General features: G+C 42.5%; 89 protein-coding genes, 9 rRNA genes and 5 riboswitches (1 of these 103 cut by a window edge). Of the genes, 20 read left to right on the top strand and 78 right to left on the bottom strand.

Annotated features, from left to right (window positions below; translation table 11 throughout):
- From MKY17_RS02520 to MKY17_RS02475, 10 genes are all read right to left on the bottom strand, one after another.
- Positions 1-13 carry the start of a hypothetical protein gene (locus MKY17_RS02520; protein ID WP_339201299.1) on the bottom strand. Its footprint begins 263 nt before the window's first position, so 13 of the gene's 276 nt are visible here — the first part of the coding sequence; the start codon lies at positions 11-13; its stop codon lies off the left edge, out of view.
- 55 nt (positions 14-68) lie between these two features.
- Positions 69-503, bottom strand: coding sequence for a hypothetical protein (locus tag MKY17_RS02515; protein ID WP_339201297.1), 435 nt, complete (start codon positions 501-503; stop codon positions 69-71).
- Positions 504-610: 107 nt separating this feature from the next.
- Entirely contained in the window at positions 611-1,633 is a 1,023-nt protein-coding gene (locus MKY17_RS02510) for an ADP-ribosylglycohydrolase family protein (RefSeq protein WP_339201296.1), read from the bottom strand.
- Between the two features lie 360 nt (positions 1,634-1,993).
- Complete coding sequence (locus MKY17_RS02505) at positions 1,994-2,233, bottom strand: hypothetical protein (RefSeq protein ID WP_144550366.1); 240 nt, start codon at positions 2,231-2,233, stop codon at positions 1,994-1,996.
- 204 nt (positions 2,234-2,437) lie between these two features.
- Positions 2,438-2,680, bottom strand: coding sequence for an Imm59 family immunity protein (locus MKY17_RS02500; RefSeq protein WP_144550364.1), 243 nt, complete (start codon positions 2,678-2,680; stop codon positions 2,438-2,440).
- A 158-nt stretch (positions 2,681-2,838) separates the two neighbouring features.
- Entirely contained in the window at positions 2,839-3,309 is a 471-nt protein-coding gene (locus MKY17_RS02495; RefSeq protein ID WP_098370404.1) for a hypothetical protein, read from the bottom strand.
- A gap of 11 nt (positions 3,310-3,320) precedes the next feature.
- Positions 3,321-5,213 (bottom strand): T7SS effector LXG polymorphic toxin, encoded by a 1,893-nt coding sequence (locus MKY17_RS02490; RefSeq protein ID WP_339201292.1) that lies wholly within the window; start codon positions 5,211-5,213, stop codon positions 3,321-3,323.
- Positions 5,210-5,500, bottom strand: coding sequence for a YwqI/YxiC family protein (locus MKY17_RS02485; RefSeq protein ID WP_101221982.1), 291 nt, complete (start codon positions 5,498-5,500; stop codon positions 5,210-5,212). The genes MKY17_RS02490 and MKY17_RS02485 overlap by 4 nt, the downstream gene beginning before the upstream one ends.
- On the bottom strand, positions 5,500-5,925 hold the full coding sequence (locus tag MKY17_RS02480; RefSeq protein WP_260398000.1) for a DUF5082 domain-containing protein: 426 nt from the start codon (positions 5,923-5,925) through the stop codon (positions 5,500-5,502). The genes MKY17_RS02485 and MKY17_RS02480 overlap by 1 nt, the downstream gene beginning before the upstream one ends.
- Positions 5,926-6,160: 235 nt before the next feature.
- Positions 6,161-7,564 carry a M28 family peptidase gene (locus MKY17_RS02475; protein ID WP_339201289.1) on the bottom strand — a complete coding sequence of 468 codons (1,404 nt, stop codon included), beginning with the start codon at positions 7,562-7,564 and terminating at the stop codon, positions 6,161-6,163.
- Positions 7,565-7,835: 271 nt separating this feature from the next.
- Here MKY17_RS02475 and MKY17_RS02470 point away from each other — a divergent pair, with 271 nt between their 5' ends.
- Genes MKY17_RS02470 through MKY17_RS02460 form a run of 3 tightly spaced genes read left to right on the top strand, consistent with a single transcriptional unit; the run spans position 7,836 to position 12,048 of the window.
- Positions 7,836-8,984 carry an iron-containing alcohol dehydrogenase gene (locus MKY17_RS02470; RefSeq protein WP_098370634.1) on the top strand — a complete coding sequence of 383 codons (1,149 nt, stop codon included), beginning with the start codon at positions 7,836-7,838 and terminating at the stop codon, positions 8,982-8,984.
- Between the two features lie 12 nt (positions 8,985-8,996).
- The gene (locus MKY17_RS02465; protein WP_141992730.1) at positions 8,997-10,613 is read left to right on the top strand and encodes a sensor histidine kinase; all 1,617 of its coding nucleotides are present in this window, start codon (positions 8,997-8,999) and stop codon (positions 10,611-10,613) included.
- 4 nt (positions 10,614-10,617) lie between these two features.
- Positions 10,618-12,048, top strand: a complete 1,431-nt coding sequence (locus MKY17_RS02460) for a sigma-54 dependent transcriptional regulator (RefSeq protein ID WP_339201288.1) — start codon at positions 10,618-10,620, stop codon at positions 12,046-12,048.
- Positions 12,049-12,091: 43 nt separating this feature from the next.
- On the opposite strand, the gene adhP is transcribed toward MKY17_RS02460, so the two are convergent.
- The gene (adhP, locus tag MKY17_RS02455) at positions 12,092-13,105 is read right to left on the bottom strand and encodes an alcohol dehydrogenase AdhP (RefSeq protein WP_063235775.1); all 1,014 of its coding nucleotides are present in this window, start codon (positions 13,103-13,105) and stop codon (positions 12,092-12,094) included.
- A 277-nt stretch (positions 13,106-13,382) separates the two neighbouring features.
- Between adhP and MKY17_RS02450 the strand changes: the two genes are divergently transcribed.
- Positions 13,383-13,679 carry a DUF3892 domain-containing protein gene (locus MKY17_RS02450; RefSeq protein WP_098370398.1) on the top strand — a complete coding sequence of 99 codons (297 nt, stop codon included), beginning with the start codon at positions 13,383-13,385 and terminating at the stop codon, positions 13,677-13,679.
- A 75-nt stretch (positions 13,680-13,754) separates the two neighbouring features.
- Here the strand turns inward: MKY17_RS02450 and MKY17_RS02445 are convergent, their stop codons facing one another.
- Both MKY17_RS02445 and MKY17_RS02440 read right to left on the bottom strand, forming a co-directional pair.
- Positions 13,755-14,567, bottom strand: a complete 813-nt coding sequence (locus MKY17_RS02445; protein ID WP_339201286.1) for a hypothetical protein — start codon at positions 14,565-14,567, stop codon at positions 13,755-13,757.
- A gap of 131 nt (positions 14,568-14,698) precedes the next feature.
- Complete coding sequence (locus tag MKY17_RS02440) at positions 14,699-15,220, bottom strand: YbaK/EbsC family protein (protein ID WP_098370396.1); 522 nt, start codon at positions 15,218-15,220, stop codon at positions 14,699-14,701.
- A 170-nt stretch (positions 15,221-15,390) separates the two neighbouring features.
- A riboswitch (PreQ1 riboswitch) is annotated at positions 15,391-15,435 on the top strand.
- A gap of 6 nt (positions 15,436-15,441) precedes the next feature.
- Here MKY17_RS02440 and MKY17_RS02435 point away from each other — a divergent pair.
- From MKY17_RS02435 to MKY17_RS02425, 3 genes are all read left to right on the top strand, one after another.
- A complete protein-coding gene (locus MKY17_RS02435) occupies positions 15,442-15,927 on the top strand; it encodes a QueT transporter family protein (protein ID WP_076372803.1) in 486 nt (161 codons plus the stop codon).
- A gap of 121 nt (positions 15,928-16,048) precedes the next feature.
- Positions 16,049-16,705, top strand: a complete 657-nt coding sequence (locus MKY17_RS02430; protein ID WP_098370395.1) for a VTT domain-containing protein — start codon at positions 16,049-16,051, stop codon at positions 16,703-16,705.
- A gap of 114 nt (positions 16,706-16,819) precedes the next feature.
- On the top strand, positions 16,820-18,451 hold the full coding sequence (locus tag MKY17_RS02425) for a PAS domain-containing sensor histidine kinase (protein WP_098370394.1): 1,632 nt from the start codon (positions 16,820-16,822) through the stop codon (positions 18,449-18,451).
- 53 nt (positions 18,452-18,504) lie between these two features.
- Here the strand turns inward: MKY17_RS02425 and MKY17_RS02420 are convergent, their stop codons facing one another.
- Positions 18,505-20,040 (bottom strand): cadherin-like beta sandwich domain-containing protein, encoded by a 1,536-nt coding sequence (locus MKY17_RS02420; protein ID WP_098370393.1) that lies wholly within the window; start codon positions 20,038-20,040, stop codon positions 18,505-18,507.
- Positions 20,041-20,339: 299 nt separating this feature from the next.
- Here MKY17_RS02420 and MKY17_RS02415 point away from each other — a divergent pair, with 299 nt between their 5' ends.
- Positions 20,340-21,974 (top strand): copper resistance protein CopC, encoded by a 1,635-nt coding sequence (locus MKY17_RS02415; RefSeq protein WP_098370392.1) that lies wholly within the window; start codon positions 20,340-20,342, stop codon positions 21,972-21,974.
- 16 nt (positions 21,975-21,990) lie between these two features.
- Positions 21,991-22,653, top strand: coding sequence for a DUF1775 domain-containing protein (locus tag MKY17_RS02410; protein WP_098370391.1), 663 nt, complete (start codon positions 21,991-21,993; stop codon positions 22,651-22,653).
- Between the two features lie 48 nt (positions 22,654-22,701).
- Here the strand turns inward: MKY17_RS02410 and MKY17_RS02405 are convergent, their stop codons facing one another.
- The 5 genes from MKY17_RS02405 to MKY17_RS02385 all read right to left on the bottom strand — a co-directional run bounded on the left by MKY17_RS02405 (position 22,702) and on the right by MKY17_RS02385 (position 27,123).
- Positions 22,702-23,700, bottom strand: a complete 999-nt coding sequence (locus MKY17_RS02405) for a S8 family peptidase (protein ID WP_098370390.1) — start codon at positions 23,698-23,700, stop codon at positions 22,702-22,704.
- A 317-nt stretch (positions 23,701-24,017) separates the two neighbouring features.
- Positions 24,018-24,524 carry an SEC-C metal-binding domain-containing protein gene (locus MKY17_RS02400; protein ID WP_098370389.1) on the bottom strand — a complete coding sequence of 169 codons (507 nt, stop codon included), beginning with the start codon at positions 24,522-24,524 and terminating at the stop codon, positions 24,018-24,020.
- Between the two features lie 192 nt (positions 24,525-24,716).
- Entirely contained in the window at positions 24,717-25,286 is a 570-nt protein-coding gene (locus MKY17_RS02395) for a nitroreductase (protein WP_098370388.1), read from the bottom strand.
- 11 nt (positions 25,287-25,297) lie between these two features.
- On the bottom strand, positions 25,298-26,470 hold the full coding sequence (locus MKY17_RS02390; RefSeq protein WP_098370387.1) for a toxic anion resistance protein: 1,173 nt from the start codon (positions 26,468-26,470) through the stop codon (positions 25,298-25,300).
- Positions 26,467-27,123 carry a 5-bromo-4-chloroindolyl phosphate hydrolysis family protein gene (locus MKY17_RS02385; protein ID WP_098370386.1) on the bottom strand — a complete coding sequence of 219 codons (657 nt, stop codon included), beginning with the start codon at positions 27,121-27,123 and terminating at the stop codon, positions 26,467-26,469. Before MKY17_RS02385 ends, MKY17_RS02390 begins: the two co-directional genes overlap by 4 nt.
- Before the next feature lie 251 nt (positions 27,124-27,374).
- Here MKY17_RS02385 and MKY17_RS02380 point away from each other — a divergent pair, with 251 nt between their 5' ends.
- Positions 27,375-27,812, top strand: a complete 438-nt coding sequence (locus MKY17_RS02380; protein WP_098370385.1) for a hypothetical protein — start codon at positions 27,375-27,377, stop codon at positions 27,810-27,812.
- Between the two features lie 285 nt (positions 27,813-28,097).
- On the opposite strand, the gene MKY17_RS02375 is transcribed toward MKY17_RS02380, so the two are convergent.
- The 3 genes from MKY17_RS02375 to MKY17_RS02365 are packed head-to-tail and all read right to left on the bottom strand — an operon-like array spanning position 28,098 to position 30,039.
- Positions 28,098-28,325 carry a group-specific protein gene (locus MKY17_RS02375; RefSeq protein ID WP_076372781.1) on the bottom strand — a complete coding sequence of 76 codons (228 nt, stop codon included), beginning with the start codon at positions 28,323-28,325 and terminating at the stop codon, positions 28,098-28,100.
- Between the two features lie 44 nt (positions 28,326-28,369).
- Positions 28,370-29,647, bottom strand: coding sequence for an ammonium transporter (locus MKY17_RS02370; protein ID WP_098370384.1), 1,278 nt, complete (start codon positions 29,645-29,647; stop codon positions 28,370-28,372).
- Entirely contained in the window at positions 29,644-30,039 is a 396-nt protein-coding gene (locus MKY17_RS02365; protein WP_098370383.1) for a hypothetical protein, read from the bottom strand. Before MKY17_RS02365 ends, MKY17_RS02370 begins: the two co-directional genes overlap by 4 nt.
- 268 nt (positions 30,040-30,307) lie before the next feature.
- Here MKY17_RS02365 and MKY17_RS02360 point away from each other — a divergent pair, with 268 nt between their 5' ends.
- From MKY17_RS02360 to MKY17_RS02345, 4 genes are all read left to right on the top strand, one after another.
- Positions 30,308-30,511 carry a DUF1657 domain-containing protein gene (locus tag MKY17_RS02360; RefSeq protein WP_057278507.1) on the top strand — a complete coding sequence of 68 codons (204 nt, stop codon included), beginning with the start codon at positions 30,308-30,310 and terminating at the stop codon, positions 30,509-30,511.
- Between the two features lie 333 nt (positions 30,512-30,844).
- Entirely contained in the window at positions 30,845-31,849 is a 1,005-nt protein-coding gene (spoVAD, locus tag MKY17_RS02355; protein ID WP_098370382.1) for a stage V sporulation protein AD, read from the top strand.
- Positions 31,850-32,083: 234 nt separating this feature from the next.
- Entirely contained in the window at positions 32,084-32,290 is a 207-nt protein-coding gene (locus tag MKY17_RS02350) for a DUF1657 domain-containing protein (protein WP_076372773.1), read from the top strand.
- 30 nt (positions 32,291-32,320) lie between these two features.
- Complete coding sequence (locus tag MKY17_RS02345; protein WP_098370381.1) at positions 32,321-33,181, top strand: DUF421 domain-containing protein; 861 nt, start codon at positions 32,321-32,323, stop codon at positions 33,179-33,181.
- Between the two features lie 8 nt (positions 33,182-33,189).
- On the opposite strand, the gene MKY17_RS02340 is transcribed toward MKY17_RS02345, so the two are convergent.
- Entirely contained in the window at positions 33,190-33,729 is a 540-nt protein-coding gene (locus MKY17_RS02340; RefSeq protein WP_311608528.1) for a YitT family protein, read from the bottom strand.
- A 488-nt stretch (positions 33,730-34,217) separates the two neighbouring features.
- The gene (rlmD, locus tag MKY17_RS02335; protein ID WP_098370379.1) at positions 34,218-35,588 is read right to left on the bottom strand and encodes a 23S rRNA (uracil(1939)-C(5))-methyltransferase RlmD; all 1,371 of its coding nucleotides are present in this window, start codon (positions 35,586-35,588) and stop codon (positions 34,218-34,220) included.
- Between the two features lie 189 nt (positions 35,589-35,777).
- Between rlmD and MKY17_RS02330 the strand changes: the two genes are divergently transcribed.
- The gene (locus tag MKY17_RS02330) at positions 35,778-35,996 is read left to right on the top strand and encodes a hypothetical protein (protein ID WP_076372766.1); all 219 of its coding nucleotides are present in this window, start codon (positions 35,778-35,780) and stop codon (positions 35,994-35,996) included.
- A 44-nt stretch (positions 35,997-36,040) separates the two neighbouring features.
- Here the strand turns inward: MKY17_RS02330 and MKY17_RS02325 are convergent, their stop codons facing one another.
- From MKY17_RS02325 to MKY17_RS02250, 16 genes are all read right to left on the bottom strand, one after another.
- On the bottom strand, positions 36,041-36,616 hold the full coding sequence (locus tag MKY17_RS02325) for a GNAT family N-acetyltransferase (protein ID WP_098370378.1): 576 nt from the start codon (positions 36,614-36,616) through the stop codon (positions 36,041-36,043).
- A 62-nt stretch (positions 36,617-36,678) separates the two neighbouring features.
- On the bottom strand, positions 36,679-37,593 hold the full coding sequence (locus MKY17_RS02320; protein WP_098370377.1) for a diacylglycerol kinase: 915 nt from the start codon (positions 37,591-37,593) through the stop codon (positions 36,679-36,681).
- Positions 37,594-37,775: 182 nt separating this feature from the next.
- Positions 37,776-38,702: a hypothetical protein gene (locus MKY17_RS02315; RefSeq protein ID WP_098370376.1), complete on the bottom strand. Its 927-nt coding sequence runs from the start codon at positions 38,700-38,702 to the stop codon at positions 37,776-37,778.
- Complete coding sequence (locus MKY17_RS02310) at positions 38,699-39,769, bottom strand: hypothetical protein (protein ID WP_098370375.1); 1,071 nt, start codon at positions 39,767-39,769, stop codon at positions 38,699-38,701. Before MKY17_RS02310 ends, MKY17_RS02315 begins: the two co-directional genes overlap by 4 nt.
- Complete coding sequence (locus tag MKY17_RS02305; RefSeq protein WP_098370374.1) at positions 39,762-40,235, bottom strand: hypothetical protein; 474 nt, start codon at positions 40,233-40,235, stop codon at positions 39,762-39,764. Before MKY17_RS02305 ends, MKY17_RS02310 begins: the two co-directional genes overlap by 8 nt.
- Entirely contained in the window at positions 40,232-40,774 is a 543-nt protein-coding gene (locus tag MKY17_RS02300; RefSeq protein WP_260397999.1) for a sigma-70 family RNA polymerase sigma factor, read from the bottom strand. Before MKY17_RS02300 ends, MKY17_RS02305 begins: the two co-directional genes overlap by 4 nt.
- 167 nt (positions 40,775-40,941) lie before the next feature.
- Positions 40,942-42,369 carry an Asp-tRNA(Asn)/Glu-tRNA(Gln) amidotransferase subunit GatB gene (gatB, locus tag MKY17_RS02295; protein WP_098370372.1) on the bottom strand — a complete coding sequence of 476 codons (1,428 nt, stop codon included), beginning with the start codon at positions 42,367-42,369 and terminating at the stop codon, positions 40,942-40,944.
- 12 nt (positions 42,370-42,381) lie between these two features.
- Positions 42,382-43,842 carry an Asp-tRNA(Asn)/Glu-tRNA(Gln) amidotransferase subunit GatA gene (gatA, locus tag MKY17_RS02290; protein ID WP_098370371.1) on the bottom strand — a complete coding sequence of 487 codons (1,461 nt, stop codon included), beginning with the start codon at positions 43,840-43,842 and terminating at the stop codon, positions 42,382-42,384.
- A 12-nt stretch (positions 43,843-43,854) separates the two neighbouring features.
- Entirely contained in the window at positions 43,855-44,145 is a 291-nt protein-coding gene (gene gatC, locus MKY17_RS02285; RefSeq protein ID WP_076372748.1) for an Asp-tRNA(Asn)/Glu-tRNA(Gln) amidotransferase subunit GatC, read from the bottom strand.
- A gap of 381 nt (positions 44,146-44,526) precedes the next feature.
- A complete protein-coding gene (locus MKY17_RS02280) occupies positions 44,527-45,696 on the bottom strand; it encodes a CamS family sex pheromone protein (RefSeq protein ID WP_098370370.1) in 1,170 nt (389 codons plus the stop codon).
- A gap of 11 nt (positions 45,697-45,707) precedes the next feature.
- A complete protein-coding gene (gene ligA / locus MKY17_RS02275) occupies positions 45,708-47,714 on the bottom strand; it encodes an NAD-dependent DNA ligase LigA (protein ID WP_098370369.1) in 2,007 nt (668 codons plus the stop codon).
- A gap of 103 nt (positions 47,715-47,817) precedes the next feature.
- Positions 47,818-50,064 (bottom strand): DNA helicase PcrA, encoded by a 2,247-nt coding sequence (gene pcrA, locus MKY17_RS02270; RefSeq protein ID WP_098370368.1) that lies wholly within the window; start codon positions 50,062-50,064, stop codon positions 47,818-47,820.
- A 61-nt stretch (positions 50,065-50,125) separates the two neighbouring features.
- Complete coding sequence (locus tag MKY17_RS02265; protein WP_098370367.1) at positions 50,126-50,809, bottom strand: heptaprenylglyceryl phosphate synthase; 684 nt, start codon at positions 50,807-50,809, stop codon at positions 50,126-50,128.
- A 220-nt stretch (positions 50,810-51,029) separates the two neighbouring features.
- Positions 51,030-51,344 (bottom strand): YerC/YecD family TrpR-related protein, encoded by a 315-nt coding sequence (locus MKY17_RS02260; RefSeq protein ID WP_034306094.1) that lies wholly within the window; start codon positions 51,342-51,344, stop codon positions 51,030-51,032.
- A 26-nt stretch (positions 51,345-51,370) separates the two neighbouring features.
- Positions 51,371-52,408 (bottom strand): DUF3048 domain-containing protein, encoded by a 1,038-nt coding sequence (locus tag MKY17_RS02255; RefSeq protein ID WP_098370366.1) that lies wholly within the window; start codon positions 52,406-52,408, stop codon positions 51,371-51,373.
- A 43-nt stretch (positions 52,409-52,451) separates the two neighbouring features.
- On the bottom strand, positions 52,452-54,197 hold the full coding sequence (locus tag MKY17_RS02250; RefSeq protein WP_098370365.1) for an adenine deaminase C-terminal domain-containing protein: 1,746 nt from the start codon (positions 54,195-54,197) through the stop codon (positions 52,452-52,454).
- A gap of 146 nt (positions 54,198-54,343) precedes the next feature.
- Between MKY17_RS02250 and MKY17_RS02245 the strand changes: the two genes are divergently transcribed.
- Positions 54,344-54,610 carry a YgaP-like transmembrane domain gene (locus MKY17_RS02245; RefSeq protein ID WP_098370364.1) on the top strand — a complete coding sequence of 89 codons (267 nt, stop codon included), beginning with the start codon at positions 54,344-54,346 and terminating at the stop codon, positions 54,608-54,610.
- Positions 54,611-54,659: 49 nt separating this feature from the next.
- On the opposite strand, the gene purD is transcribed toward MKY17_RS02245, so the two are convergent.
- From purD to MKY17_RS02165, 16 genes are all read right to left on the bottom strand, one after another.
- Positions 54,660-55,934: a phosphoribosylamine--glycine ligase gene (gene purD, locus MKY17_RS02240; protein ID WP_098370363.1), complete on the bottom strand. Its 1,275-nt coding sequence runs from the start codon at positions 55,932-55,934 to the stop codon at positions 54,660-54,662.
- Positions 55,935-55,953: 19 nt separating this feature from the next.
- Positions 55,954-57,489, bottom strand: coding sequence for a bifunctional phosphoribosylaminoimidazolecarboxamide formyltransferase/IMP cyclohydrolase (gene purH, locus MKY17_RS02235; protein ID WP_098370362.1), 1,536 nt, complete (start codon positions 57,487-57,489; stop codon positions 55,954-55,956).
- An 18-nt stretch (positions 57,490-57,507) separates the two neighbouring features.
- On the bottom strand, positions 57,508-58,083 hold the full coding sequence (gene purN, locus MKY17_RS02230; protein WP_098370361.1) for a phosphoribosylglycinamide formyltransferase: 576 nt from the start codon (positions 58,081-58,083) through the stop codon (positions 57,508-57,510).
- Complete coding sequence (gene purM, locus MKY17_RS02225) at positions 58,083-59,108, bottom strand: phosphoribosylformylglycinamidine cyclo-ligase (RefSeq protein ID WP_098370360.1); 1,026 nt, start codon at positions 59,106-59,108, stop codon at positions 58,083-58,085. Before purM ends, purN begins: the two co-directional genes overlap by 1 nt.
- Before the next feature lie 42 nt (positions 59,109-59,150).
- On the bottom strand, positions 59,151-60,566 hold the full coding sequence (gene purF / locus MKY17_RS02220; RefSeq protein WP_098370633.1) for an amidophosphoribosyltransferase: 1,416 nt from the start codon (positions 60,564-60,566) through the stop codon (positions 59,151-59,153).
- On the bottom strand, positions 60,551-62,773 hold the full coding sequence (gene purL, locus MKY17_RS02215; RefSeq protein WP_098370359.1) for a phosphoribosylformylglycinamidine synthase subunit PurL: 2,223 nt from the start codon (positions 62,771-62,773) through the stop codon (positions 60,551-60,553). Before purL ends, purF begins: the two co-directional genes overlap by 16 nt.
- Complete coding sequence (gene purQ / locus MKY17_RS02210; RefSeq protein ID WP_098370358.1) at positions 62,757-63,443, bottom strand: phosphoribosylformylglycinamidine synthase subunit PurQ; 687 nt, start codon at positions 63,441-63,443, stop codon at positions 62,757-62,759. The genes purL and purQ overlap by 17 nt, the downstream gene beginning before the upstream one ends.
- Positions 63,440-63,694, bottom strand: coding sequence for a phosphoribosylformylglycinamidine synthase subunit PurS (purS, locus tag MKY17_RS02205; RefSeq protein WP_034306118.1), 255 nt, complete (start codon positions 63,692-63,694; stop codon positions 63,440-63,442). The genes purQ and purS overlap by 4 nt, the downstream gene beginning before the upstream one ends.
- Positions 63,687-64,406 carry a phosphoribosylaminoimidazolesuccinocarboxamide synthase gene (purC, locus tag MKY17_RS02200; RefSeq protein WP_098370357.1) on the bottom strand — a complete coding sequence of 240 codons (720 nt, stop codon included), beginning with the start codon at positions 64,404-64,406 and terminating at the stop codon, positions 63,687-63,689. Before purC ends, purS begins: the two co-directional genes overlap by 8 nt.
- A gap of 103 nt (positions 64,407-64,509) precedes the next feature.
- Positions 64,510-65,802, bottom strand: coding sequence for an adenylosuccinate lyase (gene purB / locus MKY17_RS02195; protein ID WP_034306123.1), 1,293 nt, complete (start codon positions 65,800-65,802; stop codon positions 64,510-64,512).
- Positions 65,799-66,959, bottom strand: coding sequence for a 5-(carboxyamino)imidazole ribonucleotide synthase (purK, locus tag MKY17_RS02190; protein WP_098370356.1), 1,161 nt, complete (start codon positions 66,957-66,959; stop codon positions 65,799-65,801). The genes purB and purK overlap by 4 nt, the downstream gene beginning before the upstream one ends.
- Positions 66,943-67,431, bottom strand: a complete 489-nt coding sequence (gene purE, locus MKY17_RS02185; RefSeq protein WP_098370632.1) for a 5-(carboxyamino)imidazole ribonucleotide mutase — start codon at positions 67,429-67,431, stop codon at positions 66,943-66,945. The genes purK and purE overlap by 17 nt, the downstream gene beginning before the upstream one ends.
- A 178-nt stretch (positions 67,432-67,609) precedes the next feature.
- Positions 67,610-67,711: riboswitch (purine riboswitch) on the bottom strand.
- A gap of 74 nt (positions 67,712-67,785) precedes the next feature.
- Entirely contained in the window at positions 67,786-67,986 is a 201-nt protein-coding gene (locus tag MKY17_RS02180) for an NETI motif-containing protein (protein ID WP_098370631.1), read from the bottom strand.
- Positions 67,987-68,546: 560 nt separating this feature from the next.
- Positions 68,547-68,662, bottom strand: a 5S ribosomal RNA gene (gene rrf, locus MKY17_RS02175).
- Positions 68,663-68,726: 64 nt separating this feature from the next.
- A 23S ribosomal RNA gene (locus MKY17_RS02170) occupies positions 68,727-71,659 on the bottom strand.
- Positions 71,660-71,833: 174 nt separating this feature from the next.
- Positions 71,834-73,384, bottom strand: a 16S ribosomal RNA gene (locus MKY17_RS02165).
- The 16S, 23S and 5S rRNA genes sit together here, the layout of an rRNA operon.
- A gap of 790 nt (positions 73,385-74,174) precedes the next feature.
- Between MKY17_RS02165 and MKY17_RS02160 the strand changes: the two genes are divergently transcribed.
- Positions 74,175-74,732, top strand: a complete 558-nt coding sequence (locus tag MKY17_RS02160; protein WP_098373849.1) for a shikimate kinase — start codon at positions 74,175-74,177, stop codon at positions 74,730-74,732.
- A 121-nt stretch (positions 74,733-74,853) separates the two neighbouring features.
- On the opposite strand, the gene MKY17_RS02155 is transcribed toward MKY17_RS02160, so the two are convergent.
- The 8 genes from MKY17_RS02155 to MKY17_RS02120 form a co-directional block, all read right to left on the bottom strand.
- Positions 74,854-75,867, bottom strand: a complete 1,014-nt coding sequence (locus MKY17_RS02155; protein WP_098373848.1) for a LacI family DNA-binding transcriptional regulator — start codon at positions 75,865-75,867, stop codon at positions 74,854-74,856.
- A 222-nt stretch (positions 75,868-76,089) separates the two neighbouring features.
- Positions 76,090-77,298, bottom strand: coding sequence for an MFS transporter (locus MKY17_RS02150; protein ID WP_098373847.1), 1,209 nt, complete (start codon positions 77,296-77,298; stop codon positions 76,090-76,092).
- 272 nt (positions 77,299-77,570) lie between these two features.
- Positions 77,571-78,455, bottom strand: coding sequence for a quinate/shikimate dehydrogenase (locus MKY17_RS02145; RefSeq protein ID WP_098373846.1), 885 nt, complete (start codon positions 78,453-78,455; stop codon positions 77,571-77,573).
- Positions 78,456-78,515: 60 nt separating this feature from the next.
- Positions 78,516-79,277: a type I 3-dehydroquinate dehydratase gene (gene aroD, locus MKY17_RS02140; RefSeq protein WP_098373845.1), complete on the bottom strand. Its 762-nt coding sequence runs from the start codon at positions 79,275-79,277 to the stop codon at positions 78,516-78,518.
- A 68-nt stretch (positions 79,278-79,345) separates the two neighbouring features.
- Positions 79,346-80,548, bottom strand: a complete 1,203-nt coding sequence (locus MKY17_RS02135) for an MFS transporter (protein WP_098373844.1) — start codon at positions 80,546-80,548, stop codon at positions 79,346-79,348.
- A 921-nt stretch (positions 80,549-81,469) separates the two neighbouring features.
- Positions 81,470-81,585, bottom strand: a 5S ribosomal RNA gene (gene rrf / locus MKY17_RS02130).
- Between the two features lie 64 nt (positions 81,586-81,649).
- Positions 81,650-84,582 (bottom strand): 23S ribosomal RNA (locus MKY17_RS02125).
- Positions 84,583-84,757: 175 nt separating this feature from the next.
- Positions 84,758-86,308, bottom strand: a 16S ribosomal RNA gene (locus MKY17_RS02120).
- A 573-nt stretch (positions 86,309-86,881) separates the two neighbouring features.
- On the opposite strand from MKY17_RS02120, the gene MKY17_RS02115 reads away from it, so the two are divergent.
- On the top strand, positions 86,882-87,097 hold the full coding sequence (locus MKY17_RS02115; protein WP_098373843.1) for a DUF3951 domain-containing protein: 216 nt from the start codon (positions 86,882-86,884) through the stop codon (positions 87,095-87,097).
- 114 nt (positions 87,098-87,211) lie between these two features.
- Here the strand turns inward: MKY17_RS02115 and rrf (MKY17_RS02110) are convergent.
- The 10 genes from rrf (MKY17_RS02110) to MKY17_RS02065 form a co-directional block, all read right to left on the bottom strand.
- Positions 87,212-87,327: ribosomal RNA gene (gene rrf / locus MKY17_RS02110) — 5S ribosomal RNA — on the bottom strand.
- Between the two features lie 64 nt (positions 87,328-87,391).
- Positions 87,392-90,324 (bottom strand): 23S ribosomal RNA (locus MKY17_RS02105).
- 175 nt (positions 90,325-90,499) lie between these two features.
- Positions 90,500-92,050: ribosomal RNA gene (locus MKY17_RS02100) — 16S ribosomal RNA — on the bottom strand.
- Between the two features lie 386 nt (positions 92,051-92,436).
- On the bottom strand, positions 92,437-94,506 hold the full coding sequence (gene ptsG, locus MKY17_RS02095; protein WP_098373542.1) for a glucose-specific PTS transporter subunit IIBC: 2,070 nt from the start codon (positions 94,504-94,506) through the stop codon (positions 92,437-92,439).
- 214 nt (positions 94,507-94,720) lie between these two features.
- On the bottom strand, positions 94,721-95,563 hold the full coding sequence (locus tag MKY17_RS02090) for a transcription antiterminator (RefSeq protein ID WP_098373541.1): 843 nt from the start codon (positions 95,561-95,563) through the stop codon (positions 94,721-94,723).
- 149 nt (positions 95,564-95,712) lie between these two features.
- Positions 95,713-97,044: an NCS2 family permease gene (locus tag MKY17_RS02085; protein WP_063235528.1), complete on the bottom strand. Its 1,332-nt coding sequence runs from the start codon at positions 97,042-97,044 to the stop codon at positions 95,713-95,715.
- A gap of 106 nt (positions 97,045-97,150) precedes the next feature.
- Positions 97,151-97,252, bottom strand: a riboswitch (purine riboswitch).
- A gap of 225 nt (positions 97,253-97,477) precedes the next feature.
- The gene (gene guaA / locus MKY17_RS02080) at positions 97,478-99,034 is read right to left on the bottom strand and encodes a glutamine-hydrolyzing GMP synthase (RefSeq protein WP_098373540.1); all 1,557 of its coding nucleotides are present in this window, start codon (positions 99,032-99,034) and stop codon (positions 97,478-97,480) included.
- A 142-nt stretch (positions 99,035-99,176) separates the two neighbouring features.
- Positions 99,177-99,278: riboswitch (purine riboswitch) on the bottom strand.
- A gap of 36 nt (positions 99,279-99,314) precedes the next feature.
- A complete protein-coding gene (locus MKY17_RS02075) occupies positions 99,315-101,513 on the bottom strand; it encodes a DUF4129 domain-containing transglutaminase family protein (RefSeq protein ID WP_098373539.1) in 2,199 nt (732 codons plus the stop codon).
- Positions 101,510-102,664, bottom strand: coding sequence for a DUF58 domain-containing protein (locus MKY17_RS02070; protein WP_185150940.1), 1,155 nt, complete (start codon positions 102,662-102,664; stop codon positions 101,510-101,512). The genes MKY17_RS02075 and MKY17_RS02070 overlap by 4 nt, the downstream gene beginning before the upstream one ends.
- Before the next feature lie 38 nt (positions 102,665-102,702).
- Positions 102,703-103,659: a MoxR family ATPase gene (locus tag MKY17_RS02065; RefSeq protein WP_098373537.1), complete on the bottom strand. Its 957-nt coding sequence runs from the start codon at positions 103,657-103,659 to the stop codon at positions 102,703-102,705.
- A gap of 198 nt (positions 103,660-103,857) precedes the next feature.
- Positions 103,858-104,078: riboswitch (cobalamin riboswitch) on the top strand.
- A gap of 157 nt (positions 104,079-104,235) precedes the next feature.
- Between MKY17_RS02065 and MKY17_RS02060 the strand changes: the two genes are divergently transcribed.
- Both MKY17_RS02060 and MKY17_RS02055 read left to right on the top strand, forming a co-directional pair.
- The gene (locus tag MKY17_RS02060) at positions 104,236-104,781 is read left to right on the top strand and encodes a hypothetical protein (RefSeq protein ID WP_098373536.1); all 546 of its coding nucleotides are present in this window, start codon (positions 104,236-104,238) and stop codon (positions 104,779-104,781) included.
- Between the two features lie 3 nt (positions 104,782-104,784).
- Positions 104,785-105,735 carry an ABC transporter substrate-binding protein gene (locus tag MKY17_RS02055; RefSeq protein ID WP_098373535.1) on the top strand — a complete coding sequence of 317 codons (951 nt, stop codon included), beginning with the start codon at positions 104,785-104,787 and terminating at the stop codon, positions 105,733-105,735.
- Between the two features lie 295 nt (positions 105,736-106,030).
- Here the strand turns inward: MKY17_RS02055 and essA are convergent, their stop codons facing one another.
- Genes essA through essB form a run of 4 tightly spaced genes read right to left on the bottom strand, consistent with a single transcriptional unit; the run spans position 106,031 to position 115,281 of the window.
- Positions 106,031-106,513, bottom strand: a complete 483-nt coding sequence (gene essA, locus MKY17_RS02050; RefSeq protein ID WP_098373534.1) for a type VII secretion protein EssA — start codon at positions 106,511-106,513, stop codon at positions 106,031-106,033.
- Positions 106,500-109,427, bottom strand: a complete 2,928-nt coding sequence (esaA, locus tag MKY17_RS02045) for a type VII secretion protein EsaA (protein ID WP_098373533.1) — start codon at positions 109,425-109,427, stop codon at positions 106,500-106,502. The genes essA and esaA overlap by 14 nt, the downstream gene beginning before the upstream one ends.
- The gene (gene essC / locus MKY17_RS02040) at positions 109,420-113,901 is read right to left on the bottom strand and encodes a type VII secretion protein EssC (protein WP_339201276.1); all 4,482 of its coding nucleotides are present in this window, start codon (positions 113,899-113,901) and stop codon (positions 109,420-109,422) included. The genes esaA and essC overlap by 8 nt, the downstream gene beginning before the upstream one ends.
- Positions 113,902-113,931: 30 nt before the next feature.
- Complete coding sequence (gene essB, locus MKY17_RS02035; RefSeq protein WP_098373531.1) at positions 113,932-115,281, bottom strand: type VII secretion protein EssB; 1,350 nt, start codon at positions 115,279-115,281, stop codon at positions 113,932-113,934.
- Positions 115,282-115,343: the final 62 nt, after the last annotated feature.

Below are 115,343 nucleotides of genomic sequence, written 5' to 3'. Positions count from 1 at the left end.
TCTTAATATCCATTTTATTCTCCTATATATAGTGCAATAATTATAAATCGCATTTGAAACGAGAAAATTTAATCTATTGAATAGGGCTTCCTCTTCTCGATTATCTCCACTTCATCCCATTCCACAGATTTGGAGTACATATATTTATCTGTACGTTCAAAACCCATCTGTTTAGCAAGTTCAGTGTTTGTTGTAACCAACAATACTTTACCAGTTGTTCTTTCTTCTGATGCTGGAAACAGCTCTCCCTTATATACAGCATAGGGATTAATAGAATATAATTCTTTAACTTCATTTACGCGTACTATTTTCGTGTAAATATTATTTTTATAATAAGTAAAGCCATTGCCCATATCTTTTTTATCATTGGTTATTAATTCAATAGCTCCCACTGTATCCGATTCTATGAATCTATACTCTTTCCCATTAAAGATAGTATACTCACCTTTTCTAATCATTTTTCCACTCACTCCATTATTTAATTCTCCATCACCTAAATTCAAACTGCTTCGCTTCCCGTTTAACATAGCATAAAATGGACTCTGGACATAAAAAAACCCTATAAAGGACTTTTATAAGGGTTTTTTTATGTTCATATGAGGGATTTACATCAATCCCCATACTCTTCTTTAATTGCTTTATCTGCACAAAAACTATGGAATTGCTTGATTAATTCATCGATATCTTCTTTTCTTGTGATTTTCTCAAGCCATTCTTTAGGAATGTCGTCCATTTTATAGTACATACCTGCCATTGTTCCTGTAATGGCACCTACTGTATCCGTATCATCCCCTAGATTCACTGCTTTTAAAACGGCTTCGCTAAATGAATCTGAATTTCCTAAGCACCAAATGGCTGCTTCTAACGTATGAACCACATAACCATCTGACTGAATTTCTTCTTGTGGTAATGAAAAGAAATCTTCCTCAAAAATTCTTGAATAGGATTGCAGCTCTTTTTGGTATATATGATCTTTATCAAAATTCTCATCAAAAAGTTCTTTTATTTCCCTTTTTGAAACTTCAGGAGAATTATTATAATAAAGTCTAAGTAAAAACTCGACATAAATAATGGAACCTACTACAGAACGCGGATGTGCATGGGTAACTTCCGTATATTTTTTAATGGTTTGGGTTTTTTCAATGAAATTAAAGCTATTAAAAAGGATAAATGCCACTGGAGCGATCCTCATCAACGCCCCATTCCCATTATCAAACATTGCATCTCCGCCACATTCTTTTGCTGGCGTTCCACTTTTAAACTTGGTTATGGCTTCACTGGTCGTTCTGCCAATATCAAACATTTCATGATGTGGTGTCCAATAGCCAGATTCCATATACTGAACGAATTTTTGCATTAGCTCCGCGGAATCGCTTTTTTCAATTAAGTTTTCAATTAAACATAAAGTTAGTGAAGTATCATCCGACCAAGTGCCTGGCGGCTGATTATAGGTTCCATATCCCGTTATATCATTAATAGTAAAAGTCCCTCTTTTTTTAAATTCAACCGGGACACCAAGCATGTCTCCAATAATACCGCCATACAGACTTGGTAACATTCTTTGTTTTAGATTAAATCTCAAAAAATTTTTACTATCGTCTTCCCATCTGTCTACCATTCTTCTGCCTGTCATTCCTTACACCTACTTTTTGTTTAAGTACTATTTTGTCACCTTCAGTACTCCTTGCTTAATTAAATGTGCTTCTATACTAACAACTATACTACAACCACTATAATATTTTTTCCATTTAATTACAGAGGGAAAATTATAAAGTATTTCAAATTACTTGCTTATATTTCTCATACAAAAATTCACACTGTCAATTTCATTAAAAAACCTTGAATGGCTTTAGCCACTCAAGGTTTCATTTTATTCTAGCAAAATACAGTTTTCATTTTCGAAACCTTAACTATGTTACTACGGCATGCAATGGATTTAGTGCTTTGGATGAGTAGTCTGGTTTTCAAATCAATTGGATTATCTCCAATAATTCTACTTTCCTATTTTCCCCATCGTTATCATATATATAAATTTGAAAATTCGATCCTCGTTGCCCTTTTCAATAATTGAAAAATTTTGTCCTTCATCCACATTAAACAATATCCAATTTCCATCTTTAAAATAACAACCTGTTGAAATTGGTACATTAGTTTTTCTTCCAATAACAATATTGAGTTCTTGTAAATCTATACCTAACTCTTTTATCTTATTTTCATATTCATTTCGTGTCATTTTACCACTACCCCATTGGACAAATTCCGCATCTTGACCATTATTATTATTCAGGTTAAAAAATTTCAAGCATTTGAAGGTGCGGTAAAACAATTGAAAAAACTTCTATACGAGTTACTTAGGTTGGTGTTTTAGGTTTGAAAGATGGTTATAATCGGCACTAAGTAACCTCATCTTAAACGCTTCATTACCTATTCTTGGAGACTAAAACGATAATTTTTCTGTTCTTAATCTTTTTATAAAGTTGTCTAAAGCATCACTTTCATTATTAAATTTAGTAATAGAACCTGTAACCACGCTAGCCCTTTCATCAGTTACATAAACTGCCCATTGATCACCATCAACTGTAATTCCTACCTCATTTTCTCTTTGTGGATGTTCATTAAACCAATTGTAACGTTTTAATTTCTCTTGCTCGATTATTTCTTTTGCTTCCAATTGTTTCATTTGTTTATTCTCCTTTAATTTCAAGAAATATAGAATAAACCATTCTCCCATAATATTAGAAGACCTTAACAAAAATTTGTTAAGGTCTTCTTAAGTAGCTCAGTCTTTATATTCGCTTACTACAATGAATAAATAATTTCCAGCCCCAAAGCGCATAATTAATTATCCAGCTTCATTATATAGTCTCTAATTTCTCCCCTTGGTATAACCTTCCTACTTTCAGGTAAATCTTCAAATATTAATATTGGTTTTTTCACCTCAATAATCATTTCTATGTCGTCAAGAGGCACGTCCTTTTTAAATACAAATTGCTCTTGCTTTTCGAATCCAAAGCATTCTACATCATTACTATCCATACTAAATAATGAAATCTCATTTTCATCCAAGATATGCCTGCCTAATGAATAAGGGCCAAACTCTTTCCCCTTATAAGTCACTAAAAAATCTAGCTCATAAGCAAAATTCACTTCTTCTATAGCCACCACCTTGATATATAGATGAGGATGTTTATTCCCTGCTAAATCAATAAGTTCTTGAAATCCTGGATCTGGTGTATTACTTCTCAGCCTTAACATGTCATTTCGAATATTCAAGTGATAATCCTTTTGATTATATGTTGCATATTTCAAATTTATTCACCTCATTTTCTAGGTATCCATTCCATAATATCTCCATCATATATAAAACTCATATGTTTTTCACCAGTAGTTGCATCCTTAATATCAAGTATATCACCATCTTCAAATTGTCTAGGTGTATGATAATATTCTGGTAATACAACTTCTTTGCTACCAGTAAACCCTCTACCTGTATATGGATATGATTCAGGAGTTGGATCCCAATTCGGGATTGAAACTTTACTTGGGTCATTTAACCGGTATTCAAACACACCATAATATCTATCGGGTCCTCCAATAGATTGGGAAATTCCATCGACACCATTTGTAACTTTATAGGCTGTATTGTTATAATCCAATCTTGCTCCTTCATAATGATCATGTAAAGTCTTTAATTTTATAGAATCATCTTTAACTGCAGTAAAGCCTCTAACACCATTATAATCAGGATCATATAAATATTTATAAATATCTCTTTGTGGAATAGTTTTAGCCATTATTGTCCCTATAGATGGGATGCCTATTTGATTCCTAATTGAAGCTACAATATCTTTTTCTGTTAAATTTAATACTTTATCAGGATGTAATAACTTTATAAAATCATCAACTTCATAACCATTTTCATTCACTACCTTTTTTATCCCATCACTTGTTTTTGAAATTACTTTTGTGGTGGATAAACTATTCTTCAATTTAAACTTGTGATCCACATACTTAGCCGCACCTGCCACACCGCCGATTCCAAGTGCCATCAGCAGGCCGTTCTGGCGCTGTTCCTCAGTTAGCTGGTTGCCGAACATGTCTTTGCCGGTGGCTGCTTCGCCGAGTCCGTTGGCTGCGAGGAGTCCGTATATTCCGTATTCGGTTTTCTGGAGGAGGCTAAAGCCTTTTGTCGTTTTATAGGCATCGAGCGCGTGGTTCGCTGCGTTGAGTCCTTTGGCGGTTTTGTAGATGGCGCTGCCACCCTTGATGGCCCGGCCGGCCCAGCCGACGACGGGGATGAATCCAGCGGCTGCCATGGCGCCGGCGGCGATTCGTTCGGCATCGGACAGCTTGCGGCCGGTTACTGGATCGACTCCGGTTGAGGCCCTGATAGAATCATAATATCCCGTGAATTCCCCTGTAAAGGTTTTTGTCGTATCCCAGGCTTTTTCGTACCATGGGCGGTTTTCGAGTTCTTCCATTTCCTGTTCGATTTTCCGGGCTTCTGCTTGCTGCTTTTTAAAGGTCTGATAGTCTTTCATCTGACCGGCAACTTCATCCTTCACTTGATAGACGTCACTATTTTTGAATGCCGATTGATTGAATGTCATCGGCGAAACGTGCCCGTCCTGTTTGGTGGCATCAAGCAAGGCGCGGAAGAGGCCAACGGCCACGTTTTCCTGCCCGATGGACACATCATATTCCTCGACCAATTGCCGGTCGACATTCTCGACCTTTGTCACGGTGTCATCCAGTCTATGCCCGGCCAGCGTGATTTTTTCATTAAAGTCCTTTTGGTCGAACATATCAAGAGACAGGATATCGTCAATGCTGTCGAGGATCCTTTGGAGATCGTTCGCTTGTTCATCGACAAGCGACTTCGCTTGGTTGATGCCGTTCGAGACTTCCCCATCTAAAAAGGGAACCTCGACCACCGTATTTCCGGAGAGGTCCGCCTCTTTCAGACTGGCCGGAATGCCTTCCAAAAAACTGATTTGGGTCGTGAATAGTTCCATCCAGGCGTCAGCAACCTCGATTTGCGCTTCATAGAAGCTTTTGATGGCGGCGGCACCGGCTCCTTGAAACTCGTTGTCCAAGCCGACGATGCCCTGAAATTCCTTTTTCAGGGCTGCGACTTCCTTCTTTAGTTCTTCATATTGCTTGGCGCGCGACTTGGTTGCGGCCGTTAATGTCTTGGCTTCATATATTTTCATCGCGTAGGATACCCATGTGAAGACGTATGGGCGATTGCTTCATCCTGTTCTTTTAATAAGTCAATGTTGGCACGGGTATCTTCCACATTTTTCTGGACGATTTTGATATATTGCTCGAAGACCTTCTCCAGGTTCGTTTCCCGGTCGATCCATTTCGAGGTGAATTCCAATTTATTGTTGCCAAGCTCGCCTGCCGGCAAATTTCCAAGCGTGACTGTACCAAGTGCCGTCTTCACCTGATCGACTTGCTTCGTTACGGCAGGATGATTCAGTTTGATTGTCGTCATTAAAACAACCACCCTTTTAAATATGATATTTTACTTTCCAACTGATCTATGACGGCTTCCCCTTTACCTAAAAGAACATCCGCTTCATGTGCTATGGTGCCTGCTGCACTCAGAGCCTTTTTTTCTATATTAAGCATCATGATTTTACCGTCGATTTTCTCTTGATAGTCGTCATAATCATCATGAATGATCGTTGACATTGCCTTGTATGCATCACTGCGGGCATCTTGAAAGTCTTCTGCACGGTTTCCCGTCCAGCTTTTTGCCAAATCCGGATTTTTAATTTTAGCAATTTCCCCCAGACAAGCATTCTGTTCGTCTTTGATTTGTCTTTTTGCCTGCTCCAAACGATTGATTTTTTCATTCACATCGGACATTTTACTGGAGAGGGCTGAGTGAATTTCACTCAATGAATTTGCATACACTTAAAAAATCACCTCAAACATACTATTCTCATTATGTAGACTGTCATATTTTTCATATTTTTTATTATAAGGATTATAGTCTTAGAGTTAAATAGGGATAAATAAGCTATTTATGCTAGGTATTTAGGGAATTCATCCCATAGGCACGATTTCCAGATTGGACCTTTTACCCCTAGTTTTCCATTTTTAAACACAAAGAGAGGGTGCAAGCTGCACCCTCTAAATATTTACTGCTTTATTTGAATTCCTTTTCGTCAAATAAATGCGGAACTTTCACCTTTTTCCCTTTTTTATGATTTGGATCAAGGTTTTTAGCTTCGATTTTAGCTTGATCATAGACGGCGGTGCCGACAATTTCAGCAACATCTTGAAGCTTTTCTTTTGAGATTTTATCAATGGTATCATCAGGAGTATGATACCAAGGCTCTGATGGACTATGGATGAATAAAGCAGCGGGAATCCCAGCCTCAGCAAAGGATACATGGTCACTTCTCCCGCCTTGTCCATATGGAGTCGGCTCGCCATTCAGTCTTGTACTTGATGCCTGGGCCAGCTCGGTTACAAGGTTCATTTCTCCATCATTAGTCAAAATGACCAAATCTCCGGCATCCCTGCTTCCCACCATATCGAGATTGAAGTTGGCAATGGTCCGCTTGATATCATCATCAGAAAGGTTGTTCACATAATGCTGTGAACCTAGCAATCCATTTTCCTCGGCTCCAAAGGTGACGAAGCGAATTTCCGTATCTGTAGGAAGATTCTTCAGAACACGCGCAAGTTCAAGGGTGACGGATGTTCCTGATGCATCATCATTCGCTCCGGGTGCTCCTGCTACGGAATCATGATGTCCAGTAATATAAATAATATCGCTCTTTTTTGCTTTATTGTTCTTTGTTGCTTTTTTCGTTGCCACTACATTATAAGAGGTTTTTTCTTCGGAATAAGCTCCTTCGATTTTTAATGATGCTGTCAATTTAACTCCGGCATTCAATTTTTCCAGCAGGGCTTCTCCATCCTTTTTGGTTATCGTGACAGATGGAATATACTTGTCATTATCCTCTCCGAGTGTCCCGTTTAATTCCCCATCTGCATTATTGAATAGGATGACTCCCGCTGCCCCTTTTTCTGCTGCATTCAATACTTTCTCTGCAAAAGTGAGGCTCCCTCTTTGTATAAGGGCAATCTTCCCTGAAACGTCGGTTTCCTCTAGCTCTTCTTTCGTTCCTAAACCGGCATATACAACTTCACCGGATAGGTCCCCATTAACTGAATAGGTTAAATGGCTCGCTTGGATTTCCCCATCAAATCCGGCAACGGACAGTTCGACCAGATTTGGGTCTGTATAAGATAAAAAATTGAACTCTTCGATATCGGCTTTATATCCATAAGATTTGAATTGCTTTTTGATGAATTGGACGGCTTTATACTCAGAATCCGTACCCGCCACCCGAGGTGTTTGTGAGAGGTATTCAATATTCTTGTAGATTTTATCGGCATCGATTTTTTTAATGACTTGCTTGTCCGTGGATGGTGCAGATAGCACCGGCGATGAATGTGGCGTTGCTAAAGCGGTGGTTGTCCCGGCTGTCCCGAGTGTCAATGCTGCGATTAAGGTTACCGATAAAAATTGTTTTTTCATAGATTGCCTCCCAGTTTAATAGATTCCCCCATAATTTTACAATACATAAAGAATACTAACTAGGTAGGTTTATCCCTATTCATACAGATCTAAAGTAACGAATTTACAAATTAAAGAAATTAACAGGAAATTTGACCTGCTCCAAAAGTTATCTATCATTCTATATTTTGTCATATTATATAAAAATACCTGGAATCCAAACAGGATTTTCGCTCTTTTTCGGGAAAATAATACAGAAGAGATAGAATTTTTACAGGGAGAAGGCGCAAAAATGTCGATAACTAAATTCGTGATGCCGGAAGTTATTTTTGGAAAAGGTTCGATTGAACAAGCTGGCGAGGCCTGCTTGCGGTTGGGTGCCAAAAAGGCGCTGATAGTCAGCGACTCCGGGGTTGCCAATGCTGGCTGGTTAGATAAAGTCATTAAATCCTGCCAAGATGCAGGCCTTGCTTTTGCTACCTTCATTGAAATGACGACCAATCCGAAGGACAGGGAGATCGAAGCCGGCTGTTTGGCATTTAAAGAACAAGAATGTGATGCCATCATCGGTTTGGGAGGAGGCAGTGCTTTGGATGTCGCCAAAGGGGTAGCCCTTTTAGTAACGAATGGCGGCATCATCAGTGATTATGAAGGTGTTGATAAAGTCCACTCACCCCTCCCACCCATGGTGATGATCATGACCACTGCAGGATCGGGTTCGGAAGTATCTCAGTTTTCTGTGATCGTCGATTCATTCCGCGAGAAAAAAATGACGATCATTTCAAAATCACTTGTCCCCGATATTGCAATAGTCGACCCTGGTACCTTAACCACCTTGGGACCAGATTTGACCGCAGCTACGGGAATGGATGTTTTAACCCACGCCATTGAATCCTATGTTTCAATCGCAGCGACGCCTTTGACAGATGTACAAGCCAAAAACGCGCTTTTCATCGTTTCCCGCCACTTACGCCCCTCTGTTGCATCCAGGCATAATGAGGAAGCAAAAAAAGCGATGGCAATGGCGAGCCTGCAGGCTGGACTGGCTTTTTCCAACGCCATTTTGGGAGCTGCCCATGCCATTTCACATGCCTTAGGCGGCAAATACCTCCTTCCGCATGGTGAAATCAATGCGATACTCCTTCCCCATGTCATGGATTTCAATCGAATTGCCTCACCAAGGCGATTCAGCGAGATTGCAGACATCATGGGCATCGATACACGGGCATTGACAGAGCAGCAAGCAGGAATGGCAGCCATACACTTCGTAAGGGAATTATCCCAGGATATTGGAGCTCCCAAGAGTTTAAGTGATGTCGGCATTACGCAAGAAATGATAGACCCCATAGGGATGACCGCTCTTGAGGATGCCTGCATGATCACAAATCCTCGTGATATGTCATTAGAACAGATTAATCAGCTGCTTCTTACAGCCCTTTAAGAGGTGAAAAGCATGAACAAACTTGAATTGATAGATTTAATGACAGGTGTGAAATCTTCAAAGAAAACGTATTACACGGAACTTAAGAAAACCGTGGATCAACTGAAGAAGAAGAATATGCAGCTTGAAATCATGAATGACATCACTAAAAATATGAATATGGACATCGACATCCAAGAGATTCTCCGAAATGTTATTTCAAAACTTAAGCAGCTCATTACATTCGATGACAGTCATTTTGTCATATTGTATGAGGAAGAACCTGCCCTGCTTCATATCTGCCCTAATGGTCACTGTGAACTTGAAATGGATGCCAAAAACTTGTTACACCCTTTTCAGGATTTCTCGTCCGCCTTGAAAGAAAAACAGCCGATTCAGGTGGAAGTTAAACAGTTACCGGACTTCCGAGAAAAGGAACGTCTATTATCCCTTGAGATCGAATCACTTCTATTGGTCCCTTTATACGGAAAAAGTAAAAAAATCGGAATTTGGACGTTTGGCAGGAAGAAAAAGAAAACATGGCATAAAGATGAACTCGAATTTCTTGAACAACTATCCAATCAGCTTGCGTTAACTTTGGAGAATGCCCAGCTTTATAAGGAAGTTCTTCATTCCAAACAGGAGTGGGAGGATACATTCAAGGCAGTTGAAGACATGATCATCGTCTTTGATCACAAAGGAGCGGTCTATCAATCCAATGATTCAGCCAGGGACTTTTCCGACCAGATTCCTTTAATTGAAAAATCCAAAAATCTGATTCAAGATACCTTTTCATTTAATAAGCCAGGGTTTCAGGAAATTCTCCTTCAGCATGATACCATCCTGGAAATGCATGCCTACCCGATTCAGAATAAGGAGCATCAAGTATATGGGGTCATTGCTTATTATAAAAATGTCACCGAAAGAAGACAGATGGAAGTCCAGCTATTACATGCCGGTAAACTTGGGGCGATTGGTGAAATGGCAGCTGGGATTGCCCATGAATTGAATAGCCCATTAACGGCCATTCTTGGTAACTCGCAAATTTTATTACGTAAAACCCCACAGGATAATCTGGATCATATGCTGTTAAACGATATTAAGATTTGCGGAGACCGATGCAGGCAAATAGTGAAAAGCCTGCTTACCTTTTCAAGGCAGGATGAGTATAGATTCCACTATTACTCTATTAACGAAGCCATTCACCAGGTTTTGAACCTTTTGAAGTTCCAACTTGGGAAGAAGCAAATCTCCCTCCATCTTACCCTTCAGGAAGACCTTCCTTTCATAAAGGGCAGCCAGCCGCAAATAGAACAGATCATCATCAACTTGCTATTGAATGCCAAGGACGCATTGGATGAGTCCGCCCAAACGGAAAAATCTATTGCGATCACTACCTACTCAGAAAACAAGTTCATGGTGGTTCGGGTGACTGATAACGGAACGGGGATAGAAAAAGAACGCCTGCCCTTCATTTTCCATCCCTTCCATACGACTAAAGACCGTGAAAAAGGTACCGGCTTGGGGCTGTCTGTAAGCCTTGGCATCGCCAAAGATCATGGTGGGAAGATCGACGTTTTGAGCACACCAGGACAAGGAAGCACTTTTTTCCTGAGGCTTCCCTTACAAGCAGAAGAAGAAAGGGGATGATAATGTGGTTCATTTACTTGTGGTAGACGATGAGAAAGAGGTTGGGACTTTTCTTTCCCGCCTTTTTACGATGAAAGGTTATCTCGTACAAGTTGTGAATAGCGGGAAGGATTTTCATGAGATCGATTGGAATCAGCAGCGTTTTGATGTCGCAATGATAGACCTGAAGCTTCCGGATTGTGATGGACTTTCCCTCCTGCAGCATCTAAAACAGATGCAGCCGCGTTGCAAGGTACTGATCATGACCGGATACAGCACCGTCAAGACCGCTGTTGATGCAATGAAACTTGGCGCGAGTGATTATATGGAAAAACCCTTTGTAGATATTGAAGTACTGGAAAGGCAGATTGACAACCTTTTGAATGAAAATGAAGATTTGAATCAGCATTTCATCCATAAACTTGCCGAGGATTCAGGACTCATTGTCGGCGAAAGTCCTTTAATGAAGAATTTGATTGAAATGGCTTTCAAGGTGGCTCAAAAATCCGTCAATGTATTAATCGAAGGAGAAACCGGAAGCGGTAAAGAAGTGCTTTCACGCTTCATTCACATTGCCAGCCCCCGAAACCATGAACCTTTTATCGGCATCAATTGTGGAGCGATCTCTGAATCCCTGCTTGAAAGCGAATTATTCGGTCATGAAAAGGGTGCTTTCACCGGAGCGACCCAGCTGCGAAAGGGTTTTTTCGAAATTGCCGGGAACGGGACGCTTTTTCTTGATGAAATTGCGGATGCGAGTCCCGCCATCCAAGTCAAATTGCTTCGAGTTTTGGAAACGCGGGAATTCATGCGGGTTGGCAGCAGCGGGACATTACGGACGAACGCCCGGTTAGTGGCGGCCTCCAATGAAAACCTGCAGCAGGCAGTGGACAAAAATAAATTCCGGGAAGACCTATTTTACCGGCTGAACGTCGTGACTCTCGATATCCCGCCTTTAAGGAACCGAAAAGAGGATATTCCCTTGCTTGTCCGTCACTTGATTGAGAGGAATGGCCATGGAGATATCTCTTTTTCCAATGAAGCCATTGAAAAATTACAGCAATACAACTGGCCAGGCAACATACGCGAACTATCTAATGTGGTCATGCGCACACTAACTCTCGCAGACCATAAGTCGGTAATATCCGCCAATGATATCTCTCTGTCTAACAGCCAGATCACCCCTGACAAAAACGTGTCCACTAATGAGACTCAGTCAACTGAAAACCTTCTTGAAGAATGGCGAAAAAGGCTAGTGGCTGACTTTAATGAGAAGGATGAACTGATGCTTGAAGAAGTACTTACGGAAATCAAACAGCTTCAATCGACAATTGGAAAGGAGCTCGTCATGCAGGCACTGCAAAAAACCTACGGCAACCGGAATGAAGCAGCCAAACGCTTGCAGATATCCATAAGGAAATTACGTTATATATTAAATGAGAAGAACCAGACATAATAAAAAGGAGGATGCCCCGTTCCAGGGCTTCCTCCCTCTGTTCCTATTCTAGCGTCAATACGATGCGTCCGTTGATTTCCCCCTTTTCCATCATTGAAAACACATCATTTATTTCATCAAGTTTCCTCGTCTCTATATTCGTTCTGACTTTACCCTCAGCCGCAAATTGAACAGCTTCCTGTAAATCTTTTCTCGTGCCGACGATTGACCCTTTTACAGTTACCCCATTTAGTACTGTATCAAAAATCGGGATTGGAAGTTCATCATTCGGCAATCCGACTACGACAAGTGTCCCGCCCCTCTTGACTGAACTGTAAGCCTGTTCGAAAGCTTTTTTCGTAACCGCTACAGAAATGGATGCCTGCACACCGCCAACCTTATCCTTTATAGCCTGTACAGGATCGGTCTTCAGTCCATTAACCGTGTAATCCGCCCCAAGTTCCGTTGCCAGATCAAGCTTATCATCTTGAATATCGACAGCAATCACATTAAAGCCCATCGCTTTTGCGTATTGCAGAGCAACATGTCCCAATCCGCCAATTCCATAAACAGCTACCCAATCACCAGGTTTTGCTTCCGATACTTTAAGAGCTTTATAGGTCGTTACACCTGCACAGAAAATTGGTGAAACCTCCGCAAAGTCAAGCCCTTCAGGAACCTTTACCACATATTTGGCAGGTGCTTTACAATATTCCGCATACCCGCCGTCCACGGAATATCCTGCATTCAATTGATCCAAGCAAAGCGTTTCCCTTCCGGTCAGACAATATTCACAATCGCCACAGGCCGAATAAAGCCATGGGATCCCAACACGGTCACCTACTTTCAAGGAAGTTACGCCTTCTGCCACCTTTTCTATAATGCCTACACCCTCATGTCCGGGGATAAGCGGAAGCTTGGGTTTTACCGGCCAATCACCATGTACCGCATGTAAATCGGTATGACACACGCCACAGGCTTTAATTTTCACTAATATCTCACCATATTCCAATTCTGGGATGGGTACTTCTTTGATCTCAAGTTTTTGGTTAAATTCATTGACGACCGCTGCTTTCATTGTCTTGACCTGTTGTTTTGCATTTACAGTGCTTGCCCCTTGTTTTACATTCATGATTCATTTTCCTCCCTTAATCTAGTGGATATTATTTCTTACTACTACTTAAACAAAATGCAAGTGCCATGCCACTGCAAAAAGGCCAAGACGACAGCGTTCACTTAAAAAAAGTGCCGAAAAATCGGCCCATTTAGACGAATTAACGGCTCAAGTTGGACGAAATCCGGTTTGTATATTGCAGAAAAAATAGCTCACCCTATAAATAGGAGGTGTCCAAAACATGGACCAATTTGAAAAAGCCTATGAATCATATAAACAGCAGGGAACACCGCAAGCAAACCAACTTGATGCAGCAGGAAAAGAAGAAATCATCGCCGTAAGGAAAAATGAGGAGGACAATATTATCGCCATCAAGACGAACTCCGGCCGCGAACTCGACTACCCCACTGCCCTTTCAGAAGCCAAAGCAGGCATCCTGGCAAATGTTGACGTCTTTCATAAATATGGACGTGACATATTGCGGAGTGAGCCCGATGGAATAAAAGAAAATAACCTGGACCAACTGCCGGAGTTTTGAGGGGGAGACTGCCTGATATGGGCAGTTTTTTCTGTTTGGATGCGTTAAAAAAGAACCAGCATGATTAGCCGGATCTTATTTTTCATACTGATAAGATTCAGAGATTTCGAGCAGTCGGCCACAGGACTCGACAACCTCGATGATTTCCATCCATGACATGTCCAGACCCAATTCATTAGCATGGGAAATCTTATCCCGTAACTTCCGGATGGCATTCGCATCCTTCTTCCCTTTACTTTTCGAAGGGATTTGGAAGAAGCGCCTCAAATCTCTATCTTTATGTATGATATCGAATTTATCACTGATTTGCAGGCACTCTATTATATTGATATCCTCGTTTTTATCGATTCTCCTTCTATATAATTCGGTTGCCTTTTCTAAACGGTCTTCGCTGATCATTGGATACCAGCTGCCATCGCCGAATCTATCCTGGATGATATCGCTCATCCTCATTTCCAATAAAGTAATGTATCCGAATATCAGCATCCTGATCGGAGGCTTTTGAAGGTCGGCATGGGTAATCAACTTTTTAATCGAATTATTCTCTAATACGAACACCCTTGTTTTATTCTTGAAAATCTGGAGAAGCTGGATCAAAGGGGTTGAATCCGAAACCATTTCCCTTGGTGAAAAGTTTCTCAAATATTCAGAGATGCTTCCTTCACCGAGTTCCTCCCTTTCGATATACCCGATGATTTCCCCCTGATCTTGCACTGCCAATATATCAAAATTCTTTTTTTCCAATGCTTTATGGATATCCACCGCCAGATCGTTTTTATGGCAAAACTCAAGCTCCTGGGCAATGCTCTTAACCGTTATATTCTCTTCATAAAGAGTTTTAAGACTAAGATAGCTGTTATTGCTTTTTCTTTTGCTTTCATTTAACATCTTTCAACCTCCGCTCAGGAACACTTTCTGCCCGATTTTCCGCTTAAATCATAGAAAATGTATGCGGTCGCCACTAAAATAAAGTCCACCATAGTGGACTCAATTCCATTCATGTGGATTTTTTGAAACCATCAAAGGCCATCAACTGCATTGCCTACCGCCGTTTCCTCATTCCCTTTCTCTTCCCAACCTTTGCAAACATCCACCCAATCCTCCGCGCCTGAATATTCAAACAACTCAGCGAGTTTAAGTTCTATTGCAGAGTTCGCACTGCCGCATGCCGGGAACAATGACTCAAAGCGTTTCATCGATACATCAAGAAAAACAGCTAGATCATTTGCCAGACCAAACGGGCAAACTCCTCCGATCGCATGGCCGGTCTGTGCAAGCACTTCTTCAGGTGAAAGCATTCGTGCCTTGAAACCGAACGTCTGACGAAATTTCTTATTATCCACTTTCGCGTCCCCTGCGGCAACAACCAAAATGGCTTTTTCACCTTCCCCCTTAAAGGAAAGAGTCTTAGCAATCCGCGCTGGGATAACACCGATGGTTTCCGCTGCTTCAATCACCGTAGCACTCGATGTTTCGAACTCCATTACATCGCCTTCCCGATCCCATTGTTTAAAATGGCTTTTGACACTCTCGATCGACATACTATATTCACTCCTTTGAAGTACATATTGAAATAATATCATCCTTCATTGCAATAAATCAAAATCCAATTGAGCTACTTCCCGTGCTTGGAAACTTATAAATTAAAACCATTCTTTACAAATTGACGAAATAAGCTTACATGGGATACTATTAAACATCGGGCAAACGCCTAAACGTGGTTCGTAACCATCCCACGATAAAAAACTAGGGAGAGAGTAAAATGAATGTTCGTACACTCGTGATAAGCGGGTTATTGGCTGCCTTGTATGTGGCGGTCTCATTGGTGTTCCAACCAATATCATTTCAGATGTTCCAATTTCGTGTACCGGAAATATTGAATCATCTGATTGTATTCAATAAAAAGTATATCTACGGTATCGTCGGCGGAGTCTTCATATCGAATCTGCTATTTTCGCCGATGGTGCCATATGACTTGATTTTCGGGGTGGGGCAATCTCTGCTCGCCTTATTGCTTGTCATTTTTGTTTCTCGGTTCATAAAAGGCATTAAAGGACGGATGATCGCCACGATTATCTTTTTCACTTTCACAATGTTTTTAATTGCAATTGAACTGAACCTTGCCCTGGGGTTCCCATTCTGGTTAAGCTGGATGACCACGGCTGTCGGTGAATTCGTTGTCCTCTTGATTGGAGCGCCAATCATTTATGGAATGAACAAAAGAATTCAGTTTGAAAAGTGGCTTTAATGGAATCTTCTCGTCGCGAACCCACTATAATGAAAAGAGCTGTCTGCATGATGCGGCAGCTCTTTTTTTTCACCAATGAACTCGAAAATGATAAACTACTAGTAAGAATGGTGGTGGCCCTTTGAAAAAAGTCCTGACCATAATCGGTCTATTGGTAATTGCAATATTTATTTTTTCTAATGCAGAGTTATTCACTTTGGTTTGGAAAAGTGATCTAGATTCTGTTATTGGCATTTTGAAGGAAAACCTTTTGCTTACATTTATTGTGACATTCGTATTAATGTTTGTACAAAATTCTTTTACAATCATTCCCTTGATTTTGCTCCTGACTATCAATGTCACGATATTCGGATTCATATATGGATATCTATGGAGTTGGTTTACAAGCGTTGTTGCCTCAGGTTTCATTTTTTATGCAGCAAGAAACTGGTTTCAGGAGTTTCTCTTAAAGAAGATTGGCGAAAAGTGGCAAGAATCTGTTGTGGAGCATGGCTTCATGTACGTTTTTACAGGCAGGATTTTCCCTCTGATCCCAACAAGCTTAATTAACTTGGTAGCTGGAGTCAGCACCGTCACTTTCAAGGATTTTTTATTAGCGACGTCACTTGGCAACCTTATATACTTTTTCTTCCTTTCGCTCATTCCATATGGACTGCTATCTGTTGAAATGAACCAATATACGCTAGCAGCACTCGCACTCTTCTTCTTACTATTTTTCATTATCTATAAGCGTGCAAAAAAGAAAAAGAAACAAACCTTCTTCAGAAAAAACAGGTGACCACTTTGGCCCCTGTTTTTTATTTAGGATTCTGCATATATTTTTTTCCGATAGTTTGTTAAAATGTGTATGTAATTTTACCTTAGAAATGTCTTAAAATCAGGGAGAATCTCCATGTCCAAACGCTCCATCTTAGCAATATATATCCTATCCGGGATTCTTACACTAGTCGTGTTCGACTATTTTTTAACTACAAATATCCAAAACAAAGAGGTCTTCATTCAACTTCAAAGAGCGGAAGGATTTGTTTTCCTTTTATCAATAGGCTTGGTTTTATTTCTTTATTTAGCTAAAAGGGAAGAATTCAAGCAATTAAAAGAAGCGGAACAACGTCGGCGTACACTCATCAATTCAATGGTCGATTTCGTTAACTTCAAGGATGGTGATGGCCGTTGGCTTGAATCCAATACCTTCGGCCTTCAATTATTTCAATTGGAGCATGTAGACTATAAGGGAAAAAGAGACAGTGAGCTCGCAGAATACTCCGAATTTTATAAAGAGTCGTTGATTTACTGTGAAGTTTCCGATGAAGAAACGTGGGTAAAAGGGGAAATCACAAGGTGTGAGGAAATCGTCCCTCTTCCCGATGGCAATCACAAGACCTTTGATACGATCAAAGTTCCCCTGTTCAATGAGGATGGTTCACGAAAAGGCTTAGTAGTCATCGGCAGGGATATTTCTGAAAGAGTAGTCGCGGAGAATCAATTATTCGATAGTGAACAACGCTATAAATCATTGTTTGAACACAACCCTTATCCGATGCTGATGCTTGATTTAAACGGAATGATCACGACCGTAAATCCAAGGTTTGAAACGGTAACAGGCTTTCAACAAGAAGAAATACATGGAGCCTCATTCATTAATTTGAACTTCTCAGCAGAAGACGCGGAATTGATCCGTACATCTTGCCAATATGTCATGGAAAACCAAAAGGGGATAAAAAAAGGGAAAGATATAGAATTCCTGACGAAGTACGGGAAGTCCATCTTACTTTCTTGTTCGTTTGTCCCGATGATGGTTGGGGAGGATTTAGTCGGAATCATTACTTATGCTAAAGAAGTCACTCAAATTCGGGAAACCGAAGCACGCTTAAGAAGAACTGAAAAATTATCGATAGTCGGCGAACTTGCCGCAAGTGTGGCCCACGAGGTACGAAACCCTCTGACTTCTTTAAAAGGTTTCGTCCAGCTGCTTAAAAAGAACGACCATCCCTATGAACAATACTACACGATCATGTTAAGTGAATTGGACCGGATCAATCTTATAGTAAGCGAGTTACTCGTTCTGGCAAAACCACAGGAACTTCCATTCAGCAAACATCAAATCATCGACCTGATGAATGATGTCAAAACCTTGTTGAAACCAGAGGCGGACTCGTACCCCACCCAAATATCAATATCTGTTAAAAACGAAATACCGCTTCTATTATGTGAGGGAAACCAATTAAAACAAGTATTCATAAACATGCTCAAGAATTCAATGGAGGCATCCGCCGATCACATTTGGATTGATTTCGAACGCATCGACAATAACCTTTCCATTACCATCAAAGATAATGGAAGCGGAATTGAAAAAAACCGGATAAAGCATCTTGGCGAGCCTTTCTATTCTTCTAAAGAAAAAGGAACCGGATTAGGACTGACAGTCAGTTGCCGAATCATCGAGGCGCATCGGGGAAAGGTCCGCTTTAACAGCGAACTAAACCAAGGAACCGAGGTCCAAATCATTTTGCCCATAAAAATATAAACCTGAGGACAAGCCTAAACCTTGTCCTTTTTTTGCAGGATTCAGACCCATCCCTATTTAATCAGGGAGGTGAAGAAACCCTTTATATTCCCAAAGAATGACCCTGTCTCAACAGGTTGTTTGCGATTAACCTGGCCTCCAGTATTATTGGATGCATCGCTCCCCGACTTGCCGGCTGTACTCATTTGCGTTGCCTCAACTTCCACCTCTTTTGTTTTGACATCATCCACGGTTTCTTCCTCATCCATTTCCACATCCATATCCTTTTCGAAAACAAGGACGTAAGTACGGCGCTCCCCATCCTTTGAAACGGTAACGGAAATGGCCGTTTTCGCTTTATCCTTGATTTTCACTTTTTTACTGCTCTCACCGTCATATTCAATCGTTGCTCCGCTGGCATTTGTCGTTGCATTCATTTCGACTGAAGAAATATCATTATCGACCTCGATATGATAGGTATGCTCATTAGATTCAAAAGATTTGTTCCATACTCCTGATGATACAGTCAGATTGTTCAACACTGGTGCATTATTGCCCTCAACTCCTAAGGAATCTGCTGACGTTACCTTCTCTATAGAATCCGTTTTCGCCATTTGTGTTGAAATGCTTTCAAGTTGCTTTGCTTTCGGTACTTGGCTGACACCACTGCTTGGGTTTAGATTATTGGTGGATTCCGTTGATGTTACAGATGATTTATTCCCCTTATCCGTGGATTCCGTTGGTGTTACAGATGATTTATTCCCCTTATCGATGAATTCCGTTGGTGTTACAGATGATTTATTCCCCTTATCGGTGGAAGGTTGAGTTTTACTCGTTCCTGTTGAGAGCTCCTGTTGAACTTCACCCTCTTTAGGTGCAGTATTCGATTCTTCTTTTTCCTTGGCTGCCGCCCGTGTAATCGTAAGCGTATATGTTTTTTCATCTCCATTTTCTGCTGTAACGATAATCTTCACCGTTGTCTTACCGATTGGAAGGGTAACCTTTACACCTGCACCGGTTGCATCCTTTCCATTCACCTTTACAATTGCGGTACTGTCACTCAATGTCGGAGTTACTGTAATGGACTGGACTTCATTTTCAACAGAAGCATTATAAGCTGTCACTTTAGAATCGAATGTTAATGAGCCTTTTGATAATCCAATCGATGTTAAAAGATTATTATCACTTTCAATTTTTTCGACCTTGAGAGTATAGGCAACCGTTTCATTTTGCCCATCGCTGACGGTGATTTCAAATGTATTCATGCCAGTTTGAAGCGGTAAGTCCTTCACCTTCCCCTCTGTCATTTTGACACCATTCACGTATATAGCTGCATTCTCGTTAGGACTTGCTGCAAGTAAGTTGATCTTTTCCACATCATTCCCCACTGCCGAGCTATAGTCGTGTACATCTTCTGAAAATTTTTGATCCAGTGCTATACCCTCTATTTCTAGCCTTGAAAGACTATTTACCGTTTGTTCCTCTTTTTGAATGACGGAAGTGCCTTCCGCAGCCCCTGCCACGGGCATATAAGTGGATGTTCCCATCCCCACAAGGGAACCAACCAAGATCACCTTCACACTTTTTTCTTTTAATCCCTTCTTTAGCAAAGCCTATCCCTCCTATAATTCCTGCAAACATGATAGGGTCAGGTTATCAAAGGAACCTTAATTATTTCTTAATGGAGTTTATACCAACAGGATGCCTATTAATGTTTTGCAAAGCGGAATTCCAAACCAATATTTATGGCTATAATGGAGGAAGGAAGGTAAATCTAAACTTATTGTTATACTTTTCTAGCGAACCTTTCAAACTGCCTTTAGATAACTAATTTATTTTCACTGTTTTTTCACATTTTCCTTTTATAATGAGCTTACATGATTTGATGAAAGGGTGATGGCACACCAAGATGAAAAAATATTTATGGCTGGTAGTCAGCCTATTCAGTTTGCTTTTATACCCGGCAATGGCTTTTGGTCATGCTACGGTAATAAGCTCTAATCCTAGCCCGAATGAAGCGATGGATACTCTTCCTGAAAAGATCAGCATTCAATTCAGCGAGAATATTCAACCATCTTTCCATTCGCTTGAGGTATTCAGCCAAGGTGGGGACAAAATTCAAATTCAAGACAGTACAATCTCGGAACAAAGTGAAAAAGTACTGGAAGCTAAGTGGAAGGGCACTATCGACGAAGGGATTTATTACATTAAATGGAGAGTGGTTTCAAGTGATGGACATCCCATTGAAGGAACAATTCCCTTTCAATTCGGAGATTCAGAGGGCCTTTCAGACCAAGAAAATCCCGAAGTGAATGCAAGTTTTCCGAATTCCATCAATGTTATCCTTCAAAGTCTTCAATACATATGCTTCGCTGCACTTACTGGAATCCTTTTTTTCAGATTATCGTTAATGAAGGATTCTCGACTTTTTGAAGCAAGCAGAAGAACACGTCTATACCTTTGGCTTTCATATGCAGGTTTAGCATTTTCCATCTTCTTTAATCTGCCTTTAAAAGTTACGATTGACGCTGGCGTGGGTTGGGCAGATGCATTTAAATTGAGTTATATAAAAGAAGTATTGAATGCTACAAACTTTGGAACGGTCTGGATCATAGAAGTTCTAATATTGCTGCTTCTATTTTTAGTGATTTATTTCATGCTCGAGAACTCCCTGAATAAATCATTGCCTATCTTTTCCTTCATCATAATAGCCAGCTTAATGATTTGTAAGGCTTTAACTGGACATACAGCAGCTGTTCCTAATCAGGTTCTGGCCGTTTTGATGGATTTCCTTCATTTGTTGTCCATGGCTTTATGGCTCGGCGGCCTTATGGCCTTATTGGTGATTTTACCTGGGCTTGCTGATCGGCAGGCAGTCCAAGAAGATAAGAAAACATTTTACTGGTCAATCATTCAAAGGTTTTCCAGATGGGCATTTCTGTTTGTAATCATACTGATTGTTAGCGGGATATATAGCAGTTTACAGCATGTTCCGACTATCCATTCATTGTTCAACACAACATATGGACAATTGTTACTGGCGAAAATCGGTCTCATGTTAGTCATGATCGTTTTAGGAGGCTTTCATTTTCTCAGAGGGAAAAAGCAAACGAAAAGACTTGGTTATAGTGTGGGAATGGAGTTTGGTTTAGGGATCGTCATACTTCTCATTGCAGCTCTATTGACAAATGTCCAAACTGCCATGTCTTCTCCCGGGCCCATTGAAAAGACGTTACGGACTGAAGAAAATAATGAGGTTACATTAATGGTGACTCCCAATGAAGTCGGAGATAACGTGATTCAAGTAAATCTCTCCAATGAAGGCAAGCCCATTGCTGAAATAGAGCAGCTTACAATCACTATGCAGCCGTTAGATACGCCACGCGGTGAAATAAAACTGCAAATGAAGGAGAAAAACACAGGTACATTTACATCAAAGTCATTATTAACCATGCCAGGAAAGTGGAATATCCATGTTCACGGATTAACTGAAAGCCTGGATTCAATTAATGCTGATTTTATCATTTTCATAGGGAATTCATAACAGGAGGTTTATACTAATGAAAAATATTTCAAAACTACTTATTTTCACATTTGCTGCATTATTCATTTTTTCCGGTTCAGCATATGCTCACGTTACAGTCAAGCCTAGTTCATCTGCACCTGAGGCGTGGGAAACTTATACACTCAAAGTACCAGTAGAGAAAGAAACTGCCACTACAAAGGTGACTTTAAAAGTACCTGAAGAGGTTACTTTTGAAAGCTATCAGCCTGTACCAGGGTGGAAAGTAACAACAGAAGGTGACAAAGATGGGCATGTAAAAACGGTAACTTGGGCAGCAACTGATGAAGGAATAGCTGCTGGACAATTCCAGCAATTCTCTTTTGTAGCACAAAACCCTAAAGAAGAAACGAAAGTTGCCTGGGATGCATTTCAATATTACGAAGATGGTGAAATTGTTGAATGGAGCGGTGATGAAGGCTCAGACCTACCGCATTCTGTAACGGAGATTACAGTTGCGCCCAAGGCTGATGCAGAACCAGCGGACCATGGTCACAAAGATGAGGCTGAAACTAATGATTCCACGGCAACTGACAATTCAAAGGATTCAGCAACAACAGAAGGTGATGGCAATCAAACGCTGATCATCACTCTGGCTGTCATTTCACTAATTCTGTCCATTGTAGCGCTTTTTGCAGCTCTAAGGAAAACTAAAAAATAATCATTATGGAAGGTGCCCCCAAAATTCTTGAGGCACCTTTTTTCTCTTCTAATATTCCATGACCACCGATTTACTCGGTAACTTAAGGTTTTCTGATTCTATGGTAATCTTAATCGATTTTTCAGCTCTTTGGTCCGCTATCGTTAAGTTAAGCAATCCATTTCCCTGTGCTTTTTTGCTTATTCCCAGATCTTCCGTACTTTTCACCAGTTGTGCATATAATTCCGCTTCAGTTAAATTGCGGTCAAATTCCTTTTCAGCAATCACTTTCAAGAGGGCTGCTGCACCGCTTACATGAGGCGTAGCCATTGACGTTCCGCTCAACCTGGCATATTTATTTCCTGGATACGTAGAAAGAATATCGACACCTGGCGCCACCAAGTCAATTTCATCATTTGTATTCGAAAAATCCGCTAAATTTCTGCTTAAATCCACAGCTCCGACTTCCACTACCTCGGGATATGCTCCTGGATAATCCAATTCATCCGTTTCATGACGCCCATCACCACTATTTCCAGCTGCGCAAACAACAAGGATATCGTTCTGAAGGGCTTTTTGAATGAGTTTGTGTTCAGCCTCATCTGGAGGACCGCCAAGTGAAAGTGAAATAACCGAAACCTTTTCTTCATTAGGTCCCCGCCAATTGATTGCATACTCAAGAGCTCCATTAATCCAATCTATATCACCTTGCCCTTGGCCATTTAGGGCCTTTAACGCTAATATGCTCGCTTTCGGAGCCACTCCCACTACACCAGCATTATTGACGGCAGCCACAATCGTACCGCTAACATGTGTCCCATGTCCATTATCATCTTGATAATCCCCGGTATTGGTAAAATCCTTCCCACCAATGATTCTTTCTTTGAGGTCTGGATGTCCCTTGTCAATGCCTGTATCGATGACGGCAACTACCACGCCCTCACCATAATTGCTTTTCTCCCAAATTGCCGGGGCTTTCACAAGCTCGACACCTTCAGGAATCTTCTCTTTCACCGTTTCCATTACTTCGAGAACTTTGTAAGGTATTAATCTTTTTTCTCTTGTCATTTGATTACCCCTTCCTTCGTTCAATAAGTTAAACTGCCATCAGTGTGGGGATATTCATCCCGTCTGGTTGCCGTCTACCGTTGAAAGAGATGAGATCAAAAAACTCTTCTCTCTTATATATACCAGATTTATGAAAATAAAAAAGAAGTTTTTGGAAAATTCCGTCTAAATAACTACTTTTTATTTCTTTTTGTGTTATTATCTGGTACTCTTATTATAGAACAAACGTTCGTTAAATGCCATATTTTTTTATTCATTACTCAATTTTTTTCCCAAAAAAAAAAGCGACCCCGAATCGAGTCAGCTTCCATGAGATGTTAAGCTGCGCCGCAGCATTTTTTATATTTTTTCCCGCTTCCGCATGGGCATGGTTCGTTTCTGCCAATGACCGGTTCTGTATGAACATGCGGCATTTTAGCTGCCTTTGCACTTTCCATGATGATTTGCGTGCCTTTTTCCTTCATTTGCTGATACCGCTGTTTAAATAACTCCATTACATCTTTGCTGTATTTTAACGTATCTTCCGCAATATCCATCGCCTTTTGCTTGGAAATATTATAATCCTCCAGGACAAATTGATTATCCCTGAAAGAAACCCTCACTCCAAAATGCTGTCCTGCCTGTTTATTGCCTTTAAGCTCCTCAACGAATTCAAGGTATACTTCCTGGCAATCACAAGTCTGGTGCATGCAATAATAATCATATATCCAATACGTTTTATCTTCATACTTACTCTTTAAAGCAATTCCATCCTCCACGCCAAAAACATCCAAATATTTTATCGCTTTTCCATCAAGTATCTCAAATGGATCAATCGTTCTCATCTATAGACACATCCTAATTCATCAAAATTTATTCTTCCTCTGTATTGTACAACCTAATTCATCAATCGTCACTTGAAACGAAGCCTGACGAATCCAAATCCCTTTTATTAAAATCAGATTTAAGGAAGTCTTATTGAAGGCAAAAAAAGCTGCATCAGTGTGTTTACACTGATGCAGCTGCCCCTCAACCCTTCATCCGATCCAAGTGGTCAATTCATCAATCGGTGTTTTCTTAGCAGGTTTTGGCTCCATATCAGGATAACCCAAGTATATGAAAGCCAATACTTCTCCTTTTGAGGATAAATTGAAAAATTCACGGACCTTTTCATGATAAGTTATTTTTCCCGTTCTCCATACTGCTCCCAGACCTAGGGAATGTGCTGCAAGAAGCATGTTTTGAATGGCACTGTTCACCGCCGCATATTCTTCTGCCACGAGGACATTATTCTTATCACTAGGCTCTATGCCCACTGCGATGATGACTGGAGCCCTTAATGGATTCTTTTTTTGCCTTTCGAGCTTGCTGATTAAACTTTCAGGGGTATCATCAGCATTTTCAATTCTTGTGATTTCTTCGAACACCTCTCCAAGTTTATTTCTTCCTTCTCCTGTCAATACAAAAAAGCGCCAAGGCTCCGTTCGATGGTGATTAGGTGCATACGTTCCAGCTTCAATGATTTGCTCGATCATTTCCTTAGGTACCGGATCTTGCTTAACGATTCCAATGCTTCTTCTCGTTTTTATAGCCTCGATAGTTTCCATGTTATCTCCCCTTATCCTTTTATCTCTAATAGTTTCTGTTTCAGTTCATTTTCCATTGAAGCCAATTCCTGTTCGGCTTGTCGGCGTTTATGCCTTCCTTCTTCTTGAATCCTCATGGTTTCCTCAAGTGTGGAAATCAAGTTGGCTTGGGTATTCTTTAATGTTTCGATATCGACAAGTCCGCGCTCATTTTCTTTTGCCGTTTCAATGGTATTCGTTTTCAGCATCTCAGAGTTCTTCAATAACAAGTCATTTGTAGTCTTGGAAACCTGCTTTTGTGCTTCTACAGCATGCCTTTGCCTGATTAAGGTCAATGCAATCGCAACCTGATTTTTCCAAAGGGGGATGGCTGTCATGATCGAAGATTGTATTTTCTCGACTAGCGCCTGATTCGTGTTTTGGATCAGCCTGATTTGCGGTGCGCTTTGAATCGTGATTTCGCGACTCAATTTCAAATCATGAAGCCTTTTATCCAACCGTTCAGCAAATTGCAGCATATCATTGACTTCTTGAAACTTCATTTGATCATTGCTTGATTCAGCGGACTTCCTTAGCTCCGGAATCGTTTTCCCATGGATTTCTTCGAGTTTAATTTCCCCGGCTGCAATATAGACATTCAATGCCTGGAAGTAATCCTTATTCGTTTCATATAGCTTTTCAAGGATTACGATATCCGATAGCAGGATATTCTTGCTCCGATCGAGTTTCACACTGATTCGATCAATTTGGGCACCAGTTTTTTGATATTTGGATAGCACTTCCTGTACAGATCCCGAGAGCTTCCCGAACATACGCGCAAAGAAAGAGGGCTTATCCGGTTTTAGCTCATCCGGGCTCAGCTCGTTTAACTTTTTCATTAAATCATTGATAATGCTGCCCACTTCACCCACATCTTTTTTCTGGACATGCTCAAGCATGGAATTAGAAAAGGTCAGAAGCTTTGATTGGGCGGGTGTACCATAGGATATCATCGCCTGATGATTCGTTGGGTCGATTTGTTCGGCAAGCTGATATGCCTTTGCCCTGTTCTCTTCAGGAATGACATCAATCAGCTTAACCGGTTTCGCTTCCTGGGAAGATACTTTCTCCAGCTCCTGCACCCCATCAAATGGATTGGCTAAAAGATCATCGATCAAACTGGCATTATTCGTTTTATTCAACAGGTTTGGATCATTGTTATTCATTTTAACCTCCTGCTTTCATCAATTACTTGTGACTCTTTTCTAGTTTTAATGGATTGCTTAGCAACATCCAATTCGAAGTTAAGGTGATCGATATCATCGGCAATCACTTTATATAAATCCTTTTCTATCGTATTAGTGAGTTCCTTTAAAGTTTTGCGAGTCTCTGTTAAGGAAAGTTCGAGTTCCCTATTCTTTTTTGGCTGCTGTGCTAAAAAAACATATTTCTCCGCAAGCTCCATGGCGGAATCCAGATGCGAGTAATAAAATTGTTCCGCCTGGTAAAATCGCTTCGGTTCTTTCTTTGTCAGACTATATATTTTTCTGATCATTTTAATCATATCCTTCCTCTGTTTAAAAGAAGAGATATGCCTGACCGAGATTAATGCTTTTTGAACCCGCCATATCTTGGATTTTGCTTCAATTAAATTTTTCTTTATATATTGATATTCTTTTCTCGTCAATTCATGTTTTTTGAGGTATCTTGATGAAAAATATACGGAACTTAGCCAGTATGAAAGCGCCCCTCCTGCTAAAGAAATGACAACGGATAGGGCAAACGGTTGATTCAATGCAAAATAGCTAATCAGCCAAACCGGCAAAACCATTGGAAATGCAATCAATATCGGAACAAAATCAGCAAGAAATCGATTCATAATCATTACACTCCTGACTTACACTCTTTTCTATATATACGGATTATCCCATGGATTGGTTTCAAGATGGATTAAAAGAATTTCTCCTATCCTAAACGATATAGGAACCGGATGGTTTCTGCAAATTTATTGAAATTTTTTCTGTAAATTAACTCTTCTCCCCATTCGTATGGGCTAACGCCTAGTCACTTCATCGGAACTTACATAAGTTATAACGTATCCATCCTGATTTTAAAAAAGGAGAGTTGACCATGAATTCATACGGATTTTACCCTATTCCACAACAAAATGGAAATCACCAGTACTTTGAGCCTAATTATAACCCATATTTCCAACAGCCCGAACGATTTGATTACATGCCACAGCAAGATTGGAACCTTCAACAGGTACAAGAAAATCCATATAGCCAGGTGCCCGACCAATTCGATGTTGAAAGGCAGCCTCAACAACTTGAAAGAAGAGTCCGGGAACTTGAGCGTCAAAACGAGCGTCAATCAAGGGAACTCACTCGGCTGAACCAAGAAATTACAAGGATAAATCGAGAAGTGAACCGTGTAAACCAGGAAATAACCAGACTGAGTCAAAATGATCAACGTCAAACGAATAGGCTGAATCGACTAAATCAAAGACTTCGTGCCGTTGAACGAAACCTTAACATCCCCTTCACCGCAACAGATGATGGTTTTTAAAGAAATAGCAGGAGCTCCTTATGGGCTCCCGCTTTTTTACTTTCTCCATGCTTTTATCGAAGGCTCTGTTAGTCAGCCAGTACATGAGGTTTAATCAAACGATTGATTAAATCTTTAAATTAAAATGATTAATCAATTAAGTAGTTATAATTATTGATGCGTTGGTTAAAAAGAAAATAGGAGTCAGCCATTCCCGCGGAATCCTTTAAATCATTTAACAGAAGATTCCATAATGAAAAAACAAAAAAAGAACGGGAGTATTCTTGCACTCTCGTTCTTTCTCTTTTACAGCATTATCCGTTTCAACTTTTCGTTTCTAGATTCCTGTTCCTCCTGGGTAGACAAGTCATACTTCTTCAATAGATGAAAAAGTTCATTCAATGTTTCTTGCGAATTCCCTTTTTCAAGATATCGATCTAATGTTTGACTCAATTCGGTTGGTAAAAATGCCTTTTGACTCTCAAATTTCAGCCTGACATCTTGTTGCGAATGATTAAGATTGCATGCACCCATTTAAAATTCACCTCTTACTTGATTCTACCATCGTATTATGGACATTACCTTGTCAATTCTTCCTCTTGCTTATAGTAGTCCTCTACCTTAATGAACTCTGGTGAGGTATGTGTGGCCATAATGCCATGATAACTAATATCCAACCCAAGTTCTTCTTCTTCTTCAGTGGATCTTATAGGCAGCCAAACATTTATAACTTTAAAAACGAGCCATGTTACTGAAAAGCCCCAAATGCATAACACCACTAATCCTAACGTTTGAACTCCGAGCAAATGCCATCCCCCACCTGCAAACAATCCGTTTTCAGTGGAAAAAAGCCCGACCGCTATCGTACCCCACATTCCTGATGCCGCATGAACGGGAAAGGCACCAACCGGATCATCGATTTTTCGGGCTTCCAACCAATTGGTCGCAGCTAACATCAACATTCCAGAAACCGCTCCAATCAGTAATGCTGCCAGATCACTAACGAATGCACAGCCAGCTGTAATCCCGACAAGACCTGCAAGTGAGCCATTGATGACGGAAGGTGCATCCGAGCGTCCATATCTAAATAGTGTATAAAGCAAGGTCACCGCTCCCCCTGATGCTGCTGAGAGCATCGTGACAATGGCAATATGGCCAATGCGTACATCTGTAGCCTGCAAGGTACTTCCTGCATTGAACCCAAACCAGCCAAACCATAAAAGGAATGCCCCGACAGATGCCAGTGGGAGATTACTCGGCAGCGAAATGGAGCTAGTCCCCCGTGAAGTGAATTTACCTGCTCTCGGACCGATTACAATGGCAGCCGCAAGTGCAGAAAAACCGCCTAGTGCATGAATGACTGCAGACCCTGCGAAGTCCTGCATGCCTAACCCGCTTAACCAGCCAGCCCCCCATACCCAGTGACCGGCAATCGGATAGATGAATGCCGTCATCATTACGACAAAAATAAGATAAGCCCGAAAATTGATCCTTTCCGCAACCGCTCCCGAAACTATCGAAATAACGGCGATGACGAATGCCCCTTGAAATAACCAAAATGCATCCATGGAAATCGTAAGATCGATGTGCGACAAATCGCCTTTCAGCAGAAAGCCACTTGCGCCAATGGTTCCAAATACATCGGTTCCATACATTAAGCCAAAACCAACGACGAAATAGCAAAGCGTTCCGATCGTAATATCAGCAAAAACCTTCATGATGATATTCACATTATTCTTCGTACGGACGAACCCCGCCTCCAATAAAGCAAACCCGCCCTCCATTAATAGAATCATGGCTGCTGTCAGAACCACCCAAACCGTATCCAATCCAGCGTTTAACGTTTCTAGAGTCATCTTGGTGTTCCCTCCGCTTTCTGCCAGTCCATTATTTCTTTAATGATGTCCGATGGTAAATTCATTTCCCGTTTTTCCGTTTCAGCTTCGAGTAAACCAATCACCTGATTTAAAAAAGCAACCTTCTGTTTTATCATCTCAATTTTTTTATATCTATCCTTAACATTCACCAAATGCTCAACGGCCTGGTGATGACTTGGGGCACGCCCTGTAAAAAAACGTTTAAATGGTGATAGGGATTGATACCAAGCTTCCTCAGCTCTTCGTTTTTGCTCATATTTATGTATTTTACCTTTTATCGATTCAATTTCCGACTCCTGTTTGCTTTTATAAAATAGCAGGCCTTTTAACACTTCTTCAGTTGAAATTTCAAAAACAACTCTACTATACAAATCGTCCCGAATATAAATGTCATATCACCTCACGTAATCACGTTATGTTTCCTGTAATTATATTAAGAATTCTGAATTCAGTCAATAATTAAACAATAAAACAATTTGCGTATCAAATAGGTGGAAAATGATATTAACTACACTTCTGCCTGTTCCCTTTCCATTAATCAAACGTTTGATTAATTCAATCCTAGAGAAATTTGGAAGGTATAGATAATCATTTTTTCCTTACTCTAATAAGGCAGTTACAAACTAAGGAGGTTCATACATGACAGTAATAAACGATGTCAAAACAACTATAGCAGGGCTAAAAAGCGCTCAAGCGAGCTTTGAAACCTTCGCTCTTTCCACAGATAATGAGCAAGCCAAACAGCTATACCAACAAGCTGCCCAACAAACACAAACAATCGTGGACAGCATCACGCCTCGCATTGAAGAGATTCAAAACGAGGAACCTCAATATAAACAATAATCATTCATATAAAAAGGTTGGTTAAAGCAACCAGCCTTTTTTATATCTTTAATCCATAAGGAGAATGAAGCCTTCCATTCTTTTTTCTTTAATAAAGGACGGGGCTTGAATATACCATAAGGTTACATACAAGCAATCCAATTAACCAAATGCAGGCAATCAAGCCTAAAGCTAATGAAACAGGATGAAGTCGCTGAAGCTATTAATTCATACGCTTACAAATTTTCGTAAGACCTTAATAAAAGGATTTCAAAAGGAATTGACTCAAGGATCTATGTTTATTCCAAGGTTTTATCTTAGCACTGACAATACTCTACAATGGGGTGGTTAATAATGCTTACGGGGCATCGCACATGGGTGTTTGATCAAAAGCCTGTCATCGTCTCCACAGGAACCGTTGGCGGTCCATTTGAAGCAGAAGGTTTGCTTGCGGATGATTTCGATCTTCTCCATTCCGATTTATGGATAAATCAAGATACCTATGAAAAGGCACATAAAGTCTTATTGGAAGAAGCGAGTACAAAAGCAATCGAAAAGGCGGGTCTTCAGAAGGAACAGATTCAATTTTTCCTTGGAGGCGACCTTATCAATCAAATAACCCCTACGAGTTTTGCCTGTCGTACACTGGGAACACCTTATCTCGGCTTATTTGGTGCCTGCTCCACCTCCATGGAGGGACTGGCTCTTGGTGCATACCTTGTCAATACCAAAGGGGCAGAGTACTTATTGACAGGAGCATCAAGTCATAACGCCGCAGTAGAAAAGCAATTTCGCTACCCAACTGAATACGGAGGGCAAAAACCTCCAACAGCCCAATGGACCGTTACAGGGGCAGGGGTGGCTTTATTAAGTAGTGCCGGGGAAGGCCCTAGGGTCACTTCAGCTACGATAGGCCGTGTCATCGACATGGGATTGACTGATCCTTTCAATATGGGCGGTGCCATGGCCCCAGCTGCTGTAGATACGATTGAAGCCCATTTAAGAGAACGGAACCTAGACCCATCCTATTATGATTTAATAGTGACCGGGGATTTAGGGAAGATTGGACATGAAGTTTCTCTGGCATTATTTGAAAAACATGGTACTCCGATTAAAGAAGAGCAATATAAAGATTGCGGTTTAATGATATACAGGGATGGTCAACCGGTCTTGTCCGGGGCAAGTGGCCCTGGATGTTCCGCAACCGTCGTTTATGGTCATTTATTGAATCGCATGAAAAAGGGAGAAATAAAACGATTGCTCGTCGTGGCTACCGGCGCCTTATTATCTCCCCTATCCTTTCAACAAAGTGAGACGATCCCATGCATTGCCCATGCCGTTTCGATTGAATATGAATGAATAACAACCATGATTCACTTGTGTAATCGGGTCATATAAGGTTTGAAGTGCCTGCTCATCCGGATGAACTTTCGCAGCTGAGGATATTGTTTTCAGGAGGGTTAGCGGATGCGGAAAAGCATGGATTGATCGGTTGTTGTCACTGGCACGATTGAAGTAACCTGTGCCGGTAAAAACAGCCTCGGAGTGTTACAAGCCATTATATTTAGAGCCAAAGGATAAGGAGGATGCTGTATGACAATAGCTTCTAATGTAAAACAATGTGTCTCTAGCCTTAAAGGAGTTGAAGCAGGTTTGTCCAGCTTAGCACTCCGGACTCAAGATGATGAATCTAAACGCATCTTGCATGAAACGATGCTGGTGGTGAATGAAGTTATGAAGGATGTACAGAAGCGCGTGGGAGAGTTAGAACGGGAAGAACCACAATATAAAGGTTTTTAAATACCATGATCAAGCAGGAGGTGTTTGGTAATGCCGGATTGGATAGAAATTGTTTTGCGTTCATTATTCTTTTTAATTGTTCTTTTTGTGATTACAAAAGTGTTAGGAAAAAAGCAATTGTCACAGCTCTCCTTTTTTGAATATGTAACGGGCATAACCATTGGTAATGTTGGGGCAGAATTAGCTACGAAAGTTGAGGGCAATGTTATACATGGTGTACTGTCCATTCTTGTTTTTGCCATAGCACCCTTCCTTGCAGGATCAATATCTCTAAAAAGTAAAACTTTCCGTGATCTTGTGGAAGGAAAAGCATCGGTTTTCATCAAAGATGGAAAAGTCATGGAAGATAATTTAAAAAAAGAGAAATATACCATCGATGAATTATTGGCATTGCTCCGGAAAAAGGATGTCTTCGATATTTCTGAAGTTGAGTTTGCCTTATTGGAAGCCAACGGGGATTTTTCCGTAATGTTAAAGAAGCAAAATCAACCTATAACACCTAAGGACCTTAACCTGTCAGTGGCTGCAGTGAAGGAGCCACAAACCATCATTATGGACGGCAACATACTTGATGAACCGCTTTCCACGATTGGACTGAACCGAAATTGGCTTCATACTGAACTGGATAAGTTGGGTGTAATCCTTGATAATGTGTTTCTTGGTCAAGCCAATTCCAACGGGGAATTAACCGTGGACCTTTTTGATGATAAACTTAAAGTTCCTTCTCCTCAAGAAAAACCTCTTATGCTCGCGACCTTGAAAAAATGCCAAGCGGACTTAGAGTTGTTTGCACTTGGAACTGAATCAAAGGAAGCTAAAGAGATGTTTAGCAAAAATAGCGAAAAGCTGCAAAGGGCAATAGATGAAGTGGCCTATATCTTAAGGAACTGATAATATATTCATTTCCTGACTTTCATAAGCGAAGTGATCAGTCCAATGATGACGATCGTCACACATGAAAAAAGAAAAATTTCGATACCTAAGGTGAATGCTGCAGCTGAAATGATTAGTGTATCTATGACGATAATCGCCAATGCAATATCCATGGAAGTAGACTTCGAGATAATTTTGGCTAACATATCCGTTCCCCCGCTGCTTGTCTCATATCGAAGCATGAGACCTATACCCATCCCTATGATGGCACCGCCAATCAAAGAACTTGTTAGTATCGACATGGAAAAGACCTTTTTCAATGGATTAAGCCAATCCATAAAAAGGGATGTCAGAAGCAATCCGTGAACACTGCTATAGAAAAAAGACCGTTCATAGTACCAGGCATATAAAAATATAGGAATACTGAGGATCAACATGGATAGACCTGTTTGAAAACCAAAGAAATAATGAAGGATGAGTGCAATCCCAATAACGCCGCCATCTATTAAATGGTGCGGAACTAAAAAGCCATTGATTCCAATACCCACCAAAAAGCTACCAACAATTACAGCAACCGCTTTTTGAAAATTAATAAAATCACCTGCCTTACATTTTATATATCCTTACTATATGTCCAAGTCAGAGCGTCAAGAATATCCATCCAAAAAAAAATTCCCCTCCTTTCACTTCAATTTAACTACGTGAAAAAGGGTCCGGTCATTGACCGAGACCCACAGTTTGTAGGTAAAAGGGGTTCGGAACACCGGAACACATATCTTTCATCACATGATGCTCCGAACCACCTGCCCCAAAGCAACACCTTCAACTTCTCAGGTATGGTTTCTATCTCTAAATGTTATAACAAAGTTGATTGGAGCGGGTGTGCGAAACTCCTGCTTAGAAAAGCGCGTCTGGGGGAGACCCCGCAGGCGCATGCCGAGGAGGCTCCCTGACCGCCCGCGGAAAGCGAGTGCCTGGAGCGGAAATCAACGTCCAAATTGTACAAGCCATAAAAAACTGTAGGGCCCGGTCATTTAGACCGGGCCCCATTCCATCATTTCAATTCTAATAACACTACATTTTCAACATGTGTCGTCATTGGGAACATATCGACAGGCTGGATATCAACTGCTTTATATCCGCCTTCTTCCAAGATATGAAGATCACGCGCCAGAGTGCCTGGGTTGCATGATACGTATACGACTTTGTTTGGCTTCATCTCGATGATCGTATTCAGAAGGGACTCTTCACAACCTTTGCGTGGAGGATCCACAACGATGACATCCGCAGTGTTGCCCTTTTGATACCATTCAGCAATAACGTTACCTGCATCGCCAACCATGAATTCTGCATTTGAGATATCATTCAATTCAGCGTTGCGGCGTGCGTCTTCTATCGCTTCTTCGACCACTTCGACACCGATTACTTTTTTCGCTTTTTTAGCTAAAAATAAAGAGATGGTTCCAATGCCGCAATAGGCATCAATCACCGTTTCTTCACCAGTCAGCCCTGCATAGTCAAGAGCTTTATCATAAAGGACTTTCGTTTGGTCTGGATTGATTTGGTAGAAGGATTTAGCTGATATCGCAAATTTCACATCACCGATCATATCATGGATCACTTCGTCGCCCCATAGTACAGTCATTTTATCACCTAAGATAACATTCGTTTTCTTGGAATTCACGTTTTGAACGATGGATTTCACTTGTGGAAGACGTTCAACGATTTCCTTCACGATTGTTTCGATGAAAGGGATACTTTTCGTTCTTGTAACGAGAACGATCATTAATTCACCTGTTTGCTTGCCATAACGGGCCATGATGTGCCGCAATACACCTTTATGCGCCTCTTCATTGTAAGCAGGGATACCAAGTTTACTGAAAATCTCTTTAACAACTTGAACGGATTCATTGATCACTTCATTTTGGATAATGCTTTCTTTTGTTTCAACAATTTCATGTGTCCGCGGTTTGAAGAACCCTGCTATTAGCTTGCCATCCTTTTCACCAACAGGCACTTGCGCTTTATTACGATAATGGGACGGATTCTCCATCCCGATGATCTGATGAACCTTCACATCCTCAAGTTTCCCGATGCGTGTCATCACTTCACGCACTTGCTTTTCCTTGTATTCCAACTGTCCTTCATAGCTCATATGCTGCAGCTGACAACCACCGTATTTATGGTAATCTTCAGTCGTGACCTCAACCCGGTATGGACTGTTTTCGATAATCTCCATCAAGCGTCCGAAGCCATAACCCTTATTAGCCTTCATCACTTTAATTTTTGCTTTTTCACCTGGAAGGGCGCTCTGAACAAAGATCGGGTAGCCATCGACTTTAGCGACGCCAGCTCCTTCATGCGTTAAATCTTCAAATAAAACCTCTATAATATCATTTTTAGCAACTGGTGCTGTTTTTTTCATATCATCTTCTCTTTTCTTTTTTATGCTAGCCTGTATTTTACCACAATAGAGGCCTCGCCACAAAACCACTCACCAATTTACCCTGTTTTTCATAAAAATATAGTGGAAGGAATTTACGGATTTTTCAAGTTCCATGAATAAAAGTTCAATAAAAAATGAAAAATAAGGAAAAACAGATGAGGTGAGGAAATGGGTTTATTTAACTCTATATCGGCCTGGAATGCTACAAGGTTAGAAAAACACCGAGCAAGTATGGAGGAAAAAGGCCTCTGTCCGGATTGTTACGGACGTGGATACAGCTCCTTCGTACCTACGGAATATCATTTTTCCGATATACATGACTGTCCCGGCTGTAATGGCACCGGAGTTTATTCTGATTGGGCAGCCATGAACGGGCAGCAAATGTAATCGCATACAGTGCCAAATTTCAAATGACTAAAAAGGACCTCCTGTTAAACAGGAGGTTCTTCTATTTCCTTCACCATATAGCGAAATTCATGGCCGCTAATCGAAATGGTTTTCATTTCCATATATCCTAATCTGCTATAGAGACGATTCGCCGCTTCATTTTCATTTTCAACGACTAAAGAAATTCTTGGATATCCCTTATGTTTAGCGTAACCCTCTACATATTGAATCAGGGCACTACCAATTCCTTTTCCTTGAAAATTCGGGTCAACGGACACAGTATCCAAATAAAAGTCTCTCATTTCCGCTTCCTTATCGAGCGTAACGCCTGGGTCTTTCATTTTCATTCTTAATTGTTTCACTATCGGTTCATCCAAACTTTCGGCATCCTTACCATGGTAAGCAATGATCAATCCAGATACTTGTCCATCATGTTCACTGACAAGCGTATTTTCATAGCTGATTCGATTCCCACTTTTCCTGAACAAATCGGCAAGAACGGAAAGTATTCTTTCTTCTTCCGTTTCGCCTGTCAATACCTCTGCAATTTCCTTAATCGCTAACCGGGTCAATACAGCTGCCTTTTCAGCATCCTCCGGTGTCGCTTTCCTGATATACATGTTTGCAATTCTCCTTGCTTCATTAAACTGAAAAGGCCACCAGATTCAGTGGCCTTTTCAACCTATTTATTTGCCGGATCGTCCGGCAGTATTCCTTGCGGGATGAATACATCAAAATGGCGGTACTGATTTACGAATTCAGCTGGGGCCATCCCGCCAAATTCCCCATCCAAGTTAAGCATCATGTCATTTTTGGCATGTACTTTAATTCGATTGGCTTTTTCATAAATGACGTTTTTATCATGGATATGTTCACCGCGCATTGCCAATGTCGCGACACGGACAATATCAGCGAGGTTTGCCTTTTTCAAAATAAGCAACGTGAACATCCCATCATTCAAAGAGGCGTCAGGAGCCAGTTTCTCGAAGCCGCCGACAGAATTCGTGTTAGCCACCAAGAAAAGCATAATCTCTCCTTCAAAAAGCTTTCCATCATATTCAATAGAAACTTCCGTCGGCTTTATTGAAGGAAGCATTTCAATTCCTTTAATATAATATGCTAGCTGACCAAGCATGGTTTTCAGCTTGATCGGCACGTCGTAGGTCAATTCGGTCAATCTGCCCCCGCCAGCAATATTGATGAAATACTTATCATTCATTTTCCCAATATCGACCGGCATCGTATGCCCACCGGCAATAATTTCGGCTGCCCCTTCGATCGACTTCGGTAAATGCAGCGCCCGGGCGAAGTCATTGGTCGTTCCCGTCGGAATGATTCCTAGTTTCGGACGTTTCTCTGCAGTGGCCAGTCCATTAACAACCTCATAAATCGTACCGTCGCCCCCTGCTGCAATAACTATATCATAGCCGCGTTCAATCGCTATCTTAGCGGCTTTCGTCGCATCCCCGGCACCGGTCGTCGCATGTGCAGAAGCTTCATAACCAGCTTCTTCAAGTTTTGCTAGCACACCTGGCAGGCTCTTCTTAATGGCTTCCCGGCCCGAAGTCGGGTTGTAAATCAACCTTGCTCTTTTCATTTCCCATCATCCTTATACATATTGATTCCATAATTTACATCTTAATCCTTCATTACATGAAAAGCAATATTCGAAAAAAAGAGGACCGTAATTCGGTCCATACCTTTATATGCATTTTACTAGAAATCGTATCAGGGAAATTATAATGCTTTTTACAATTTTATTCTAGTAAATGATTTCAATCATGGATATTGAACATTCACGTTAAATGTATCGGTAACCGTTAAAGTATGTTTCCCTTTACCAATATTGAATATCCCATTCTTTTTTACAATGCCTTCTTCACTTGTTTCTTCTTTCACTTCAGTCATCTTCCAGCTATTCTCAGGACCTTCAAGTTCCTCGACTCCTCTAGCATCTATCTTGATATCACTATTATCCTGAAGGAATACACTTAGATTTCCGCTATCCTTCACACTCCAGTCATTCAAGAGTTTTCTAGGCTTCAAGACAAGATCGGTACTTTGTCCGTCTATCTCCACTGCCAACTCAGCAGGGATTATAAGAGTTGCCTTAAGATTCTTTGTACCACTGTCCAAAAGTCCATTTTGAATCGGCAAATCCTTGAAGCTAATATAAAGCGTATCACCTTTTCTCTCAACGAGTAAATAATCTTCAGCGTTCTTCAACAACGAATCAGCATCTTTCATTACCCTCTCACCATATGTACCAAAAACGGAAACTTCTCCGTCATTACTACTTTCAATAGTCAATGGGTATGCACCAGAGTCCAGGACAACTCTCTGTATGCCTTTCCCTGCCTTTTGATTGAAACCAGGCAAATTGACCGTTTTCTCTTCACTATTCACGGCAGCCCTTACTTGATCCATCAATCCGCTTGATGTTAGCAGAATTAAAACTATTCCCGTCGTTCCAAGCAATCCCACGAAAAGAATGCTAAGAATATCATACTTTACAAAAGAACTTTCTTTTCTCGAAAAATAAATATAGAAGAGAATCTCTGCACCCAAGATTATGAACAGCAACGGCCACCATGATAGCAGAACCGTCGTCAAATTCATATCCGCAATTTGAGAAACCAGTAAAACCAAACCCAAACCAACCAGGGAGATCCCCATTGAAATCGTTCCGACTCTCCATGTTCTCATTTTGTCTCCTCCTTGGCTCTCCCTTTTTTACTTCCCGACAGCAGTTTGATTCCCCCGCCTATAAGAAGGATGCATACAAGACCTTTTTGAAAATAATCTCTAAACCAGTATTCCAAGTTTCTTCCAATCCATTCATCTAAATGAGGAGCAATCGCCGGGACGATTATATTACTGGCCAAGAAATAGATTCCAAGGCCCACCAACCCCAACCCTACCCATTTTTGATGATTGACCATTCCCGAAATGATGGGCGTATCCTCTACTGGACCCTCTTCCATTTTCGAAGCTTTTTGCAATCCATCAAAAAAACTATAAAACCAGATAATCGGAATAAGGAAAAAGAAGAAACCTAACCGGAGTAAATCCAGAATATAAATGGCGAATAAAAAGCCGGCCATCAGCTGTATCCCACGTTTTTGCAGCCCCAAATATAAGTGACCTGCACCAGGGAAAATAGCGAATAAAGTCGCGACCGATTTACTCTTCTTCCCGGATTCCCGTCTCTCCTCGAAATCTTCCAAAACGGTTCGATCGATAAGCTCCTCACCTCTTTGCTTTTTATTCAGCTGTTGAACTGAATCAAAAAAGCTGTAAATCCAGATAACAGGCAATAGTGCCATGAAAATTAACAGACCTTCCATTTGTGTCATCAAACTGATGAATATCACCATGATGCCAAGGCCTAAAAAGCCGATGAGAAAAATAAGACCACGGTTCATGAGGCCCAGCTGAAAATGCCCTAATCCAGGAACGAATGAAAGGATGATTACATAAAACCTTTCCGCTTCCGGCTGATCTGTCATTCCCTCTACATCCTCTTCACTTTTAGGATTCCTCAATGAGGTGACCACCAAATCAAATATACTGATGAAATAAAACACCATTCCAATAATGGAAAAAGCCAGAAACGCATCCGATTGACTGATCAACGAAAGAAAAAGACCACCAAGCCCCAATCCAGCCGTGGCAAGAAAATAAAATAACCCTTTATATTTCCTTCCTAGGTAAAAATGTCCGAAACCTGGCAGAAAAGATAATAAAAAAGCTAATACCGGACTTTTATTCATTTCTAAACCCCTCCTTATTTTTCTTTTCGATAGTTTCCATCCAATTAAATGTTTTATCAATAAGTCCATCGGTTAAGGACTGTGCTTCCTTTTCACTGCTTGATTCCACAGAATCCACGTATTCTGTCAATGATTGAAATACTCCGCCTGCCATCAATAAGATCGTAAATCCGGCCGCAATCAGGTAATGTCTTGTTATCGTCCGAAGTGATTTCTCATTTCGGGGTTGCTTTTCCTCTTCAACAGAGCCGCCTTTCAATCGGCCAATCGAGTCCATGATAGGACCTGCAATATCAATATCAAATCCTTCAATGTCCTGACTGATTTCTTCTTTTTCCATCGCTTCCATATAGGCGGACAAACACTTGTCACAGGAGTATAGATGATTTTCATATTCAATTTTTAGAGCCTCTGGTATTTTATCTGCCAAATATGCAACCCATTCTGCTTCAGGAACATGATTCATGAAAAATCCTCCTCTTTCCAATGTTTTCTCATCCAATTTCTCGCCCGATATAGCTTTACCTCCACAGATTTCACTTGAATCTGCTGTTCCTCTGCAATTTGCTTGAAAGTCTTTTCCTTTATGTAATAGCCATATACAACATCCCGATATCCCTCTGGAAGGTCATTCAGCTTCCGTAATACTTGCTTTCGCCTTTCATTCCGAAAAAATACTGCCTCGACATCATCAGTTAAGCCCAAATTAGCTTCCGATGAATGTTCGTCCTGCAATTCTTCCTTTTGGCGTTCCCTTTTTCTCTTTAAATCGATTGCATGATTGACCGCAATTCGGGTAATCCAAGTTTTGAAACCTTGGTTTTTATATTGAGGAAGAGAAGTGTAGATTTTGATAAAGACTTCCTGGGTAACATCTTCTGCATCCTTTTGATTCCGCAAGACGGAAAAGACGGTTCTATAAACCGTCTGTTTATAAGTTTCAATCAACATTCGGAATGCATGATCATTCCCAGCCCTAACCTTCTCAACTAACTCATCCGTCACTTCTCTTCCTCCTTTCCTGTTAAACATTCATGTAATAGACGACACAAAAAGGAGTTACCCCTACAGATAACTCAAAAAAAATCAAAAATTATTTTCAAGCTTTTCACAGTGAAGCCTTTTCTTAATCAAGAGAAAACCGTACCACTTTAAAAGTGATACGGTCAATATTAACGTTTATTGATTTCTTCCACCAAAATTTTATTAACCAGCTGTGGATTGGCTTGTCCTTTTGTCGCTTTCATGATCTGCCCGACAAGGAAGCCGATTGCTTTTTGTTTACCGGCCTTAAAATCTTCAATTGATTGCGGGTTATTATTCAATGCGTCTTCAACGGCTGTACGCAATGCGCCTTCATCGGAAATTTGGACTAGTCCCTTCTCCTTGACGATCGTTTCCGCATTTCCGCCGTTTTCAATCAATTCTTTGAAAACTTTTTTAGCGATTTTAGAAGAAATCGTGCCATCTTCAATCAGCTTGATCATTCCAGCCAACGATTCAGCAGTCAATTTGACTTCATGCAGCTCTTTACCTTCTGCATTCAAGAAAGCTGAAACCTCACCCATGATCCAGTTAGATGCTAGTTTCGCATCCGCGCCTGAAGCGACTGTCGCTTCAAAGAAATCAGCACTTTCTTTCGTTACCGTTAAAACGGCTGCATCATATTCAGGTAAGCCGAATTCTTCGACATAACGTTTTTTCCGGGCATCCGGAAGTTCCGGAATCTCGGCAGCGATACGTGCTTTCCATTCTTCATCGATATGGATTGTCAATAAGTCAGGTTCCGGGAAGTAACGGTAATCATCGGAGCCTTCCTTAATTCGCATTAGTACCGTTCTGCCTGTAGCTTCGTCGAACCGGCGAGTTTCCTGTTCGATTATGCCGCCTTCATTCAAGACTTCCGCTTGTCGGATTTCTTCATGCTCCAATCCTTTGCGAACGAAATTGAATGAGTTCAAGTTTTTCAATTCGGTTTTCGTACCGAATTCCTTTTGCCCAACAGGTTTCAAGGAAATGTTAGCATCACAGCGAAGTGAGCCTTCTTCCATTTTACAATCGGAAACGCCTGTGTATTGAATGATCGATTTCAACTTTTCCAGATAAGCATAAGCTTCTTCTGGGGAAGTGATATCCGGTTCAGATACGATTTCAACAAGTGGCGTACCTTGGCGGTTATAATCACAAAGTGAATAGTTCCCTTTATGTGTCAGCTTTCCAGCATCCTCTTCCATATGAATGCGGGTAATGCCAATTTTCTTTTTCTTGCCGCCCACTTCGATCTCAATCCAACCATGCTCACCGATCGGCTGATCGAACTGTGAAATTTGGTATGCTTTAGGATTGTCCGGGTAAAAATAATTTTTCCGGTCGAATTTCGTAATTTCCGCCACTTCGCAATTCAGGGCAATTGCAGCCTTCATTGCAAAATCAACAGCCTTTTTATTGACGACAGGCAATACACCTGGGTAGCCTAGGTCGATTACAGTCGTGTTACTATTTGGAGCGGCACCAAAATGATTTGGGCTCGCCGAGAAAATTTTAGAATCCGTTTTTAATTCTACGTGTACTTCTAGACCAATCACCGTTTCAAAGTCCATTTTTTTCACCCCTTACAGCTTAGGAAATTGTTTATGAAAATCTGTTGCTTGCTCAAATGCGTGAGCCGCGCGGTAAATCGTGCTTTCATCAAAATGCTTTCCAATCATTTGCAGTCCAAGCGGAAGCCCATTCGCTGCGAATCCACATGGCACGGATATACCCGGTACACCAGCAAGATTGACTGGAATCGTCAAGATATCATTTGCATACATCGTTAATGGATCGTCGACTTTCTCACCAATTTTAAATGCAGGCGTAGGTGTAGTCGGCCCAACGATGACATCGTATTTTTCAAACACATCTTCAAAGTCTTTTTTGATTAACGTACGTACTTTTTGAGCCTTTTTATAATAAGCATCATAATAACCGGAACTTAAGGAGAACGTTCCAAGCATGATACGGCGCTTCACTTCGTCACCGAATCCTTCTGCACGGGTTTGCTTATACATTTCTATTAGAGTTTCTGCATTATCTGTACGATGCCCGTAACGCACACCGTCAAAACGTGAAAGGTTAGCCGAAGCTTCAGATGAAGAAAGCAGATAATAAGCAGCTAAGGCATATTTGGAATGCGGCAAGGACACCTCTTCCCACTCAGCTCCAAGCCCCTCTAATACTTTTAACGCTTCAAGTACGGAATTACGTGCTTCTTCGCCAACGCCTTCACCAAGATATTCTTTAGGCACGGCTATTTTCAATCCTCTAACATCGCCTGTTAACGAATTCACAAAACTCGGCACGTCAACATTAGCAGAGGTCGAATCCATTGGATCTACACCTGAAATCGCTTCAAGCAAATAAGCGTTATCTTCAACCGTTCTTGTGACCGGCCCAATTTGGTCCAATGAAGACGCAAAAGCTACAAGTCCGAACCGGGAAACCCGTCCATATGTAGGTTTTAAGCCGACAACTCCACAATATGCCGCTGGTTGGCGGATCGAACCACCCGTATCGGAACCTAAAGAGAATAGGACTTCACCGGAAGCGACGGATGCAGCTGAACCACCCGAAGAACCGCCTGGCACATATTCCGTGTTCCATGGGTTGCGTGTTGCTTGAAATGCGGAGTTCTCATTAGAGGAACCCATCGCAAACTCATCCATATTCAATTTTCCGATCGTAACCGTTTCTTCCTTTTGTAGTTTTTGAACTACGGTTGCATCATAGATTGGATCAAAGTTCTCCAAAATTTTGCTCGCACAAGTCGTACGCAAATTTTTAGTGACAATATTATCCTTCACTCCGATTGGCATACCAAATAAAGCGCCTTCGTTCTCGCCTTTAACCAATTGATCATCCAATCGTTTTGCTTGACTGCGGGCGTTTTCTTCATCTAGTGTCAAAAATGCCTTCACCTTGTCCTCTACCTGTCCGATTCGCTTATACGATTCGTTAACAAGATCAGTGACACTTATCTCTTTCTTATGTAAGCGTTCATGAAGCTCAGAAACCTTTTGTTCGAACAACGACATCATTGTCCCTCCTTATTCAATTATAGATGGTACACGGATATATCCTTCTTTGCTATCCGGTGCATTTTTAACTACTTCTTCTACTGGCAACCCTGGTTTTGCGACATCTTCGCGCATAACATTCTTCATATCCAAAACGTGAGAAGTCGGGTTTACTTGATCCGTATCAAGCTCATTCAACTGCTCCGCGAATGAAATCATTTGGTCAAGCTGATGCTGAAACTGTTGTGCTTCTTCTTCCGTAATGGCCAAACGTGCCAAATGGGCAACGTGTTTAACTTGTTCCATAGAAATACGTGACATTCTCTTCACCTCCGAAAAAATATCCAAATCGACTGAATTTCGTCGCTTTTCTCCATATAATCATCGTTTAAATCATATCAAACTATTGCACAGTAAAGCAACAAGAGATAGAATGTCGAAAATCAATTATTTCATAAAGAAAAAGAGGTATTTTCCGGGAAATATGGGGAAGTTGCCGAAATTTCCGGGGAAATGACAATAAGGCCTTTAAAATTCGACAAATGTTCCCTTTATAATGAATTTGCTCCCTAAGATGGAAGGGTTTACTTCCTATTATATATTTTTGTTCCAGGTTAAAGGCTATTTTGAAAATCACAAAAAATAGATCCAAATTTTAAAGCGGTTCACAAAAAAGATGAAGCCGTTAAGCTTCATCTTTTTTCATTCGTATATATGCACAGTTGGTTCGTCTTGATTTGCTTCACGGACTATGAGCGCTTCAGGTCCATTAACAGAGGTAATGGATACCTGTACGGCAATGTAGTTCGGGAAACGTTCCATTACAAGCCCGGCAACATATTGGGTAAAGCCGATCGCTTCCGAGTTCCCATAAAATTGAATGGGGATATCGATGTTCAGACTTTGCAATTGATCATCCATATAGAACGCCCTGCCAATGACTCCGTTAAAGTTAGGGAAGTATTCTTCGACATCTTCTTTAAAGTTCGTGAAAGTATTGACGTCATCACGATATTTTTTTTCAGCACTAGCAGAAGGAAATAGGAAATACTCTTCATTCAAGTTCGTCCATTTTCCAATATTGTCAGAGTTTTTATCGATATTTGTATAGGAAATGAAATTCCCAGGGACTACTGAGGATTTTTCATTTTGCTCGAATAAGGCAATCGTAATCGGAACATTTTTCAGCTTGTCCATTTTACGCAGCCTTTTTAAGACTTCTGCAGCAATTTTCTCCCCTTCTTGCTTTAGCTTTTTACTATCGATTTTATTTTCATAGGTGGCACCGAATGCCTCTTTTTGATAGTAATGCACTGAATTCAAAGCAAGACCTATAACAACCCCGCCAAGGCTCACCGAATTATCCTTTGTTTTTACCAAGTAATTATGTTCTAAAATATGAGCAAGATAAATTGGATTTTCTTCATTCCGCTTATCAATGTCTCCTTTACCTGGATCAACCGGATTCAAGCCAAGGTTCTCTGAGGCCTTCATCTTCTTTTCTTTCAACTGACTATCGGTATATTTTCTGTTCAGCCAGGAAGATATCGTGGAACTATCCAGCATTTGCCCCTCTTGAAACAGGTAATCTTCCGGGTCGAATTGCGTTTGGGCCAACCGCATCAATCCATTTTCGAATTCTTCAATGTCATATCGGGTATTTAGATTGGATACGACCAAACCGCGTGCTTTTGATGGTTCAAACGGTAGGATTGTTTGATAGTATTCTTCCGAAATTTTATACTTCGGAATAATTGCTGTTTCTTTTTTGTCTTTGGAGTCTTGAACTACCTCTTGCTTTTCCTCAAAACTAGGCGCACATCCAGCAAGAAGCAGTATAAGAATCATCCCCAAAATAGAGTGTTTCCTCATAGCTACACCTCTTATTTATTTAGTTCCTCAATCAGTCTCTCTTCATCCCATACCATGACGCCTAGGCTTTCCGCTTTTTCCAGTTTGGAACCGGCATCTTCGCCAGCTATGACCAAATCGGTTTTCTTGCTGACACTTCCAGCAACATTAGCTCCTAGCGCCTCTAATTTCTCTTTTGCTTCGTTACGTGTTAACTGATGCAATTTACCCGTTAAAACGACTGTTTTACCGGCAAAAGCGGAATCGATTTCTTCAATAGCAACAGCTCTTGGCCCTTTAAAAGTAAGGTTCACACCGGCTGCTTCCAATTCATTCAGTAACGCATGGACTTCTTCCAACTCAAAATAGGCTACGATGGAATCGGCCATCTTATCACCTATTTCATTAATGGCCGTTAGGTCTTCACGGCTCGCCTTGCTTAATGCTTCCATCGTCCCGAACTCCCGTGCCAGCGTCTTGGCCGCTTTTGAACCAACATGGCGAATGCCCAGCCCGAATAGTAATTTTTCCAACGAATTGGTTTTCGAAGCTTCTATTGCTTGAAGAAGTTTATTGACGGATTTATCCCCCATCCTTTCCAAAGCAATCAGTTGATCGTATGTAAGCTTATAAATATCAGCCACATCTTGTATGAGTTCTTCTTTAAACAACAAGCTAATCACTTTTTCACCAAGACTGTCTATATTCATTGCTGTACGGGAAACAAAGTGAATCAAGCCTTCCCTTATTTGGGCAGGACACTTCGGGTTGATGCAGCGTAAAGCAACCTCCCCTTCCAGCCGGACAAGTTCACTGTTGCATTCCGGGCACTCAGTCGGCATCTTAAACTCGACTTCTTCCCCTGTACGGCGCTCTGCCAGTACATTGACCACCTCTGGAATGATATCACCCGCTTTTTTCACGACCACTTGATCTCCGATTCTGATGTCCTTTTCACGGATTAAGTCTTCGTTATGAAGTGAAGCTCGCTGCACAGTCGTACCTGCTACCCGAACGGGATCCAAAACGGCGGTCGGAGTCAATACACCCGTACGGCCGACATTCAGCTCGATATCCCTTAGGGTTGTAATGACTTCTTCAGCTGGGAATTTATAAGCAATTGCCCATCGCGGACTTTTTGCAGTAAAACCTAATTCATCCTGCTGTTCAAGGGAATCCACCTTAACGACAATTCCATCAATATCATAGGCTAAGTTTGGACGTTGTTCCGTCCATTCTACTATATAAGCTATTACTTCCTCTATATTGGAGCATGTTTTTCTTTCCCGATTCGTCTTAAACCCGAGGCGATCCAATAAATCCAGACCCTCACTGTGGGAACGGACCCCTGTTTCCCCAAAATTCGCGATCGCATAAAGGAAAATATCCAAGTTCCGTTTTGCAGCAAGTTTTGGGTCAAGCTGCCTTAACGAACCGGCAGCTGCATTTCGTGGGTTTGCAAATGGCTCCTCACCGCGTTCCTCTTTAGCCTTGTTCAATGATTCGAATGATTTTTTTGGCATGAAGGCCTCACCGCGCACTTCTATGGCAACCGGCTCCCGCAACTTCAATGGAATCGACTTGATCGTTTTCAAATTAGCGGTAATATCTTCACCGATCGTTCCATCTCCACGAGTTGCCCCTCTTACGAAATATCCATTCTCATATTGAAGAGTGACGGCAAGTCCATCAATTTTCAATTCACATACATAGGAAAAATCGTCACCTACAGATTGTCTGACCTTTCTGTCAAAATCCCGTAAGTCACTTTCATTGAAGGCATTGCCTAAACTAAGCATCGGTGTGGTATGCTCCACTTTTTCAAACATATCCAAAATGGCGCCACCGACCCGTTGTGTCGGTGAGTCCGCCGTTTGCAGTTCCGGAAATTCCTCCTCATACTCAATAAGTTCACGGAGTAACCGATCATATTCAGCATCAGGTACTGATGGCTGGTCCATTACATAATATTCATAGCTGTATTGGTTCAATAACGTTTGCAGTTCTAAAACTTTCTTCTCTGCAGCTTGTAAGTCCATACGTTCAATCCTTTCTAAAGAAGACTCCACCGCACTTCTTTTAGAAGAGCGGTGTCTAAAGTCAGATATCCCTATTCTTTACCAGTAGAAGCATATTAATAGCTTATGCTTTTTCAACTGGTGCAAATTTCGCCAATAGGCGTTTGATGCCAATTGGACTTGGGAAGGCAATATCCAGTTCTTTTCCTTCGCCTTCCCCTTTTACGCTCACCACGGTTCCTATACCCCATTTTTTATGGGATGCACGGTCGCCGACAGCCCAGCCGATTTCTTCACCGCCCGTTGCGGATGGTGCAGAAACAGCTCTTCCAAAGGCAGGCGCTTTTCTTGTTGAAGCTGTTGAAGGAGATCCGGTTCTTGAAGAACTGAAAGGTGTTTGCCTTGCTCTAGGAGCCGGTTTCGGTTTTAAATCTTCAAGTAGTTCCTCTGGTATTTCATTAATGAAACGTGAAACAGGATTCATGCTCGTCCGTCCATACAATGTCCGCATTTGGGCATTGCTTATGAATAGCTCATTTTCAGCCCTTGTAATTCCCACATAAGCCAGACGGCGTTCTTCTTCCATCTCCTCTTCATCCATAAGCGAGCGGCTGTGAGGGAAAACACCTTCTTCAAGGCCCAATAGAAAGACCACCGGATATTCAAGTCCCTTCGCTGAATGCAGTGTCATCAACGTTACCGTATTTGTAGCTTCTTCGGAATTCTCATCAAGTTGGTCTATATCGGCAACCAACGCCAGGTCAGTCAAAAAGCCCACCAATGATTTGTCCTCGCTGTTATCTTCGAATGCTTTCGTAACAGATAAAAACTCATCTATATTTTCAAGCCGGCTTTGAGATTCAATCGTTTTTTCCGCCTGCAGCATCTCACGGTAACCGGTTTTCTTAATGACTTCCTCCACAAGTTCCGTCACGGATAAGTATTCCTGCTGATTTGTATAGTTAGTGATCAGCGTATGGAATTCCCTTGCCGCTTTGGTAGCCTTCCCGCTTATCCCAACCATTTCAACCGATTCGAGTGCTTTATAAATGGAAACATCATATTGATCTGCATAATCTGCCACTTTGTCCATTGAAGTTGCACCAATTCCGCGTTTTGGTACATTGATTACACGGCGAAGACTGATGTCATCATCAGGATTCGCAATAAGGCGAAGATAGGCAAGTAAATCCTTAATCTCTTTACGGTCATAGAACTTGGTGCCCCCGACTATTGCATAATTTATATTGGATTTAAGCAGAACTTCCTCCATGACACGTGATTGTGCATTTGTTCTGTAAAGTATTGCTATATCTGAATATTTCCTGCTGCCGGCCTGAACTAACTCATTTATTTTACCGGCTACAAATTGCGCTTCCCCTTGTTCATTGTCCGCACGGTAATAGAATATCTTACTGCCATCTGCATTCTCGGTCCAAAGATTTTTCGGCTTCCGGTTTTGATTGTTATCGATGACCTTATTCGCCGCTTCAAGAATCTTTTTCGTCGAGCGGTAATTCTGTTCAAGGAAAATCATGTTGGCATTCGGGTAATCTTTTTCAAATGAAAGGATATTCGCAATATCCGCACCGCGCCAACGATAGATCGATTGATCGGAATCCCCGACAACACAGAGATTACGGAAGCGTGAAGCCAATAGTTTAACAAGCATGTATTGAGCCCTGTTCGTATCTTGGTACTCATCAACATGAATGTATTGAAATTTACGCTGATAATATTCAAGCACCTCAGGTACGAGCTGGAACAATTGAATCGTCATCATGATCAAATCATCAAAATCGAGCGCTGAATTTTTACGCAGCCGTTTTTGATATTCCGTATATACATCGGCAGTTACTTTAGTGAAGTAATCAGACGCCGTCTTCAGGTACTCTTCCGGCCCGACCAATTCATTTTTCGCTGAACTGATGCTACCCAAAATGGCACGGTAATCATATTTCTTTGTATCCATATTACGATCTTTCATGATTTGTTTTATGACCGATTGCTGATCCGTCGTATCCAATATCGAGAAGTTCCTATTAAAACCGATACGATCGATATCTCTTCGTAAAATGCGGACACACATCGAGTGGAAAGTCGAAATCCAGATATCTTCGGACGCACCGCCTAGTATGGCACGGATCCTCTCCTTCATCTCACGTGCCGCCTTGTTGGTGAACGTGATTGCAAGGATGTTCCAAGGCGCTATTTCCTTCTCGACCATCAAGTAAGCTATTCGGTGAGTCAGCACACGCGTCTTTCCACTTCCTGCCCCAGCCATGATTAAAAGTGGGCCATCAGTTGATTTCACTGCTTTTTGTTGCTGTTCATTCAAACCTATTAGTAATTTTTCCGCTAAATATTGCATTATCACACCACCTATACGAACATTCGTTTCTGTTTTAGTATACTATATTTATTACATGTTTTCATTTAACTGCCGAAACTGTTGCAAGTGCCACTTTCAAATCTTCATAAATCACATTGCCGACAACGATGACATCCGCAATCTTAGACATCTCTTTGGCTTGTTCAACCGATTTTATCCCACCGCCATAGAATAGTACGGTATCCTCCAAACTCTCTTTAGCTGCTTCCACCATCTGGACATCGCCGTAAACACCGCTGTATTCCAAATAAAAAATCGGCAGGTTGAACATTTTTTCCGCCATCATCGCGTATGCACCCACATCATCCATATCCAAATCGGTATTGGCTTTCGTCAATTGGGCCGCCTTGCACTCAGGATTCAGGATACAGTACCCTTCAACGAAAATTTCATCCCAATTCAAAAGGTATCCGTATTCCTTGACTGCTTGCTGATGCAGTTTCATCATCCAATCCGGGTTGGTGCTATTCAGGACACTCGGAATGAAATATAAATCAAACCCTGGCGTCACCGTTTCAACAGAAGAAATTTCCATCACACATGGGACTGTATATCGTCTGACACGTGCCATTAAATGAAGCACATTCTCAAGCGTGATTCCATCCGTTCCCCCGACCATTATTGCATCGGTACCGGATTCACAAACTTTTTCAAGGGCTTCATCACTTATTTCTTTATTTGGATCGAGTTTGAAAACATGTTTCCACTCGCGAAAATCGTACATTATAATCCTCCATTCACACTTCCCATTACACCATTATAGCATTAAGATTTTTCATTAAAAAAGAGAAGTATCGATAAAATGTTATTACCAAATGGAACCTCTGAATCTAAAATCCAATATAACATGGATACGGCTGAAAGACAGCCGGCAAAGAGAGTGCTGGACTCAAAGTAAAAAGCCGGGAAATGAATTCCCCGGCTTTTTATTATAATCGAAAGAATTAAGATTCAGTTGTTTCCTCGACGTTATCCTTAATACGGTTAAGAGCCATGGAATAAGCGTCATTTCCGTAATTCAAGCAGCGTTTGACCCTGGAAATCGTAGCCGTGCTTGCACCCGTTTCCGTTTCGATTTTATGATAGGTTTTCCCTTCTTCAAGCATGCGGGCTACTTCAAGACGCTGTGCCAGTGATGAAATTTCATTAACTGTGCATAAATCATCAAAAAATCGATAGCATTCGTCCAAATCACGCAAGGAAAGGATCGACTTAAACAGCTGATCCGTTTCTTTTCCTCTCAACTTATCAATTTGCATGTTACTCCCCCTCAATTTCATGGGTATCAAAATGAGACGTCTCTTACTAAACCAGGTTCATCCGGAATAATATTGACCCAAGTTTTCCCTGGAATCAACCCTACTTCTTTATCGTTTTTCACTGGTATAATCCGACCATCCTTATTAACCCATTCTACTTCATTCGCTTTTCCTTTTTGAAGTAAATAACCTTTTCCGCCACTTTTCAAGTCGATTTTACGACGCCCTTTATCGTCGATCACTTGATGAGCAGCCTCAATGATCAATATATTATCCAGTAAAATAGGTTTATTCGATTTATGCTCGACTGTTTGCTCTCCATTCGAATAACGTTTATATTTCTCTTCCGTGACTTCGTATTCATACTGAACATCATACTCGTCTGATCCGTAGGAAACCTCGGTTTTCAATGCCGGTTCCCCTTGAAGGCCAGCCGCCTCTTCCTTTGTAAGGAAGGCATAAGGCTCCGGTGCACCATTCAACTCATATCCCTTTTCCTTCGCACCTTTTTGGATATCCTCAAAGGAGGTGTAGGAATTATGCGGTGCTTTTCGATCTGCCGAACGTTGAAACAAAGTACCATCATAATATAATCCGTTCAAGTTATCAATATACCCTTTGTCCAGCATGGTTTTTGCCTCGGGGCTATTCCCATGACAGACATAGATGCAATCAAGGCCTTTAGCCAATTCGATATAATAGTCCCTTGCACTCCGAATCGGACCGATTTGGCTTGGCATTTCACTTTGGAAGATAGCTAAAAATCTGGTTATGTCACCTTCTGCAAGCATTTCGTAGACCATATCGGCTTCTGAGAGGCCCGATTGTGGGCGTGCTTCTGGATGATTATTAATCATCACTGCTGCAGCCCTTCGCTCACTGCCTGCATCGGTGGCTATACCTGTAAGTGGAAACTCATTGGAAGGTTCATTTTTCACATCTGTATTTTTGATGACAGCTTGGTCTTTCGGCTTACTGTCATCCGATGCAGGATCTTCTTTCGTAGAACAGCCTGCCAGCAGTAAAATAGCAATAACCATGAAAAGAACTCTCTTAAAATTCATCTTTCCACTCCTCTGATTTATTAGCCATTTCTTCTCTTATATTTTAACGCATTATAGTGGGAAAGAGTATAGTTTTATTCATTACATCATATACTCCTCGCTGGGTTAGCCTTATATATGGCAGATGGGTTGTCGAAAAGAATGAAAGGGTGTACACAGGATCGGCGAAACGATAACCTCTGTCTCGCAGCAAATGTTTCAATTCATTTTCTTCTTCTATCAGTTCAGGAACCTCCTTAGTGGACATGACTCCCTTTAATTTCAGAGGAAGTTCATGGATCACCTTGCCTTGTTCCGTTAAAATGATTCCACCGCCGATTTCCTTCAGCCGGTTAAATGCCAAATGCATATCCTTTTTCCTTTTACCGATTAGTATGATATCACCTGTATTTGTATAAGAGCCAGCAAAGCCACACAATTTGTCCGCAAACCCTTTTAATATCGTATTGATGCGCCATTTCCCTTCCCGATCGATAAGCATGAAAAAGCATTCATCATCCTCAAAGTTCAGTTCTTCATACCCAACATCATTGGAAAGGGAGTACGGTTTCGTAATGACATTATTGACCAATTCAATCCCAAACGGCATGGAAAACTCAAAATCTTCCTTTAAACTAAGATCCCAATCAAGATCAAGTGGTTTAAAATCGAAATCACTCCATTCGATTTGCTGTTTATCCGGAATGATTTCACCATCCCTTTTAACCCATTTCCCTTTTGCCATTACCGAAACCGGTGCTGGTTCCTTCACATCGGTCAGGAAGTTGATGTTAGCTACCCTTCCAGTGGCAATATTGCCATGAAGGTATTCAATGTTATAATATCGTGCAATGTTGATAGTTGCCATATTGTATGCATCTATGACAGGAACGCCATTTTCTATCGCTATTTTGATCAGGCAGTCTATGAAACCACCTTCATAAAAGGAAGGCGGCGATCCATCTGTCGTATAAAAGAATTTGTCATAATGATCAATGCCCAGTTCATGGATTTCCTGTATCATCTTTGGTAAATCCGGCCGGATCGAAGAATGTCTTAACGATACATAATAGCCCTGCAGCAAGCGTGACATCACTTCTTCACCTGTCATTGCCTCATGATCACAATCGGCGCCGAACAGGGTCATTTTTGCTAAAGTCTTCTCTGAAGCACCTGGAAAGTGTCCTTCTATTTTCTTTCTCATACGCTTTGCTTCCTGGATCCAGTGCAGCATCATGTCATCCCCATCGAGAAGCTTCGGCCATCCAGTTAGTTCCCCGCCCTGTAATACGGCATCATGCTCCAGCCATGATTTAACGGCCCCGTGGGAAAAGACCATATCTTCATCGATCAATTCCGTTTGTCCGTCAAAACGGCTCCACCAATACATTGTTACAGGAATGTTACGTAATTCTTTCAAAAGAGAAAACGCTTTCTTTTTATCTAACTGCAATAGAAACGGCAAGTTATCATTGATCAATGTCGTTGTGCCAAAATGAGATGCATAACGTGAAAAAGAAAGGGGATTATATAATTGAGAAGGGTGTGAATGCGGCTCAATATAACCCGGGACTAAGTACTGGTTTGTACAGTCTACCATTTCACAGCGGTCTATATTATCAGGAAGCTTATCGCCGACATATACGATGCGATCATCATATATCCATATATTCGCTTTTACCCATTTTCGTAATGCCTGATTTAAATAAGTCGTATTTTTAAGCAGAATGTGTGGTGCCCTATTGCCATCCAGCACATCTATATGTTCTCTTAGATGTTTATTTTTCCATCTATAGCGCTGTTCAAGCATAAACATTCCCCCATAATTTTATAGAAACAGATGTATGAAAAAAACCATTTTCAATCCAATTTTATTTCATAGTAACATACTTGCCTCATTAGAACAGTAATGTTAACCAGAATATTGTTAAATTTTTGTGAAGGGATGGACTTTAAGTGAAGTTTAAACAAAATATCAGTATAATAAATGCATTAATGCGAATTACCTGTGGTTTTACATTGCTAACATGGGCTATGGCTAAAATGGTAAAAAAACCATGGAAAAACCAATCTTATATATTTGTGGTCATGCTTTCTGCCATGAAAATAGGCGAAGGCATTCTCCGATATTGTCCTGTTGTCGATGCAATGGAAAACGGACAAAACTTAATGAAGAATGAACCAAAACAGGAGAAGCACACTAATCAATCTGATTCATATTAAGTTTTTTCTAAAGAAGAAGCTGACTCCGCTTAGAGTCAGCTTCTTTATATTATGATGAAAAATTGTATTTTATTGCACGGTAGCCAATATCCGTTCGCCAGAATAAGCCGTCTTTCTCAATATGCCCTAACTCTTTATATACTTCAGCTTGGGCAGATGACAAATCTTTCCCTTTTGCAGCAACCAGAAGTACACGTCCGCCATTCGAGATGAAATTCCCCTCACTATCGAGAGCCGTTCCAGCATGGTAAACATGGGCGTTCGGATCAATTTTTTCCAAGCCTTTAATGATAGAACCCTTTTTATATTCCCCTGGATATCCATCAGCTGCGACGACCACTCCAAGAACGGCCTCTTCATGCCACTCAAGTTCTAAATCCTCTCCAGAAAGAACCGCTTCAAGCGTATCTACGAAATCTGTTTTTAGGCGCGGTAAAACAACTTGCGTTTCAGGATCGCCAAAACGGGCATTGAACTCAATGACTTTTGTGCCTTTTTCGGTAGCGATCAACCCGGCATATAATATTCCTGTAAAACTCCGATTCTCCGAAATCATCGCATTTACCGTGGGCTTAAGAATTGTTTCGACTGCGGTCTGAATCATTTCATCGGAAATTTGCGGCACCGGTGAGTAGGCACCCATTCCACCTGTGTTCGGACCCTGATCTCCATCAAAAACCCGCTTATGATCTTGAGCAATGACCATCGGATACACTTTTTCCCCATTAACGAATGCCATCAATGAAAATTCCTCACCATCAAGGAATTCCTCAATAACGACTTTGGCAGATGCTTCGCCGAACTTTGCTCCGACTAGCATATCATGGATGGCGTCTAACGCTTCTTCCATCGTCATGGCAACTACGACACCTTTTCCTGCAGCCAAACCATCCGCTTTAATGACGATGGGTGCACCCATTTTTTCGATATATGCCTTTGCTGAATCATAATCAGAAAATGTTTCATATTCTGCTGTCGGAATGCTGTAGTTCTTCATTAAATCTTTAGCAAAGGATTTACTCCCCTCGATGACTGCAGCACGGCCATTAGGGCCAAATACCTGTAATCCTGCCTCCGTAAAATCATCGGTAAGTCCATTCAACAATGGGGTTTCGGGCCCGATCACGGTTAATGAAACTGCATTCTTCTTGGCAAAGGCAACCAAATCCCCGTGATTGTTTTCATCAATCGGAACAAGAGTCGCTACATCGGTCATCCCTGGATTTCCCGGTGCTGCAAAAACAGTCCCAACCCGTTTACTTTCAAATAGTTTGCGGGCTATGGCATGCTCCCTGCCGCCCCGGCCAATTACTAATACATTCATTATCGCACCTCATTTTTGATTAATGTTTAAAGTGACGAATTCCTGTAAACACCATCGTAATCCCATATTCATCAGCTTTCTTGATTGAATCCTCATCTTTAACAGATCCACCAGGCTGAATGATTGCCGTGACGCCCGCTTTCGCTGCCGCTTCTACAGTATCATCCATTGGGAAGAAAGCATCTGATGCCAATGCACTTCCTGTCGCTCTATCCCCAGCTTGTTCCAGAGCAATTTTTGCAGCTCCCACACGGTTCATTTGACCTGCGCCAACACCTAATGTCATTTGATCGTTACTAACCACTATTGCATTCGACTTGACATGTTTCACGATTTTCCAGCCAAGCTCCATGGCTTTCCACTCTTCAGGGGTAGGCTCACGCTTAGTTGCCACTTTTATCTCAGCATCCTTTAAGCTATGTGCATCCCGATCTTGAATAAGTAATCCGCCTTCAATGGATGTCAATTTGCGTTCAGGCTTTTTAACCGCGTCGAAATCGATCGTTAATAAACGAAGGTTTTTCTTGCTTGTCAATACTTCCACTGCCTCTTGTGTAAACCCAGGAGCAATGATGATTTCAAGGAAAATTTCATGAAGCTTCTCCGCAGTCGCCTTATCAACTTCACGGTTCAAAGCGATGATCCCGCCGAAAATGGAAGTGGCATCTGCCTCATAAGCTTTTTCATATGCTTCCAAAATGGTCGCACCGACACCGACGCCGCAAGGATTCATATGTTTGACTGCAACGGCAGCTGGCTCATTGAATTCTTTAACGATTTGAAGTGCTGCATCAGCATCATTAATGTTGTTGTATGAAAGTTCTTTTCCATGTAATTGATTCGCTTCTGCAATTGAGAAAACGGAACCAAGCGGTTTTTTATAAAATGCAGCTTTTTGATGTGGATTTTCTCCATAACGAAGCGACTGTTTCAATTCATAGGTAACAGTCAATGATTCAGGATTTTCTTCATCGGCAAGCTCTGTCATATACTCTGAAATAACGGCATCATATGCTGCTGTATGGCGGAAAACTTTTGCAGCCAGGCGGCGATTCGTGGTTTTTGATACCCCGCCGTTTTGTTTCAGCTCAGCCAATACGGTAGGATAGTCATTGGAATCAACGATAACAGTCACATATTCGTGGTTTTTAGCAGAAGAACGAAGCATTGTCGGTCCACCGATATCGATGTTTTCAATAGCATCTTCCACAGTGACTTCCGGTTTGGAAATAGTCGCTTGGAATGGATATAGGTTCACACAGACAAGTTGAATGGGTTCAATATTATGCTCTGCAAGCTGTGCTGCGTGACTTTTGTCATCATGTTTTGCCAACACTGCTCCATGGACATTCGGGTGAAGTGTCTTAACACGTCCATCCAATATTTCCGGGAAGCCGGTGACGTCACTGATTCCAATTACCTCAATACCATTATCCTGCAGCGTTTTTTTAGTACCGCCTGTAGAAATGATTTCAAAACCTGCTTCAATTAAACCTTGAGCAAATTCTACGATACCTGTTTTATCCGATACACTAATTAATGCACGTTTCTTCATGTTATGCTGGTCCCTCCATTAAGTAAGTTTCTTGTGGCATATATCCTGCAAAACTGACGGATACAAGTCATGCTCCATTTCCTGAATCCTTTTTTGAAGGATGTCTTTCGTATCCCCCTCAAGAATTGGCACTGCCTTTTGAGCAATGACCGGTCCTGTGTCCATTCCATCATCGACATAATGAACCGTTACCCCCGTTTCCTTCACTCCGGCGTCAAAAGCCTGGCCAATTGCATCCTTGCCTGGAAAACTAGGCAGAAGTGAAGGGTGGATGTTCACAATCCTCTGTGAATACTTTTGTAATAATGTCGGACCGATCAAACGCATATAACCAGCCAGAATGATAAATTCTATCTCATACTGGCGAAGTTTTTCGAAGATTTCCGATTCATACTCAGTCTTGTTCGAGTAATTCTTCGCTGAAAAGGAGAAAGAATCAATCTTCTCAAGCTTAGCTCTCTCAAGCACATATGCGTCTTCACGATCGCAAACGACAAGACAGATTTCCGCCTCTAACTTTCCACTTTTTATTGCTTCAGCAATTGATTGAAAATTACTACCGTTACCTGATGCAAAGACAGCAAGGCGTTTCATTATTTGAACGACACTCCATTTCCATCCACAACCGTTCCAATAACTGAGGCTTCTTCACCGCAAGAACGTAGGTGGGCTAGCACATCGGATGCCACTTCTTTTTTCACGACGGCCGTCATTCCGATTCCCATATTGAAGATATTGAACATTTCCTCTTTTACAAGGTTCCCTTTTTCTTCAAGGAATGAGAATATAGTTGGAATTTCCCAGCTTCCGAGCTCGATTTCAACACCGCATCCTTCAGGAAGAATACGCGGAATATTCTCGATGAATCCCCCACCAGTGATATGGGCAAGACCATTAACCTCAAATTTTTCCAACGTCGATAAAACGGACTTCACATAGATTTTTGTCGGTTTTAATAATTCCTCTCCCAACTTGCAATCCAGTTCCGGTACGAAGTCATGAAGCCCCATACCTGAGTCTTCAAGAAGGATTTTACGAACAAGGGAATACCCATTACTGTGGATGCCGCTTGAAGCGAGTCCAATAACAACGTCACCCGCCGAGATTGCTTCACCAGTAATTAGACGTGATTTTTCAACGGCACCTACAGTAAAACCTGCAACATCGTATTCTTCCGTCTCGTACATGCCAGGCATTTCAGCCGTTTCTCCGCCGATTAAAGCACAGCCCGCCTGCTCACAGCCATCTGCAATTCCTTTGACGATCATTTCAATTCGTTCAGGATCTGCTTTACCGCAGGCAATATAATCTAAAAAGTATAAAGGTGCAGCACCTTGAACGACAACATCATTGACGCACATAGCTACACAATCCACTCCAATTGTATCGTGTTTATCCATCATGAAAGCCAACAAAAGTTTTGTACCCACTCCATCCGTACCTGAAATGAGCACAGGTTCTTTAAGGTTCAAGGAAGATAAATCAAACATGCCGCCGAAACCGCCCAGACCATTCATTACTTCTGGACGAAATGTGCGCTTTACATGTTTTTTCATTCGATTTACCGCTTCATAACCAGCCTCAATATCCACACCAGCCTGTTTATATGCATTAGCCATTTGAAATCCTCCTCCGAAAATCAATCATCATTGCCGACTTGATTAACATTTTGTTTTTTCTCGTTCGTATTCAAAAATTTCAGTCGGATAATTTCCGGTGAAACAAGCTAGGCATGAACCGCGCGTTTCTCCAGGAAACGGTCGTCCAATTGCTTCGACCATACCTTCGACACTTAAAAAAGTTAAGGAATCAGCACCGATGATTTCCCTTATTTCCTCCACCGATTTAGAGTTCGCAATCAGTTCTTCCTTTTTAGACGTGTCTATGCCATAAAAACATGGATTCTTGATCGGTGGTGAGCTGATTACTACATGAACTTCTTTAGCTCCGGCATCTTTTAACATGCGGACAATCCTTCTGCTCGTTGTCCCTCGGACGATTGAATCATCAACCATTATGACCCGCTTACCTTCCACTACCCCTCTTACAGGTGATAGTTTCATCTTCACGCCTTGTTCACGCAGACTTTGTGATGGCTGAATGAACGTCCGTCCAACATACCGATTTTTTATTAAACCCATTTCATAGGGAATGCCTGCAGCTTCAGCATAGCCAATCGCTGCCGAAATGCTGGAATCAGGTACACCTGTAACTACATCTGCTTCAATTTTGGTTTCCAGTGCCATTTGCTTGCCAAGGTTTTTTCGTGCCGTATGGACATTGATACCATCAATGTTGCTATCCGGACGGGAGAAATACACGTACTCCATCGTGCACATTGCCTGTTGACTGGAAAGCGAAAAGTACTCGGATGTGATTCCCTCATCATTAATGACAACGAGTTCACCCGGCTCAATATCGCGGATGAATTCTGCACCTACAATATCAAGTGCACATGTTTCTGATGCAGCGAAATATGCATCGCCTATTTTCCCTAAGGAAAGTGGACGGAAGCCATGCGGATCTCTTGCCATGATCATTTGGTTTTCGGTCATGATGACAAAGGCATAGGCTCCCTTCAGCATGCTTAAACTGTTCTTCACGGAATCTCTTACATCCGAGTAGCCGGAGCGTTTAATCAGATGTGCCAGAACTTCCGTGTCAGATGTCGTTTGAAAAATGCTTCCCTGTCCTTCAAGCTGTGCTTTTAACTGATGGGCATTGACGATATTCCCATTATGGGCAAGAGCCAGCCCTCCTGTATGCGAATTGAACAAGAAAGGCTGAACATTTTGATACCCGCCGCCGCCTGCCGTTGTATAACGGACATGGCCGATTGCCGCTTTTCCGGTACCGGAAAGTGCCTGCATTTTTTCGGCAGTGAATATCTCTGTGACAAGTCCTTCGCCCTTAGAGATGGACATCTGCTCACCATCCGTCACGACGATGCCTGCTCCCTCTTGACCACGATGTTGCAAGCTATGCAAACCGTAGTAAGCAAGCTGTGCAGCATCCGGATGTCCCCAGACTCCAACAACACCACACTCTTCGTTTAGGCTTCTTATTTCAGCAAGCATGGTATGGCTCCCTTCCAAGCTGTTTGTAAATCTTCAACGTCCGCTTCCAATACTTTGCTATCACTGCTTGTCTCCACAACTAATTTATTATCAGCAGTTACTGAACCTATGCATATCGCATCTTCAACAAGTGCTTCAAATGCGGCTTTGTTTTCAGGATTGATGGACAGTAAGAATCGTGATTGCGTTTCACTGAATAATTCGGATACCGGTTCGCCGGATATATTCACTTTTGCCCCAAGTTTGCTAGCCCCGAATAAAGATTCAGCTAAAGCCACTGCCAAACCGCCTTCCGAAAGGTCATGGGCTGATGCAACAAGTCCTTTTTGGATTGCAGTTAGAATTTGCTGCTGACGTTTTTGTTCAATGGCCAAATCAAGTTCTGGAGCCCGTCCAAAGATTTTACCCTCAAGCATTTTCTGTAATTCACTGCCTCCAAATTCAACTTTCGCTTCGCCGACCACATAAATCAAATCGGATTCATTTTTAAATGTTTGTGTAGTGATGTGCTGAAGGTCACTGACAAGACCAACCATCCCAACTACAGGTGTCGGATAAATCGCTTCACCATTCGTTTCATTGTAAAGGGAGACATTTCCGCCAATTACAGGAGTACTTAAGCTTCTGCAAGCTTCACTCATACCGTCTGCCGCTTTTTCCAATTGCCAAAATATTTCAGGTTTTTCTGGATTCCCAAAATTCAAGCAATCCGTAATCGCCAAAGGCTCTGCACCCGAGCAAATGATGTTACGGGCAGCTTCAGCCACTGCGATTTTGCCACCTGTTTCAGGATCTAAATAAATAAAGCGGGAGTTGCAATCCGTCGTCATGGCAAGGGCCTTATTCGTACCCCGAACACGCACTACCGCCGCATCCGATCCAGGTGAGACGACTGTATTCGTGCGGACCATGTAATCATATTGGTCGTAGACCCATTCCTTACTCGAAATTGTCGGTTGCTTCAATAGTGATACCAATGTTTCTTTATAATCTCCAATGACTGGCACTTCTGCGGTCATGCTTTGGAAGTCACGGAAATATTGCGGTTCTGCAGAAGGCTTGTGATAAATTGGAGCTTCTTCAGCCAATGCATCAACCGGAACCTCAGCAACGATTTCACCTTGATGGGAAAGTGTTAGATTTTTGTCATCCGTTACTTCTCCAACAGCAACCGCTTCTAGGTCATATTTCGTAAACAAGTCAACGATTTCCTGTTCGCGTCCTTTAGTTACAACGATCAGCATCCGCTCTTGTGATTCAGAAAGCATCATTTCATATGCTGTCATTCCTGTTTCACGCTGCGGTACCAAATCAAGATTCATTTTTATTCCTGATCCAGCTTTACTCGCCATCTCGGCAGATGAGCTTGTAAGACCCGCTGCTCCCATATCCTGAATGCCAACAAGGGCATCATTTTGAATCAATTCAAGGCATGCTTCCAAAAGTAGTTTCTCCATGAATGGATCGCCTACTTGTACGGCAGGCCGTTTTTCTTCCGAAGACTCTGATAGCTCTTCAGATGCAAATGTTGCTCCATGAATTCCATCACGTCCAGTTTTGGCACCCACATACATCACTGTGTTGCCCACTCCATGCGCTTGGCCTTTTTTAATGTCCTTATGATCGATCAATCCTACACACATGGCATTGACTAGAGGATTCCCCTCATACGATGGATCAAATTGTATTTCTCCGCCGACAGTTGGAATACCGATACAATTCCCGTATCCTGCAATCCCGGCAACCACTTCTTTAAATAAATATTTCACGCGATCATTGTCTAACTCACCAAAGCGAAGCGAGTTCAACATCGCAATCGGACGGGCACCCATGGAGAAGACATCACGGATAATACCGCCGACACCAGTAGCAGCACCTTGATAAGGTTCTATTGCCGAAGGGTGGTTATGACTTTCAATTTTAAAAACGACAGCCTGATCGTCACCGATATCAACGATACCTGCACCTTCACCAGGACCTTGTAGCACTTTCTCCCCTGTAATCGGGAACTTCCTTAAGATGGGTTTCGAATTTTTGTAGGAACAATGCTCTGACCACATAACCGAAAACAATCCAGTTTCCGTATAATTCGGCAGTCTGCCTAAGATTTTCTCCACCATTGCAAATTCATCATCGGATAGTCCCATAGTTGCGTACAAACGATCCGATTTAATTTTTTCCGGACTTGGTTCAAGCTGTAATAACATGTGATTCCCTCCAGTTTTTTACGATGGATTGAAAAATCTTTAAGCCGTCTTTACTGCCAAGCAGCGAATCAACAGCACGTTCGGGATGAGGCATCATTCCGAGGACATTTCCTTTTTCATTTGTAATTCCCGCTATCTGTTCCAAGCTTCCGTTTGGATTTTCACCATCATACGTGAACAAGATGCGGTTATTTCGTTTTAATTCAGCCAATGTCTCATTATCGCAGTAGTAATTCCCTTCACCATGGGCAACCGGAATCGTAATCGTTTCATTTAATTCATATCCTGTCGTGAACATCGATTGATTATTTTCAACCTTCAGTCCTACATTGCGGCAAATGAATTTCAAGCCGTCATTACGGCGCATCGCTCCAGGTAAAAGTCCTGCTTCAAGTAAAATCTGAAAACCATTGCAGACACCCAAGACAGGCTTTCCTGCTTGTGCAGCTTTTACGACTTCGGCCATTACATTCGAAAATCGTGCAATTGCTCCAGAGCGTAAATAGTCTCCATAAGAGAAACCTCCTGGAAGGAGAATCCCATCATACTGATCTAGATTGTCTGTAGAGTGCCAAACATACTCCACTTCTTCCCCCAGTGCATCCTTTATCGCATGGTACATATCGACATCACAATTGGAACCAGGGAAAACTATGACAGCAAATTTCATTGGGTGATAACCTCCTCAACATCATAACGGTAAGCTTCAATTACCGTATTGGCCAATAGTTTTTCACACATTTCCTTCACAAGTTGATCTAAATCACGATCCGTATCTTTAATTGTAAGTTCAATGTATTTCCCCACTCGAACATCACTAACTTCGTTATATGTCAAGCTATGAAGTGATTGTTGCACTGCTGCTCCCTGTGGATCTAGTACACTTTCGCGTAGTGTGATATATACCTTAACCTTATACATGTTGAGTGCCCTCCAACTTTGCTAGTATTTTTTCGTAAGCATCTGTTAAACTTCCTAAATCACGGCGGAATACATCTTTGTCTAACTTTTCGTTCGTGTTAATATCCCATAATCGGCAGGTATCAGGTGAAATTTCATCTGCCAGCAAAATGTCTCCATTCGGGGTTTTACCGAACTCTAATTTAAAATCAATCAATTTAATGTCCAACTCTTTAAAGAAGGAAGTTAAGACGATACTGATTTCTTGTGCTTTTTCTTTTAAAATCGCTACATCTTCCTTGCTTGCAAGTTCCAATTCTTCAATATGGTCTTCCGTTAACAGAGGATCGCCGAGCTCGTCGTCTTTATAGTAGAACTCAATCAGCGTTTTCTTTAGCGGCTGGCCTTCTTCAATGCCAGTCCTTTTGGAAAAACTGCCGGCAGCCGTATTTCTGACAACGACTTCAAGCGGAATGATGGATACCCTCTTTACTAGCTGCTCCCGGTCGGAAAGCATTTCAATAAAATGGGACGGGATATTTTCTTGGGCAAGCTTTGAAAATAGTAAGCTAGTAATTTGATTATTCAACTTACCTTTTCCGGCAATCTCTGACTTCTTCTCACCATTGAACGCTGTTGCCGAATCCTTGTATTCCACCCATACTATTTCACTGTTGTCCGTTGCAAAAATCTGTTTCGCTTTTCCTTCATACAACAATTCTCGTTTTTCCATCTGTCCAGACCCCCACATTGTGAATATTATGAATCTTCCTGCCATTGGTCAGGCTTGGCAAACATATCACCGTTTAGAGGTGCCATGTTTGCCGCCTTCACTTTTATAAACCTAAACGATCAAAGATTACATCAACATTTTTAAGGTGATGTGTAGGATCGAAACAATCATCAAGTTCTTCTTTCGTAAGCAAGCTTGTAATTTTATCATCCTTTTCGATCAAGCTTCTGAATGGAACCTGAAGCTCCCATGCTTCCATCGCTTTCGGCTGAACCGTATCATAAGCTTCTTCACGGACAAGTCCTTTATCGATAAGGGAAAGCAGTACACGTTGTGAGAAAATCAATCCAAGCGTACGGTCCATATTGCGTTTCATATTTTCTGGATAAACGGTCAAGTTCTTCACTATGTTGCTGAAACGGTTCAGCATGTAGTTTAATGCGATCGTTGCATCCGGCAAGATGATGCGCTCAGCAGAAGAATGGGAAATGTCACGTTCATGCCATAATGGCACATTCTCATATGCTGTCATCATGTAACCGCGGATTACACGAGCCATGCCCGTCATATTTTCAGAACCGATTGGATTCCGTTTATGAGGCATTGCCGAAGATCCTTTTTGTCCTTTTGCAAAGAATTCTTCCACTTCGCGTGTTTCACTTTTTTGCAAGCCGCGAATTTCCACTGCGAACTTTTCAATTGATGTCGCTATTAAAGCCAATGTGCTCATATAATGAGCGTGGCGATCGCGCTGCAATGTTTGTGTTGAAATTGGCGCTGCTTCAAGGCCAAGCTTTTCACAAACGAATTTTTCAACGAACGGGTCGATATTAGCGTAAGTTCCGACAGCTCCAGAGATTTTCCCAACCTCTATGTTCTTTCTTGCTTCTTCAAAACGTTCGACATTGCGTTTCATTTCTTGATACCAAAGAGCCAGTTTCAACCCAAAAGTGGTCGGCTCAGCATGAACTCCATGTGTACGCCCCATTTGAACCGTGTATTTATGTTCTTTCGCTTTATTTTTCAGGATCTCCACGAAGTTATTTAAATCCTTGGCAAGGATCTCATTCGCTTGCTTTATCACATATGAAAGAGCTGTATCCACCACATCAGTGGAAGTCAGTCCGTAATGGACCCATTTCCGTTCTTCACCTAACGTTTCAGAAACCGCCCGTGTAAAAGCAACAACATCGTGGCGTGTATCTTTTTCGATTTCATTGATACGGTCCACATCGAATGTGGCATTTTCACGAAGAAGCTTCACATCTTCTTTTGGAATGACACCTAGCTCAGACCATGCTTCACAAGCTAAGATTTCAACTTCCAACCACGCATTAAAGCGGTTCTTTTCTGTCCAAATGTTTCCCATCTCTGGGCGGGTATAACGTTCAATCATTTTACTTCCTCCGTTTCAACCTGTTGATTCCATATTTTGCTTCGATCACTTTCCAAAAGAGCTTCCTCAATCGTTGGACGTAAAATATTCACATGACCCATTTTCCGCTTAATCTTGGCTTCTTTCTTACCGTAAAGGTGAACCTTCCAATCTGAAAGCGTCGGAATTTCATCCATTAAAGGCCCGATATGCTCACCAAGGATGTTTATCATTACCACAGGCTTCAATAACGCCGTATTTCCGAGCGGCCAATTGCATACAGCCCTTATATGCTGTTCGAACTGTGAAGTCTCACATGCTTCCATTGTATAATGGCCTGAGTTATGAGGTCTTGGCGCTAATTCATTAATGATGATCTCATCCTGAGCGGTTAAAAACATCTCGACTGCCAATGTCCCCACCAAATCAAGTTTCTCTGCAAGCTGCAAAGCTTCATTAATAGCTTTCCGTTCAGCTTGTTGACTAATACGGGCGGGAACAATACTTTTATGAAGAATGTTTTCAATATGAATGTTTTCCGCAATCGGAAAATGACTTGCCTCGCCATTTGCCTTGCGCGTCACGATAATGGAGATTTCTTTTACGAAAGGAATCCAGGCTTCCAGCACACATTTACCTGTTTTGAGCAGGGATTCAGCCTTTTTGATATCAGCTTCTTCCTTAATGACCAACTGCCCTTTTCCATCATAACCGCCCCGCGTCGTTTTTAACACACTAGGGTACCCTAATTTCTCTATATGAAGGTAAATTTCTGAAATATCCTGTATTTCCTGATATGGAGCAACGGAAGCTCCCGCATCAGATATGGCTTTTTTTTCCGTCAATCTATCCTGTGTCAGCTTTAATAATTCTGAGCCCTGTGGAAGAAATGCATGTTGCTTTAACCAATCCAGGGCTGCTGAACTGATATTTTCAAACTCGTATGTTATGACGTCACTGACCTCAGCTAATCTTTTCAATGCTTCGATATCATCATAAGCACCAGTGATTTCAATATCCGCCACTTGAGCACATGGACCTTCTGCAGTCGGCTCAAGGACCGCTATCTTAAAGCCCGATGCCTTAGCCGATAAGGCCATCATCCTGCCCAATTGCCCACCGCCGATTATTCCAATGGTCTGTCCCGGTAAAATGACTGTATTATTTAAGTTGTTCACTGCTCTGTAACACCTTTTCTCTGGTTTCGTTTCTTAAAGCCTCTAACCTATCAGCAATGTCAGAATCAAAAGCTGCTAATATTTGAGCCGCAAACAAACCGGCATTGACTGCGCCCGCTTTTCCGATCGCAACCGTTGCAACCGGTACGCCACCAGGCATTTGAACAATCGATAATAACGAATCCATCCCATTTAATGCCTTCGACTGTATTGGCACGCCTATCACAGGGACAATCGTTTTAGCGGCGGTCATACCTGGAAGATGTGCAGCCCCGCCTGCTCCGGCAATAATCACTTTAATATCTCTCTCTTTTGCACTCTCTGCATATTCAAATAGTAAATCCGGCGTCCGGTGGGCGGAAACGACTCTTTTTTCATAGGGAATCTCAAGCTGTTCCAATGATTCACAAGCGTATTTCATCGTTTCCCAATCCGAGACACTTCCCATAATAACCCCAACTTGCGGTTTCATATCATCTTTCCCTCCAACACTCATATTATGGCGTCCCGAGTATGCAGACGGACGCTTCTCATTATCTATAACATGTAAATAAAAAAACCGGACAGGATGCTTCCTCATCGAGAAAGCAACCTGTCCGGAAAAGAAAGCCTTTTTGAAAAAGTGCAAAAAGACTTGGCTAGTTTCCGAAATAGTCAGATGCTTTTCTCATAGTCCGATGATTTACGGTCATCAGGTAGAAACTTTTGGGCCATATCCCCATGATTATATGAGATGTATTAATGTAACTTCATCTTACCTTCCGGCCATTTTAATGTCAAGTTAAAATCGAATATTTTTACATGATATTAATTAATCGTTCGTGTTTTACTCAATTAATTTTGCTTCGAATACAATTTTTCGATCAACTGGCACATATTGGACTTTGCCATTCTCAATTCTCTCGGCAAAGATAGGCTCCTCCGTCCGCCTTACAGGAAAGTATCCTGCATCTTTAATTCGATCTAAACATGCATCAATCGTCTCGCCCTCGATGACTTCAAACTTTTCCTTACTCTTTTTACTCACAATACCGATCCCTTCCATAATTCTATTTTGTCTATCTTCTTCCTTAGCATCCAACTTGCATTAATAAGTTCTTCATCAACAATAAATTCTTCCTAGTATAATGAAAAGAACAAATAAAGACAAGAATACATTTTAAAAAAAGTGTTTTCATCATAATTGAAAATTCCATAATGCCTCAAATTATGATATCCCTGTCTTCAGTTAAAGCCCTACGCTCATAAATTATGCATCCCCTTCATTATCCTACCCTTCTCCCCCTCTGATTTACTATAGCCTGATTCATGAAATTAACCATTGCTCCATAATCGGTACATATTCGTATCTTACTCCCATGAATTATTTCAATTCAAGTGTTAACGTTAGGTCGAATTAAATAGGATCCAGGCCGATTTTTCCAATTTTGGTTGCAATTAATAGTCTGCCGGTATAACCATTTCGTTTCAGGTCGACTAGATTAGTCTACAAGCCGAACTAGATTTTAATCTACATCACTTCTCCCTGAAAGCTGAAAGTATATCAATACAAAAAAAGACCAGCCGGATGGCTGATCTTTTTAAATGGCTTGGCGGCGTCCTACTCTCACAGGGGGAAACCCCCAACTACCATCGGCGCTGAAGAGCTTAACTGCCGTGTTCGGAATGGGAACGGGTGTGACCTCTTCGCTATCGCCACCAAACATAAAAGGAACGTTGTTCCTTCAAAACTAGATAATAAGAAGGTATTTCATTTTTTAAAAAGCGTTGGTTAAGTCCTCGATCTATTAGTATCAGTCAGCTCCACATGTCGCCACGCTTCCACCTCTGACCTATCAACCTGATCATCTTTCAGGGATCTTACTAGCTTGCGCCATGGGAAATCTCATCTTGAGGGGGGCTTCATGCTTAGATGCTTTCAGCACTTATCCCGTCCGCACGTAGCTACCCAGCTATGCCTTTGGCAAGACAACTGGTACACCAGCGGTGCGTCCATCCCGGTCCTCTCGTACTAAGGACAGCTCCTCTCAAATTTCCTGCGCCCGCGACGGATAGGGACCGAACTGTCTCACGACGTTCTGAACCCAGCTCGCGTACCGCTTTAATGGGCGAACAGCCCAACCCTTGGGACCGACTACAGCCCCAGGATGCGATGAGCCGACATCGAGGTGCCAAACCTCCCCGTCGATGTGGACTCTTGGGGGAGATAAGCCTGTTATCCCCGGGGTAGCTTTTATCCGTTGAGCGATGGCCCTTCCATGCGGAACCACCGGATCACTAAGCCCGACTTTCGTCCCTGCTCGACTTGTAGGTCTCGCAGTCAAGCTCCCTTGTGCCTTTACACTCTACGAATGATTTCCAACCATTCTGAGGGAACCTTTGGGCGCCTCCGTTACTCTTTAGGAGGCGACCGCCCCAGTCAAACTGCCCACCTGACACTGTCTCCCACCCCGATAAGGGGCGCGGGTTAGAATTTCAATACAGCCAGGGTAGTATCCCACCAACGCCTCCACCGAAGCTAGCGCTCCGGCTTCTCAGGCTCCTACCTATCCTGTACAAGCTGTACCAAAATTCAATATCAGGCTGCAGTAAAGCTCCACGGGGTCTTTCCGTCCTGTCGCGGGTAACCTGCATCTTCACAGGTACTATAATTTCACCGAGTCTCTCGTTGAGACAGTGCCCAGATCGTTACACCTTTCGTGCGGGTCGGAACTTACCCGACAAGGAATTTCGCTACCTTAGGACCGTTATAGTTACGGCCGCCGTTTACTGGGGCTTCGGTTCAAAGCTTCGCTTGCGCTAACCTCTCCCCTTAACCTTCCAGCACCGGGCAGGTGTCAGCCCCTATACTTCGCCTTGCGGCTTCGCAGAGACCTGTGTTTTTGCTAAACAGTCGCCTGGGCCTATTCACTGCGGCTTTTCTGGGCTATTCACCCTAAAAAGCACCCCTTCTCCCGAAGTTACGGGGTCATTTTGCCGAGTTCCTTAACGAGAGTTCTCTCGCACACCTTAGGATTCTCTCCTCGCCTACCTGTGTCGGTTTGCGGTACGGGCACCTTACATCTCACTAGAGGCTTTTCTTGGCAGCGTGGAATCAGGAACTTCGGTACTATATTTCCCTCGCCATCACAGCTCCGCCTTAATGGAAACGGGATTTGCCTCGTTTCCGGCCTAACTGCTTGGACGCGCATATCCAACAGCGCGCTTACCCTATCCTTCTGCGTCCCCCCATCGTTCAAACGATGTATAGGTGGTACAGGAATATCAACCTGTTGTCCATCGCCTACGCCTTTCGGCCTCGGCTTAGGTCCCGACTAACCCTGAGCGGACGAGCCTTCCTCAGGAAACCTTAGGCATTCGGTGGAAGGGATTCTCACCCTTCTTTCGCTACTCATACCGGCATTCTCACTTCTAAGCGCTCCACCAGTCCTTCCGGTCTGACTTCAACGCCCTTAGAACGCTCTCCTACCATCGACACCTAATGGTGTCAATCCACAGCTTCGGTGATACGTTTAGCCCCGGTACATTTTCGGCGCGGAGTCACTCGACCAGTGAGCTATTACGCACTCTTTAAATGGTGGCTGCTTCTAAGCCAACATCCTGGTTGTCTAAGCAACTCCACATCCTTTTCCACTTAACGTATACTTTGGGACCTTAGCTGGTGGTCTGGGCTGTTTCCCTTTCGACTACGGATCTTATCACTCGCAGTCTGACTCCCAAGAATAAGTATTTGGCATTCGGAGTTTGACTGAATTCGGTAACCCGTTGGGGGCCCCTAGTCCAATCAGTGCTCTACCTCCAATACTCTCATCTTGAGGCTAGCCCTAAAGCTATTTCGGAGAGAACCAGCTATCTCCAGGTTCGATTGGAATTTCTCCGCTACCCACACCTCATCCCCGCACTTTTCAACGTGCGTGGGTTCGGGCCTCCATTCAGTGTTACCTGAACTTCACCCTGGACATGGGTAGATCACCTGGTTTCGGGTCTACGACCTCATACTCATTCGCCCTATTCAGACTCGCTTTCGCTGCGGCTCCGTCTCATCAACTTAACCTCGCATGAAATCGTAACTCGCCGGTTCATTCTACAAAAGGCACGCCATTACCCATTAACGGGCTTTGACTACTTGTAGGCACACGGTTTCAGGATCTATTTCACTCCCCTTCCGGGGTGCTTTTCACCTTTCCCTCACGGTACTGGTTCACTATCGGTCACTAGGGAGTATTTAGCCTTGGGAGATGGTCCTCCCTGCTTCCGACGGGATTTCTCGTGTCCCGCCGTACTCAGGATCCACTCAGGAGGGAACGAAGTTTCAACTACAGGGTTTTTACCTTCTTCGACGGACCTTTCCAGGTCGCTTCATTTACCCCGTTCCTTTGTAACTCCATGTTGAGTGTCCTACAACCCCAAGAGGCAAGCCTCTTGGTTTGGGCTAATTCCGTTTCGCTCGCCGCTACTCAGGAAATCGCGTTTGCTTTCTCTTCCTCCGGGTACTTAGATGTTTCAGTTCCCCGGGTCTGCCTTCAGTACCCTATGTATTCAGGTAAAGATACTGTTCCATTACGAACAGTGGGTTTCCCCATTCGGAAATCTCCGGATCAAAGCTTACTTACAGCTCCCCGAAGCATATCGGTGTTAGTCCCGTCCTTCATCGGCTCCTAGTGCCAAGGCATCCACCGTGCGCCCTTTCTAACTTAACCGTTAAAAAAGTCTTACAGATGCTTTGAAAAAAATTAATTGCCTTCTATCTATTATCTAGTTTTCAAGGAACAAAGCAGAAAGAATCCATCACATCGTGATGCTTGTCTTTCCTATTGAATGAATTACTCATTCAAAACTGAACAAAACAAAAGCGCTCTCGTAATTATCCTTAGAAAGGAGGTGATCCAGCCGCACCTTCCGATACGGCTACCTTGTTACGACTTCACCCCAATCATCTGTCCCACCTTAGGCGGCTGGCTCCATAAAGGTTACCTCACCGACTTCGGGTGTTACAAACTCTCGTGGTGTGACGGGCGGTGTGTACAAGGCCCGGGAACGTATTCACCGCGGCATGCTGATCCGCGATTACTAGCGATTCCGGCTTCATGCAGGCGAGTTGCAGCCTGCAATCCGAACTGAGAATGGCTTTATGGGATTCGCTTACCTTCGCAGGTTTGCAGCCCTTTGTACCATCCATTGTAGCACGTGTGTAGCCCAGGTCATAAGGGGCATGATGATTTGACGTCATCCCCACCTTCCTCCGGTTTGTCACCGGCAGTCACCTTAGAGTGCCCAACTGAATGCTGGCAACTAAGATCAAGGGTTGCGCTCGTTGCGGGACTTAACCCAACATCTCACGACACGAGCTGACGACAACCATGCACCACCTGTCACTCTGTCCCCCGAAGGGGAAAGCCCTATCTCTAGGGTTGTCAGAGGATGTCAAGACCTGGTAAGGTTCTTCGCGTTGCTTCGAATTAAACCACATGCTCCACCGCTTGTGCGGGCCCCCGTCAATTCCTTTGAGTTTCAGCCTTGCGGCCGTACTCCCCAGGCGGAGTGCTTAATGCGTTAGCTGCAGCACTAAAGGGCGGAAACCCTCTAACACTTAGCACTCATCGTTTACGGCGTGGACTACCAGGGTATCTAATCCTGTTTGCTCCCCACGCTTTCGCGCCTCAGTGTCAGTTACAGACCAGAAAGTCGCCTTCGCCACTGGTGTTCCTCCAAATCTCTACGCATTTCACCGCTACACTTGGAATTCCACTTTCCTCTTCTGCACTCAAGTTCCCCAGTTTCCAATGACCCTCCACGGTTGAGCCGTGGGCTTTCACATCAGACTTAAGGAACCACCTGCGCGCGCTTTACGCCCAATAATTCCGGACAACGCTTGCCACCTACGTATTACCGCGGCTGCTGGCACGTAGTTAGCCGTGGCTTTCTGGTTAGGTACCGTCAAGGTACCAGCAGTTACTCTGGTACTTGTTCTTCCCTAACAACAGAACTTTACGACCCGAAGGCCTTCTTCGTTCACGCGGCGTTGCTCCGTCAGACTTTCGTCCATTGCGGAAGATTCCCTACTGCTGCCTCCCGTAGGAGTCTGGGCCGTGTCTCAGTCCCAGTGTGGCCGATCACCCTCTCAGGTCGGCTACGCATCGTCGCCTTGGTGAGCCATTACCTCACCAACTAGCTAATGCGCCGCGGGCCCATCTATAAGTGACAGCGTAAACCGTCTTTCCATCTTCTCTCATGCGAGAAAAGAACGTATCCGGTATTAGCTCCGGTTTCCCGAAGTTATCCCAGTCTTATAGGCAGGTTGCCCACGTGTTACTCACCCGTCCGCCGCTAATCTCAGGGAGCAAGCTCCCGTCGATTCGCTCGACTTGCATGTATTAGGCACGCCGCCAGCGTTCGTCCTGAGCCAGGATCAAACTCTCCGAAGAAATGTTTGACTTGCTCATTTGCTTTTTTGATAGTGTGTGCTCACTTAAAATTTAACGTTGGCGCTTTGTTTTGTTCAGTTTTCAAAGAGCAATTTCACAATCGTTCTTTCGAACGGCTGTTTATTCATCATAACATCTCGTTGATTAGTTGTCAACTTCTGCGAAGTTTTTAACTTATTTTAAATCGCTGTGTTTTTCAGCGACCATTTCATCTTATCATTTTCATAGTAAGAAGTCAACAGTTATTTCTTTCAGCAATCTGCCGAAAGTGATGAAGTTTTTCGCTTGTCTTAGTTGGTGCTTATTTATATTAATCCTTTCCCAATATAAAGTCAACACATTTCAAACATTTCTTTGTTAAATGATTTAATCACTGTAAGTAGGAATAAATGCACTTGTCGTACCTTGGCTTCCGCTTAAAACATATAATCAAACAAAATCATTGCTCCCACCCATTTAATTAATTCAAAGACCCGTTTGAAACACATTCCCCTTCAACCTAGTAATGCTTTTGGCAAAATCCATAAAGCTTGCAAGTGATAGGTAACGGCAATAACAAACTGTATAGATGAAGAAACGTATAATTAGATGTATAAATCGAATAATGAAAACTGATTGTTCCTTTCGAATGGATTGATTTAAAATAAACCGTTAAATCACGGAATTTCATTGTCCAAATATTAAAAAATTTTTTTACAATTTTACTTTCTTATACTATAATAAATATATTTTAAAAATTTCAGGAGAGACTTTTAATCATTATAAAAATAGTTGGGAGAGGGATTTATAAATGATTAATAAAAACACATCTTTGAGGATGCAAAGTATCGTTTTTATTGGCTTTATGGGAGTAGGAAAGACGACGATCGGTCAGAAAGTAGCAAGGAAATTATATAGGGATTTTATTGATATAGATCAAGAAATTGAAAAGGAATTCAAAATGCCTACTACAGAAATATTCAAGAAGTTTGGGGAAAAAACTTTTCGCGAAAAAGAAAAAAGTGTGATTGAAAACTTTAGTCAACAACAATTGAAAATCATTTCAGTAGGAGGCGGGGCATTTTTACAAGAGGATATACGGAATATCTGTTTATCCAATTGCATTGTCTTTTATCTGGACTTATCTTGGGAATACTGGAAAGAGAGAATAGGCTTACTAATTGATAGTAGACCTGTTTTACAAAGTCGGTCCCTTGAGGAAATCGAAGAACTCTTTTACACCAGACAAGAAATATACTCCTATCATCATTCAAAAGTGAATACCAATGATCTTGATGTTGATGAAGTGGCAGACTTCATAGTCGATTCATTGAAAGTGGCCTGGGATATTTATGAACCGCTTAAGTAAGAACATCCTTTTTGTTATGTAGTCAATGTTCCCAATAAAAGAATAATAGAAAAGATGAAAAGGGAACAGCGGTATGGATACCTAGCCTCCTGTAAACTAATCACCTTTTTATTTTTCTTTTTTAGGAAGACTCTCTAATAATCAGTTCTGGATTCAATATGATTCGCTGTTGTTCACGTTCAATTTTCTCCATTTGTTGATACAGAAGATTCGCTGCCTCTTTTCCAATGCGTCTAGGGAATGAGGAAATGGTCGTTAGCGGAGGATGATAGATTTCTGCGACTGGAACGTTATCGAACCCTACGATATCTATATCTTTTCCAGGTGTATATCCTTTCATCATTAATCCTTGCATAACACCGAAGGCAATTAAGTCACTAAAGCAAAAAATCGCCGTAGGCGGATTAGGATTCTCAAGTACTTTCAATACAGCCTCCAGCCCCCCTTCCCGTGTAGGGGCACTATCAATCACCAACGATTCATCCACTTCCAATCCCGCTCTTGAAAGAGCTTCACGGTATCCCTCCATTCTCTCGATCCAAGTAGAAGATTCCTTGATGCCACCAAGGAGCGCAATTCTTTTATGCCCCTTTCCAAGGAGATGCTCAACAGCAATCCTGGCTCCTTCTGGATAGTCTATGCCTACATAGTCGCTATTCACTCCAGGTAGTTCCCTAACAGCAAGGACCATCGGCGTGTCAATTTCATTTAACCGTTCAATTGTATCTTGTGAGCTTTCAGAGACAGGACAAAGAATCAGGCCTCCCACCCTATGTTCCATCATGGTCGAAAGGAGATGGTCTTGCTTGGCAACCGAGTCGAATGTAGTCCCCAGCAACACTGTATACCCGACCTCATCCAATGCATCGTGAACGCCTATCAGGAATTCAGAAAAAAAGGTATTTGATATATCGGTAATAATGATTCCTACAGTATCGGAACTCTGCGACCTTAGGTTTGCTGCAATTCTATCGTAAACATAGCCTAATTCATGCATGGATTTTAATACCTTTTTTCGCGTCGCTTCCGATATTCGGGGGTTATTACGAACGATAAGGGAAGCAGTGGATGTAGATACCCCAGCATGTTTCGCTACCTCTTGCAGCGTGACCCGCCCTTTTTTGGATTGTTTCATAGTTCAATCACCATCTTGAATGTATTTTTGATCTACTTATTATTATCATGTTCTTACTATAATAATAATATAGTTACTGTCAATATTACACCTTTGCTTTTGGAACATGGGTATCTCATCGATTAATAACACTCCAATACATCTATATCCAATATTCAACAGGCCCAAAAAAACGCCACCCTAGTTTTAGAAGATGGAGTTTTAATAATCCTTCAATATTTTTTAGCCGTGGTTAAATATGGTCTGGTGCTGTGTCAATTTTTTATACCGGTAATAAACAAAAGCTGCAGCTAGGATTCCTATAGTTGCAATAAAGCAATCGAAAAGAAATATATGCGATATATCCCCACTCTTAGCGATCAAGCCCGTTGCAATTGGTAAAATGACGCTCGCCAAACTGGATGCCGTCGCAACGATACCTGTTACAGTTCCTTTTTTCCTCCAGAAAAGTTCAGTCATTATTGCAATGGTTAATTGAAATATTCCAGCTGTCGATGCTCCAAGGAAAAAGGAGCTAATACTTAAGACAATAGGTGAATGTATCGTTAATATGATGAATACCGTAAGTAAAGTAATCATTGGATAAAGCAATATCACCGTCACAGGCTTAATCCATTTGTTTAATAAGATGGATAATAGCAGGACGGAAATCAGTGATCCAACACTATAATAGCTCAATAATTTAATTGCACCTGAAGATGGCATCCCTGCAACTTCCTGGCCGAAACTCGGTAACCAGATTTGCGAAACTGTAAATAACGCAGTTGATGTAAACCCAATTATGATTAGTGCGACTCCTTCGCTCCAAAATTTAGGTTCAGTTATGAACCTGTTCATATGCAAACCCTCCTCATGACTGACAGCATCGGATTTGCTTTTTGGAAATGAAGTGGACAACATAAAGATCATATTCATGAAATAGATGACAGCTGGTAATAAAAATGCAAACCCGTAAAATAATTGGTTCCTAGTAAGAAACAAGATGAGGAATGGTAGAATTGTTGCACCAAGTGAACCAAAAGCCTTGACCATAACACTGGCGGAACCAGCAGATTCAGGAAACATTTCAGTTAGCGCCGGATATGTACCAGCATCCATGGCTGAGTTGGAAATTCCCGCAAGTAAAGCAAATACAAAGGCCATTTCGTATGTGGGGGAAAATGGAATCCCAATTAAAAAAACTCCCATTATTACCGAAGAGACAATAACCAATGGCTTTCTTCCAAATTTATCCGATAATACTCCCGAGAGACCATACGTGAGTAATCTGCCTATTCCTATTGCTGCAATAAGATAACTGATGCCAGTAGAGTCCGTATCCCATTGTTTTGTTAAAGAGGTCATGTTTGAGGCGAGAATTATATTAACCATCCCCAGCAGAAAATAGTTAATATACATGCCAGATGCCGCTTTATAATACTGATTTTTCATTATTACACCCCTATAATAAATCACGTTGTGTTTCTCCCCAAGAACCCTTTAATGCAAAATGTAATTACATTAAAGCCTCCCCTTTATGATATCCATTTAAATACTTTTCAAAAAAAAACGCTAAGAAAAACAAGGGATTTCACTCCCTGCATTTTCTTAGCTCCGAGGTTTCTGCACTCATTTGATGGTAATCATATAACGATGATGCACATCGAGTATGAATAAACCTCTATTACGATAAAATGGAGAATAATCTCCAGAGTGGAATCATCTTATTCTGCAAACAATTGCTCTTTGATGTAATCAACAGGCATCTGTTGACCTGTCCATAATTCAAAGGCCAATGCGCCTTGCCAAAGCATCATCCCAAGACCATTAATAGCTGTAGCACCGGCAGCCTCAGCTTGTTCCATTAGTTTAGATTTACGTGGGATGTAAACAACATCGGTTACGATTAAATCAGGACGCAGCATTGATTCGTCTTGAATGACACTTAAGCCTTCAAGTGGTTTCATGCCAACACCAGTTCCATTTGCCAAAATATCACTAGTTGCGATTTCAGCCTTTAATTGTTCAACATTTTCAAGAGGATATACATTGGCTTTCACATTTAAGTGCTTCATATCTTCATTGATGATTCGTACATTCTCTACTGCTTGCGGGAAGAAAGCATCATCACGAGCAAAAATGCTGATTTCCGCCACACCTTCCAGCGCAGATTGAATGGCAATTGGAGTAGCAGCCCCACCAGAACCGATAAGAGTCATTTTCTTGCCTTTAATATCTATACCATGTTCTTTTAGGTTCCGGGTATACCCCATTCCGTCGGTACTGTGACCTACGAACTTACCATCAACATTGACAACTGTATTAACGGCCCCGGAAAATTTAGCACTGTCTGCCAATTCATCAAGATATGGAAGTATTTTCATTTTATTAGGCATGGATACGTTAAATCCTTTTACATTTAATGCACGCATCCCTTTGACTGCATCTTCCAGCTGTTCGTTTCCTACTTCAAATGCTAAATAGGCGCAATTCAAGCCTAATTTATCGAAAGCCAAATTATGCATGGCAGGTGATAAAGAGTGTCCGATAGGTGTTGCCAGCAATCCTACCAATTCTGTTTTCCCATTAATACGTCCTAAATTTTCCATGTTCTATTCCCCCTGATTTTTAAAAACTTATATAAATTCCTTCTTGGAAGGAATTATGAGTTAAATGTTTTGATCAATGATCTCCAATACATCCCTTAATTGAGTAACAGGAATTTGTCCTGGGGCAGATGCTTCTTTTCCGGCACCGAATGTACAAGCAGATCCAAACACCGCGCCTGATAATCGACTGACCAGACCTGTGCCCGACATTGACATCGTAATGAATGGACGATCGGCATACTTTGTTTTCATCGTGTAAGTTGCATCTAATAAAACGAGTAAGTCACCAACAGTTTGCGGCATTACAGCGATTTTTGGAATATGGGCGCCAAATTCCTGCATTTTACGCAATCGGTAAATGATTTCTTCTTTTGCTGGTGTCTTATCGAAATCATGGTTACACATTACTACGTATACGCCATTTTCCTCAGCTACTTTTACAGTCTCCTTCACTGATGATTCTTCAAAAAACAATTCCACATCGACAAGATCAATATTCTTCGTTCCAATTGCTGCATGAAGAAGTTTGAAATAATATTCATCGCTGATTTCCTTGTTCCCGCCTTCTTTATGGCTTCTAAAAGTGAAAAGCAGCAAAGTATTGGGTACAGCACTTCTAAGTTTAGAAATCATATCCGAAACGGCTTCTAAGCTTTCAACTTGTTCATAAACATCTACTCGCCATTCAATGATATGCGGCTGTAGCGCATTTACCGTTTCAACTTCTTTAAGCAGTTCTTCTTCAGTTGTCCCCATCAGTGGAACGATGATCTTTGGAACCCCTTCTCCGATCGTTACGTCTTTAATCGTGATTGTTTTCATGGATGTTTCCCCCTTTTATCATTATCATCAGTGGGGATTCATGCCCCTCTGATGTTCGGCTAGACCGTTTAATTGGAAATCTTAATTACCTTTTTGTATCGATAGGCAACGAATACTGCCAATAAAATACTAACTACCGCAATTGCCACATCAAACAAGAAGACCGCAGTTAAACCAGCACTCTTAGAAATGATACCTGTAACGAAAGGTATGATGATAAATGCTGAACTAGCTGCAATGTTTACATATGAAGTAATCGTCCCTTTATTGGCAGGGAAGAACTCTGTTATTATTGTCATGGCCAATTGGAACACCCCTGCAGTTGAAAGCCCAATGAAGAAAGCGCTCAAAACAGTTATAAATGGTTGTTGGATATAAATGAGTGACAATAAAGATAATGCTGCAATGATCGGATAGATAATCATGACGGTAATGGGCTTAATTACTTTATTCAATAGAACTGCTAGTAAAATGACAGAAACAAGGGAGCCAATGCTATAGTAACTAAGCAATTGAACAGCCTTAGCCTGGGTTAGCCCCAATACATCTTGTCCAAAGTTCGGGAGCCAGACTTGAACCAGCATGAATAAAGCAGTTGATGTGAAGCCCAATAGTATGACGGCCACCCCCTCCTGGCCAAACTTCGGTTTTGAGAGGAATTGGTGTTGAAGCGGCACAGCTTGTGCATCATCTTGAGTCTGGCTTTGAGCTTTATGATCCGGAAATGAAACCTTAAGCAGGAAAAATCCATTAACAAGATAAACAGCAGCCATTAAGAAGAATGTATACCCGTAAAACATATCTCTAGCTATAAAGAACGCCATGATAAATGGAAGAAGTGCGGCACCGACTGAAACGAACGCTTTTATTAATACGGTTGCGGAACCAGCTTTCTTTTGAAAAGCCTCAATAAGTGCTGGATAGGTACCAGCATCCAAAAATGAGTTTGCAATACCAGCACATACAGCAAATATAAATGCCAATGTATAGTTAGGAGCCAAAGGTATACCTATGAGGAAGATTAGGTAGATAAAAGATGCTGAAACAACAAATGGTTTCCTTCCTAATTTATCCGACAGTCTACCGGCGAAAAACAAGGAAACTAACTTACCGATTCCTATAGCAGAAACCAAGTAACTTATCCCTGAGGCACTTGTATTTAATTGATTGGACAAATTCTCCATATTTGACCCGATGATAATATTGATCATGCCTAAAATAAAATAGCTAATATATAAACCTGTGGCCATTTTTATAAATGGATTTTTCATGAAACACACCCCTATTAAAAAAGTTATCGAAATGCAATTTGATTCTTAAGCCTTTCAGAAGCTGCCCCCTTGCCCCATACCATAAATACAAATTTACGTACTAAATAAAAACAATAAACTTCATTAGGTTAACCGACTTCAGTTAGTATATCGTTCTACTAACTTTTCGCATAACTAGTATATCGTTCTACTAATCTTAATGTTAGTACATCGTTCTACCAACAATTCCTTGGTATATCGTTCTACTAATTATTCAGAGCAATTAGTTTCTGAATTCAAAAGGTATTGAATTTACACTTATGCCAAAGTTAATTAGTTAACTTTATTTAGTATATCGTTCTACTGGATTATTATACTGCGCTAATTTAATTGTGTCAAACTCACGAGCGGTCCTTAATAACTATAAAGAGATTCCTCATACTCTTTATTTCTAAATTTCGAAGTGCTCATTTTCGATCTCATTTATCTTATAGGTTCAGCCATACCTTGGATTTATTACCGCTCATACAAGATGAAGAATATTTTTATTTGCTGTGGCACAAAGTATTTTATCATTTATGAGGACCCCCTTCTATTTCGGTATTCCCCACTTTTTGAGTTACCAGTTTCTGAATAAATTTCTTTTTAGCCAAAATATATGTACTGCTGCTTATTTAAATCCAATTCTCCAGTTATTTGCAATCGAATTGAATAACCCATATCCCTGTCTAAGTAAGGCTGGAAGAATGTCTCGCTTATATCCTAAGTTGAGGGATGGGTCAAAACGATTCTCAAAATGAAAAACAATTTTCGATTTCAGCCTCTCTCAGGGGTTATATAACAACTTCTATATATAGAAATAACGGGGCTTCATAATTTTTTTAGAAACTTTTGGTTCATAACGCAAAAAAAGACCAACCGGATGGCTGATCTTTTTAAATGGCTTGGCGGCGTCCTACTCTCACAGGGGGAAACCCCCAACTACCATCGGCGCTGAAGAGCTTAACTGCCGTGTTCGGAATGGGAACGGGTGTGACCTCTTCGCTATCGCCACCAAACATAAAAGGAACGTTGTTCCTTCAAAACTAGATAATAAGAAGGTATTTCATTTTTTAAAAAGCGTTGGTTAAGTCCTCGATCTATTAGTATCAGTCAGCTCCACATGTCGCCACGCTTCCACCTCTGACCTATCAACCTGATCATCTTTCAGGGATCTTACTAGCTTGCGCCATGGGAAATCTCATCTTGAGGGGGGCTTCATGCTTAGATGCTTTCAGCACTTATCCCGTCCGCACGTAGCTACCCAGCTATGCCTTTGGCAAGACAACTGGTACACCAGCGGTGCGTCCATCCCGGTCCTCTCGTACTAAGGACAGCTCCTCTCAAATTTCCTGCGCCCGCGACGGATAGGGACCGAACTGTCTCACGACGTTCTGAACCCAGCTCGCGTACCGCTTTAATGGGCGAACAGCCCAACCCTTGGGACCGACTACAGCCCCAGGATGCGATGAGCCGACATCGAGGTGCCAAACCTCCCCGTCGATGTGGACTCTTGGGGGAGATAAGCCTGTTATCCCCGGGGTAGCTTTTATCCGTTGAGCGATGGCCCTTCCATGCGGAACCACCGGATCACTAAGCCCGACTTTCGTCCCTGCTCGACTTGTAGGTCTCGCAGTCAAGCTCCCTTGTGCCTTTACACTCTACGAATGATTTCCAACCATTCTGAGGGAACCTTTGGGCGCCTCCGTTACTCTTTAGGAGGCGACCGCCCCAGTCAAACTGCCCACCTGACACTGTCTCCCACCCCGATAAGGGGCGCGGGTTAGAATTTCAATACAGCCAGGGTAGTATCCCACCAACGCCTCCACCGAAGCTAGCGCTCCGGCTTCTCAGGCTCCTACCTATCCTGTACAAGCTGTACCAAAATTCAATATCAGGCTGCAGTAAAGCTCCACGGGGTCTTTCCGTCCTGTCGCGGGTAACCTGCATCTTCACAGGTACTATAATTTCACCGAGTCTCTCGTTGAGACAGTGCCCAGATCGTTACACCTTTCGTGCGGGTCGGAACTTACCCGACAAGGAATTTCGCTACCTTAGGACCGTTATAGTTACGGCCGCCGTTTACTGGGGCTTCGGTTCAAAGCTTCGCTTGCGCTAACCTCTCCCCTTAACCTTCCAGCACCGGGCAGGTGTCAGCCCCTATACTTCGCCTTGCGGCTTCGCAGAGACCTGTGTTTTTGCTAAACAGTCGCCTGGGCCTATTCACTGCGGCTTTTCTGGGCTATTCACCCTAAAAAGCACCCCTTCTCCCGAAGTTACGGGGTCATTTTGCCGAGTTCCTTAACGAGAGTTCTCTCGCACACCTTAGGATTCTCTCCTCGCCTACCTGTGTCGGTTTGCGGTACGGGCACCTTACATCTCACTAGAGGCTTTTCTTGGCAGCGTGGAATCAGGAACTTCGGTACTATATTTCCCTCGCCATCACAGCTCCGCCTTAATGGAAACGGGATTTGCCTCGTTTCCGGCCTAACTGCTTGGACGCGCATATCCAACAGCGCGCTTACCCTATCCTTCTGCGTCCCCCCATCGTTCAAACGATGTATAGGTGGTACAGGAATATCAACCTGTTGTCCATCGCCTACGCCTTTCGGCCTCGGCTTAGGTCCCGACTAACCCTGAGCGGACGAGCCTTCCTCAGGAAACCTTAGGCATTCGGTGGAAGGGATTCTCACCCTTCTTTCGCTACTCATACCGGCATTCTCACTTCTAAGCGCTCCACCAGTCCTTCCGGTCTGACTTCAACGCCCTTAGAACGCTCTCCTACCATCGACACCTAATGGTGTCAATCCACAGCTTCGGTGATACGTTTAGCCCCGGTACATTTTCGGCGCGGAGTCACTCGACCAGTGAGCTATTACGCACTCTTTAAATGGTGGCTGCTTCTAAGCCAACATCCTGGTTGTCTAAGCAACTCCACATCCTTTTCCACTTAACGTATACTTTGGGACCTTAGCTGGTGGTCTGGGCTGTTTCCCTTTCGACTACGGATCTTATCACTCGCAGTCTGACTCCCAAGAATAAGTATTTGGCATTCGGAGTTTGACTGAATTCGGTAACCCGTTGGGGGCCCCTAGTCCAATCAGTGCTCTACCTCCAATACTCTCATCTTGAGGCTAGCCCTAAAGCTATTTCGGAGAGAACCAGCTATCTCCAGGTTCGATTGGAATTTCTCCGCTACCCACACCTCATCCCCGCACTTTTCAACGTGCGTGGGTTCGGGCCTCCATTCAGTGTTACCTGAACTTCACCCTGGACATGGGTAGATCACCTGGTTTCGGGTCTACGACCTCATACTCATTCGCCCTATTCAGACTCGCTTTCGCTGCGGCTCCGTCTCATCAACTTAACCTCGCATGAAATCGTAACTCGCCGGTTCATTCTACAAAAGGCACGCCATTACCCATTAACGGGCTTTGACTACTTGTAGGCACACGGTTTCAGGATCTATTTCACTCCCCTTCCGGGGTGCTTTTCACCTTTCCCTCACGGTACTGGTTCACTATCGGTCACTAGGGAGTATTTAGCCTTGGGAGATGGTCCTCCCTGCTTCCGACGGGATTTCTCGTGTCCCGCCGTACTCAGGATCCACTCAGGAGGGAACGAAGTTTCAACTACAGGGTTTTTACCTTCTTCGACGGACCTTTCCAGATCACTTCATTTACCCCGTTCCTTTGTAACTCCATGTTGAGTGTCCTACAACCCCAAGAGGCAAGCCTCTTGGTTTGGGCTAATTCCGTTTCGCTCGCCGCTACTCAGGAAATCGCGTTTGCTTTCTCTTCCTCCGGGTACTTAGATGTTTCAGTTCCCCGGGTCTGCCTTCAGTACCCTATGTATTCAGGTAAAGATACTGTTCCATTACGAACAGTGGGTTTCCCCATTCGGAAATCTCCGGATCAAAGCTTACTTACAGCTCCCCGAAGCATATCGGTGTTAGTCCCGTCCTTCATCGGCTCCTAGTGCCAAGGCATCCACCGTGCGCCCTTTCTAACTTAACCGTTAAAAAAGTCTTACAGATGCTTTGAAAAAAATTAATTGCCTTCTATCTATTATCTAGTTTTCAAGGAACAAAGCAGAAAGAATCCATCACATCGTGATGCTTCTCTTTCCTATTTGAATGAATTACTCATTCAAAACTGAACAAAACAAAAGCGCTCTCGTAATTATCCTTAGAAAGGAGGTGATCCAGCCGCACCTTCCGATACGGCTACCTTGTTACGACTTCACCCCAATCATCTGTCCCACCTTAGGCGGCTGGCTCCATAAAGGTTACCTCACCGACTTCGGGTGTTACAAACTCTCGTGGTGTGACGGGCGGTGTGTACAAGGCCCGGGAACGTATTCACCGCGGCATGCTGATCCGCGATTACTAGCGATTCCGGCTTCATGCAGGCGAGTTGCAGCCTGCAATCCGAACTGAGAATGGCTTTATGGGATTCGCTTACCTTCGCAGGTTTGCAGCCCTTTGTACCATCCATTGTAGCACGTGTGTAGCCCAGGTCATAAGGGGCATGATGATTTGACGTCATCCCCACCTTCCTCCGGTTTGTCACCGGCAGTCACCTTAGAGTGCCCAACTGAATGCTGGCAACTAAGATCAAGGGTTGCGCTCGTTGCGGGACTTAACCCAACATCTCACGACACGAGCTGACGACAACCATGCACCACCTGTCACTCTGTCCCCCGAAGGGGAAAGCCCTATCTCTAGGGTTGTCAGAGGATGTCAAGACCTGGTAAGGTTCTTCGCGTTGCTTCGAATTAAACCACATGCTCCACCGCTTGTGCGGGCCCCCGTCAATTCCTTTGAGTTTCAGCCTTGCGGCCGTACTCCCCAGGCGGAGTGCTTAATGCGTTAGCTGCAGCACTAAAGGGCGGAAACCCTCTAACACTTAGCACTCATCGTTTACGGCGTGGACTACCAGGGTATCTAATCCTGTTTGCTCCCCACGCTTTCGCGCCTCAGTGTCAGTTACAGACCAGAAAGTCGCCTTCGCCACTGGTGTTCCTCCAAATCTCTACGCATTTCACCGCTACACTTGGAATTCCACTTTCCTCTTCTGCACTCAAGTTCCCCAGTTTCCAATGACCCTCCACGGTTGAGCCGTGGGCTTTCACATCAGACTTAAGGAACCACCTGCGCGCGCTTTACGCCCAATAATTCCGGACAACGCTTGCCACCTACGTATTACCGCGGCTGCTGGCACGTAGTTAGCCGTGGCTTTCTGGTTAGGTACCGTCAAGGTACCAGCAGTTACTCTGGTACTTGTTCTTCCCTAACAACAGAACTTTACGACCCGAAGGCCTTCTTCGTTCACGCGGCGTTGCTCCGTCAGACTTTCGTCCATTGCGGAAGATTCCCTACTGCTGCCTCCCGTAGGAGTCTGGGCCGTGTCTCAGTCCCAGTGTGGCCGATCACCCTCTCAGGTCGGCTACGCATCGTCGCCTTGGTGAGCCATTACCTCACCAACTAGCTAATGCGCCGCGGGCCCATCTATAAGTGACAGCGTAAACCGTCTTTCCATCTTCTCTCATGCGAGAAAAGAACGTATCCGGTATTAGCTCCGGTTTCCCGAAGTTATCCCAGTCTTATAGGCAGGTTGCCCACGTGTTACTCACCCGTCCGCCGCTAATCTCAGGGAGCAAGCTCCCATCGATTCGCTCGACTTGCATGTATTAGGCACGCCGCCAGCGTTCGTCCTGAGCCAGGATCAAACTCTCCGAAGAAATGTTTGACTTGCTCATTTTGCTTTTTGATAGTGTGTGCTCACTTAAAATTTAACGTTGGCGCTTTGTTTTGTTCAGTTTTCAAAGAGCAATTTCACAATCGTCCTTACGAACGGCTGTTTATTCATCATAACACTTTATTGATTAGTTGTCAACTTCTGCGAAGTTTTTAACTTATTTTAAATCGCTGTGTTTTCCAGCGACCATTTCATCTTATCATTTTCATAGTAAGAAGTCAATAGTTATTTCTTTCAGCAATGCACCGAAAGTGATGAAGTTTTTCGTTTGTCTTAGTTGGTGCTTATTTATATTAATCTTTTCCTGCGATAAAGTCAACACATTTCACAATAAATATTTTCTTCTCTCAAAGTGAGTTCAAGAATGGTTTCAAGAGTCCGTTTTGTTTAAGGAAAATACACACATTAGTTGGACAGATCTGAAGTTATCCCGACAAAGCCTTCAAGGTTTTTATCTTTTTGGCTGTTTTCGTAAAGTTTGTTGTTTTTGGATAAAGGAATATTATGGGATATAATAAAATAAAGTAGTAAGTAATCTTTTTTAAGGAGTGATTAAATGGCATATGTTTATACTTTATTTGTTATTTCTGCAATAGGCTTTGTTTGTTATCGGCTGCTTAAAAAGAAATCAACGCCTTCAAATAGATATACACCTTATGATGACATCACAATGGGAATTAAAGGTGACGATATACAACAAGATAATCCAATACAGGATACCAAGCATCCCATTCAATATGAAGAGAAATCAAATAACGACAAGACCGTTTAAAGCAGTCTTTTATTATGTGGTCAAGAAAGCAACAATGTATGCGAAAACAGCCATCTTTTTTCATGACCTTATGAAACAAAAAAAGACCAGCCGGATGGCTGATCTTTTTAAATGGCTTGGCGGCGTCCTACTCTCACAGGGGGAAACCCCCAACTACCATCGGCGCTGAAGAGCTTAACTGCCGTGTTCGGAATGGGAACGGGTGTGACCTCTTCGCTATCGCCACCAAACATAAAAGGAACGTTGTTCCTTCAAAACTAGATAATAAGAAGGTATTTCATTTTTTAAAAAGCGTTGGTTAAGTCCTCGATCTATTAGTATCAGTCAGCTCCACATGTCGCCACGCTTCCACCTCTGACCTATCAACCTGATCATCTTTCAGGGATCTTACTAGCTTGCGCCATGGGAAATCTCATCTTGAGGGGGGCTTCATGCTTAGATGCTTTCAGCACTTATCCCGTCCGCACGTAGCTACCCAGCTATGCCTTTGGCAAGACAACTGGTACACCAGCGGTGCGTCCATCCCGGTCCTCTCGTACTAAGGACAGCTCCTCTCAAATTTCCTGCGCCCGCGACGGATAGGGACCGAACTGTCTCACGACGTTCTGAACCCAGCTCGCGTACCGCTTTAATGGGCGAACAGCCCAACCCTTGGGACCGACTACAGCCCCAGGATGCGATGAGCCGACATCGAGGTGCCAAACCTCCCCGTCGATGTGGACTCTTGGGGGAGATAAGCCTGTTATCCCCGGGGTAGCTTTTATCCGTTGAGCGATGGCCCTTCCATGCGGAACCACCGGATCACTAAGCCCGACTTTCGTCCCTGCTCGACTTGTAGGTCTCGCAGTCAAGCTCCCTTGTGCCTTTACACTCTACGAATGATTTCCAACCATTCTGAGGGAACCTTTGGGCGCCTCCGTTACTCTTTAGGAGGCGACCGCCCCAGTCAAACTGCCCACCTGACACTGTCTCCCACCCCGATAAGGGGCGCGGGTTAGAATTTCAATACAGCCAGGGTAGTATCCCACCAACGCCTCCACCGAAGCTAGCGCTCCGGCTTCTCAGGCTCCTACCTATCCTGTACAAGCTGTACCAAAATTCAATATCAGGCTGCAGTAAAGCTCCACGGGGTCTTTCCGTCCTGTCGCGGGTAACCTGCATCTTCACAGGTACTATAATTTCACCGAGTCTCTCGTTGAGACAGTGCCCAGATCGTTACACCTTTCGTGCGGGTCGGAACTTACCCGACAAGGAATTTCGCTACCTTAGGACCGTTATAGTTACGGCCGCCGTTTACTGGGGCTTCGGTTCAAAGCTTCGCTTGCGCTAACCTCTCCCCTTAACCTTCCAGCACCGGGCAGGTGTCAGCCCCTATACTTCGCCTTGCGGCTTCGCAGAGACCTGTGTTTTTGCTAAACAGTCGCCTGGGCCTATTCACTGCGGCTTTTCTGGGCTATTCACCCTAAAAAGCACCCCTTCTCCCGAAGTTACGGGGTCATTTTGCCGAGTTCCTTAACGAGAGTTCTCTCGCACACCTTAGGATTCTCTCCTCGCCTACCTGTGTCGGTTTGCGGTACGGGCACCTTACATCTCACTAGAGGCTTTTCTTGGCAGCGTGGAATCAGGAACTTCGGTACTATATTTCCCTCGCCATCACAGCTCCGCCTTAATGGAAACGGGATTTGCCTCGTTTCCGGCCTAACTGCTTGGACGCGCATATCCAACAGCGCGCTTACCCTATCCTTCTGCGTCCCCCCATCGTTCAAACGATGTATAGGTGGTACAGGAATATCAACCTGTTGTCCATCGCCTACGCCTTTCGGCCTCGGCTTAGGTCCCGACTAACCCTGAGCGGACGAGCCTTCCTCAGGAAACCTTAGGCATTCGGTGGAAGGGATTCTCACCCTTCTTTCGCTACTCATACCGGCATTCTCACTTCTAAGCGCTCCACCAGTCCTTCCGGTCTGACTTCAACGCCCTTAGAACGCTCTCCTACCATCGACACCTAATGGTGTCAATCCACAGCTTCGGTGATACGTTTAGCCCCGGTACATTTTCGGCGCGGAGTCACTCGACCAGTGAGCTATTACGCACTCTTTAAATGGTGGCTGCTTCTAAGCCAACATCCTGGTTGTCTAAGCAACTCCACATCCTTTTCCACTTAACGTATACTTTGGGACCTTAGCTGGTGGTCTGGGCTGTTTCCCTTTCGACTACGGATCTTATCACTCGCAGTCTGACTCCCAAGAATAAGTATTTGGCATTCGGAGTTTGACTGAATTCGGTAACCCGTTGGGGGCCCCTAGTCCAATCAGTGCTCTACCTCCAATACTCTCATCTTGAGGCTAGCCCTAAAGCTATTTCGGAGAGAACCAGCTATCTCCAGGTTCGATTGGAATTTCTCCGCTACCCACACCTCATCCCCGCACTTTTCAACGTGCGTGGGTTCGGGCCTCCATTCAGTGTTACCTGAACTTCACCCTGGACATGGGTAGATCACCTGGTTTCGGGTCTACGACCTCATACTCATTCGCCCTATTCAGACTCGCTTTCGCTGCGGCTCCGTCTCATCAACTTAACCTCGCATGAAATCGTAACTCGCCGGTTCATTCTACAAAAGGCACGCCATTACCCATTAACGGGCTTTGACTACTTGTAGGCACACGGTTTCAGGATCTATTTCACTCCCCTTCCGGGGTGCTTTTCACCTTTCCCTCACGGTACTGGTTCACTATCGGTCACTAGGGAGTATTTAGCCTTGGGAGATGGTCCTCCCTGCTTCCGACGGGATTTCTCGTGTCCCGCCGTACTCAGGATCCACTCAGGAGGGAACGAAGTTTCAACTACAGGGTTTTTACCTTCTTCGACGGACCTTTCCAGATCACTTCATTTACCCCGTTCCTTTGTAACTCCATGTTGAGTGTCCTACAACCCCAAGAGGCAAGCCTCTTGGTTTGGGCTAATTCCGTTTCGCTCGCCGCTACTCAGGAAATCGCGTTTGCTTTCTCTTCCTCCGGGTACTTAGATGTTTCAGTTCCCCGGGTCTGCCTTCAGTACCCTATGTATTCAGGTAAAGATACTGTTCCATTACGAACAGTGGGTTTCCCCATTCGGAAATCTCCGGATCAAAGCTTACTTACAGCTCCCCGAAGCATATCGGTGTTAGTCCCGTCCTTCATCGGCTCCTAGTGCCAAGGCATCCACCGTGCGCCCTTTCTAACTTAACCGTTAAAAAAGTCTTACAGATGCTTTGAAAAAAATTAATTGCCTTCTATCTATTATCTAGTTTTCAAGGAACAAAGCAGAAAGAATCCATCACATCGTGATGCTTCTCTTTCCTATTTGAATGAATTACTCATTCAAAACTGAACAAAACAAAAGCGCTCTCGTAATTATCCTTAGAAAGGAGGTGATCCAGCCGCACCTTCCGATACGGCTACCTTGTTACGACTTCACCCCAATCATCTGTCCCACCTTAGGCGGCTGGCTCCATGAAGGTTACCTCACCGACTTCGGGTGTTACAAACTCTCGTGGTGTGACGGGCGGTGTGTACAAGGCCCGGGAACGTATTCACCGCGGCATGCTGATCCGCGATTACTAGCGATTCCGGCTTCATGCAGGCGAGTTGCAGCCTGCAATCCGAACTGAGAATGGCTTTATGGGATTCGCTTACCTTCGCAGGTTTGCAGCCCTTTGTACCATCCATTGTAGCACGTGTGTAGCCCAGGTCATAAGGGGCATGATGATTTGACGTCATCCCCACCTTCCTCCGGTTTGTCACCGGCAGTCACCTTAGAGTGCCCAACTGAATGCTGGCAACTAAGATCAAGGGTTGCGCTCGTTGCGGGACTTAACCCAACATCTCACGACACGAGCTGACGACAACCATGCACCACCTGTCACTCTGTCCCCCGAAGGGGAAAGCCCTATCTCTAGGGTTGTCAGAGGATGTCAAGACCTGGTAAGGTTCTTCGCGTTGCTTCGAATTAAACCACATGCTCCACCGCTTGTGCGGGCCCCCGTCAATTCCTTTGAGTTTCAGCCTTGCGGCCGTACTCCCCAGGCGGAGTGCTTAATGCGTTAGCTGCAGCACTAAAGGGCGGAAACCCTCTAACACTTAGCACTCATCGTTTACGGCGTGGACTACCAGGGTATCTAATCCTGTTTGCTCCCCACGCTTTCGCGCCTCAGTGTCAGTTACAGACCAGAAAGTCGCCTTCGCCACTGGTGTTCCTCCAAATCTCTACGCATTTCACCGCTACACTTGGAATTCCACTTTCCTCTTCTGCACTCAAGTTCCCCAGTTTCCAATGACCCTCCACGGTTGAGCCGTGGGCTTTCACATCAGACTTAAGGAACCACCTGCGCGCGCTTTACGCCCAATAATTCCGGACAACGCTTGCCACCTACGTATTACCGCGGCTGCTGGCACGTAGTTAGCCGTGGCTTTCTGGTTAGGTACCGTCAAGGTACCAGCAGTTACTCTGGTACTTGTTCTTCCCTAACAACAGAACTTTACGACCCGAAGGCCTTCTTCGTTCACGCGGCGTTGCTCCGTCAGACTTTCGTCCATTGCGGAAGATTCCCTACTGCTGCCTCCCGTAGGAGTCTGGGCCGTGTCTCAGTCCCAGTGTGGCCGATCACCCTCTCAGGTCGGCTACGCATCGTCGCCTTGGTGAGCCATTACCTCACCAACTAGCTAATGCGCCGCGGGCCCATCTATAAGTGACAGCGTAAACCGTCTTTCCATCTTCTCTCATGCGAGAAAAGAACGTATCCGGTATTAGCTCCGGTTTCCCGAAGTTATCCCAGTCTTATAGGCAGGTTGCCCACGTGTTACTCACCCGTCCGCCGCTAATCTCAGGGAGCAAGCTCCCATCGATTCGCTCGACTTGCATGTATTAGGCACGCCGCCAGCGTTCGTCCTGAGCCAGGATCAAACTCTCCGAAGAAATGTTTGACTTGCTCATTTGCTTTTTCAATAGTGTGTGCTCACTTAAAATTTAACGTTGGCGCTTTGTTTTGTTCAGTTTTCAAAGAGCAATATTTCCCATCGCTTCTTTAGCGACTTAATTATTGTAACACCTCCCAAACATAAAGTCAACAACAAGTTATCATTTACTTGCTTGTCTTTTTTTGTCTCAAGCGGTGTATTTAATATATTAGCACCTGCATATAGATAAGTCAATTTAATCTTTTAAAATTCCCCTCATTTTTTTCATGAACACCACCTTCTTCTATATATACACTACTTTCTTTCTATAGAAGCCGGACCCTGCTAATGAATTATCAAAAACAGGAGGGCAGCTGATTATAGCCACCCTCCTGTTTTTAATGATTATTTATTGATGGAAATTACGTCCGCTTCTTCCCTATCTACATTTCCGGCCTTTTCAATCTTCACACTTTCACCTTCGGAAAGGTTAGTAAAGACGATTGGCGTAATGATAGAGCTGGCATTGTTTTTGACATACTCTATATCAACTTTAAGCAATGGCTGTCCGCTTGTCACTTTATCTCCTTGAGCGACAAGTGCTTCGAAACCTTTGCCTTCTAACTTAACTGTATCGATCCCGACATGTATCAAGATTTCACGTCCAGCTTCGGAAACGATACCTATTGCATGTTTAGTCGGGAATAGGTTAACGATCGTACCGTCTACAGGAGAAACAACCAATCCTTCCTCCGGTACAATGGCAAATCCATCACCCATCATTTTTTCAGCAAAAACTGCATCAGGCACTTCCGTGATCGGTTTTAATTCCCCTTTAATAGGAGAAACAAAACGCTCGGAAACTTCATCCGTCCGTAAAGGTTTCGGGACGACATCCTCAATTTGTTTTTCCACACCTACTTCAGGAGACGCTTCTACTTTACGAGGCCTTTTTCCATCGATGATATCTTTCATTTGTCCCTTGATAGTTTCTGAACGCGGTCCGAAGATTGCCTGGATGTTATTACCCACTTCCAGAACTCCAGCGGCACCAAGTTTCTTCAACCTATTTTTATCAACATTACCGATGTCATTGACTGATACACGAAGACGGGTAATGCATGCATCCAAGTGAGAAATATTTTCTTTTCCGCCCATAGCATCCAAGATATCTCCAGGAAGACTTCCAGCTGTACTTGCAGTTCCTTCCGCTTCCTCATCTTCTTCCACTTCACGGCCAGGAGTTTTAAGGTTAAATTTCCTTATCGCAAATCGGAATCCAAAGTAATAGATAACCGCAAAGACCAAACCAACCGGAATAACGATCCATGCATTGGTTTGCGGATTAATTAAACCGAACAGTACGTAATCGATCAAACCACCAGAAAACGTCATCCCGATTTTTACGTCCAGTAAATGCATGGTCATGAATGATAGACCCGCAAACAGACAGTGGATCCCGAAAAGTACCGGTGCAACAAATAAGAATGCAAATTCAAGTGGCTCAGTAATCCCCGTCAAGAAAGATGTAAGTGCCGCAGAAGCCATCAAGCCCCCGACTATTTTCTTTCTTTCCGGTCTTGCTTCATGATAAATGGCCAAAGCCGCAGCTGGTAACCCGAACATCATGAATGGATACTTACCAGTCATGAAGGTACCTGCCGTTAAATTCTGTACACCATCTTTAATTTGTGCCATGAAGATGGCTTGGTCTCCTCTGACTGGCGTTCCCCCGCCTTGAGGGATATAGCTGCCAAACTCGAACCAGAATGGCGAATAGAAGATATGATGCAATCCGAAAGGAATCAACGCACGTTCTACAACCCCAAACACGAAAGCTCCCAGAGTCAGGTTAGCACCCAACATATTTTCGGAAAATGAATTTAACCCCGATTGAATCGTCGGCCAAACTAAAATCATCAACAACCCAAGAATAACTGCGCTTGCGGCTGTTACAATCGGTACAAATCGTTTACCTGCAAAGAATCCTAAATAAGAAGGCAGTTCAATTTCATAAAATTTATTATACATAACAGCAGCCATGACACCGACAATAATACCGCCGAACACGCCCGTCCCCAACGTCGGGATTCCCAGAACATTACTATACACCGCACCATTGCTCTCAATGTCGGCAGTGTCAATCCCAAGAACAGTTCCCATCGTTACATTCATAATCAAGAACCCGATAATCGCAGCCAGGCCGGCAACACCTTCTCCGCCAGCTAACCCAATTGCGACCCCCACAGCAAACAACAAGGGAAGATTCCCAAAAATAATATTTCCGGCATTCTCCATTACCGATGCAACCATTTCCACTCCGCCACTCGCAAGAAACGGGGCGATATCCAACAAAGTTTCGTTTTGCAGTGCATTACCAAACGCAAGCAAAATTCCGGCCGCTGGTAAAATGGCTACAGGAAGCATCAAAGCTTTTCCGATTTTTTGCAAAACACCAAACAACTTCTTAAACATAGGTTTTCCTCCTCTTTACTGTTTTTCCACGCTAATAAAACGGTTACATTTAACGATGGTATTCATCTTCCCACGCATCAGAATTCAAATACAAAAAAGGCATAAGCAAAGATAGGATTGAAATGAAAATTCAGGTATATAATACCCTCTTTCATAACAATCATTCTCCTCACTTATGCCTGATCGAATCAGTAACACGTAAGTTAATGTATGTTTATTTAATTTTCTTTTGTAATCGCTGGATATGCATCGTTAGATAGACAGCTTCCGCATCACAAACCGGTCTGCCTAATTTCTGCTGCATAATTTTTATTAGCTTCCAAGAGATATTGTAACACAGAGGATATTCTTCTTTCAATAGCATTGCTATTTTTTCGGGTTCCTCTACTTGTTCCCCTGCCAACACCCTGTCTATCATGAATCTTAAATGACGGACCAAACGTGAATAGTCTATGCTATCCTTATTAATTTTTACGTTGAGCTGTTCTTCAACGACCTGGATAAGATGATAGATTAACTGCGAATGCTGATTGACTTCCGATAAGTCTTTATTTGATATTGCACTATGAATATGAAGCGTAATAAAACCAATTTCCCCTTGGGGCAGGCCTATGCCTGTCTTATCTTGAATTAATTCGATTACATCAACAGCAATATCATGTTCAAAAGGATAAAGGGTTATCGTTTCTTTCAAGAATGGGTTTTTGATAGTCATTCCTTGTGAAACACGCTGAAGGGCGAACAATAAATGATCAGTTAAACCGACATGTATATGTTCATTGAGTTTCCCAGTTACTCGGTCGTTAATGAGATGAATGGATTCTATAATGGCAGCTTGAAGATTTTGATCGATCTGCGGCAAAAGTTTTTTGTAACTTTCCTGTTCCTTAACATTTTTCAGGACAAACGTTTTCTCCGCAAGTTCCGGACTTAACTCTTCGCCCTTCTTTCGGTTGAAGCCTAAGCCCTTTCCAATAGAAACGACTTCTCCATACGACGGATGCGTGGCAATCACCACGTTATTGTTCAAAACCTTTTCAACGATAAAGCCATTCATTTTTCTCCCTCTTTTTTCTCAAAGTCCCTATGCCCCGTACAGGATAAAGTACTTAATACTTAGTCTTTTTACTATACACGATATGAGCTTTCTCTTACAACATGAAAGAAGAGCCCCGAAATCGGGACTCTCCTTACTTACTTGCATAATTACTTCAAGAAAATGAAATATAGCAGGAAGACGACTCCAAGACCCCACATGATTGGGTGAACCTCTTTAGCTCTTCCTTTCATCGACATGGTGATAGGATAGAAGATGAATCCGCAAGCTATACCTGTCGCAATTGAATATGTCATAGGCATCATGATGACCGTAAAGAAGGCCGGAACCGCAATTTCGAACTTCTGCCAGTCAATATTTTTAAGTGATGATGCCATTAACACTCCGACTATAACCAATGCCGGCGCAGTCACCGCAGATGTCACAACTGAAAGAAGCGGGAAGAAGAAAAGGGATAGGACAAACAGCAACCCTGTCACTACAGCCGCAAAACCGCTTCGAGCACCAGCAGCAACACCTGATGTAGACTCTACATATGATGTCGTGGTGGATGTACCAAGAATTGCACCTGAAACGATGGATAATGAATCAGCAAGTAACCCTTTTCCCACTCTAGGAAGTACATTATCCTTCATCAGTCCAGCTTGTTGCGCAACAGCCACTAACGTACCGGCTGTATCAAAGAAAGCTACGAACAAGAAGGTCAATATTACGATTAACATTTGACCAGTGAAAAGATCACCGGGATTTCCGAAGGCATCGAACGCAACCCCGAATGTTGGCGCTATGCTAGGAACGGCACCGATTATTTTCTCCGGCACCGGAACTTGTCCAAAGATCATTCCTGCAATGGCCGTAATGACCATTCCTATGAACACGCCGCTTTTGACGCCTCTCGTCATCAAAATGACGGTTACGACAATTCCGAACACAGCCAATAAAGTATTTCCTGATGTCAAATCGCCCAGTCCGACAAGTACACTGTCATCATTCGTGATGATTCCAGCATTCTGAAACCCTACAAAGGTAATGAACAAACCGATACCGGCTCCAACTGCGTATTTCAATTCGACCGGAATTGCATTAATGATTTTCTCACGTATTCCCGATAATGAAAGCAAAACGAATATTATACCTGATATCAATACCCCTGATAAAGCCGTCTGCCAAGGAATCCCAAAACCAAGTACAACGGTAAAAGCGAAGAAAGCATTCAATCCCATGCCCGGGGCAAGAGAGATTGGATACCTGGCTATAAGTCCCATCAATATCGAGCCAATTGCGGCTGCTAAGGCGGTAGCTGCAAAAACCGCTCCGTAGTCCATTCTCAATTCATCCGGATAGTCCTCGATGCTTTGTAAAGTCAGCATCACAGGGTTAACAACCAGGATATATGCCATTGAAAGGAACGTAGTTAGACCGCCAAGTATTTCACGGCGATAATTAGTTCCCAGCTCGTTAAACCGAAAATAATTTTTCATTATGAGTCTCCCCTATCATAAAATCATAAGCCAACAGAAAATGCCCCATTCACTTTCGAACGGGGCTTGACTGCGGTCATGTAAAGAAGTGGCGGTTTATCCATACTCGCCAATCCATACACATCGTAGTCAAGCCGTTCACGGCAGCTTGGTAGAAACTTTTGGGCCATATCCCCAATATTATACGACAATTATGTTTTTTTATTATTATAGGTATAGTGTACCAATCACTAAAATAATCGTCAATATACCAAACGAATATTTTTTATGTAATTTTAGGCAATGTTCGCTTTTCGCTATATATTCCTTACTTATTATGGCTATATATTCGCCAACATACGTGAAATGTAAGTAATCTACATATTCAAAAATTATTTTAACCAAAAAAAATCAGTGAAGTTAATTCCTTCACTGATTAAATGATTTTAATCTTTTATTCCCACTCGATCGTTGCAGGTGGCTTAGACGTAATGTCATACACGACGCGGTTTACATGGTTTACTTCATTAACGATTCTCGTTGAGATGATTTCAAGTACATCCCAAGGGATTCTTGCCCAATCGGACGTCATTCCGTCAATGGATGTAACCGCACGGATCCCGATTGTATAATCATACGTACGCGCGTCGCCCATTACCCCTACGCTTCGAATGTTAGGAAGCACCGTAAAGTACTGCCAGATTTCACGTTCTAAACCATTCTTTTTAATTTCTTCACGTAAGATATGGTCAGATTCACGAACGATTTCAAGTTTTTCATCTGAAATTTCACCTAATACACGAATACCTAAACCTGGACCCGGGAATGGTTGACGCCAAACGATTTCATCCGGAATGCCCATTTCACTACCAAGTGCACGCACTTCATCCTTGAATAGAGTGTTCAAAGGCTCAATCAATTTAAATTGCATATCTTCCGGCAGACCGCCAACGTTGTGATGCGATTTAATTGTTTGTGCAGTAGCTGTACCACTCTCGATAATGTCTGTGTAAAGTGTACCCTGTGCAAGGAAATCAATTCCTTCGAGCTTCGTTGCTTCGTCATCGAATACGTAGATGAACTCGTTACCGATGATTTTCCGTTTTTGTTCTGGATCTGAAACGCCAGCAAGTTTCGATAGGAAACGTTCTTTTGCATCGACCTTGATTACGTTCATATTGAAGCCTTCCCTGAATGTTTCCATTACACCTTCGGCTTCCCCTTTACGAAGTAATCCATGATCAACGAAAATACATGTCAGCTGATCGCCAATCGCTTTATGGATCAATACAGCAACCACGGATGAATCCACACCGCCACTCAATGCGCATAACACTTTTTTATCCCCGACCGTTTGGCGGATTTTCTCCATCTCAATTTCAATGAAGTTCTCCATTGACCAGTCACCTTTACAGCCACAAACGCCGAATACGAAATTTTTCAAAATGTCATTACCGTATACGGAATGACGGACTTCAGGATGGAATTGCACGGCATATAATTTGCGTGACTCGTCACTCATAGCCGAAATTGGGCAAGATGGGTTCGTCCCATCAATTTGGAAACCTTCAGGCGTTTCCACCACTAGATCACCATGGCTCATCCAGACGATCTGTTCTTTCGGCAGGTCGCTGAATAACTTAGACTCATTTTGAATGGAAAGTGTCGCTTTTCCGTATTCACGGTTTTTCGCTGGCTCCACCTTACCGCCAAAATGTTTAGTCATAAGCTGCATGCCATAACAAATACCGAAAATCGGAAGGCCCATTTCGAATATGCGTTCATCGCAACCAAATGCATTTGCATCATAAACACTGTTCGGACCCCCTGAGAAAATTATTCCCGTTGGGTTCATTTTCTCGATTTCTTCTACAGTAATTGTATGAGGATGAAGCTCACTGTACACACCAAATTCGCGGATACGACGAGTGATCAATTGATTATATTGGCTTCCGAAATCAAGTACTACGATCATTTCCTGGTTTTTTTGCAATTCTGTTTTCCCCGGCACAAACGTCACCTCTATCAATGTAATTCACTCATAAAATCGAGTGATAATTTCTTATAAAAAATATTATCATAAAAAAAGAAAAACTAAAAATCCACCCTCAAAAATACAGAAAAAGTATAGACGAAGGCAGATTTTCAGCTTTCCTGTTAAAATCCGCCTTCATAGTCAAATCATTTACGGTGATTCGGTAGAAACTTTCGATCCATATTATCGAGGATATATGAAGGATATATTAGTTTAAGTTAGTTTTTGTTATTGTATCAATATAATAAAAACCTGGTCAAGAGCTAGTTTTTCTCATTAAACTTTCCCAACCCTTTTGTAAGTGTTTCCATTCGCCATCTTCCACGTCTCCACGATATATCATTAACTCGTATTTAGCCGTCAATTCACTCATCTCATCCGTATCGTATACTGCATCCACATAGGCGGCGTACTCCCTTAAAGTTTGCCCCTTCGGACGAACCAAACCAGCTCGTTTTAATTGTTTCAATAATATTAAATAGGCTGTCGAGAAATGAGCACCGGTTTTCTTTCTATAACGAAGAATCTGCAGATGAGGAATCCACTTCCTTCTGAAGAAATAACCAATAGAAGCAAGTATCAATACACCTGACAGTGTGATGGCAGTCCATTTTAAGAACCATTCCATGTTCCCAATACCAGTTTTCACGGATGATTGAGTTTCCCTAGCGGGTGTATCATGAAGTTCCCTGGTCTCTTTCTTTGTTTGCTCTTCATTAGTTGGGGTTTCTTCAGGGTTCATCACTTCCTGTTTCAATTCCGAATCGTAAAATTCAACTTCCCCATCGAAACCCTTTGTCGGCTCGAAGGGAACCCAGCCTATCCCTGCAAAATAAACCTCGACCCAGGAATGAGCATTATTATTGGTCACCTTATAAACGGATTCGCCATCAAGGATTGATTTTTCCCCTTCCGTATAACCCTTTACCCACCTTGCAGGTATATTGGCGGCTCTTAGTAAAACGACCATTGCACTTGAAAAATTATCGCAATACCCTATCTGTGTCTCGAATAAAAATTGATCGACATAATCTTGATTGCTCTCCGGATACGGAATATCGTCCTTAGAATAAATGAATTCAGGTCCATCAAAATAATCCTCAATGGCTTTTGCTTTATCGTACCAATTCGTTTCATTCCTTGTAAGACGGGATGCCAATTCATATATCCGGTTTGGCAACCCCTCTGGAAGCTGAGTGTTTTTTTCCATTATTAAATCCATCGATTCGTCGGGATCCGTTACCTCCCTTAACTCAGCTATATCAAAACTCGGCATATCATAGAAAAGCTCATACTCTTTCAGGGACAGTCGTTCGCCATTATCCTGTTCGGAAATAACTTTGTCCATACCCTGATAATATTTGAAATCCATCCCGTTTTTGGCCTCAATCTTTTTTAAATACCCTGACTGCGGATGAAGGATATGGGAATATGATTCCGTCATGGACACTTTTGCCGTCATTTCTTCTGTCCTCACCACTTCAGGTACGTCGTAAATATCTAAAGAAGCCATATCCTGTCCGTTGGAAAAAGTGTGAAAGTCCGTTTCCAGTATCGAAACCCACCCTTTACCGGTATAAGTATCCTTGTTCTCGACTTTCCAGTAATGTCCTGCAGGAGCATTATTATAAAAAACGATGGAACTATCCGGCTCTATCGAACCGCCAAGTTCCGAATCGTCTTCATCATATCCGACACTTTTACGCTTCGAACCACCTTCTTCTTTCCCCGCTTTATCAGAATAGGAAGTAATATAAGGCACTGGGTCCGGCCACTGCGGAGAGAGCTTCGGGGCAGCGAAACCAACAAGGACACTTACCAATATCATGCCGGTCAGCATCAAGATCCACTTATTGATGGAAGCCATCGGAAACTTAATCCTCTCCTGTATCGTTAGCCTCAGCAGGGACAGCAAGCCTAGCATCAAGAAGCCGATGATGATGATTCTAATCATTGCCACATCCCCCACATAAGGAGTGAATGTGTCAAGTACAGATATAAAAATCACCGTTAACATAAAAAAGAAAAAGATGCTTTGCCTCACCATCACCCAGTAATGGATCAAATATGTTACAAGCCAAAGAAGGACAAAAAATAGCAACGTTCGAAATGGATTTGTGATCAACTCCCAATTTCCATCATATATAAAACCAAGATTGCCCTTAAAATCCGCTAGAAATCCTTTCAGCCATGACAATTGAAATAAAGCGTCTTTTGAATGGAGGAACTGTAATGAAATCATTATATAAGCACTAATGAGAATAAATCGGATTGACCAATGTATGCGGAAATAATGCAGTAGCAGGGAATAGAGCAAAAATAAGATAAAAATGATGATATTACCTGTATCGGTGAGTTTATCGACAGGCCTTAACCATTCAGTAATCAACACCAGACCAAATACATACATCAGGACATGCATGAACCTTTCCAACTTTTCGGTAGTGACATTCATTTTGCCATCACCTCTGATCTATCAATCTTTAGTTGGCCATGTTCAAAAAAGCTAACCTTTATCCCCCTCGAAACAGCTGTAGAACTTGACAACCTTTCCTCATCAGTAAGATCCGCCTGTTTCTTAACACATAACATTAATCCCTGATTAGGCCGGAAAGCACTCAATATGTCCACCTTTTCTAATGTTAAGTCTGAAACGATGAATATCACACAAGCGTTTGCCGGAAGAATTCCCTTCCTGACGTTTTCGTTCAATGCGTTTACAACACTCGGCTCCTCTTTAACAAGTCTGTAAAAAATCTTTCGTTTCTGGTTATTGCCTGCTGCTGCCGGTATGATCATCCTCGATCCCATACTCACATACCCAATTTCCATGCCTTTCTTTAACATGGCGTGGGCAACGGAAGCCGCCATTACAATGGATTCTTCGAATAAATCCGACGGCTTATCATCAAGCATGATGAATACATCCCGGTTTTTCTGCACTTCGAATTCCTTCGTCATGATTTCACTCGTTCTGGCCGTCGCCTTCCAATTAATCCATGATAACTGATCGCCTGGCTGATATTCCCTTACTCCGGATACCACTGATTGTTCACGTTGTGTTTTCTTTGTTGAAACAACTGCCCCCTGATTGAACACTCGATCAAGATCACTGTAGGCAAGCTCATGATAACGAGGAAAAACAGTTATTTTCAGAGGTGAACTATATATCGCTTCCTTTTCGACTAACCCGAAAAAGTCCCCAATCCAAAAGCGGATCGATTGAAACGAATGCTCTCCACGCTCCATGTCTTCCAAGGTATATGACATGCTGAAAGTACGCCTGAATCCCGGAAAGATAATTATTTTCCTTTGGAATCCCCTATCTTCCAGCCGCTGAGGCAATTCCTCCTCTACCACCATAAATAATAGGGGCAGCCGGTTTTTACGGGTAAACGTCAATGCTATTTCAACAGATTCGCCGGCCTGGCATTCCCTTTTATTGACCTTTCTCTCAACGGTCAAATCATGCAGCGGATAAAACAGCAGAATCGAAGCGTACACAGAAAACGGCAAAAACGAATAAAAAATGAACCAACTGACAAAACCGCCTTGAAACATTGCATAGCAAAAGGAAACGGTCATGAGTAATACAAGTCCGACCACACTCATATTTCCCCTTAAAATGTTGATGAATTTGCGCATTAGGTCATAGCCCGCTTCACAGGCACCTGTGTTGTCGCCACAACTTCATGTATCACCATTCCAGCATCGAAGCCATCATAATTCGCTTCAGGTTTCAAAATAAGCCGGTGGGAAAATACGAATGGAACTAAATATTGAACATCGTCCGGCAGAACATAGTCCCTGCCCTGGATCAGCGCGTAAGCTTGGGATGCTTTCATCAATGCTATCGATCCACGCGGGCTTACACCTAAATAGACCCCTTCATGCGCACGTGTTCGATTCGCCAATTCAACAATATATCGTTTTATTGTGTCGTCCACTATCACAGCTTTTACCTCAGCCTGTAATTCTATCAATTCATCCAATGTGATGACGGATTCCAGCTCTTCAAGCGGTACCGTGTATTGAGCTCTATTAAGAACCTCTATCTCTTCTTCCACACCTGGATAGCCCATTTTCATTTTTAATAGGAATCTATCCAATTGAGCCTCCGGAAGCGGATATGTTCCCTCGTACTCGATCGGATTTTGTGTCGCCATTACGAAGAACGGCTTCTCCAATCCCCTTGTGACACCATCAATCGTCACACTTGCCTCTTCCATGGCTTCAAGCAATGCAGACTGAGTTTTCGGCGAGGTCCGGTTAATTTCATCGGCTAAAATAATATGTCCCATTATCGGACCCGGCCTAAAAATGAATTCTTGTTCCTTAGGATTGAAGATCGAAACACCAGTAACATCAGAAGGAAGTAAATCAGGTGTGAATTGAATTCGCTTAAAGCTTGCACCTATAGATTTTGCCAGTGCCCTTACCATGACTGTCTTCCCCACGCCCGGAACATCCTCCAATAAGACATGTCCACCGGAAAGGAGTGCCACGATACTTAGTTCTGCTATATCTCGTTTTCCGATAATCACCTTTTCGATATTCCCCAGAACCATTTCCAGTTTTTGATTGACCTGCTTATAAATCATTCTCTACCTCCCGGGATTCACAGATTCACATTATCACTATTATTTCATACCTTTTCTATATCAAGGATTTTACATTAAGATCCAATTAAACCTTACATTGTAAGTTTACTAGATATTCGGTAAACCATAAACGAATTTGTCTAAAAAATATTAATGCGGTCTATTGAAAAAGGTATGGTAAACTGTTGCTAAGTGAATATGAACCTTGCAGAAAAAGGTGCTGCATTGTCAGCTTAATAGAGAATTCGGTTTAAAACCGAAGCTGTTTCCGCAACTGTAAGTGCTAATGAAATAAGATGCATACCACTATTTGAGGATGTAATCGCACGCCGATTACCGTCCATTTATCCCAAATGGGAAGGTTCTTAGAGTAAAATGATGCACAAGCCAGGAGACCTGCCTTTTTTAATCGTATTATGCTCTTCGGAAGATAGGAGATTGTACGGCTCTCCCATCTTTTTTCTACTACAGATACATAGATGCCCGAAGCCGACCAAAACTCTTGGTCGGCTATTTGTCTTGCAGGGAAAAGCAATACGGAGGTCATTCACCCAATACGTAAAAGGAGGAAGATTTATGGCAAAGAAGGACTTTCGTTTTTTATGCTACCCATACATGCGTGAGTCCGTATCGACCGTCGATTTTGAAATCCGCACAGACTCATTGACGACACAAATCGGCTTGGCCGCCTCGCTAACTGAGGACGTCCCCGATGTATACCGTGACTTAATGGAATTGTTGCCCATGGCTTACCATTTAAATGGTTCAGTCCGAGGGAAATTAGCCATTACCGTCGATGATCTCGACCGTTTAAGTGCAATCTACGACCGGTATGTCGCTGAAGTGAAGGATCAAATCGAAACATTCGTCCTTCCACAAGGATCAACCGCAGCATGTACTTTGCATACTTGCCGCAGTGAAGCCAAAAAGTCCGTGCGAGCTTTACACAAGGTAAGTCTGGAAAAGGAAATTCCAGGAATACTTTTTGATTACGCTCACTTGCTTGCAAATGTATTATTCGTGATGGCGGTCTATGTCAATAAGCAACAGGGGATCGAGGAGATTCCTTTTATAAGTAAATCATACCCAACCAAACCCATGAAAAAGAAAACGGAGGAATAAATAATGAAGAGAACCCTACGATTCAGTTGGATTTCCATGCTGATGCTTACGCTTTTCCTTACCGGATGCGGAGTGAACGATGATCAATCCTCAAAGGATAATAAAGAGACTAAAAAGGGCGAAGAAATCAAGGATTATACCGTTACGGATGATACTGGTAAGAAAATAAAATTCGAGAAAATCCCGGAAAAGGTCGTTTCACTACAGCCAAGCAATACGGAAATTTTATTTGCCCTTGAACAGGGTGATAAAGTCGTTGGCGTGACAGACTTCGATAATTATCCAAAGGAAGCGAAGGATATCGAACATGTTTCAGACTCTGTTAATATAAATGCAGAAAAAATCATTGCCTTGAAACCTGATGCCATTATTGCTTATACCATTGGTGATGAAACGGCACTGAAACCACTCGAAGATGCCGGCATCCCTGTATTCATCATTAAATCTGCGGCAAATTTCGATGATGTATATGGTGATATCGGGCAGATTGCTAAAGTGATGGGTGTTGCCGAAAAAGGGGATGAATTAGTGAAAGATATCAAATCCCAAATTACAAGTGTCGAAGAAAAAGTGAAAACTTTAGATGAAAAGGAACAAACATACTTTGAAATTAGCCCTGCTCCGGAAATCTATACAACAGGATCGGAGACCTTCCAAAATGAAATCCTGGACACTGCCGGCATAAAAAACATCTTTGATGACCAAAAAGGCTGGGTTAAAGTATCCGATGAAGAAATCGTCAAAAGGAACCCTAAATCCATCATCACCACCGCCACGTATTCAGATGATGCCGTTGGTGAAATTAAATCTCGTAAGGGCTGGGAAGATATCGATGCGGTGAAGAACGATGACGTCCATTTGCTTGATGAAAATATCATGTCACGTCCTGGACCAAGGATCGGGGAAGCTGTTGAACTCGCAGCAAAAACTGTTTATCCTGACTTGTTCAAATAACACGATAGGAGGATGCGCCAAAATTAATCGGCGCATCCTTTTCCTTTTTCCGCACCTTTCATCAGGTCAATGAAGCCACGCCCTTCCGATCTGTACATTTTAAGGAAACTTCCTTTCCGTCTTGTTTATGCTAAAATGAATGCAATCCACTCATAAGATATAAGAGGTACTGATCATGTATAAAAAATTCTTCATTTTGATCTTCGCAGCCGCCCTTCTTCTAGGGATTATTAAAACCGTTATGGATATGTAGCAAAACAGCCCGATTCCTGATCTTTTAGGAATCGGGCTGTTTTCATTTTCGTTTAACATCACCATTCAGCTTCCCCATTTTCGGGATAAGGATAAAAAACAAACAAACGACCAAAAGTGCCAAAACGATGCCGAGCAATATCGTCAGGTCAAAATTAAGGGAAGGCTCTGTTTCTTCTTCGCTTCTCGTTCGAATGGACACTTCCGAGAATAACCCAAGCTGTTCTGATTTTGAAGCAATGGTATTATTCTGATTCTCCGTTACAGGAGACAGAAACAGTGAGTCCTTCACCGAGTCAACGGAATCATATTTCCCTCTTTCAAAAGTGAGGTCCTTTTGTTCTTCAGGCAGTTTCCGCTTCTGTTCCAACAATCCTTCTTCATGGAAATACTCCGTTTGAATATCAATATCCTTTTCTTGATATTCATTGGGCTCCACCATTGGTTCCTCTTCCGCCCCGCCATTAGGTGCATGGCTAAAAAACAGGATGAGCAAGACAGGCATTACGTATTTATTCCACTTCATGGGCCATTGCTCTTCTTTCTGTAAGACGCTTCACTATATATGGAATGATCGTTGCAATAAGCGTCAGCACAATCAAGATGATACTAGCCGGAATGAATGCCGACTGATTACCGAATTGAATGGACATGTATACGTCCGCAACCGGGTGGTCTACATTGAAATTTGGCATGATTAAATCCAATAATGGAATGGTAAAGAAACTGATCAAACCAATCACCAGGATAGCACCGACAAACGGCCCAATCGAGAAGGCAAGTCGGGTAAACGCTGAACAGAAGAATAAAAGCAGGACGGTGAAAACGGTCCATTTAATCTCCTGCATATCTCCCAGCGGATAGATCTTCAAACCATACATGCTGATGATTAAACCTACGATCAGGTTCAATAAGGTAAACAAGGCCGCATGGACCATCATTGGGATGGTTTCATAATGATGCAGGAAGAAACCGATCAATAACCCAGAAATGAGTATGATCACCAACATGACGATCGGCGGGATATTAACCTTTTCCTGATGAAGGACTTCCCCGCTGATTTGTACGGGATTCGCTAAATATTCGTACACATACCCGTTCTGCTGATCATCGACTAGAGTGTTGTTCAAGACACTATATACGTCCGTCTTGATTCTTTCGGTTGAGTCTACATTTTGGGACCAATTGTCATTAAGCTGATCGGCCCTTTCCTGTACTGACCCCACTTTCGCTTGCAGGTCCGCTGTATCCTTCGTGACCGTGTCCTGTCGTTCCGCTACTGAATTGACAAGTTCGGAAATGAAGCCGACAGTTGTTGCCGTATTGTCTTGAAGTGATACAAACATTTCTCCATCAAGATTAACTGGAGGTTCGGCTTCCACTTCAGGAACTTCCATATGATCTGACAAATTGGAAGACACTTCTTGAGCATTCCCGGTAATTGCCGCTAATTCAGCTAAAGTGGCTTTCTGCCCCGTTTCAACGTTAGCATCATATTCTTTCATATAACCCTTAATGGAATCTGAGAACATGCCGAAGTTCTCATTGACTCCTGCTAAGCTGGCTTTAACAAGTTTCGCTTCTTCATCTACGTTTCCGGAAACCCCATTTTTCAAGTTTTCCAATTCTTTTATATTGGCTGCAAATACCTTATCTACATTTGCTTCCGTGACTCTTTCAGCCAATTCACCATAAGATGAGAGAGAACCGTAATAGGCAAGGAGGGTAGTTGAATCCCGGTTGGAGATAGGATTCTCAAAGGCCCTCACCAGCACCGCTCGCCTTTCTCCCCCCACTTTTTCAAGAAGTGACCGTTCGAGAGTCTTGATTTCTGCGATGGCCTCATCGATTGTCATACTCTGGATGTCCTGTAATTTTTGAATATCTTCCTGTGACTTTTTCCATTGGTCACCTAAATCCTTATAATTCGTGCCGAGTTCATTATAATCAGCTTGTAATTGCGTAAACTGCGCCAGCAGATCATTATATGAATCTACCAGTGTATTAAACTCAGTTATCACTTGGTTATAATTTCCTGTCCTGCCGTTTACCGTTCCGCTGAGATTATTGATTTCCGTTTGGAGTTCTGCTGTAAGGATGTTGATTTGTTCAGCAGCACCTTCACTTCCTTCTGCCGGCACCAAACTTTGAAGTGCCGTGTTGATCCCATTGATTTGATCCAGCAGTACCTGTAGCGACAGTTCATCAATCGGGTCCTTCTTTTCAGGTGCAGCAACCGATTCACCTTTGCCCGTTTCCGTTTCAATATCTTCTATAGGCGACGTTCCTTCACCAATACCCCCCCCATCACCAGAGCTGCTTGCAAGATTTCCTCTTTGCACAAGCAAAGTAGACTGAAGGTTATCAAGACCCGCCTCTTCAGATTGTTTCAATTGTTCAATCGAGCTTTGTTGATCTTGGGTGATTTTCGTAATTTGTTCTACTTGTTTGTCTTTCATGCTTGTTGAAAATTGTTCCAATTCATTACTGCTGGAATCGAGTTTCTGCTGCATGATTCCAACATTCTCACTAATGCCTTGATCATTAAGGCTGTATTTCGTATTCATCCCTTGCTGAATCTCCGGTAACGACTGGTTCCCCTCATTCAGCACCTTGTCATAAGATTGAACACTCTCGTTGACAAGTTGCTGATTCTGAGCCGAAGCCTTCTCAAAAAGAATACTTTGAGATTTTTGATATTCCTCAAAAGAAACTACATCTTCTACAAAGGAAGCCATTTGAGTCTTGGTGTTCCCTATTTCATCCATTGTTTCATTACTCGTTTTGCCAGCATCCTTCGTTTGGGCAAAGACTCCTTCAAGCATTTCCTTATGCTGCTTGATTTCGCCGGCGAGGCTTTCCGAGCTTGGAGTATAAAACTCATACATCGTGTTTTGAAAAGCGATTTCTTTAGCAAGGACATTATCGAACTTCTTACGGATGTCCTCGACCGATTGGGAAACATAGCTCCAATACTGTGTTGAAATATGCTTATTCATTTTACTCTTTGTCTTCTCTAATTCCTTTTGTACCTTTTCCATATTCTCTGCATTCAAACTAGGTTGCACCTTGTACTTTATCCCCGCCTTGACAGGCTGTTCATCATCGAACGTATAAATATTCTCTGAAAAATCGGATGGGAAATATATAACTGCATCATACTTTTCATTTGCAAGTCCACTTTCCGCCGTACTTCTATTAACCACAAACCACTCATATTCAGAATCCTTGTCCAATGTAGTAACAAGCTCTGAGCCCACGAAAATAGGATTATTATTAAATTCAGTGCCATTATCTTCATTTACAATGGCGATTTCACGAGAAGCCGTTTCTGTCTTTTTCATTGGATTTTGGCCAATATAAGAAAAAAACAAGATTGGCAGCGCTAATATCACCAGTATTTTACCGATTAATATCATCGGTTTTATTTTTTCAGACACTCTCTTGCACTCTCCTTCTTTCTTCACTTAGTGGTATTTGGATTTTACTCTCCTGGCCATTCAGCACAAAGTATCCGTAACCCGGCTGTATTTCTTCTTCTTTTCTGGAATAGGAGAGGGTATACAAGCTTTGGTCCGATTTTTTAAGAAGCAAAACAGCCTGTCTGACTTGTTTCAGTTCGGTTGTCAAAGAATCATACCCCTTCGTGAAGTCGTTGGCATTTCCAGCGACAATCAGACTAAAGCCGAGATGGCTGTACTGTTTCATCAAACCGCTGATCCTATCCTGAATCCTGCCGTCTATCGTCTGCTGGATCCTTGAAATGCTATCTATGACAAACATGATCGACGGGAATTCCAGTTGCTTCATCGGTTTCATTTCCAATGCCGCTAGATAACTTCGTTCACGTTCTTCAAATATTTCAGTGATATGATCGAGCCATTCGATTATCTGATCTTTTGTTTCCACATAGCTCACCTTCTCCTCTAAAGCATAAGAAGATAGGCCACGGTCAACTCCGTCAAATAAACCAATTTCCCCAATTGCCTGTGTAAGCAACGATTCCAAGAGCACTTTAATGACATTCGTTTTCCCTTTACGTGACTGTCCTACGACAAGCAGGAATGGATTGGAATTCAACTCCACGAAAACAGGTGCAACACTTTCCTCTGAAAGCCCGATTGGAATGGAATCCTTCTTAATGGCTTGTGAGCAATAACGCTTGAAGCTGCTGGAATCAAGATGTGCCGGTAACATCGGAATCGCCGGCGGTTTGGCTGTTTGCTTATATTTAACCTTATGTTCTGCCACAGCTTGTTTCATTTCTTCTAAAACGGCTATATCATCCGCACCATCGGCTGGTAGATAAACCTGCGTGAGATAGGTTTGTTCCTTTTTCACCAACGCCCTACCCGGAACAGGTTCATTTTCATAAGGGGTTCTCCCCAAAACCGAATATTGTTCCGAACTGTCCATTAAGTAATGGACGACCTTCGTCTTAAGACTATTCATTAACGGCTGGCGAATCGCATTGATTCTCGTTGCCGTTAAAATCATGAATATACCAAGTGACTGTCCATCACGTGCAAACTGAACGAATTGCGCTTCCTGGTCTTGCATCTCATCCTTCACTAAGTCAAAATTATCGACCACGATATAAATAATCGGCAATTTATCTTCCACTAATGCATTATAAAGCTTTATGTTACTAAGCTCCTTTTCTGAAAAAAGCTGCTTACGCCTTTCCATTTCCGCCTTCATGAATAACATGAATTTTTCTATTTTCCTTAGCTCATCGAACCTAAAGTATTCCCCTGTATGAGGCAGCTGCCGCATTGGCAATAGAGCGCTATTCCCGAAATCGAAAATATAATAATGCAGCTCTTTTGGACTGAATTGATCTGCAAAACTAAAGAGAAGTGTCAAAACGGTGGTTGACTTGCCGTATCCGGAAGAACCAAAAACCCCAACATTCCCGTCTTCAATCCAGTTATATACATAATTTGTCTGGCTCTGCAATTCGGGCTCATCCTTCATTCCCAAGTGGAATTGATTGCTCGTCAAGCTTCTTTCAGTGTTTCTCGATAAACGATCTGAAAGAGGCGGCAGCCACGGGCTTGCCAACTTCTTAATCTCCAATTTTTCCTGTGTCGCCACAATTAGATCTGCCACGGCTTCAATTTCACTAATCTTTTCTTTCCTCTTATTAGTGATCTGTTCCGATACATTTGAAATTTGAACCAGACCGAGGTCTGTGACAAGTGCCACTTCATCCTCAGATCCAACCGTATCCTCTAAATATGGTGCACCGCTCCACGCAGACTGGAACAATTCATAAACCTCGTTATTTCCTACCTGCAAATATCCCCGTCCGGTGACAGTAATATTTGCCGCATCGCTATTTTTAAGAATTTCCTTACTATCATTGGCATCCTGCACTTTCAAGGAAATTTTAAAACGGGCATTACTCCAAATCTGGTTATCAATTACACCGCCTGGCTTTTGTGTAGCAAGAATTAAATGAACTCCCAAGCTCCGTCCAATACGCGCCGTACTCACTAATTCACGGATGAAATCTGGTTCTTCGTTTTTAAGTTCCGCAAACTCATCTGATATCAAAAATAAATGCGGTAACGGTTCATCCGCTTTGCCTTCTTTGTATAAGTCCGTGTAATCATTGATATGATTGACTTCATATCGATCGAACAAGCGCTGGCGTTTCTTCAATTCACTATTGATGGAGGCTAGTGCCCTGGCACTGAAGTTCTTGCTTCCCTCAATATTCGTAATGACTCCGAGCAGATGCGGAATCTGCCTGAATGGCTGTGCCATTCCCCCACCTTTATAATCAATGAGCAAAAAGGCAACTTCATGTGGATGATAATGAACGGCTAATGATAGGATGTAGGTTTGCAGTAATTCACTTTTCCCCGATCCTGTCGTTCCAGCAACCAATCCATGGGGGCCATGCGCCTTTTCATGCAAGTTCAATTCAACCCTATCCGTTTTCCCTTTCAATCCAATGGGAACTGCCAAGGATTTGGAAGACTGATTGGTCCGCCAGTTCTGGCTAATAGGCAGATCTTCCACTTCACGAGCTTTTAATAATTCCAGAAATGATACCGTTTCCGGTATGGAATTGTTCATGCCTTTTTGATGATCTAGTGAACGCAGCGTACGTGCATAACGCTCATTCCCTTCTTTTGAATGGGCATCAAGCTTAAAAGGAGTATGTACGGCCTTCGTTTGCTGGATGAGAATTTCACCTTCAAGATCATTTATATACTTCACAAGCGTATGGACATTTTCAGTCAAACTTTCTTTTGCATCCGCGGCAAAAATCGTCGAGATACCTAAATCGTCTGTTTTACCTTCTAAATATTCCAATATGACATGCTCCGCAATTAAATTACGATCCGTGACAATAAAGACAAAGTGGGGAGTAAACCTCACTTTCCCTTTGTTCTCATCCAAATCTCTTTCCCTCAATAGCTGATAAATCGAGGTCAGTAGCTGGTCACGTGATTGCTCATTATATATAAAGCCTTTTGCATAGGCATGCGGCAATTGAAAATGAGGGAGCCATTTCATCCATTCCCATTCTTGGTAATCCTTTTCCGGAAAAATGGCCACAAATCGAACATCATGATAACTATGAAAAAAGGCCAGTTGCCCAATCAGTTGTTGCAGCTCCCGTTTAACAATCGATTCCTTTCCGACCAGGCCCATCGATCCGCTTGATAAATCGATGGATAACGGAAGATCATCCAGGTTTTTGTATACATCCACAAGTTCTTGCGACTGCTCAAGTAAATCATCTATATCCCGATTGGACATATCGCTACTATTTACCGATACCTCATAACTTGAGGGTATGGTCGCCGTTCCGATCTTAAAGTTCAGGGCATCTTCACTTTCCAAAGTCCGCTCCCATATACGGTCGCTGATACTATCAGTTAGAAGCTTCATCCTTTCAAAGGAAGGGTAATGATAGAACAGCACATCCTTTTGTTTTTCAGACAGCTCTTGCAACTCTTCCCTCTTCTGCTCTAAATACCTGGTATATACACGTTGACGTTTTTCTTCTCTGAATTTTTGCTTCTTTTTGTCTTTAAAGTATTGTACCGTCGAAGTAACTAAAGTCGTTGTGAACATCACAATCGATATGATGATGAAAATGCCCCGAGGCTGAATCATCGTGATGACCCCCATGACGATTAACATCATTAAAGGCGGCATAAGGATTAGCCATAACCCTCTATTATTATCTTCCGATTCCTGGCTCGGAAAAGATATCGTCACTTTCTCATCCGGCAATTCGTAGATCATCCTTGGTGTCCTGCGATATTGGGGATAGTTTTTTTTCATTTCAGAGATCGGCTTCTTCATTTTAGATAAAGAAGTTTCATAACTCTCGGCACAGTGGATCATCAATAAGTCGCCTTCAACCAACCTCAGCGCCATATTCGGCCAGCAAATCAGATCACCATTTTGAATGGGAACAGCCTTCGCCACCCTTTCACCATTCAGGAATATCGTGCTATTTTCCTTAGGCATGAGAAGCCATTGCCCTTTATGAAGCAAAAAGGAAAATCCATTGCCGGAAACTGGTCCTTCTTTACGGATAGTCGCTCCCGCCTTGGCCGATAAAGTGATTTCTTTCAAATTGCCTATATAATAGAGGCTTTCTTCCAATTCCCCTGCTGTATAAAAAATCTCGACCGTTTCTTCTCCTTCATGAAAGGTGAAGCTTTGGAATGGCTTTACATCGCCAAGCTTCTTGTCCTCTCTAAACACCTCATATCCATCAAGTCCTTCATGTTTTTTCAGCTTGATGGGACCATGTTCAAAGGGAATGGAATAAACCGTGATCGTATCCTGTTTTGATGGCCCAATCGTAATTGGACCGTTATGATCATCCTTGATCGTATAGGATTGGTAGGTTTCCTTAGAATAAATCCATAATAAACTCATTAAATCTCACCTCCGCAAAAGGCCCATTGCTCACTCTTTGCTTTTCTCTTTTTCTTCAGATGATTTATTGGAGGAATCCTTACTTTTCTCTTTCCCCTCAGAAGCAGATTCCTTTTCCGCTTCTTCTTTTACAGCAGGTTTTGCTTCCGCTGCGCCTTTATCCTCTATATTCGCCTCTGTTGAAGGCTGGTTCTGATCTTGCTGTTCCTCCAATTGCTTTTGCAATTCCTTTAGTTCCTTTTCATATTCGGACAACTCAGTATCGATTTCTTTAATTTGCGTTTCCTTTTCTTCCCCAGAAAGGTTATCGTCCAACTTGATTTGTTCTTTCTGATTTAACAGACCATATGTAATTAATTCGCGATCCTCCATGATTCTCGCCAAATCGATCGCGTCCTCGTTCATGCCCCTGCCTATATAGATCCAATATAGGAGATACTGGCTATCGGTCTGCAATGTGATTGCGTTTTCCACATTTTTCCTAGCTACTCCCTCCAACGGTTCATAGGTGACGTAGGACTTCGCCAGTTCATACTGAACGACATACGGCATTTTTTTCGGATCATAGTTTTCCAAACGGTCAATGACTTCACTATATTTTTGTTTTAAGAAGCTTTCACCGCTTTCTACATACGCCTCCTGCTTAGGTTGGGAGAAGAATAGTGTGTAAATCGCGAACAACAGCAGTGGCACTAGAACGATAACCGTACCCCAAAGTATATAACGGCCCGTTTTCCATTTCTTTTCAGGGATATGCACAAATGCTTTTTCTTCCTTCTCTAAAGCTTCTATCCGAGTTTGAATGAGAGTGGAAAGTTCATCCCAAGTCCCCGATTCCAATATACTTTGTGATTCGTTCGATAGTTTTAGTGTTTTATGGTAAAGCAAATACTCTTCGAATGTATACTGCCCATCCACAAGTGCCGAAATCGTTGCCTTCGTTTCTTTAAATAGCTCATCTTGATCATGCTCATAAGGAGGCAAACTGTCTTTTACGCCATAATGCAGGAAATATGGGGCCAAGCCTGAATCAAAAACGATATTTTCCGGACAGACGACTAGTTGCAGGCGACTCAATTCATGATTCCTGATTTTCTTCAAGATTTGATAAGACGATAACCATCTGCTTAACGGATTTTTTTCTTTAGCTTTGGAAAAAACAAAAAAAGAGGCTGGTGGATTTACTCTGATCTGCACCTCGTCCTCTGTCACTTCTATATGTTTCTGGAGAGTATCATCCGCTTCATGAATAAGCTGTAATTCCAGTGGGTCTTGCATCGATAATTTTGCCCGTTGGAAAACTAACAAATGCCCATTATCATCCTTCATCATTGCAGCTTCTGTTTTTTTCTCCAGATATGAGGATTTTTTCTCATCCATTTTATGTAACTCCTTTACCCCTGCTAAAGGGCTTTAGACTTTTTTCCTATAAAGAGTCCACA

This window comes from Peribacillus sp. FSL P2-0133 (assembly GCF_037975445.1).
Taxonomy (GTDB): domain Bacteria; phylum Bacillota; class Bacilli; order Bacillales; family DSM-1321; genus Peribacillus; species Peribacillus simplex_E.
This window is presented reverse-complemented; position numbering and strand designations above follow the sequence as displayed.

What these genes read in the sequence shown, in the direction of transcription:
- MKY17_RS02510 (WP_339201296.1), bottom strand. Translation starts at nt 1,633, where the DNA reads ATGACAGGCAGAAGAATGGTAGACAGATGGGAAGACGATAGTAAAAAT.
- MKY17_RS02505 (WP_144550366.1), bottom strand. Translation starts at nt 2,233, where the DNA reads ATGACACGAAATGAATATGAAAATAAGATAAAAGAGTTAGGTATAGAT.
- MKY17_RS02500 (WP_144550364.1), bottom strand. Translation starts at nt 2,680, where the DNA reads ATGAAACAATTGGAAGCAAAAGAAATAATCGAGCAAGAGAAATTAAAA.
- MKY17_RS02490 (WP_339201292.1), bottom strand. Translation starts at nt 5,213, where the DNA reads ATGAAAATATATGAAGCCAAGACATTAACGGCCGCAACCAAGTCGCGC.
- MKY17_RS02485 (WP_101221982.1), bottom strand. Translation starts at nt 5,500, where the DNA reads ATGACGACAATCAAACTGAATCATCCTGCCGTAACGAAGCAAGTCGAT.
- MKY17_RS02475 (WP_339201289.1), bottom strand. Translation starts at nt 7,564, where the DNA reads ATGAAAAAACAATTTTTATCGGTAACCTTAATCGCAGCATTGACACTC.
- MKY17_RS02470 (WP_098370634.1), top strand. Translation starts at nt 7,836, where the DNA reads ATGTCGATAACTAAATTCGTGATGCCGGAAGTTATTTTTGGAAAAGGT.
- MKY17_RS02465 (WP_141992730.1), top strand. Translation starts at nt 8,997, where the DNA reads ATGAACAAACTTGAATTGATAGATTTAATGACAGGTGTGAAATCTTCA.
- adhP (WP_063235775.1), bottom strand. Translation starts at nt 13,105, where the DNA reads ATGAAAGCAGCGGTCGTCAATGAATTTAACCAAAAACTTGAGATCAAA.
- MKY17_RS02450 (WP_098370398.1), top strand. Translation starts at nt 13,383, where the DNA reads ATGGACCAATTTGAAAAAGCCTATGAATCATATAAACAGCAGGGAACA.
- MKY17_RS02445 (WP_339201286.1), bottom strand. Translation starts at nt 14,567, where the DNA reads ATGTTAAATGAAAGCAAAAGAAAAAGCAATAACAGCTATCTTAGTCTT.
- MKY17_RS02440 (WP_098370396.1), bottom strand. Translation starts at nt 15,220, where the DNA reads ATGTCGATCGAGAGTGTCAAAAGCCATTTTAAACAATGGGATCGGGAA.
- MKY17_RS02435 (WP_076372803.1), top strand. Translation starts at nt 15,442, where the DNA reads ATGAATGTTCGTACACTCGTGATAAGCGGGTTATTGGCTGCCTTGTAT.
- MKY17_RS02425 (WP_098370394.1), top strand. Translation starts at nt 16,820, where the DNA reads ATGTCCAAACGCTCCATCTTAGCAATATATATCCTATCCGGGATTCTT.
- MKY17_RS02415 (WP_098370392.1), top strand. Translation starts at nt 20,340, where the DNA reads ATGAAAAAATATTTATGGCTGGTAGTCAGCCTATTCAGTTTGCTTTTA.
- MKY17_RS02410 (WP_098370391.1), top strand. Translation starts at nt 21,991, where the DNA reads ATGAAAAATATTTCAAAACTACTTATTTTCACATTTGCTGCATTATTC.
- MKY17_RS02405 (WP_098370390.1), bottom strand. Translation starts at nt 23,700, where the DNA reads ATGACAAGAGAAAAAAGATTAATACCTTACAAAGTTCTCGAAGTAATG.
- MKY17_RS02400 (WP_098370389.1), bottom strand. Translation starts at nt 24,524, where the DNA reads ATGAGAACGATTGATCCATTTGAGATACTTGATGGAAAAGCGATAAAA.
- MKY17_RS02395 (WP_098370388.1), bottom strand. Translation starts at nt 25,286, where the DNA reads ATGGAAACTATCGAGGCTATAAAAACGAGAAGAAGCATTGGAATCGTT.
- MKY17_RS02390 (WP_098370387.1), bottom strand. Translation starts at nt 26,470, where the DNA reads ATGAATAACAATGATCCAAACCTGTTGAATAAAACGAATAATGCCAGT.
- MKY17_RS02385 (WP_098370386.1), bottom strand. Translation starts at nt 27,123, where the DNA reads ATGAATCGATTTCTTGCTGATTTTGTTCCGATATTGATTGCATTTCCA.
- MKY17_RS02380 (WP_098370385.1), top strand. Translation starts at nt 27,375, where the DNA reads ATGAATTCATACGGATTTTACCCTATTCCACAACAAAATGGAAATCAC.
- MKY17_RS02375 (WP_076372781.1), bottom strand. Translation starts at nt 28,325, where the DNA reads ATGGGTGCATGCAATCTTAATCATTCGCAACAAGATGTCAGGCTGAAA.
- MKY17_RS02370 (WP_098370384.1), bottom strand. Translation starts at nt 29,647, where the DNA reads ATGACTCTAGAAACGTTAAACGCTGGATTGGATACGGTTTGGGTGGTT.
- MKY17_RS02360 (WP_057278507.1), top strand. Translation starts at nt 30,308, where the DNA reads ATGACAGTAATAAACGATGTCAAAACAACTATAGCAGGGCTAAAAAGC.
- spoVAD (WP_098370382.1), top strand. Translation starts at nt 30,845, where the DNA reads ATGCTTACGGGGCATCGCACATGGGTGTTTGATCAAAAGCCTGTCATC.
- MKY17_RS02350 (WP_076372773.1), top strand. Translation starts at nt 32,084, where the DNA reads ATGACAATAGCTTCTAATGTAAAACAATGTGTCTCTAGCCTTAAAGGA.
- MKY17_RS02345 (WP_098370381.1), top strand. Translation starts at nt 32,321, where the DNA reads ATGCCGGATTGGATAGAAATTGTTTTGCGTTCATTATTCTTTTTAATT.
- rlmD (WP_098370379.1), bottom strand. Translation starts at nt 35,588, where the DNA reads ATGAAAAAAACAGCACCAGTTGCTAAAAATGATATTATAGAGGTTTTA.
- MKY17_RS02330 (WP_076372766.1), top strand. Translation starts at nt 35,778, where the DNA reads ATGGGTTTATTTAACTCTATATCGGCCTGGAATGCTACAAGGTTAGAA.
- MKY17_RS02325 (WP_098370378.1), bottom strand. Translation starts at nt 36,616, where the DNA reads ATGTATATCAGGAAAGCGACACCGGAGGATGCTGAAAAGGCAGCTGTA.
- MKY17_RS02320 (WP_098370377.1), bottom strand. Translation starts at nt 37,593, where the DNA reads ATGAAAAGAGCAAGGTTGATTTACAACCCGACTTCGGGCCGGGAAGCC.
- MKY17_RS02315 (WP_098370376.1), bottom strand. Translation starts at nt 38,702, where the DNA reads ATGAGAACATGGAGAGTCGGAACGATTTCAATGGGGATCTCCCTGGTT.
- MKY17_RS02310 (WP_098370375.1), bottom strand. Translation starts at nt 39,769, where the DNA reads ATGAATAAAAGTCCGGTATTAGCTTTTTTATTATCTTTTCTGCCAGGT.
- MKY17_RS02305 (WP_098370374.1), bottom strand. Translation starts at nt 40,235, where the DNA reads ATGAATCATGTTCCTGAAGCAGAATGGGTTGCATATTTGGCAGATAAA.
- gatB (WP_098370372.1), bottom strand. Translation starts at nt 42,369, where the DNA reads ATGGACTTTGAAACGGTGATTGGTCTAGAAGTACACGTAGAATTAAAA.
- gatA (WP_098370371.1), bottom strand. Translation starts at nt 43,842, where the DNA reads ATGTCGTTGTTCGAACAAAAGGTTTCTGAGCTTCATGAACGCTTACAT.
- gatC (WP_076372748.1), bottom strand. Translation starts at nt 44,145, where the DNA reads ATGTCACGTATTTCTATGGAACAAGTTAAACACGTTGCCCATTTGGCA.
- MKY17_RS02280 (WP_098370370.1), bottom strand. Translation starts at nt 45,696, where the DNA reads ATGAGGAAACACTCTATTTTGGGGATGATTCTTATACTGCTTCTTGCT.
- ligA (WP_098370369.1), bottom strand. Translation starts at nt 47,714, where the DNA reads ATGGACTTACAAGCTGCAGAGAAGAAAGTTTTAGAACTGCAAACGTTA.
- pcrA (WP_098370368.1), bottom strand. Translation starts at nt 50,064, where the DNA reads ATGCAATATTTAGCGGAAAAATTACTAATAGGTTTGAATGAACAGCAA.
- MKY17_RS02265 (WP_098370367.1), bottom strand. Translation starts at nt 50,809, where the DNA reads ATGTACGATTTTCGCGAGTGGAAACATGTTTTCAAACTCGATCCAAAT.
- MKY17_RS02260 (WP_034306094.1), bottom strand. Translation starts at nt 51,344, where the DNA reads ATGCAAATTGATAAGTTGAGAGGAAAAGAAACGGATCAGCTGTTTAAG.
- MKY17_RS02255 (WP_098370366.1), bottom strand. Translation starts at nt 52,408, where the DNA reads ATGAATTTTAAGAGAGTTCTTTTCATGGTTATTGCTATTTTACTGCTG.
- MKY17_RS02250 (WP_098370365.1), bottom strand. Translation starts at nt 54,197, where the DNA reads ATGCTTGAACAGCGCTATAGATGGAAAAATAAACATCTAAGAGAACAT.
- purD (WP_098370363.1), bottom strand. Translation starts at nt 55,934, where the DNA reads ATGAATGTATTAGTAATTGGCCGGGGCGGCAGGGAGCATGCCATAGCC.
- purH (WP_098370362.1), bottom strand. Translation starts at nt 57,489, where the DNA reads ATGAAGAAACGTGCATTAATTAGTGTATCGGATAAAACAGGTATCGTA.
- purN (WP_098370361.1), bottom strand. Translation starts at nt 58,083, where the DNA reads ATGAAACGCCTTGCTGTCTTTGCATCAGGTAACGGTAGTAATTTTCAA.
- purM (WP_098370360.1), bottom strand. Translation starts at nt 59,108, where the DNA reads ATGGCTAATGCATATAAACAGGCTGGTGTGGATATTGAGGCTGGTTAT.
- purF (WP_098370633.1), bottom strand. Translation starts at nt 60,566, where the DNA reads ATGCTTGCTGAAATAAGAAGCCTAAACGAAGAGTGTGGTGTTGTTGGA.
- purL (WP_098370359.1), bottom strand. Translation starts at nt 62,773, where the DNA reads ATGTTATTACAGCTTGAACCAAGTCCGGAAAAAATTAAATCGGATCGT.
- purQ (WP_098370358.1), bottom strand. Translation starts at nt 63,443, where the DNA reads ATGAAATTTGCTGTCATAGTTTTCCCTGGTTCCAATTGTGATGTCGAT.
- purS (WP_034306118.1), bottom strand. Translation starts at nt 63,694, where the DNA reads ATGTATAAGGTTAAGGTATATATCACACTACGCGAAAGTGTACTAGAT.
- purC (WP_098370357.1), bottom strand. Translation starts at nt 64,406, where the DNA reads ATGGAAAAACGAGAATTGTTGTATGAAGGAAAAGCGAAACAGATTTTT.
- purB (WP_034306123.1), bottom strand. Translation starts at nt 65,802, where the DNA reads ATGATTGAACGTTATACCCGCCCAGAGATGGGAAACATTTGGACAGAA.
- purE (WP_098370632.1), bottom strand. Translation starts at nt 67,431, where the DNA reads ATGAAACCGCAAGTTGGGGTTATTATGGGAAGTGTCTCGGATTGGGAA.
- MKY17_RS02160 (WP_098373849.1), top strand. Translation starts at nt 74,175, where the DNA reads ATGATTAATAAAAACACATCTTTGAGGATGCAAAGTATCGTTTTTATT.
- MKY17_RS02155 (WP_098373848.1), bottom strand. Translation starts at nt 75,867, where the DNA reads ATGAAACAATCCAAAAAAGGGCGGGTCACGCTGCAAGAGGTAGCGAAA.
- MKY17_RS02150 (WP_098373847.1), bottom strand. Translation starts at nt 77,298, where the DNA reads ATGAAAAATCAGTATTATAAAGCGGCATCTGGCATGTATATTAACTAT.
- MKY17_RS02145 (WP_098373846.1), bottom strand. Translation starts at nt 78,455, where the DNA reads ATGGAAAATTTAGGACGTATTAATGGGAAAACAGAATTGGTAGGATTG.
- aroD (WP_098373845.1), bottom strand. Translation starts at nt 79,277, where the DNA reads ATGAAAACAATCACGATTAAAGACGTAACGATCGGAGAAGGGGTTCCA.
- MKY17_RS02135 (WP_098373844.1), bottom strand. Translation starts at nt 80,548, where the DNA reads ATGAAAAATCCATTTATAAAAATGGCCACAGGTTTATATATTAGCTAT.
- MKY17_RS02115 (WP_098373843.1), top strand. Translation starts at nt 86,882, where the DNA reads ATGGCATATGTTTATACTTTATTTGTTATTTCTGCAATAGGCTTTGTT.
- ptsG (WP_098373542.1), bottom strand. Translation starts at nt 94,506, where the DNA reads ATGTTTAAGAAGTTGTTTGGTGTTTTGCAAAAAATCGGAAAAGCTTTG.
- MKY17_RS02090 (WP_098373541.1), bottom strand. Translation starts at nt 95,563, where the DNA reads ATGAATGGCTTTATCGTTGAAAAGGTTTTGAACAATAACGTGGTGATT.
- MKY17_RS02085 (WP_063235528.1), bottom strand. Translation starts at nt 97,044, where the DNA reads ATGAAAAATTATTTTCGGTTTAACGAGCTGGGAACTAATTATCGCCGT.
- MKY17_RS02075 (WP_098373539.1), bottom strand. Translation starts at nt 101,513, where the DNA reads ATGAATGTCACTACCGAAAAGTTGGAAAGGTTCATGCATGTCCTGATG.
- MKY17_RS02065 (WP_098373537.1), bottom strand. Translation starts at nt 103,659, where the DNA reads ATGATTTATAAGCAGGTCAATCAAAAACTGGAAATGGTTCTGGGGAAT.
- MKY17_RS02060 (WP_098373536.1), top strand. Translation starts at nt 104,236, where the DNA reads ATGGCAAAGAAGGACTTTCGTTTTTTATGCTACCCATACATGCGTGAG.
- MKY17_RS02055 (WP_098373535.1), top strand. Translation starts at nt 104,785, where the DNA reads ATGAAGAGAACCCTACGATTCAGTTGGATTTCCATGCTGATGCTTACG.
- essA (WP_098373534.1), bottom strand. Translation starts at nt 106,513, where the DNA reads ATGAAGTGGAATAAATACGTAATGCCTGTCTTGCTCATCCTGTTTTTT.
- essC (WP_339201276.1), bottom strand. Translation starts at nt 113,901, where the DNA reads ATGAGTTTATTATGGATTTATTCTAAGGAAACCTACCAATCCTATACG.
- essB (WP_098373531.1), bottom strand. Translation starts at nt 115,281, where the DNA reads ATGGATGAGAAAAAATCCTCATATCTGGAGAAAAAAACAGAAGCTGCA.